We start from the raw sequence: 112,382 nt of genomic DNA on the forward strand, positions 1-112,382 counted from the left end.
TCCGGCGTAAACCGCTGACGTCCCATACCAATCTCCAATTCTCACGCCCCGCAGGGCTCTCTTCAGAATTGGACCAGTTTTTCCAAGGCAGACCACACTGGCGCTCGGCATAGATCGGGAGGGCGGGCCGCTGCGTTGGTCGCTCTATGCGCGCGGGGAATTCCTCCGGGCTACTCTCGACGGTTATACGGAGAGCGGCGCCGGCCGCATGGACCTGCGGTTCGACAGTCGCAACGTCCGTTCGCTGACGGGCACGCTCGGCGCGCGGCTCGAAACGGAGCGGCGCTATGGCGGGGTGACAATGACGCCGCGGCTGCGCTTCGAGTGGAACCACGAACTCCAGGATGCGGCCGCGCAGCGGCTCGATTATGCCGACATCCCCGGCCAGGCGCTCTACAGCATCAGCACCTTCGGCTGGTCGCGCAATCAATATCAGCTCAGCCTTGGCACGCGCATGGTGCTGCCGCGCAACTGGACGGTCGATTTGGAAGGCGGCTTCCGCGGCGGCGGGCAGGAAACGGCGGGGACGTTACGCATTCTGGTCGGGAAGGAATTCTAACGCGGCGCGTCGGCCGCACCGGACTGCGCGTGGGAGACCAGGGCACGCCCATGACGGCGACGATCGACGAACGTTTCGCGCCGTCGGTCTGGGCGTGCCGGCCCATGCGATGTCGGCACTTCAGGCGAAGTGGATCTCGAACACGCTGGCGTGGCGTGTCGGCAGGCTGGCCGGGGGCGTGATCACCAGCGCCTGATCGGTCTGCTGGAAGTTGATCCTGCCGCGATGGCCGAGCAGTTTGACCGTGCGCACCTTGCGCCGCTCGTGCGGGTTGCCGCGGGCGAGCGACGTGATCGCCACCGGCCCCTTGGGCTCGCCGAGCGTGATCGCGTGGAGCGTCTCGCCCTTCGTCGTGAAGCGGATGTCCTGCGGGGTATAGGCGGCGCGCTCCTGGAAGGCGCCCTGCTTGGGCTTGGTGGGCCCCTCGCCGTAGATATGCCAGGGGCGGGTGCCGTGGATCGCGGGGGCGTTCACCGCCATCCAGGCGGCAAGCTCGGTCAGCAACTGGTCCGATTGCGGTGGCAGGCTGCCGTCGGCGCGGAGCACCACGTTGAGCAGCATGTTGCCGTTCTTGCTCACGATGTCGGCGAACATGGTGAGCACCTCGTCGGTCGACTTGTAGCGATCGCCCTCGTTGTAGAACCAGTCGCCGTTCGAGGTGTCGGTCTGCCAGGGGAGCGGATCGATGCCGTCGAGCACGCCGCGCTCGACATCCTGCACGCCCCAGGCCTTGTTGAACTCGCCCGAGCCGAGCGACTTGTGGTTGTACACCGCCTCCAGCTTGCCGCTGCGCGCGATGCTGCTGTTGTAGAGATGCGCGACCATCGACCGGCCGATCTCCCCGAACGGCACCCCGCCATCGGTGTAGAGCAGGTCGGGCTGGTAGTTGTCGACCAGGTCGCGGATGCGCGCGAACCAGTGGCGCTGGTATTCGGGGTTCTTGGTGTACCAGGTCTCGGGCCGGTTGAGGAACGGCTCGTCACGGTTGCCGTGATAGAGGTCGACGAAGCGCGGGTCGGCGCCGTCATAGGGCACGCCCATCTTGGGCCAGAACTGGTCGTAGAGCTGGTTCGGGTACCACCAGTTATAGCTGGCGCCGAGATGTTCGGACACGCCGAAGCGCAGGCCGCGGCGCCTGGCGGCGGCGCGCAGGCTCCCGACGATGTCGCGCTTGGGGCCCATCTGCACCGCATTCCAGCGGTGATGGCGCGAGTTCCACAAGTCGAAATTGTCGTGGTGGACGCCCATGGATACTATATACTTTGCGCCCGCAGCTTCGTATCGCGTCACCAGCGCCTCCGGATCGAACTTGTCCGCGGTCCAGAGGGGAAGGAGGTCCTTGTAGCCTTTTTCCGAAGGATGGCCGTAGGTTTTGAGGTGGTGTTCGTAATGGGGGTGGCCGGGCACGTACATAAAGCGGGCGTACCAATCGCCCTGGCCGGCGACCGCCTGCGGGCCCCAATGCGCCCAGATGCCGAACTTGGCGTCGCGGAACCAGTCCGGCGTCTTGTAGGTGGAGAGCGAGGCGTCGGTCGGCTTGAACGGACCCGGCGCCGCGACCGGCGTGACGTCCGCGCCCGGCAGCTTCGCCGTCGCCGTCTGTTGCGCGCGGGCGGTGCCCGCCTTCACGGCCAGTGCGGTCGCGAACGATCCGGCCAGTATCTCGCGCTTGGTGAAGTTGGTCATCCGCTCCTCCTGTCGTGCCCGGGCACGTTTCGCGCGCCGCTGTTGCTGGCATATTTGCAAGCCGATTTTCATGTGGCAAGCGTCAATTTGTCGTAGTTTTTGTGCCGAAGCCGTTGTTTTGCGGCCTTGGCGGGCCGCCCGTTTGGGGGAGCTTATTATGACCGACACGCCAATCGATCCTTCGCGTCGCGCCGTGCTGGCGCTCGCCGCCGCAGCACCCCTGCTGCCCCAGGCGGTGCGCGCCGCGCCCCCCGCCGACCCGCTGCCCGCGCGCGACATAGGGCTGGGGCCGCGCGAGGTGCTGCCGTTCGATGCCGGCTGGCGGTTCAATTTCGGCCATGGCAGCGATCCGGCCAAGGATTTCGGCTTCGGCATGGGGCAGGGCGATTTCGCCAAGACCGGCGACTTCAAGCTCGCCAAGACCGACTATGACGATGCCGATTGGCGCGCGCTCGACCTGCCGCACGACTGGGCGGTGGAACTCCCCTTCGTCCGCGACGATCAGGGCGGCGATGCGAGCAACCGCGGGCATGGCTTCAAGCCGCTCGGCCGCCGCTATCCCGAGACCAGCATCGGCTGGTACCGCCGCCGCTTCGACGTGCCCGCCGGCGATCGCGGCCGCCGCATCTGGATCGAGTTCGACGGAGCGATGCGCGACGCGATCCTGTGGGTGAACGGGTGCTATATCGGCCGCCACAATGACGGCTACACCTCGTTCCGCTTCGACCTCACCGACTTCCTGCACTATGGCGGGGACAATGTGATCGTGGTGCGGGTCGACGCCTCGCTGGGCGACGGCTGGTTCTACGAAGGCGCGGGGATCTACCGCCATGTCTGGCTGACCAAGCACGACGCGCTCCACTTCGGCAAATGGGACAGCGTGGTGCGCGCGACCCCCGAGGGGGCGGGGGCGACGCTCGATCTCGCGACGGTGATCGCCAATGACGGCGACGCGGCGCAGCAGGCGGTGGTGGAATGGACCATCGCCGATGCGGCCGGGCAGGTGGTGGCGCGCGCCTCTGCGCCCGCCGTAACGGTGGACGCGGGCGGGACCGCCCAGAGCCAGACCCGCGCGACGCTGCCCCAGGCGCAGCGCTGGTCGACCGGAACGCCGGTCCTCTACACCGCCACCGCGCGGCTCGCGGCGGGCGGGGCGGTGCGCGACGCCGATCGCGTGACCTTCGGCGTCCGCAGCTTCCGCTTCGACGCCGATCGCGGCTTCTTCCTCAACGACAAGCCCATGAAGCTCCAGGGCACGTGCAACCACCAGGACCATGCCGGCGTGGGCGCGGCGCTGCCCGATGCGCTCCAGCGCTACCGGTTGAACATCCTCCGCGAGATGGGCTGCAACGCGGTGCGCACCACCCACAACATGCCCACGCCCGAATGGATCGCAGAGTGCGACCGGGCAGGCGTGCTGGTGATGTGCGAGACCCGCCAGATGAGCGCCAATCCGGAGGCGATGGCGCAACTGGAGGTGATGGTGAAGCGCTTCCGCAATGCGCCCTCGGTGATCCTCTGGTCGATCGGCAACGAAGAGTGGCTGTTCCAGGACAAGATGGCCGAACAGGGCAAGCCGATCGCCGCGACGATGGTCCGCCGCTGCCACGCGCTCGACCCCACAAGGCCGGTGTCGGCCGCGGTCAACGGCGACAACGAGCAAGGGGTGAGCGACCCGCTCGACATCATCGGCTTCAACTACAAGGTCCAATATCCCGAGGGCTTCCACGCCAAGCACCCGGCGCGGCCGGTCTATGGCTCGGAAACGTCGAGCGCGATCGCCACGCGCGGCGAATATGCCAGCGTTCCGGCGCGCAACCTGGTCAACAGCTATGACGGCGTGGTGCCCTGGGGGCAGACCCCCGAGGCGTGGTGGAAGCTCTATGGCGGCAAGCCCTGGTCGGCGGGCGGCTTCGCCTGGACCGGCTTCGACTATCGCGGCGAGCCGACTCCCTATGGCTGGCCCTCGATCAGCTCGCAGTTCGGCATCGTCGACATGTGCGGCTTCCCCAAGGACAGCTATTATTACTACCGCGCCTGGTGGCGGTCCGAGCCGTCGTTGCACGTCTTCCCGCACTGGAACTGGGAAGGCCGCGAAGGCGAGATGGTGTCGGTCTGGGTCTATTCCAATTGCGACAGCGTGGAGCTGGTGGTGAACGGCCGCAGCCTAGGCAGCCAGCAGGTGCCGCCGCTGGGCCATCTCGAATGGAAGGTGCCGTATCAGTCGGGATACATCGAGGCGCGCGGGCGCAAAGGCGGGCGAGTGCTCACCGCGCGGCGCGAGACCACCGGCCCCGGTCGCACGATCCGCCTGACCGCCGACCGCACCACCATCGCCGCCGATGGTTGCGACGTGGCGATGCTCAAGGCGGAGCTGCTCGATGCGCGCGGGCGTCCGGTCCCGACCGCGATGGACAAGCTGGCGTTCGCGATCGAGGGCCCGGCTGCGATCATCGGCGTCGGCAATGGCGATCCGAATTGCCTGGAAAGCGACAAGGCGCCGCGCCGCTCGCTGTTCAATGGGCTGGCGCAGGTGATCGTCCAGTCCACGGGGCGGCCGGGAACGATCAAGGTGGCGGCCGTTGCCGACGGTTCGCGCGCCGAGCCGCTGCTGCCCGGCAGGATCGTCTTGCAGGCGGCCGGTCACCCTATCTGAGCCACGCAGCAAGACCCGCCGGGCGGGATTGCCGGGCTCTTCGCCGCGGCGCCCGTTCGACGTAAAGCGGCTCTTGGGGACGGTAACAACGGGATGGTCGCGCGGGGGTAGTATCGCTATCGCAGCGGGCAGTTCATCGATACCGTCGGCACCACGCGGCGGGCGCCCGTGCACGTCGTCGGCGCGAGCCCGGGCGCGCGCCGAACCGTTCAGGCGAGAGTGTAGAAGCAGTTCTGAGACAAGCGTATATGGGTGCCGCCATGCCGCTGGCCCAGAGCCCCGCATCCCGGGAAGGCGAGGGCTATCCGGCCTGTGCGTTGGCGGGGGCTGGTTCGGACAGCCGGACGGGCTTGCCGGCAAAATCCTCAGCCAGCACCTGCGCGATCGGGCGGGCGATGCCGCGGGTGAGCGCGGCCGGCACTTCGACCGTGAAGCCGTGCGCCACCGCGCCGTCGATCGCCCAGCGTACGCAATAGTCCGCGGCGACCCCGATCACGGTCAGTTCCGCAATCCCCTCCGCCCGCAGCGCCGCGAAGAAGGCGTCGCGCGGCTGGGCCTCGTGGCTGCCGATAGCCTCGATCACCAGATCGGGTTCGGCCCACATGTCGAACACGCCCTTTTCGATCCGATAGACCGGGATGCCCGGTGCTACCGCCGCCATGTCGAGCACATTCTCCCAGCCCGGCGAGCCGCGCTCGCAGTGGAGCGGAAATTGCTCGGCCTCCGGCGAGCCGGCGAAGCGTTCGGCGGTGTGGGTGTCGAAGGTGAACAGCACGCCCGCGGTCTCCGCCGGATCGAGATCGGCGAGCCAAGCCCGCAGCGGCCCGATCAACGCCTCGGCGCCTGCAACCGACAGCGCCCCATCGGCGTGCATGAAATCGGCCTGGGTATCCACCACGATGACGAAACGCCGCAACTTCGGTCTCCTTGCTTGCCCTATTCGACCCCGCGGGCGCGCCGCAGATCGATGCCGAGCCGTTTGACCCGGTAATAGAAGGTCTTGCGCGGCAGGCCCAGCGCCGCGATCGCCGCGTTGATCTCGCCGTCCGCCGCCGCGATCGCATCGAGGATCGCGCTGCGCTCGAAGGCCTCCAGCCGTTCGGTGAGCGGCTGCACTTCGGCGGGCGCGCTCTCGGCGGCCGGTTCGAGCCCGAGCACGAAGCGCTCCGCCGCACGCTCCAGCTCCCGCACATTGCCCGGCCAGTCGCGCCGGGCGGCGGCATGCGCGGCCTCGGAGAGCGGCGGGGCGGGGCGGCGGTGGCGCTGCGCCGCCTGCAGCGCAAGCTGGGCGAAGAGCAACGGCACGTCCTCGCGCCGCTCGGCCAGCGGCGGCAGCCGCAGCGGCACCCCCGCCAGCCGGTGGTACAGCCCCGGCGGCAGCGCCGCCGCGCCGCCCTCGCCGATTGCGGCGATGATCCGCACGTCGACGGGATCGGGATCGCGCTGCTCGGTGGCGACGGTGCGCGCCTCGGCGAACTGGGCGAGGCGATGGTGGAGCTCGGGCGGGGCGAGATCGAGATGATCGAGGAACAGCGTGCCACGGTCGGCGCGGGCGACCAGCCCGTCGCGGGCGAACAGCTCGCGGGCACCGATCCCCGGCGGCAGCGTCGCGCAGTCCACCGCCTGGAAGCGATGCCGCGCCCGCCTGCCGGCGCGGTGGACCAGACGGGCATAGAGTTCCTTGCCGGTGCCGGTCGCGCCTTCGAGCACGAGATCGAGCGCGGCATCGGCCAGGACCGGGATCATTTCGCGCAGCCGGCGGATCGCGGGCGCCTCGCCGAGCAGCGCGGTGTCGCTCTCGCTCGTCGCGGCGCGCAGCCGCCGGTTCTCCAGCGCGAGGGTGCGCGCTGTGCCGGCCCGTTGCAGCGCGGCCGCCAGTGCGTCGCCGGGGAAGGGCTTGGTGAGGAAGTCCCAGGCGCCCGCCTTGATGGCATCCACCGCCATGGTGACGTCGCCATGGCCGGTCATCAGGATCACCGGCAGCTCGGGGTCGACGGCGCGCAGCCGGTGGAAGAAGTCGATGCCCGACATCCCCGGCATCCGCACGTCGGTGACGACCACGCCGGGAAAGTCCCGGTCGATCGCCGCCAGCGCGCTCGGCGCATCGACGAAGGGGCGGACGTCGTGCCCTGCCAGTGTCAGCAGCTGGATCAGCGCCGTGCGAAAATCGACGTCGTCGTCGACCAGGGCGACGGCCACGCTCATGCCCGGCAGAGCTCCAGCTCAAAGCACGCGCCGCCTTCCTCGGGCAGCCAGCGCAGGCTGCCGCCCAGCTCGGTCATGATGTCGCTCGCGATCACCAGCCCGAGGCCCAGCCCGTTGCTGCGGCTGGTGGCGAAGGGGGTGAACAGCCGCGCGGCGATGTCGGGCGCGATGCCGGGGCCATTGTCCTGGATGCGGACCCAGACCAGCCCATCGCCCAGCGTCACACGGATCGTGATCGTCGGGTCGGGGCGGCCGGCGAGGGCTTCGCTCGCGTTCTGCAGCAGGTTGACGAACACCTGCTCCAGCCGCACCCGCCCGCCCATCACCAGCAGGTGCGCACCGATCGTTGGCCGCTCCAGCCGCACGGCGCGCAACTGCTCCTTGAGGATCAGCAGCGCGCCGTCGAGCACCTCGGCCAGCGGCAGCGGGCGGACCTCGCCCGGCTGGCGGCGCGAGAAGCCGCGCAGCTGCGCCGTGACTGCGCCGATCCGGTCGCTCAGGCGTCGGATCGTCTCCAGATTGTCGCGCACCATGTCGGTCGCGCCTTGCGCGAGCAGCTGCACGCTGGTCTCGGCATAGGTGCGGATCGCGGCAACGGGCTGCGCGGTTTCATGCGCGACGCTGGCGGTGACCTGCCCGAGCGTGGCGAGGCGATTGGCCTGGCGCAGACCCTCGCGCAGATCGGCGGCGCGGGCCTCGAGTGCGGCGCGTTCCTCGATCTCGCGACGGAGCTCGGCGGTGCGCTCGGCAACCGCGACTTCGAGCTCGGAGGTGCGGCGCTGGCGCTGGGTCGCACGCTGGCGCAGGCCCCAGAGCAGCAGTGCCAGCGCCAGCACCGCCATCAGCGCGCCAAGCCCGGCGGTGCGCTGGGCGGTCGCGACCGCGGGGCCGACAGCACGGCGCAGCGCCAGCGTCCAGCCCGGCTGGCTGGTCGGCACGCGCGCCTCGATCAGGTCGCCGCGGGCGGGGGGGAGCAGTACCGGCGCGGAGCCTTCGGGCAGCGCCGCCTCGCGCCGCAGCGCTGCCAGCACCGCCGGCAGGATCGGCCGGGCAACCGCGAAGCGCAGGCCAGGATCGCTGGCGACGAGCACGAGCCCGGCGGGGTTCTCGACATAGGTGTCGCCACCCGCTTGTCGCCATGCCGCTTCGATCGCATCGAACTCCAGCTTGACGACGATCACGCCGTTTGCCGGCGTGCGGCGGGCGAGATAGAGTCCCGAATGACGGCTGACCGTGCCCAGCGCGAACTGGCTGGCCTCGCCGCGGCTGCTCGCCTCGCGGAAATAGCGGCGGAAGCGATAGTCGGAGCCGACGAAGCTCTGCGGCGTCCGCCAGTTGCTCGCCGCGCGGGTGCGGCCGTCCGCGCCGATCACATAGATGGCGGCGGCGCCAGTGGTGCGGGCAAGGCGTTCAAGCTTTGCGTTGAGCGCGCGCGGCGGCGCACCGGCAAGCGTGGCGGCGACGTCGCGGTCGTCGCCCAGCGCGAGGGGGAGGAGGCGGAAGCGGGCGATCTCGCTGTCGAGCAGGCTGGCGCGGAGCTGGGCGTTGGTGCGGGCGCCGGCGACCAGCGAGTCCTGCGTGCGGTTCCCCGCGATCCAGCCGGCGGCGAGCGCCACCGCCGCTCCAAGCAGCGCGGCGACCATCCAATAGCGCCAGCCGGAAAGCGATTCGCGATGCGTCACTCGGCCGCTATCCGCCAGCGCGCGACAATGTGCAAGTTTTTGCACTTCGCCTGGTCGGCATGTGTCGATTTTTGCGCATCGGCGGCGCCGAATGTGAGTTAGTGTGCTGATAAAGAGAGATATTATGGAGAAGCGCTTTTCGCTTTCTCCGCACGTTGCCGCCATCGAGTATCGCCCGATCGAGTCTACCGGCACAACGGAGGCCGAAGGAGAGGAAGTGATGGTTCGTATCCCCGCCGATTTCCACGATGGCGCACATGCAGCGGCGCCGGCCAAGGCACTGCCCTGGTACCGGCACCTCTATGCGCAGGTGCTGGTCGCGATCGTTGCGGGCGTGCTGATCGGCCATTATGCCCCCGCCACCGGCGAGGCGCTCAAGCCGATCGGCGACGGGTTCATCAAGTTGGTGAAGATGATCATCGCACCGGTGATCTTCCTCACCATCGTCACGGGCATCGCCGGCATGCGCGATCTCAAGGCGGTGGGCCGGGTCGCGGCCAAGGCGTTCGGCTATTTCCTGTTCTTCTCGACGCTGGCGCTGGTCGTCGGCATGGTCGTCGCCAATGTCGTGCGGCCGGGCGCGGGGCTCGACATCGACCCGGCCTCGCTCGATGCCGGCAAGGTGGCCGACTATGCCGCCAAGGCGCATGAGAGCACGCTGACCGGCTTCCTGCTCGGCATCATTCCCGATACCTTCCTCTCCGCGATCACCGGCGGCAACATCCTGCAGACGCTGTTCGTCGCGATCCTGTTCGGCATCGGCCTGGCGCTGGTCGGCGACCGCGGCGAGCGGATCACCCAGGCGCTGGAAGACATTTCGCTGGCGATGTTCAAGGTCGTCGCGATCCTGATGAAGGCGGCGCCCGTCGGCGCGTTCGGCGCGATGGCGTTCACCGTCGGCAAATACGGCGTCGGCACGCTCGCCAACCTGGCGATGCTGGTCGGCACCTTCTACTTCACCTCGGCGCTGTTCGTAATCGTGGTGCTCGGCGCCGTCTCGTGGATGGCGGGCTTCTCCATCTTCCGGCTGATCGCCTATCTCAAAGCCGAGCTGCTGCTGGTGCTCGGCACCTCCTCGTCGGAAAGCGCGCTGCCCTCGCTGATCGAGAAGATGGAGCGTGCCGGCTGCCCCAAGACGATCGTCGGCCTGGTCGTGCCGACCGGCTATTCGTTCAACCTCGACGGCACCAACATCTACATGACGCTGGCGGCGCTGTTCATCGCCCAGGCGACCAATGTCCACCTCTCGATCGAGCAGCAGCTGCTGCTTCTTGCCGTGGCGATGCTGTCGTCCAAGGGCGCGGCGGGGGTGACCGGTGCAGGGTTCATCACGCTGGCGGCGACGCTGTCGATCGTGCCCAGCGTGCCGGTGGCGGGCATGGCGCTGATCCTCGGCGTCGACCGGTTCATGTCCGAGTGCCGCAGCCTGACCAACTTTATCGGCAATGCGGTGGCGACCGTGGTCGTCTCGCGATGGGAAGGGCGGCTCGATCACGATGCGCTCGACGCCGCGCTGCACGGCCGCGCGCCGCGCGTCGACCAGTTGCCCGCCGACGCCGTCCCCGCCGAGTAAAGGGAGTCTCCCATGCGTAGCGTAACCCGCGTCCTGGGCGCCACCCCGGCGCTCGCCCTGGGCATGCCTGCCGAAGCGCAGGTCGTCGAAACCGCCGGCTACCCGGCCGCTGCCGCCGGCGACGGTGCCACCACCGGCGGCTACAACCTCTCCCGCTGGGCCGAGGACTGGCGCAAGCTGTGTGATCCCACCAGGCGCGACGATCCGATCGATGCGCTGAAATGCATCAAGCTCACCCCCAGCGGCGACGTGTACGTCACCCTCTCCGGCGAGGCGCGTCTGCGGATGAACCACACCACCAACCCCAATCTGCGCAACAGCCGCGCGCAGCGGCAGGACATCGTGCGGCTGGTCGGCGGTGCGGACGTGCACATCGGCGAGCATCTCCGCGTCTATGGCGAGATCGCGCATGGCGGCATCAGCGGCGTCGAACTCGGCGCGCCGGCCGCGACGCTGCGCAATGCCGTGACGGTGCAGCAGCTGTTCGTCGAGGCCAAGGGCGAGGTGGCGGGCATCGATCTCGGCGCGCGCTATGGCCGGCAGGAATTCACCGACGGGCCCAATCTTTTGGTCTCGCAGCGCGACAACAACACCATCCGCTACACCCTCAACGGTTTTCGCGGCTGGGCGCGGGGCAAAACGGTGCGGGTGGACGTGTTCGACCTCAAGCCCACGCAATATGGCGATCTCGGCACCGACGACGACGTGGTCGATCCCGCGCGGCGATTCTCGGGCGTGAGCCTTGGCTTCGTCGTGCCCAAGGCGTGGGTGGGTGGCGCCAAGCTCTATTTCGATCCCTTCTTCTGGCGTCGCCGCAACAATGTGGGCACCTGGGGCGGCCGCATCGGCCCGGGTGCGCGCTTCTATCTCGGCACGCACCTTTGGGGCGAGGCGGGGCCGGTGACGATCGACTGGTCGATCAATCACCAATGGGGCTATTGGCGCGATCAGCAGATCGATGCCTGGCAGGGCTTCTTCGCGCAGAACGTCCGGCTCGGTTCGGGCAAGCGCGCGCCGCGGATCGGCTTCCATGCCGACTATGCCAGCGGCGGGGGCGGCTATGGCGACGGCAAGCTGCGCAACGCCTATGCGCCCTTCGGCAACAACATCTATTACAGCTACGGCCTGTTCCTGACGCCCAGCAACCTGGTTGCGCTGGCACCGACGCTCAACCTGTCGCCTACCGCGAAGCTGCGCCTGAACTTCGAGTATCAGCGGGCGTGGCGGGCCAATGTGTACGATGCCGTCTATCGCGCCAACGGCCAGCCTTTCCCCGGCACGCAGAACGCCCGCAACTCCCGGACCGCCGATGTCGCGCGGGTGCAGGCGGTGTGGGCGATCACCCCGCGGCTGTCGCTCACCGGGCGCTACGAGCATCTCGCCGCCGGGCCGGCACTCACCAAGGCGGGCTATGCGAGCTCGGACTTCGTCGCCGGCTGGCTCAGCTTCCGCTTCTGACCGGACCCGGCGATCCGCCACCAGCCGAGCCCGCCATAGAGCAGCGCGAGCGCCAGCAGCGTGAGTACCCCGGGCGCCACGTCGCCGAGGCTGGCGTGCATCTGGTTGAGCGGGACGAACACATGCACGCCGCTGGTCGAGGGGATGAGCTGCGCCAGCGCGCGGACGAAGCCGGGCATCTGGTCGAGCGGCCAGGCGGTGCCCGAGAGGAAGAAGAAAGGTGCGGAGGTTGGCGCGAGGATCACCATCGCCCGCTCGGAGCGGTCGAAATAGCTGCCGAGCCAAAGGCCCAGCCCGGCGACTGCAGCGGCGAGCAACGGTGCGGCGAACAGCATCCCCGCGACATTCTCGTCGCGCGGGATGCCCTGCACCCAGAAGATGAAGCCGAACAGGAACAGGCAGGTCAGCAGCCCCACCGAGGTGAACGCCGCCCAGGTGCCGGCATATTCGCCATGCCCCATTCGCCACCGCCCCTCGCGCCGCCGCCCGCCGACGAAGGTCGCGACGCCGAACAACAAGGTCTGCTGGATGATGACGATCGCCACGGCGGGGAAGACATAGCCCTTGTAGCCTGCGGTCGGGTTGAACATCGGCTCGCGCACGATGGTCACCGGCGGCCCGGCGCGCACCGCCTGGCCCAGCATGTCGAGCTTTTCGACGGCGAGATCGCGCAGCACCTCCGTCACCGTCTCACCGATCGTGCTCGCCCGGAGCAGATACGAAGCGTTGACCCACACCGCGATCCCCGCTCCCGGCGCACCGGTGCGCAGCTGGCGCTGGAGACCGCGCGCGATCAGCACCACGCCGTCGGCCTTGCCCGCGTGGAGCCGCGCCTGCGCCTCGGCAACGCTCGGTGCATGATCGACGACGATCACCGCGCGCGTTGCTTCGAGGTCGCGGACGAGCTGGCGGCTGAGCGCGCTGGCATCCTCGTCGACCAGCACCACCGGCAGTTGCTGCGCGACTTCCTGGCTGTACGGCGCGGGATAGTAGAAGGCGTAGAGCACCACCGCGAGCAGCATCGTGCTGAGCAGGGTGCGCGAGCTCAGCACCGTCGCCCAGGTGGCGCGGAAGGCGGCGACGAAACTCATTGCGCCTGCCGCCGGATCAACACCCAGGCGAGCGTGCCCGGCACCAGGACATAGGCGAGCAGCGCCAGCATCGGCGGCAGAATGGTGGCGAGATCCTGTCCGCCCAGCTGCCCGGTCTGGAGCGCGAGATAATGGGTGAGGGGGAGCACCTCGCTCCAGAAGCGCGCAAAGCCGCTGCCGCCGTTGAGCGGCAGGGTGGCGCCCGCATAGGCCAGCGCCGAACCGGCATAGACCGCGCAGACCGACAGCGCCGTGGCGGTCTCGCGCGTCGCCGCCACCAGCAGCGCGGAGATCGCGGCGGTGCCGAGATAGAAGAGCGTCTGCGCCGCGACGATCGCCGCAATGCTGCCTTCGACCCGCCAGCCGCGCGCCAGCGTGACGAACAGCAGCCAGGCGATGCCCCACAGGCTCGCCGCCGCGACATAGGGCAGCAGCTTGCCGAACAGCGCGGGCACGATCGCGCCGCTGCGCGCTGCCCAGTCGCCGAGCGACCGGGCCTCCAGCTCGCGCCCCAGCGCCATGGCGGCGGTGACGGCCGTAACCAGATGCAGTACCGCCGGATAGATCAGCGTGCTGAGGAACCATTCGAAGCTGGACGCCGCGTTGTTGAGCGGCACCGCCTCCACCGCGAAGCGTCGCGTCGGATCGGGCGGCAGGGCATGGCCGGAAAGCTGGTCCACGACCAGCGACGCGGCGGCGGCCTGCACCGCGCTCGCCGCGCCGCTCGCTGCCTGCGAGCCCGAGGAGAGAAAGCTGGCATTGTAGAGGATGCGGATCACCGGCGTGCGGTGTCGGGCCAGCCCCGCGCCGAGATCCTTGGGCAGATGGACGAAGCCATTGGCATGGCCGCGCCGCACTTCCTCCACCGCTTGCTCCTCGGTGGCGCGCGTCGCGACGATGTGCACCAGCGGCGCTGCATCGATCGCGCGGAGGATGGCGCGGCTCGCCGAGCTGCGATCGTCGTCGACCACCACGATCGGCAGCCGTCGCATCGATCCCTGCCAGAACATCGCGCCGATCAGGAACAGCAGCAGCGTGGGGATCAGCGTCAGCCCGGCCAGGTCCCAGCGGTCGCGCGCCAGATGGCGCAGCTCCGCCCGCAAGGCGCGGCCGAACGCGCTCATTGCGGCCAGTCGAACAGCACGCTCATGCCGGGGCGCAGGCCGGGGATCGCCGCGGCCGGGCGCAGCTTCACCTCGAAGGCGCGGACGTCATAGCCCGAGGCTTGCCGCGTCGCGCGCCACGTCGCGAAGTCGCCGCGCGCGGCGATCTGGTAGACCGCGAAATCGCCGTCGCGGCCGAGCGCGGGGATATGGCCGCGCAGCCGCTTGCCCATCGCGATCCCCTTGAAGCGATCCTCGCGCACCGTGAGCGCCACCCAGGCATGATCGATGTCGAGCACCTGATAGGCGGGGATTACCGGGCTGACGACTTCGCCGGGCTGCACCAGCTTGCGCGACACCTCGCCGTCGATCGGCGAGACGAGCTGCGTCTCGCGGCCGAGTGCGGTGGCGGTCTGCAGCGCCGCCTCGGCGATGCGCACCTGCGCATTGGCCGCCTGCTTGTTCTGCGGGCGGGCACCGGCGAGCGCCTTGAGATACTGCTGGCGGGCGGCTTCGGCCTGCTTGGCGCTGGCCTCGCGCGCCGCCGCCGCCTCGTCGCGCCGCTGCGCCGCGACGACACCCTGCGCGTAGAGGTTGGCGGTGCGTCGGCTGGTCACCGCGGCGAGATCGGCCGCCGCCTGCGCCGCCTGCCAGGTCGAGCGCAGCGAGGCGATGTCTTCCTGCCGCGCGCCTTCGTTAGTTTCCGAGGCGATCGCGCGGGCGGCGTCCACCGCGCCCTGCGCCTGCGCCTTGCCGCCGGCGATCTCCGGGCTCGACAGCGTAGCGAGCAGCGTGCCGGCGCGGACCCGCTGGCCCTCCTCGGCCACCAGCGTCTCGACGCGGGCGAGTGCCTTGGTGGCCACGTTCACCTCATCGGCATCGACCATGCCCTGCAGCTGCTCCGGCGCAGGACGGTTGGCGAGCCACAGTCCGCCGACGATCAGCACCACCAACGCAATGCCCAGCACGATCGCAAGGATGGGCGGCTTGCGGCGCGGCGGGGCTGTGGTCTCGTCGGTCATTGCTGGTCCTCCACGTGCCGGTCGGCACGCGCCATCAAGGTGCTGTATTCATCGACGCGGTGGCTGGCGGCGAGCAGCGCCATCAGCCCCAGGTCATATTCATAGGCGGCGACGAGCCGTTGGGTGCGTACCGTGGCAAGCGCCGCCTCGGCATCGATCAGCGCCGACGACGCGACCTCGCCCTCGCGGAAGGAGAGCTGCTGCACGCGCAGATTCTCCTGCGCGGCGGCGAGGTTGGCGTCGAGCAGCAGGAAGGAGCGGCGCGCCGCCTCTGCGATGTTCCAGGCGCGGACGATCTCGCCGGCCACGTCGCGGCGTGCTTGCGCGGCGGCATCGGCGGCGGCGGCGTGGTTCTCGCGCGCGGCCGAGAGCGCCTTCTGCCGATCGAAATTGGAGAGCAACGTCATGCGCAGCGAGATGCCGGCGATCCAGTCGGGCTCGGTCGGCAGCGCGTTGTTGCGGTTGGCGTTGTAGCTGCCGAAGGCAAAGGCCTGGGGGCGGTAGCGCGAGCGTGCGAGATCCACCCCGGCCTGCGCTGCGCTCTTCGCGGCATCGGCGCCCTGCGCGCGCGGAGACTGGTCGATGCCGTCGAGGAAGCGCTGGAGCGGCGGCAGCGGCTCCGAATGGACGAACAGCGGGGTCGAGGCGGTGACGCCCATGGGCTGGTCGAGCAGTCGCGCCAGCATATCGGTGGCGATCGCCTCCTCGCTGCGGGCATGCTCATGGGCGCGCTGGGCGGTGTTGCGCGCGACCTCCACCTCCAGCACCCGGGCATGGGCGAGCACGCCTTGCGCCTCCAGCTTGCGCGCGTCGGAGAGGTGACGATCGAAGGCTTCGAGCTGTTCGCGGGTGGAGACGGTCAGCTGGCTCGCGACCTTCTGGCCGAAATAGGCGCGCACCAGATTGACCCGCGACAGGTCCTGCCCGCCGGCCTGCTTGGCGCGGGCGATGCCTACGGCTGCATCGGCACCCTTCTGCACTGCGGGAATCGCGCCGCCGGTGTAGAGCGGCATCGCCGCGGTGATCGCCGGGCGGAACACGGTGTCGCGGGTCTGGAACTCCAGCGTGTTGGGGATCGCACCGAACAGCCGGGGCAGGGCCGCGCCGATCCGCTGGGTCACCTGCGCCACGATCTGGGCGCTTTCGCCCGAGAACTGGCCGCCGATCTGGTCGAGGAAGCCGTTGGCGGCATTGAGCGCGTCGGTCTTGGGTTCGGACAGGTCGACCGAGAGCGTCTTCTGATACTCGATCACGCTCGCCGAGGTGGTGACCACCGGGCGGCGCAGCGTGCGGGTGGCAGCGGCGATGTCCTCGCTGGCGCGGACGGCATGGTCCTCGCCGCTGAGCGCCGGCGAGGCCTTGTCGAGCCGGGCGAGCGCCGCCTGGAAGCTGAGCGAGGGCGGGGGCGCCTCCTGCGCGACGGCGGCGCCGGTCGAGGCAAGCAGCAGGGCGAGCGCGGCCGGGCCGCTCCGACGGCGCACGACATGTAGATCCTGCCGCTTCGCGCTGCGCACCCTGCTTCGCCCCTGTCTTGCCCGGCGCGCCGCCGCGATTTGCCCCCGCGACGGCACTGTCTGCGATTGCGCATATTTGCAGCGAAATGCGCGCGCAATCGAATTTCTCGAGGGCCCGGGCGGAAATGGTCAGTCGCGGAACAGCAGCGGCGCCATCTCGTGCAGGCTGCGCCGCCAGGTCTGGAACTCATGGCCCGTGCCCGGCGAGACATAGAAGGCGCTGGGGATGCCTGCCGCCTTGATCGCCTCGGCATTCGCACGCGGATCGACCTTGGGGCCACCCGGCGGACCCGAGCGACCGCCTTCCAGCTCGCGGCTGCCGAAGCTGACGAAGGTGAGCTTCACCTTGTCTCGATAGCCCGGCGTGGCGTTGACGTCCTCCAGCGAGATGGTGCCGCCGCTCAGCAGGCCGATATAGGCGAAGCGGTCGAGATTCTTGAGCGCGATCAGCTTGGTCTCGAACCCGCCCATCGACAGGCCGGCCATTGCCCGGTGCTTCTGGTCGGCCAGCGTGCGGTAGTGCGCGTCGACATAGGGGACCAACTCGTTCAACAGCACCGTCTGGAACGGCTTGATGTCGAAGCTGGCGAGACCGCCGGGCTGGCCCGGCCGCACGTCGTTGGTCATGCCATAGGTCATGACGATCAGGAATGGCCGCGTCTTGCCCGCGGCGAGCAGGTTGTCGAGGATGAGGTTGGCGTGGCCCTGGTTGCTCCACGCCGTCTCGTCCTCGCCCCAGCCATGCTGGAGGTAGAGCACGGGATAGCGGGTGCTGGCGTTCTTCTCGTAGCCGGGGGGCGTGTAGACAAAGGCGCGGCGCTGGGTGCCGGTGCTGGGGGAGGGGAACAGGATCTGCTCGACCCGGCCATGCGGCACGTCCTTGAGCGCATAGAAATCGGCGTCGTGCGCGGGGATCTCGATGCCGCTTTCCCAACGGGTGGAGCCGTAGAAGTTGCGCGTGCCGGGGTCGTTGAAGGTGCCGCCGTCGATCGTGAGGTGATAGTAGTGGAAGCCTTCGTCGAGCGGGCCTTCGGTGGTCCCGGTCCAACTGCCGTCCGCCGCCTTGGCGAGCGTGGTGCCGCCGCGTCCGCCCAGGCCGAGGCTGACCTTTACCGCGGTGGCGTCGGGAGCCATGACGCGGAAGCGGACATAGCCCTGCGAGTTGACCTGCGGAAATTGCTGCCCCGGCTGGTTGAGCGTCGAGGGCTTGAAGTCCTCCACAATGGCGGTCTGTGCAGCGGCGGTCGGCGCGGTCTGCGCCTGGGCGGGGTGCACGGCGAGCATGGCCGCGGCCATGGCGGCATAAGCGATCTTCACGGCGGTTCCTCCCCTAAGTGCTGCCGGCGTCATGAGCCGAAAGCCTCGGATGTTAGCGCGCACATTAGGACAGTTTAGCCGGAGAAAATCAAGCGGGTCCGACGCAATATCGGTCTCTTGCAGGACATCGCTATAGCATTGGAAAGACGAGTGTAAGTCGTTCGGCGGCGGGTGCGGCAGGCGAGGCAATCGTTTCGCCAGTTGACGGCGCAGTGTGCCGCCGCCTAGCCATGCTGTTACCGATAACAAAGGCGGCCGCTTCGAGTCGCCGGGGAGAGGAGACAATGGCGATGGGCAGGCCCCGTTCGGCTGCGCGGTGGTGCGCGCTGGCATTGGCGTTGACCGCACCGGCAGCTCTGCACGCGCAGACCGCCGGCATGGTGGAAGAAAAGCTGCCGCCGCCCACCGGGCTCGCGCCCTATTTCACGCCGGCCTCTGCCGATCCGATCGCGCCCGATGCCGATGGCTTCCTTCGCCGCTGGCTGCTGCTCGAGCCGGTGGTGAAGCCCAACCGCACCAACACCGGCTTCACCCCCACCTATGTCCGCGCGGCGATCGCGCCTGCCACCTATCCCGGCACGTTCGACGGCGTGCCGCGCGACGGCGACAGCGCGCCCGGTGCCTTGCGCTGGCACGCGCTCGATTCCAGCCTGTTCGACGTGAAGCTCTTCTACCTCGCGCAGGGGCTCGGCAAGCCGACCTATGGCGTGATCTTCTGGGCGGTAACGGTGGTGAACGCCCCGCGCGAGATGCGCGGCGTGCGGCTGGCGATGGGCTCCAACTCGGCGTCTCGCTGGTGGCTGAACGGCAGCGAGGTGGCCGGGCTCTATGGCGACCGGCGGATGGTGATGGACGACGTGGTGTCGCGGCCGATCACGCTGCGCAAGGGCCGCAACGTGCTGCGGGGCGCGGTGATCAACGGCCCCGGCCTCAGCGATTTCTGCGCCCGCTTCGTCGACGAGGCCGGCAAGCCGATCCGCGACATCACCATCGACGTGCAGTGAGGAACGCCATGAAGTTCGCAAGCCCTTCGCTCGCCGCGCTGTTCTTGCTCGCGCAGCCCCAGGCCGCCTCCGCCCAGCTGGCGGGCGAGCCGTTCATCCACGATCCTTCCACGATCACGTACTCGGACGGCCGCTGGTGGACCTTCGGCACGCGCGGCGGCGGGCTTGTCTCCGAGGATGGCTGGACTTGGGCGAGCGGCGGCGAGCGGCCCGGCGGCGGCGTCGCGCCCGACGTGATCAAGATCGACGACCGCTTCTACGTCGCCTATGCGGTCGGCGGCGGCGGCATGAACGGCGGCCATGCCAGCAACGTCAAGGTGATGTGGACCAAGTCGCTCGACCCCAAGTCGCCCGACTTCGGCTATCACGATGTCGGCATCGTCGCCTCGACCAACGGGCTGGAGCCGGCCGATGCGATCGACCCCGCCTTCCTCTTCGCCGAGGGGCGGCTGTGGCTAAGCTACGGCACCTATTTCGGCTATATCCGGATGCTCGAACTCGATCCCAAGACCGGGGACAAGATGCCGGGCAGCCAGCCGGTCGACGTCGCGATCGACATGGAGGCCACCGCGCTACTGCACCGCGACGGCTGGTACTATCTGCTCGGCACCCATGGCACCTGTTGCGACGGGCCGAACTCCTCGTACAACATCCGCGTCGGCCGGTCGCGCAGCCCGACCGGGCCGTTCGTCGACAATATGGGCGTGCCGCTGCTCCAGGGCGGCGGCAAGCTGGTCGTGGCGGGGCGCGCGCGGCAATATGGCCCGGGGCATTTCGGGCTGCTCGACCTGGGCGACGGGGTCGAGAAATTCTCGATGCACTATGAATCCGATCTGGATCGCGGCGGGCGCAGCGTGCTCGGCATCCTGCCGCTGCTGTGGAAGGACGGCTGGCCGGTGGCGGGCGAGAACCTGCCCGCCGGCACCTACGAGATCCAGTCCGAACGCGGCGGCGGGGCGCTGGAGCTCGCGGTCGATTTCGTGCGCATGCCGTTCGACGTGCGCCGCAGCTTCTTCGCCAAGCCCGGCGACCCGACCGGTCCTATCCAGAACCAGACGCTCGCCGAGAACCGCGTCAGCTGGCCCGAAGGCGCGATCGAGGTGGACCTGGGCGATTACATGATGCGCGCGCACCAGCTCTGGACGATCGCGCCAGCGGAAGGGGCGGGCGGGGCGTTCGGCGCGCCCTATTACAAGATCCTCATCGCCGGCACCGAGCGTGCGCTGGCGGTGGGCCCTGAGGGCAGCGTGCAAGCGGTACCTGCCTTCACCGGCGCGGCCGAGCAGCTGTGGCGGATCGACCAGCTGACCGACGGCAGCTACCGTATCCAGCCCAAGGCACAGGCGGATGCCAAGCACCCCAGGGCGTTGGTCGCGATCGGGCGAAGCACGCCCGCGCTGATGCCGCTCGATGGTGCAAGCGATATCGGCCGCTGGACGTTCCAGCGGCCTTGAGGGCGCGTCAGGCCGGCACCGCCTCGGCGGTGTCGGTTCCGAGCAGCCGCTCGCGGAACAGCTTGTGGGCGTTGCGCTGCTCGATGACGCGACCGGCGAGATACAGCGCCGCGAAGATGCCGGCGAAGATATAGCCGGGAGTGCGCATCGGCTGTGCGGCATAGGCCAGCGCGGCGAAGGGCGCGGGGGCGATGAAGCACCAGAGCAGCGGATGGCTGGTCAGGTCGTAGCGAAGCGCCGGGCCCTTCTCCGTCGCGACGAACTGCAGCGTGCCGTGCTCAAACGAGGCGAGCTTGTCCTGCGAGTCCGGATTGTCCTTGTGGAACGCGAGTGTGTCGGGGCCACGCTCCACCGTGGTGCCGCGCTCCTCGAACACGGGCTCCAACGCGTTGAAGGAGGTGGGGCGAGCGGGCAGCGCCAGCGTACCGCGGACGTGCCAGATCCAGTCGATCGCGCGCAGCCAGCTCATTCGGCGGCCACCGCTTCGGGCAGGCGCGGTGCGCGCAACTGCTTGACCCAACGGGCGACCGGCCGGAACGGGTAGAGCATCTGCTCCTTGATCCCCAGCCGACGGCAATCGTCGAGCCCGACATGCGCGGCCTCGGAGTCACGGCAGGTGCCGAAGATCCGGTCGATGAAGATGAAGGTGTTGGCGTAGTTGGTCCGGCTGCTGTCGTAATCGGGCGAGTGGTGCAGGCTGTGATGCTCGACCGTGTTGAACAGGAAGGACCACCAGCGCGGCGTGTTGAAGCGGATGTTCGCATGGGTATAGGCGCCGATCGCCATGCCGATGCCCCCGGCGAGCAGGGCTGCGCGCGGCAGGAAGTCGAAGAAGCCGCCCAGGCTGAGGCCGATCAGGAACAGCTCGATCGGGTTGCCGACGGAGCCCTTCAGCGCGTTGAGCTGGGTGATGTGGTGATGCGGCGCATGGGTGAGCCACAGCGGCCCCCAGTTGTGCATGCCGCGATGCATCCAATACTGGCCGAAATCGAAGATCAGCAGGATCGCGAGCGCCTGGAACAGGATCGGGATCTGCCCGGCCCAGGCGGTCTTGAGGTGGAAATACTGCTTGATCGCGTCGATGATCGCGTCGTCCCCGAACTGCTTGCCGGCATATTTGATCAGCGTGTAGCTCATGCCCACGTAGAAGAGGTCGCTGGCGAGCTCCTTCCAGGTCAGCCGCCAGTGGCGGTGGCGCTCGCTGATCCGCTCCATGCCGAGCAGGCAGAGCTTGAAGACGATGCCGATCCCGACCGCGACGGACGCCTTGGCGATCGAGTCCGGCGCCAGCGTCCAGAACAGAATCATCGCCAGCAGCACCGCCGGCTGGAACCAGGTGAAGATGAAGCGCTTGACCGGGCCGCCCTGCACGCCGGTCGGTTCGAAGTTGGTCGGTACAGCTGCATCCATAGTCGCGCCCGGTCCTCGCCCGTGTTTCCGATGATGGGAAGATGACCGAAACGGGGGCTGCACGCCGTAAGTCGTTTGACGTAGCGGGGGATTTGGCGGCTTGTCCGGGGGCGATGCGTGGCCCAGCATGGGGCATATGACCCACCTTCGACGCCGCTTTTCGCTTGGCCTGGGCGCCTTTCTGCTGCTCGGCGCGGCGGACCCGAAGCCGCTGGCGTTCGCGCCCTGGATCAACGGAGCGGCGGCGCGTGAGCCCGCAACGCAGGTACAGGCGATCGATCGCGACACCTTCGTGATCCGCCAATCGGTGAAGACCAATTTCGAGGCGCCGTTCCTGTACCTGCTCTTCGGCCGCGATCGGGCGCTGCTGCTCGATACCGGCGCGGGCGGGCTCAAGATCCGGCCGACGGTGGATCGGCTCATCGCCGGCTGGCGGGCCAGGCACGGCGGGCGCCCAATCCGGCTGGTCGTCGCGCATTCGCACGGCCATGGCGACCATCATGCCGGCGATGACGAGTTTCGCGATCGGCCGGACACGGACGTCGTGGGGCTCAAGCCCGCGGAGGTGGCGGCATTCTTCCACTTCACCGACTGGCCGCGCGATGTGGCCCGCTATGACCTGGGCGGGCGGGTGCTCGACGTGCTGGCGACGCCGGGGCACCAGCCGGCGCACATCATGGTCTATGATGCGCGGACGCGGCTGCTGTTCTCGGGCGACATGCTCTATCCGGGGCGGCTGTACGTGCCGCTGAACCATTTCGATGATTTCCGCGCGAGTGCCGAGCGGCTGGCGGCGTTCGCCAGGACGCACCCGATCCGGGCGCTGCTCGGGGCGCATATCGAGATGACGACCACGCCGGGGAAGGACTATGGGATGCAGGCGCCGACCCATCCCGACGAGCATCCGCTCCCGCTGGCACCCTCGGCGATCGAGGAGCTCCGCGCGGCGGCGGAGAAGGCCGGGCCGGTGCCGGTGGTGGACCGGCACGCGGACTTCATCGTGTATCCGGTGCCCGCGCGGCCGAACGACTGACTCTTCCCATCTGTCATTCCGGCGAAAGCCGGAATCCATTCGCTTCTCGGTCGCAGCTCCTGCCAATACGGAGCGCCAATGGATCCCGGCTTCCGCCGGGATGACAGCTTTGAGGCACAGGCTCAGCCCCGTGCGATATAGGCCCGCCAGCCACCCAGCGACGTGATGTCCTCGGCGCCGGTCATCGCGCGTGGCTCGGCGACGAAGCCCTTGACCATGCTGCCATCGGCCAGCGTCACGGTACCGATCGCCAGCGGCGGCGGCACTTCGGCGACGAAGCTGCCGAACGCGGCCATGTCGAGCTCGTACACTTCCAGCGCGATCGCGGCGCCGTCTTCGCTATGGACCAGCGCGGGCTTGGGCGGCACGCTCTCGGCCATGGCGTAGAGCTTGTAGGTCGGCGCCGTCGTGGTGGCGGTGACGAACTTCGCTTCGCGCGAGGTGAGCTGCCAGTGCAGCGGCATGTCTTCGAGATGGGCGCCTACGACCGCGAGCTTCACCGTTTCCATCCGTCCCTCCAGGTCCAGCGGCGGCGGGGATGCCGGCGCGGGGAAAAATGCGTTCGCCGCGTCGATCAGCGCGCGATCGGTGCCCGCCGGGCCCATCAGCGTCACGCCGAAGCCGACGCCGCTGGCATAGCTGCCGGCCGGCACGGCAATCGCCGCCATGTCGAGCAGGTTCACGAAATTGGTGTAGGCGCCGAGGCTCGCATTGAGCGCGATGGGTGCTTCGAGCATCTCCGCCACGCGGTAGCTGGTCGGCGCGGTGGGGAGGGCGAGCAGGTCGACCTGGTCCCACATCGCCGCCGTGATGCGGGCGAGGTCGGCGAGGCGATAGGCGCCGTTGAACGCATCGACCGCGTTGTAGCTGAAGCCGCCCTCGACGATCTCGCGCACCACCGGGTGGATGGCGTCGGGGTTGTCGAGCAGCAGGTCCTGCAGCGCGGCGGTGCGCTCGGCGACCCACGGGCCATCGTAGAGCAGGCGGGCGGCTTCATCGAGCGGGGCGAGGTCGATCTCGACCAGCTCGGCATCGAGGCCGGCGAGCGCCTGGCGGTAGAGATATTCGGACTCGATGTCGCCGAACCAGCGGCATTGCTCGGCGCGCGGCACGCCGATGCGGCGATGCGCGCGGGGCACATCGGGCAGCGCGCGGGAGAGCGAGTCCGTCGCGTCGAAGCCGGCGGCAACCGTGTCGACCAGCGCGGCGTCCTCGGTGGTGCCGGCGAACACGGTGATGCAGTCGAGCGTGCGGCAGGCGGGAACTAGGCCGGTGCTGCTCCAGCGGCCCTTGCTCGGCTTGAGGCCGACGAGATGGTTGAACGCGGCGGGTACGCGGCCCGAACCCGCGGTGTCGGTGCCGAGCGCGAAGGCGACCAGCCCGGCGGCGACCGCGACGGCCGAGCCCGAGCTGGAGCCGCCGCTTACCCAGGTGCGGTTATAGGCGTTGCGCGGGATGCCGTACGGGCTGCGCGTGCCGTTGAGGCCGGTGGCGAACTGGTCGAGATTGGCCTTGCCCACCGGGATTGCCCCGGCCGCCACCAGCTTTGCGACCACGGTTGCCGATTGCTCCGGCTCATAGGCAAAGGCGGGGCAGGCAGCGGTGGTGGCGAGCCCCGCGAGATCGATGTTGTCCTTCACCGCGAAAGGCACGCCGGCCAGTGGCAACGTCTCGCCAGCGGCGACGCGCGCATCTACCGCAGCGGCCATCGCACGCAGCGCATCGGGCTCGAACCGTGCAATCCACACCGCCGGTTGGATCGCATCGTACGCATCGAGCCGCACCAGCACGTCCCCGATCACCGCGACCGCACTGCGCCTGCCCGCCTGCACCTCGGCGGCAATGCCTGCGACGGAGAGCCGGTCGAGCGCCGTCATGCCCGCACCAGCGCCAGCACCGGCGAGCCAGGCGTAACGGTCTGGCGTTCGGCGACATAGAGCGCGGCGACCGTGCCCGCCGCCGGGCTGGTCACCGGGAACTCCATCTTCATCGCCTCCAGCACGGCGATGGTCTCGCCCGCATCGATCGGGTCGCCGACCTCCTTGAGCAGCTTCCACACGCTGCCGCCGAACGGCGCTTCCACCAGCTCGGCGCCTTCGGGCACCGTCACCGCCTCATCGGCGCTGTCATCCGCGCTTTCGGTGAGGCTGGCGACGCGGTCGAACTCGCCCTTACGTTCCCAATCGGCGCGCTCGGCGGCGAAGGCGGTGTTGCGCTGCTTCTCGAACGCGGCGATCGAACGCGCATTGTCGGCGAGGAACTCGCGATACTCGGAGAGCCGGAACTCGGTCTCCTCGATCTTGATCTCGCGGCGCCCGAGCGGGAAGTCGCGCCGCCATTCGGTCAGCTCTTCGTGGCTGACAGGGAAGAAGCGGATCTGGTCGAAGAAGCGCAGCAGCCAGGGCTTGCCCTCGGCAAAGGCGCCGGTCTGGCGATAGGTGTTCCACACCTGGATGGTGCGGCCGAACAGCTGGTAGCCGCCCGGACCCTCCATGCCATAGATGCACATATAGGCGCCGCCGATGCCGACCACGTTGGGCGGCGTCCAGGTGCGGGCGGGGTTGTACTTGGTGGTCACCAGCCGGTGGCGCGGATCGATCGGGGTGGCGACCGGGGCGCCGAGATACACGTCGCCCAGGCCATAGACGAGGTAGCTGGCGTCGAAGATGATCCGGTGAACCTCCTCGGCGCTTGCCAGCCCGTTGGCGCGGCGGATGAACTCGATATTGTCCGGGCACCACGGCGCGTCGTCGCGGACCACGCGCATGTAGCGCTGGATCGTCTCGTGGATCGCGGGGTCGTTCCAGCTGAGCGGCAGGTGGACGATGCGCGAGGGGATGACGAAGTCCTCGAGATCGCCGAGTGCGTCCTCGATCTGCACCAGCCGCTCGATCAGTGTAGCTTCCTTCAAGCGGATGCCGTCGATATGCACCTGGAAGGAGCGGATACCCGGCACGATGTCGAGGATGCCCGGCAGCGCGAGTTCGGCGAGCGCGGTGGTCGCGGCGTGGACGCGGAGGCGCAGCTCGAGGTCGAGCGTGATCGGGCCATATTCGACCAGCAGGTTGCGATCGCCCTGGCGGCGGAAGATCACGCGGGGGCGGCGGCCCTTGGCGGGCAGGTCGACCAGGATCGCGTCGCGCCCGCCGCCCTTGGCGGGGCTCAGCGCTGTGGCGGCGCGGCCTTCGATCCAGGCCTCTTCGACTGCTGCGGCGGCATCAGCCTCGTCGAGGCTGACCTGCTCGAACTGGATGCGGTCGCCGGGGGCGAGCTGGCCGATCTTCCACAGGTCTGCCGCGATCACCACGAACGGGCAGACGAAGCCGCCGAGCGAGGGGCCGTCGGGGCCGAGGATGATCGGCATGTCGCCGGTGAAGTCCAGCGCGCCGATCGCGTACGGATTGTCGTGGATGTTGGACGGGTGAAGCCCCGCCTCGCCGCCATCCTTGCGCGCCCAGTGCGGCTTGGGGCCGACCAGCCGCACGCCGGTGCGGTTGCTGTTATAGTGAACCTTCCACTCGGCGGAGAGGATCGTGTCGACATCCTCGGGCGCAAAGAAATCGGGAGCGCCGTGGGGGCCGTAGAGGACGCGGATCGTCCAGTCGGGGCCGAGCTGTTCCTGCGCGATGCTGCGCGGGCCGGGGATTACCGCCGGCGCATGATCGGTCAGGTGCAGCGTGTCGCCGACGCGGAGCACGCGCCCGCCATGGCCGCCGAACTCGCCGAGATCGAAGGTGCTGGCGCTGCCGAGATAGCTCGGCACGTCGAGCCCGCCGGCGAACAGGATATAGCCGCGCATGCCGCCGCCGGTGACGCGGCCCAGCGCCAGAATCTGGCCTTCGGCGATGGCGATCGGCTTGTTGCGCGGTACCGGGGCGTCATCGAGCGTCGCGGCGAAGTCGGCGCCAGTCAGGACGATGCGGGTCGCGGTGTTGAACTGAAGCGTCGGACCGGTGGCGGTCATCTCCAGCCCGGGCGCGGTGCTGTCGTTGCCGAGCAGCATGTTGCCGAGGCGGAAGGCGCGCGCGTCCATCGGTCCCGAAGGCGGCACGCCGATATCCCACAGCCCGACGCGGCCGGGATAATCCTGCACGCTGGTCGCGGTGCCGGCCGAGCGGACGACGATGCTCTGCGGGCGGTGGACCACCGTTTCCAGCGAGCGTGTCGAGACGTCGCCGGTTACGAAATCCTCGCTGCGCGCGACGTCGCGCAGCCAGCGGACATTGGTCTCGATCCCGGCGAAGCGGGTGCGGTCGAGCGCCGCCTGCATCGCCGCGACGGCGGACTCGCGGTCCTCGCCATGCACGATCAGCTTGGCGAGCATCGGATCGTAGAAGGAGGAAACGGCGCTGCCCGATTCCACCCAGCTCTCGACTCGGACGCCTTCGGGAAAGGCGACGTCGGTCAGCGTGCCCGAGGCGGGGCGGAAGTCGACCGCCGGATCCTCGGCATAGAGCCGGGCCTGGATCGACCAGCCCTTCGGGGCAGGGACGGGGGTGTCGAGGAAGCTGTAGTCGTCGCCTGCGCCGCGGACCATCCACTCGACGAGGTCGACGCCGGTCACTTCCTCGGTGACGCCGTGCTCGACCTGGAGGCGGGTGTTCACTTCGAGGAAGAACCAATCCTCGCGCGCCGGATCGTAGAGGAACTCGACCGTGCCGGCGGAGCGATAGTTGGCCGCCTGGCCCAGCCGCACCGCCGCCTCGATCAGCGCCGCACGGACCCGTTCGGGCAAGTGCGGGGCGGGGGCCTCTTCCACGACCTTCTGGTTGCGGCGCTGGAGCGAGCAATCGCGCTCGCCGAGGGCGACGACGCGGCCCTGGCCGTCGCCGAAGATCTGCACCTCGACATGGCGCGCGCGCGGCACGAAGCGTTCGAGGAACAGCCCGGCATCGCCGAAATTGCCGGCGCCCAGCCGGGCGACCGCGGCATAGCCGTCGCGCACCGCCTGTTCGTCGGTGCACACGCGCATGCCGATGCCGCCGCCGCCGGCGGTCGCCTTGAGCATCACCGGATAGCCGATGCGCTCCGCCGCCTCGAGCGCGGCCTCGACGCTGTCGAGCAGCCCGGTACCGGGAGCGAGGGGGACGTTCTCCGCCTCGGCGAGCGCGCGGGCGCTGTGCTTGAGGCCGAAGGCGCGGATGCTGTCCGGGGTCGGGCCGATGAAGGCGATCCCGGCGGCTTCGCAGGCCTCGGCGAAAGCGGCGTTCTCGGAGAGGAAGCCATAGCCGGGGTGGATCGCGTCGGCGCCGGTTTCCTTGGCGGCTGCGAGGATGCGGGCGACGTCGAGATAGCTTTCCGCCGCCGGGCCCGGGCCGATCCGCACCGCGATGTCGGCGAGCGCGACGTGGCGCGAGGCCTCGTCGGCATCGGAGAAGACTGCGACCGAGCGGATGCCCATTGTCTTGAGCGTGCGGATGATCCGGCAGGCGATCGCCCCGCGATTGGCGATCAGGACGGTCTGGACGCTCATGCGGTGACGATCATGCGGACGGGGGTGGGGTTGAAGCCGTTGCAGGGATTGTTGATCTGCGGGCAATTCGAAACGACCACGGTCACATCCATTTCTGCGCGCAAGTCCACGGTCAGGCCGGGCGCCGAGATGCCGTCGACGATGCCCAGCGCACCATCGGCCTCGACCGGCACGTTCATGAAGAAATTGACGTTCGATACGATGTCGCGCTTGCCCCGGCCGTCGCGGAGATTGGCTTCGAGGAAATTGTCGACACAGGCGTGCTGCGCCTTGGTGAAATGGCCGTAGCGCAGCGTGTTGGACTCGCAGGAACAGGCGCCGCCGATCGTGTCGTGATACTCGACCGCCGTCGCGGTGATCGTCATCATCGACCGGCCCTCGTTCGAGCGCAGCACGCTGCCGGTGCGCAGGAAGATATTGGCCTGCGCCGCGATCGTGTCCTGCGCGCTGTAGCGCTCGGCATCGTCGTGCGTGGCGTAGAGGAGGAAATCGACCGCCTGGTTGCCTTCGAGGTCGACGACGCGGAGCGTTTCGCCCGCCTTCACGCGGTGCAGCCAGGGCGCGCGGGCGGGGACGATCTCGTCATGGATCACCCGGCCGTTGAGGCCGGCAAGTGCCACATCCTGTTCCATCAGCGGCGGACCCAGTCTTCGGTGTTGAGGAAGGCGCGCTGCCGCTCGGGCGTCGCGTTGCGGATCGGATCGTCCTCGCCCGTCACCGGCCCGCGCCAGGCGGTGGCGCGCAGGGGCGTGACGGTCCAGGGGCGCGGATCGAGCACGTGCGGGCAGTTGGCCAGCACGACGATCAGGTCCATTTCGGCGCGCAGCACCAGCGTGCGCCCGGGCGCGAACGGCCCGAGCTGCGGGTCGGTGGTGCCGTCGGCGGCGATGCGGACGCCCTTGAATAGGTTCACGCAAGGGTGGACGTCGCGGCGCGCAAGGCCATGCTTGGCGGCGCCGAGCAGCAGCCGGTCGCGCGCATTGGGGTAGGGGCCCGAATTGCTGCCGTCGCCATAGCGGCGTTCGTTCGACGCGGCGTTGGAGGCGCCGCAGAATGCGTCGTGCGTGCCCGCGTCATCGTGCTCGATGCTGGCGAGCACGCGGCCCATGTCCGAGAGGAACAGGCTGCCGGTGCCGAGATAGGCGTTCCACTGCACCTTCACCGTATCGGCGACGTTCAAGCGCTCGGTGGGCATCGCGGCGTTGAACAGCTGGAGCGAGGCACAGGCATCGCCCTGCAGGTCGATCAGCCGCAGCCTGCTGCCGCGCGACAGCAAGCGGCTGGCATAGCCGCCGGCGGCGATCGTCTCTTCCCAGACCAGGTCGTCGGCCGAGACGCCCGCAGGCAGGTCGTCCGCGTGTGGAGGCAGGATCGGCATCGCCTCGACGACGGTGCCGGCCATCGCCCGCGCATGGTCACGTGCGGCATTGGGGTCGGCGAGTGTGCTCATGCCGTCTTGCTCCCGGTTGGGGCCGCCGCCTCATCCTGCTCATGGAGCGGGGGCAGCAGCGCGGTGGTGGTGAAGAGGCGCAGCTGCTGCACGCCGCGCACCTTGCGCAGCGCGTCGCACAGGTCGCGCAGGCGCCGTGCGGGCCCTTGGACCAGCAGCACCTCGAGCGACTGATCGTCTTCTAAAAAGACGTGCTGCGAGGAGATGACCTCCTTCAGATACTCGGCCTGGGTCTGCGCCAGCTGGTGCCGCACCCGGCCGAGATCGGCGCGGTAGACGAGCGTGATCGTGCCCGCGAGCATCTCCTCGGGGCGCGAGGCGGCGCTCTGCTCGGCAAGTTCGTCGCGGATCAGCTCGGCGATCAGCTGCGAGCGCGAGGGGAGCCCGCGATCCTCCACCATTTCGTCGAGCTGGCGGAAGAGTTCGGCGGGCAGGCTCATGCTGAGCCGGGCGAGGGAGGAGGAGGGTTCCTTCACAGTGATTCCTCTTTCCCTGTTATTACTGATTCTGTCAATCGTAATACTTCCTGCTGCGCCTCGACGATCGCCTCGCGCCGCTTGCGGGTGAGGTGAAGGTCGTAGACGGCGGCCGCGCCGAAGCGGTGCGGGGCGTGCGGATCGACGCGACGCTTGTCGAAGGTGAGCACGCGGGTGCCGAGGTTGAACGCCTCGGAAATGTCGTGGGTGACCATCAGCACGGTGAGTGCATGCTCTTCCCACAGCTTGAGGATCAGCCGGTGCATGTCCTGCCGGATACCGGGATCGAGCGCGCCGAACGGCTCGTCGAGCAGCAGCACGCGCGGCCGGGCGATCAGCGCCTGGGCGATGGCGAGCCGCTGCTGCATGCCGCCGGAAAGCTGGGCGGGGTAGAGGTCGAGCGCATCGCCCAGACCCACCTCGGCGAGCATCGCGGCGGCCTCGTCGCGGGCCCGGCGACGGGCGGCGCCGAACAGCCGGGCGGTGAAGGGCGCGCCGACGCATTCGCGCTCGAACATCACGTTCCTGAGTGCGGTCAGATGCGGGAACACCGAATAGCGCTGGAACACCACGCCGCGATCGGGGCCGCATTCGTCGGGCAGCGGCGTGCCGTCGAGCAGGATCTTGCCGCGGGTCGGCCGTTCTTGGCCGAGCGCGAGTCGCAGGAAGCTGCTCTTGCCCGCCCCGGAGGGGCCGACGATCGAGACGAAGCTGCGCTCGGCGATGTCGAGCGCGACGCGCTCGAGCACGACCTTGTCGCCATATTCGAGCCAGACATTCTGGAAGGAGAGGAGCGCGCTCATCGGCCGGCTCCATGCGCCCAGGCAAAGGCGCGCTTGCTCAGCTGGGCCAGCGCCACGTCCATCAGGATGGCGAGGATCGAGATCCAGGCGACGTAGGGGATGATGATGTCCATCGAGAGGTAGCGCCGCACCAGGAAGATCCGATAGCCGAGCCCCACGTCCGACGCGATCGCCTCGGCCGAGATCAAGTACACCCAGGCCGGCCCGAGCGACAGGCGGATGCCGGCGATCAGCCGGGGCAGCGCCTGGGGAAGTGCCACGCGCAACGCGAGCTGCCAGCTGCTGGCGCCGAGCGTCTGCGCCTTGATCAGCTGCTCCTGCGGGATCGCGGTGATGTGATCGGCAAGGTCGCGGATCAGGAAGGGGGTGACGCCGATCACGATCAGCGCGACCTTGGCGGTGTCGCCCAGCCCGAAGACGATGAACAGCACCGGCAGCAGCGCGATCGGCGGGATCACCGCGATCGTCGTCACGAAGGCGCCGAAGGTGGCGCGGGCGGCGGGGAGCACGCCCAGCACCATGCCGACGAGCAGCGCCGAGAGCGCGCAGATGCCGAGCGCGACGCCCAGCCGCTCGAGGCTCGCCACCGTGTCCGCCCAGAAGATCAATCGCCCGCTCAACGGGTCGGCCTGGGCGAGCAGGCTGTGCATCGCCTCGACCATCGCGCCCGGCGTGGGCAGCAGCTTGTCCGAGGGATTCTCGGCGTGCCGCGCTGCCGAGGCGAAGAGGTAGACGATCGCCACCAGCAGCAGCGGCAGGCTCCCCAGCAGCCAGCCGGTGCGGCGGCGGGGTCGGATGTTCACCCAGCGCATACGGGGTCCGGCCTCAGAGCTTGCCGGCCGCGGCCAGCTCCATATAGGTCGGGTCGAAGCGCAGCTTGACGTTGTTGGCGTCGCCGATCGTCTTGCCCGGCACCGATATGCCGATCGCGTCGGCCGACTTGGCGCCCTGGCCGAACAGCCCCTTGGAGAAGCTGAAGTCGCGCACCTTGACCATGGTCGCGCCGATCGCGGGCGATTTTACTGCCGCAACCGCATCCTGCGGCGTACCGTAGAGGTGCGTGGTGGCAAGCTGTGCGTCGAACGCCTCCGGCGTCGCGCCGGCGAGCTTGGCCATTGCGGCGCGGGCGGCGGCGCCCGCGGCGTCCTTCTTCTGCATCAGCTGGATCGTCTCGTACCAGATGCCTGCCAGCGCCTTGCCGAGGTTCGGATTGGCCTTGAGCGTCGCGGTGTCCAAAGCGAGCAGATCGAGGATCTCGGCGGGCACCTGGCTCGAATCGAACAGCTTGGCAGCGCCCGGCAGCTTGGCGACTTCGGTCAGCTGCGGGTTCCAGGTGACGACGGCGGTAGCCGCCGGGTTGGCGAAGGCGCCGACGATGTCCGCGTCCGAGGTGTTGACCGTCTTCACGTCGGAAAGCTGCAGGCCCACCGTGGAGAGCCCGCGCGCGAGGAGGTAGTGCGACACCGACAGCTCGACGAGATAGACGGTGCGGCCCTTGATGTCCGCCAGGCTCTTGGCGTTCTTGAGGACGATGCCGTCATTGCCGTTCGAATAGTCGCCGAGGATGATCGCGCTGGTATCCTTGCCGCCGGCGGCGGGAATGGTGAGCGCGTCCATGTTGGTGACGGTGACGCCGTCGAGCTTGCCGGCGTTGAACTGATTCACCGACTCGACATAGTCGTTGACCTGGGTGAAGTGGATCTTCACCCCGTATTTGTCGGCCCATTTCTTCACGATGCCGGCCTGTTCGGCATAGGGCCAGGGCATCCAGCCCGCATAGATCGACCAGCCGATATTGAACTCGGTGCGCGCCTTGGGTGCAGTGCCGCTGCCGCCGCACGACGCCGTTGCCAGCATTGCCACCGCCGCCACCGCGATCCGCGCCTTCGTTACCCATTTTGCCATGATCGACCCCCATCTTCGCAGCGCGAGAAAGCGCGAATTTCAGCCGCCGGACGGTCGCACCCGATATTACGTTTGCTCAATCCAGTAATACGACTTATAGGCATGTCGCATGGCACGTGTCACCCCAAATCGTGATGCTGCAATGCGTCATTCGGGCACTGGCGAGCCCCGGTTCCGGGGCGCCGCCGCCGCGCGTCCTTGCAGGCGAAGGGGCTGAACCGGCATGGCGATGGCGCGCATTCTTGGGACGATTTGCCTGGGGCTCGCGCTCGCCGTTGCCGCGACCTTTGCCCGGCTGTTCCTGAAGGCGCGCGCGGGCCACCGCGCCGCCGAGGAGGCGAATCGCGCGCAGACGGAGCGGCTCTGCGCCGAGATCGCAGCGCACCAGGAAACCGAGGCGGCGCTGGCCAAGGCCAAGGACGCAGCCGAGGCCGCCAATGCCGCAAAGACGCGCTATCTGGTCGCGGTCAGCCACGAGATCCGCTCGCCGCTCAACGCCATCTATGGTTATGCTCAATTGCTCGAGCGCGGCGATTCGATCCCGCCGCGCGAGGCGGGCGGGGTGATCCGCCGCTCTGCCGAGCATCTCACCAACCTCGTCGAAGGCCTGCTCGACATCTCGCGCGTCGAAAGCGGCGTGCTGCAGGTGCGGCAGGAGCTGGTGCGGCTGCCGGCGTTGCTCGACCAGGTGGTGGAGATGTTCCGCGTCCAGGCCTCGGCCAAGGGGCTGTCGCTCGACTATGTCGTGGAGGGCCGGCTGCCCGCCTATGTCCGCACCGACGAGAAGCGATTGCGGCAGATCCTGATCAACCTGCTGTCCAACGCGATCAAATATACCGACAAGGGCGGCGCGACGCTCACGGTGCGCTATCGCAGCCAGAGCGCCGCAATCGAAGTCCGCGACACCGGCCCCGGTATCCCGCCCGAGGACCTGGAACGCATCTTCGAACCCTTCGAGCGGGGGCGCGAACCCGATACCATAATGCAGCCGGGCATCGGGCTGGGCCTCGCCATCACCCGCGTGCTCGCCCGAATCCTGGGCGGCGAAGTCACGGTCACGAGCGAGCTGGGCAAGGGCAGCAGCTTCCTTCTCCGCCTGCTCCTGCCCGAGCCGATCGAGGCGCCCGCGGGGGCCGCCGCCTATCGCCGCGTCACCGGCTATCAGGGGCCGCAAAAGACGATCCTGGTGATCGACGACAGCCCGGCGCAAACCACCGTGGTCAACCATCTGCTGCGCCCGCTCGGCTTCTCCGTCTTCGAGGCGAGCGGCGGCACCGCGGGGCTCGCGCTCGCCGAGCATTGTTCGCCCGATCTCGTGCTGCTCGACATCCAGATGCCCGGCACCAGCGGCTGGGGCATTGCCGAGCAGCTGCGCGCGCGCTTCGGGGCAGGGCTGCGGATCGTGATGGTCTCGGCCAATGCGCACGAGTTCCATGCCGGCCGCGACGGCCGCCGCGCGCACGATGCCTTCCTCACCAAGCCGGTCGATCTCGATGCGCTGCTCGACATGATCGCACGCCAGCTGGGGCTCGACTGGATCGTCGAGAATGCCGAGGCGGCCGCCGCGCCCCCCCGTCCACCTCTGGCACTCCCTGCGTCGGCGGCGCCCTATCTCGATGCGCTGCGCCGCTTTATGAAGCTCGGGCATGTCCGTGGAATCGAAACGACACTCGTGACTCTGGAGAGGGACGTCCCCGAAAGCGCCGATCTCGTCGCGCGGCTGCGGCCGCAGCTCGAGGCGTTCGATCTGCGCGGGCTGGCAAGGACGCTCGACGATGTCGGCTAGCGATCCCGGCGCCACGATCCTGGTGGTGGACGACACCCCCGAATCGCTCCGCTTCCTCACCGCAACGCTGGAGCAGGCGGGGATGACGGTGCTGATCGCGGTCGACGGGCTGGCGGCGCTGGAGCTGCTGGAGCATGGCACGCCGGACCTGATCCTGATGGACGCGGTGATGCCCGGGCTCGACGGGTTCAGCACCACGCGGCGCATCAAGCAGGACGGCCGCTTTCGCCAGGTGCCGGTGATCTTCATGACCGGGCTTACCGAAAGCGAGCATGTCGTGCGTGGGCTCGATGCGGGGGCGGTCGATTATGTGCACAAGCCGATCGTGGTCGACGAGCTGCTCGCCCGCGTCTCGGTGCATCTCGCCAATGCCCGGATCGCGCAGAGCAGCCAGCTGGCGCTCGACACCGCCGGGCGGCCCTCCTTCGCGGTCGATCGCGAGGGCCAGACCGGCTGGCTGACGCCGCTCGCCGCCGAGACGATCGAGCGGCTGTTCCCCGATTGGTCGCCCCGCGCGCTGGACCTGCCCGACGAGCTGGCCGTGATCGTGCGGCGGTTGCAGGATCCGGCGGTGCCGCCAGGCGCGCAGGCGACGCTGCAGATCGGCGACAGCACGCTCCAGTGCAGCTTCCTGCGCCAGACCAGCGCGCGCGAATGGCTGTTCCGCCTGACCGAAAAGCGCGAGGGCGATGCCGAGCGCATCCTCGCCGAGCGCCACGGGCTCACCTCGCGCGAGGCGGAGGTGCTGGTGTGGCTCAGCCGGGGCAAGCAGAATCGCGAGATCAGCGAGATCCTGGAAATCAGCCCGCGCACCGTGAACAAGCATCTCGAGCAGATCTTCCAGAAGATGGGGGTCGAGAATCGCGCATCGGCGACGGCGATCGCCGTGGCGACGCTGGCGGGATGAGCGCGGCCGCGGCGCGGGCGGCGCTGGAGCAGGGGGATTTCGATACCGCCAGCCGGCTGGCCTCGGCGGCGCTTCCCTCGGCCGAGGGCGCCTTCCTGCTGGGCGTGATCGCGGCGGAGCAGGGGCGGATCGGCGAGGCGATCCGGCAGATCGAGGCGGCGGTGGCGGCGGACCCGCGCGGCGAATATCGCGCGCAGCTTGCGCGGCTCTACACGCTGGTGCGGCGCGACGGCGATGCAGCGGCGCAGCTTGCCGCGGCGGAGGCGGACCCGCCCGCCGACGCGCTGTCGCGCGACACGATCGGCTGTGTCTATGCACGGCTCGGCGATCATGTAGCCGCGCTACCCCATTTCGAGGTGGCGGTGGCGGTGGCGCCCGAGAACGACCAGTTCCTCTACAACCACGCGGCGACGCTGAGCTTTCTCGGCCGGGTCGACGATGCCGAGGCGGCGCTGGAAACACTGCTGGCGCGCAGCCCGGACGATGCTCGCGCGCACCATCTACTTGCTGGGCTGCGCAAGCAGGGGCCGGAGCGCAACCATGTTGTGCGGCTGCAAGCGGCAAAGCAGCGCGCGCGGGGGCCGGACCGGCTGCTCACCGGCTATGCGCTCGCCAAGGAGCTGGAGGATATCGGCCGCGGCGACGACGCGCTGGCCTGCCTGCTGGAAGTGAACGCCGAACATCGCGCCGCGCTCGGCTATGCTCCGGCGCGCGACGCGGCGATCGTCGATGCCGTGGCGGGAAGCTGGCCGGCCTTCGCCGCCGCGCCGGTCACGGACGCGCCCGCCGAGGCGCCGATCCTGATCATCGGCATGCCGCGTACCGGCACCACCCTGGTCGACCGCATCCTCGCTGCGCACCCGGCGGTGGAGAGCGGCGGGGAACTCCAGGCCCTTCCGCTGGCGGTAAAGGCCGCCTCGGGCACCCGCAGCCGCACCGTGCTCGACCCCGAGACGCTCCATGCCGCGGCGGGCACCGATCTCGGTGCGATCGGCCGCGACTATCTGGCGCGGGCGGCGCATCACCGGCGGCTGCCCGAGCGGCGCTTCGTCGACAAATTCCCCGGCAATTTCCACTATGCCGGCATCGCTGCGCGGGCGCTGCCGAACGCCGCGATCGTCTGCCTGCGCCGCAACCCGATGGACACGGTGCTGGCCAACTTCCGCAACCTGTTCGCGATCAGCTCGCGCTATTACGACTATAGCTACGACCTGCTCGATATCGCCGCCTATGTCGCCGGGTTCGAGCGGCTGATGACCTTGTGGCGCACGGCGCTGCCCGGGCGCATCCTAGAGCTGCGCTACGAGGACATCGTCGCGGACCAGGAACACGCGACCCGCCGCCTGCTCGCGCATTGCGGGCTCGACTGGTCCGAACGCTGCCTCGATTTCCACGCGCAGGGTGGGGCGGTCTCCACCCCGAGCGCGGCGCAGGTCCGCCGCCCGATCTACCGCGACTCGGTCGCGCGCTGGCGCAAACACGAAGCGGTGCTGGCGCCCGTCGCCGCCTATTTCGCCGAGCGCGGCATCGCCATCGACTGAGCGCCGCGTACGTCAAACGGCGCATGGTGCGCCGCGGCGGACTTCGACAACCTCGCGTGCATGGCTAGATTCTCCTGCTTCGCTTTGGGTGCTGCGCTGCTGATCGCACCGGCGGCGCATGCCGATGCGCGTCCGAGCGCCAAGCTGGTGCGCTGTGCAGCGGGTGACTGCCTGCTGATCCGCGGTACGCGAAGCTCCGCCGCTCAGACGATCACGATCAACGACCGCATCGTCGCGGCCAGCGGCGGGCGCGGCTGGAAAGTCCGCGTACCGGTGGCGGCGGTGCGGGGCTTTGCCTCGCCCTTCGCGCGCACGCTCGACGTGGCGGTTGTCAATGCGGTGGGGCAGGTCGAGCGGCGGGAAACCGTGCGTCTGCCGGTCGGGCTGATGGGTCACACCACCGAACTCGCCTCGCTGGTAGTACGTGCGCGATGATTTGTAATAACGATGGAGTCGGTGTCCAAAGTATGAAGAACGGCTGAAGCTGTAATAAGCAATTGCTGCGTTGCAAAACTTGCCGCATCGTAGGATGCGGAAGTTACGTAGCGTATCTATAGCTTTTAAACTTGCCGTTCGTCGTTCCTGCGACTAGATGCGCCTCAGCCGCTCGGGTGAGGCGGTCTTGGTTGCAGGAGATTGCCATGAAGATGCTCGTCGCGGCCGCCGCCGCGCTTTCGATCAGTACCGCCGCCTTTGCCGGCACGAGCGACACCAGCTTCGGCAAGCCCAGCGCGACGCTGACGCTCGCCGGTCTCGATCTCGCCACTGCCGACGGCCAGCAGCGCCTCGCCACCCGCGTCGACCAGGCCGCCCGCGCGGTGTGCGGCGAGAATCTCGCGACCATCCACCCCGAACTCGAAGCCCGCGCGCGCCTGTGCCGTGCCGATGTCGCCGAGCAGGTCCGCAGCCAGATCGAGGCGCGCCTCGCGCAGGCGAACAAGGCCGGCGGCGTGCAGGTCGCGGCGCTGCGCTGAGCCCGACCGCCGGAACGGCCTTTTCCCGGCCGCGCGTGTCCCGAAAGGATGCGCGCGGCCGCGTGCTTTGGGGCCGCTACGTCATTCGGCCACCTGCGCGGGCATCGTTTGCATGGCTAGCTTCGGATCGACACGGGGCGGCATCGCCCCGCTCGCGATCGGGACGACAGCGCATGACCAAAGGGCTCGTGAACCTCATACCGCCGGCGACCGTGGTGGCGGTCGTCTGCTTCTGGGCCTTCGCGCCCGCCGCCATCCTCGCCAATCCCTGGACGATCGTGATCGTCTCTTCGCTGATCACGCTCTACATCCAAGGCCTCGAGTTCGTCTTCGAGCGGCATGCGGGCTGGCGGATGCACTGGCGCGAGTTCTGGACCGACCTGTTCTACGTCGTGCTCGGCGCGACCGCGATTTCCTGGGCGTCGCGCATGCTGGCCGAAACGCCCCTGCTCGCGCTCAAGCAGTCGCTGGGGATCGCGACGCCCTGGGCCATGCACTGGCCCTTCCTGGCGCAGGTGGCGCTGGTGATCTTCCTGATCGAGTTCGGCCAGTACTGGATGCACCGGCTGATGCACAATTCGGCGCCCTTCTGGCTGACGCATGCACCGCACCACCACATCACCCAGCTCAATGCCGCCAAGGGCTTTGTCGGCAACCCGATCGAGCTGTTCCTGATCAGCCTCAGCGTCGTCGCGCTGTTCGACCTGCCGTTGACCGCGATCTTCTGCGGGGTGAGCGTGCTGGGTGTCGTCTCCGGCTTCGCCCATGCCAATGTGCGGTCCGATCCGCCGATCTGGTACAGCTTCGTGTTCACCACGATCCGCCACCACAGCCTGCACCATTCGGTGCCCTATGAGGATACGCGCTGCAACTATGGCAACTCGTTGATCCTGCTCGACCGGATCTTCGGCACCTACAAGGAAGGCGAGGCCTCGGTGGTCGGCCAGGACGAGCGGCGGCGGCTGTCGATCCGCGAACAATGGCTGTTCCCGTTCCAGCCGATCCTCGCCCGGCTGAAGCAGCGTCCGGCTGCCACCACCGACGTGGCCGCGGGCTGAGCGATGGTCTGGATGCCGATGCTCGCCATGCTGCTCGCCGCCGCGCACGCAGATGCCGACCCGCAGCCGCGCGAGGAGCAGGTGCTCACCGTGCCCGGCTTCGCCGATTTCCTCGCGGTCGACGGCGACAGCGTCTGGGCGACCAACAAGGGGCGGGTCGAACGCTGGTCGCGCGGCGGCAAGCGCGCCGAAGTGGCGATGACGCACCCGTGCGGGGCGATGGCGATCGCGGCGGACTCGCTGTGGGTCGCGGATTGCAAGGACGGCACGCTCAACCGCATCGACCTCAAGACCGCCAGGCTGCTGGCGGCGATCCCCACCGGCATCGCCAACCCGGCGGGCGAGCTCAACGTCGTGGCGGGTGCGGGATCGATCTGGGTGGCAAGTGACAATGCGGGCAAGATCGCCCGCGTGGACCCGGCCGACAATCATGTCGTTGCCTCGATCGCGGTCGATCCGGGCACGCATTACCTCGCCTTCGGGTTCGATGCGCTATGGGCGGTGAGCAGCGGCCAGCAATCGCTCCAGCGGATCGACCCCACCACCAACCAGATGACCGGGCGCGCCAAGCTCGGCAAGCAGCCGGGCTTCCTTGCCGCGGGCGAGGGTGCGGTGTGGGTGCAGGAACAGGGCGACGGAACGCTCGCGCGGATCGATCCTGCCACGGTGGAAGTCTCCGGCCGAGTGAAGGTCGGCGCCGATCTGCTCTACGGCGACATCGATACCGGCGGCGGCATGGTCTGGCTGCGCACCACCGCCGACCAGACCTTCGTCACCATCGATCCCAAGACGCTCGCGATCCTCGGCCGCCTCGGCAAGCCCAGCGGCAGCGGTGCGCTGCGCTTCGCCGGGAACGGCGTATGGACCAGCGCGCACGACGTCCACACGCTGTCGTGGTGGAGCTTCACCCACGCTGCTTCGGGCGGCGCCGCGAACTAGATCGCGGCGGCGAGCAGCGCCGCGCCCGTCACTGCCCCTTGGCCAGCTTGATGCCCAGCAGCACCAGCCGCTCGCCGGTAATGCCGAACCAGTGCGGTACGCCCGCGGGCACCAGGATCACGTCGCCCGGCGCGAGCGTGCGGGTGGTGCCGCCGTCGATTCGGCTGCCTTCCACCAGCGTGGGGTTGCGGACCTCGCGATCGGGCATGGTGCCGCCCGAGACGAGCGTGCCCGCACCTTCCAGCACGATCGCATATTCCGCCTGGTCGGGATGGACGGCAGGCTTGCCCGGCTTCTTCCAGATCTCGATCGCGGCGTTGTTGCTGCCGTCGCGGACCAGCGGCTTCCAGGCGAAGCCCTGGCCCGGCTTCATTTCGGCCAGCATCGCCTTGAGCTGCGCCTGGACGTCCTTGGCGGTGGCGAACGACGTGGGATCGGTGGCGGTCTGCGCGGCGGCGGGCAGGGCGAACAGCAATGCGGCCGTGGCAACGGCGCTGGGCAGGATCTTCACGGCCTCTCTCCCTATAGTGTGTTGAGAACGCTTGGTGCTCTTCCCCGCCAACCTGCCACAGCCGGATCATCCCCGCCAGCGCAACCGCTCGACCAGCAGCGCCAGGGCCGGCGTGGGCTGGCGGCGGCTCGGGTAGTAGAGGTGATAGCCCGCGAAGGGCGGCGAGAAGCGCGTCAGCACCGCCTCCAGCGCGCCGCTCGCCAGATGCGGCGCCAGCATCGCATCGGGCAGGCAGGCGATGCCGAATCCGTCGAGCGCCGCGCGCAGGATCGGGAAGACCGACGAGAAGGTGAGCGGGCCCTCGACCCAGACCTTGCGGTCGCGGCCGTCCTCCTCGAACTCCCAGGCATAGAGCCCGCCATAGGTGGGCAGGCGCAGGTTGATGCAGGCGTGCGCCGTCAGGTCCTCGATCGCCTCCGGCCGCCCGGCACGATCGAAATAGGCGGGGGACGCCACCGCCAGCATCCGCGCCTCGGGGCCGATCGGCACCGCCACCATGTCCTTGGCGATGATGTCGCCGAAGCGCACGCCCGCATCGAAGCGCTCGGCGACGATGTCCTTCAGCCGATAGTCGCTGTCGATCTCGACCCGGATGTCCGGGAATTCGCGCAGGATCGGCGCCAGTCGCGGCCAGAGCAGCGTGTGCAGCGAATGCTCGTCGGCGCTGATCCGCACCAGCCCGGCCGGCTTGTCGCGCAGCGCGGTCAGTGCCGCCAGCTCGGCTTCGATCTCGTCCAGCCGCGGCGCGAGCGTGGCGAACAGCCGCTCGCCCGCCTCGGTGAGGCTGACGCTGCGCGTGGTGCGATGGAGCAGCCGCACTCCCAGCCGCTCCTCCAGCCCGCGCATCGCGTGGCTGAGCGCCGAGGGCGTCACGCCGCTCTGCGCCGCCGCCCGGGTGAAGCTCTTCTGGCGCGCCACGGCGAGGAAGGCGGTCAGTTCGGAGAGCTGCTGGCGGTTCATTGCTGAACCCTATTCAGTACTGCATGCAGATACCAGCGCCTAATCGCTATTGTCGCGCGGCCCCATGTTGACGGCGAGGGTCACATGGCCCTGCAGTTTCTTACCTCCAAGGGGACCCGAACCATGGCCACCAAAGCCTATGGCGCCTATGCCGCCGACAAGCCGCTCGAACCGATCGACATCGAGCGCCGCGCGCCCGGCGATCACGACGTGCAGATCGACATCCTCTATTGCGGCGTCTGCCACTCCGACCTTCACCAGGTGAAGTCCGAATGGGACGGCACGCTGTACCCCTGCGTGCCGGGCCACGAGATCGTCGGCCGGGTGAGCGCGGTCGGCGAGCATGTCTCCAAGTTCGCGGTGGGCGACGTGGTCGGCGTCGGCTGCATGGTCGACAGCTGTCAGCATTGCGCCTCGTGCGACGAGGGGCTGGAGCAATATTGCGAGAACGGCTTCGTCGGCACCTATAACGGCCCGACGCCGGACGCCCCCGGCCATACGCTGGGCGGCTATTCGCAGCGCATCGTCGTCAGCGACAAGTTCGTGCTCAAGGTCGGGCATGGCGAGGAGGATCTTGCCGCGGTCGCGCCGCTGCTGTGCGCGGGCATCACCACCTGGTCGCCGCTCCGCCACTGGCAGGTCGGTCCGGGCAAGAAGGTCGGCATCGTCGGCATCGGCGGGCTCGGCCATATGGGCGTGAAGCTGGCGCATGCGCTGGGGGCACACGTCGTCGCCTTCACCACCTCGGAGAGCAAGCGCGCCGATGCGCTGGCGCTGGGCGCGGACGATGTCGTCGTGTCGCGCGATGCCGAGGCGATGGCGGCGCACGCGGGCAGCTTCGACTTCATCCTCAACACGGTGGCCGCCAGCCATAATCTCGACGCCTTCACCACCCTGCTCAAGCGCGACGGCACGCTGACGCTGGTGGGCGTGCCCGAGCATGCGCACCCCTCGCCCAACGTTGCGGCGCTGATCTTCAAGCGCCGCTCGATCGCCGGCTCGCTGATCGGCGGCATCGCCGAGACGCAGGAGATGCTCGATTTCTGCGCCGAGCACGGCATCGTCGCGGACATCGAGATGATCCGCGCCGACGAGATCAACACCGCCTATGCGCGCATGCTCAAGAGCGACGTGAAGTACCGCTTCGTCATCGACATCGCGTCGATGGGCTGAGGCCCGGCGGGGGCGGCATCTGCGTCGCCCCCGTGATTTCCCTTTCCGCCGCCAGCACCCTACATCGCCGCGATGCATCTTCGCGCCGAAGCCATCCTGCTCAGCGTTCGCGCCCACGGCGAACATGGCGCGATCGTGCGGGCGCTGACCGAAAACGACGGCGTCCAGCCCGGCTATGTCCGCGGCGGCCGTTCGCGGGCGCTGCGGCCGGTGCTCCAGCCGGCGAACCTCATCCAGGGCGAATGGCGCGCGCGGACCGAGGAGCAGCTCGCCGGGCTCACCGTCGAGCTCCTCCACAGCCGCGCCCCGATGTTCGGCGAGCCGCTGCCCGCCGCCGCGCTCGCCTGGGTGACCGCGCTCACCGCCGCGACGCTGCCCGAGGGGCTGCCCTATCCTCGCCTCCATGCCGCGCTGGGCGGCGTGCTCGACGCGATCGAAGCCGCACCCGCCGCGCGCGGCTGGGCGGTGGCGCTGGTGCGCTACGAGCTGCTGCTGCTCGCCGAGCTCGGCTTCGGCCTCGATCTGGAACGGTGCGCGGCGACCGGAGCGAGCGAGGACTTGGCCTATGTCAGCCCCAAGAGCGGGATCGCGGTGAGCCGGGCGGGGGCGCTGGGCTATGAGAATCGCCTGCTCGCCTTGCCCGATTTCCTCACCGCAGGCGGTGCGGCGGACTGGGAGGATATCCTGGCCGGCCTGCGCCTCACCGGCCACTTCCTCGCGCGCGACCTGCTGATCGGCCGCGGCGCCGATCTGATGGCGGCGCGCGCCCGGCTGGTCGACCGATTGTTGCGGGCGGTTGCATGAAGACCCCCAGGGCGGCTAAGCGCGCCTCTCAGGACATGCTGCTAGCGTGGGGATCGGAATGCCGTTGATTGCTGTACTGCCGGGTGACGGGATCGGCCCCGAGGTCACGCGCGAGGCGCGCCGGGTGCTCGAGGCGCTGGATCTCGGCCTCAGCTTCGAGGAAGCGCCGGTCGGCGGCGCCGGCTATCTCGCCGCTGGACACCCGCTCCCGGACGACACGCTGGCGCTCGCCAAGCGCGCCGATGCCGTACTGTTCGGCGCGATCGGCGATCCCCGCTTCGAGAAGCTGGAGCGCCACCTGCGCCCGGAAGCCGCGCTGCTCGGTATCCGCAAGGCGCTGGGCCTGTTCGCCAATCTCCGCCCGGCCACCCTGTTCCCCGGCCTGGAAGATGCTTCGCCGCTCAAGCCCGAGGTGGTGAACGGGCTCGACATCGTCATCGTCCGCGAGCTGATCGGCGACATCTATTTCGGCGAGAAGGGCCATCGCACCACGCCCGACGGCCTGCGCCAGGGCTATGACGTGATGAGCTATGACGAGGCGGAAGTGACGCGGATCGCCCGCGTCGGCTTCGAAATGGCCAAGCGCCGCCGCAGGAAGCTCTGCTCGGTCGACAAGGCCAACGTGCTCGAAACCTCGCAGCTGTGGCGCGACGTCGTCACCGCGATGGCGGCCGACTATCCCGAGGTCGAGCTGACGCACATGTATGTCGACAATGCCGCGATGCAGCTGGTGCGCGCGCCGGCAGCATTCGACGTGATCGTCACCGGCAATCTGTTCGGCGACATCCTCAGCGATCAGGCGAGCATGTGCGCCGGTTCGATCGGCATGCTGCCCTCGGCGTCGCTCGCCGCCTGGTCCGGCGCGAACGGCATGTACGAGCCGATCCACGGCAGCGCGCCGGACATCGCCGGGCAGGGCAAGGCTAATCCTTGCGCGGCCATCCTGTCCGCGGCCATGCTGCTGCGGCACTCGCTGAGCGACGAAGCCTCGGCGCAACGAATCGAAAAAGCGGTTGCCGCAGCGCTCGCCAAGGGCGCCCGGACGGCCGATCTCGGGGGCAATCTTTCAACGTCCGCGATGGGGGACGCGGTGCTGCTGGAGCTTCAGTGAGCGATACTCTGCTCGAACTTGCGGTCGTTATCCCCACCTTTAACGAACGCGCCAATGTTCCCCTCCTGATCGCCAAGCTGGACGCGGCCCTTGCCGGCCGCGCCTGGGAAGCGATCTTCGTCGACGACGACAGCCCCGACGGGACCGCCGATGCCGCGCGCGCCATCGGCCGGGAGGATCCGCGCGTGCGCGTGATCCAGCGGATCGGGCGGCGCGGCCTCTCCTCGGCGTGTATCGAAGGCATGTGCGCTACGGCGGCGCCCTGCGTGGCGGTGATCGACGGCGACCTGCAGCATGACGAGACGCTGCTGCCCAAGATGCTCGACGCGCTGCAGGCCGATGCGAGCCTCGACGTGGTGATCGGCTCGCGCTTCTGCGAGGGCGGCTGCACCGGCGAGTGGGACAGCGAGCGCGTCGCCAAATCGGCGTTCGCGACCAAGCTGTCGCGCCAGGTGCTGAAGGCGGACCTGACCGATCCGATGAGCGGCTTCTTCATGATCCGCAGCGAGATCGCGCGCGGGCTGGTGCCGGTGCTGTCCGGCATCGGCTTCAAGATCCTGCTCGACATCATGACCGCGAGTCCAAGGCCGCTGCGTTTCCGCGAGTTGCCCTACACCTTCCGGGTCCGCACCGAGGGCGAGAGCAAGCTCGATTACGTCGTGGCGATGGAATATCTGATCGCACTGTACGACCGGATGTTCGGCAAGGTCGTGCCGGTGCGCTTCGCGATGTTCTCGGCGATCGGCGCGATCGGCGCGGCGGTGCATCTCGCGGTGCTGTTCCTGCTGTTCCGGATGGGCGGGCTGCCCTTCGTCACCGGCACCATCGTCGCGACGATCGTGGCGATGACCTTCAACTATCTGCTCAACAACGCGCTGACCTATCGCGAACGGCGGCTGAAGGGCGCGGCGCTGCTGGGCGGCTGGGTGAGCTTCTGCCTGGTCTGCGCGGTGGGGGCGGCGGCCAATGTCGGGCTCGCGGCCTTCCTCCACAATGTCCAGCATGGCGACTGGCGGCTGTCCGCGCTGGCCGGGATCGCGGTGGCGGCGGTGTGGAATTTCGCGCTGTCGTCGCGGTTTGTTTGGGGGCGGTATTGAGTCCGGACTAGCTACTAGCCCCCCTCCTTGGAGGAGGGGTTGGGGGTGGAGGGATTCCAGAACGTTGGTTGGTCTATGTGAAACACAGCCCCTCCCCTGAAGGGGAGGGGCTCAAGTTCGTGTATTACACCAGCTCGGCCAGCGCTGCCGGGCTGAAGCCCTTCAGTTCCTGGCCCGCGCCCGCCCGGACTTTCTTCGCCCAGTCCGGATTGCTGATCAGCGCGCGGCCGACCGCGATCAGGTCGAATTCGTCGCGCTCCATCCGCTCGACCAGCTTGTCGAGGTCGCTGTGCTGCGAGGTTTCGCCGCCGAACGCCGCGATGAATTCGCCCGACAGGCCGACCGAGCCGACGCTGATCGTCGCGGCACCGGTGAGCTTCTTCGCCCAGCCGGCGAAGTTGAGGCCGTTCTCGCCGTCGATCTCGGGGAACTCGGGCTCCCAGAAGCGGCGCTGCGAGCAGTGCAGCACGTCCGCGCCGGCATCGACCAGCGGCTGCAGCCAGGCGGCCATCTCGTCCGGGGTGGTGGCGAGACGGGCGCTATAGTCCTGCTGCTTCCACTGGCTGAGGCGCAGGATCACGGGCATGTCTGGGCCCACCGCCGCGCGCACCGCCTTGACCACCTCCACCGCGAAGCGCGAACGCTCGGGCAGGGTTGCGCCGCCATAGCCGTCCTCGCGGGTGTTGGTGCCGGCCCAGAAGAACTGGTCGATCAGATAGCCATGCGCGCCGTGGATCTCGACCGTGTCGAAGCCGAGCCGCTTGGCATCGGCCGCGGCCTTGGCGAAGGCGGCGATCGTCGCCTCGATGTCCTGCTCGGTCATCGCCACGCCCCGCGGCTTGCCCGGCGCGACGACGCCCGAGGGGCTTTCGACGTCGACCGCGGGCACCCAGTCGGTCTGGGCCCTGGTCGAGCCGGTGTGCCAGATCTGTGGCGCCATCTTGCCGCCCGCGGCATGGACCGCCTCGATCACCGTCTTCCAGCCGGCAAGGGCTGCATCGCCATGGAAGAAGGGGATGCCCGGATGGTTGCGGGAGGCCGGACGGTCGATCACCGTGCCTTCAGAAAGGATCAGGCCGACATCGCCCTCGGCACGGCGGCGGTAATAGGCGGCGTTGGCCGCACCGGGGATGCCCTCGGGCGCGAAGGTTCGCGTCATCGGCGCCATCACGATCCGGTTGGGCAGATCGAGCGACTTGATGCGGAACGGACGGAAGAGGACGTCGGTCGACGCGGTCATGGGGGCTCCGTTGCGGTTTGAAACTGATGTGAAGCTAGCGACTGCCGCGCACCGTTCAAGATGGCCGTGCGGCCGCGCAACAATTTACCGCCAGCTCGGGAGCCACATCCAGTAGGTGTAACTCTGGGTGTCATGGAGCGGCGCGGCAGAGAGGATCGGGTAGAAATAGCCGAAGCAGACCAGCGCCAGTGCCAGATACCATTCCTCCCAGCCCTTGGCGCGCAGCCGGTCGAACTGGTGGAAGGTCACCGGCAGCAGCATGCACAGGAAGAGTGCCGAAAGGTGGTAGTAATAATAGAAGCCCAGCGACTTGGGGATGATCGCGAAGATCGCCACCGAAAAGGTCCAGAGCAGCGCGAGCGCCAGGGGGCGCCACGCCTTGGTGCGAAACCACAGGACATAGCTGGCGAGCACCGCGATCAGGCCGCCCCACATGATCACCGGGTTGCCGATCAGCAGTACGCCGCGCTGGGCGCCGTGATCCCATTCGTAGAAGAACCAGATCGGCCGCAGCATCAGCGGCCAACTCCACCATTCGGACTGGTAATTGTGGTGGGGAAGCACCTGAGTCTGCGCCGCGTACATCTCGCGCTGGAGGTGGAGCAGCCCGCGCAGGCCGTCGGTCGCGCCGGTCAGGTAGAAGAAGGTGGGTGCGAAGGTGGCGAAATAGACGGGGATGCTGATCGCGCCGAGCAGGACGAGCGCCGCCAGCGTCGACAGCCCCTGCCAGTGCGGCTGGTCGCCCGAGAAGAACGCGGCGGCGATCGGGCGGCGGGCGCGGCGGGTGTCGCGCAACCGGACGGCGATTAGCGCCAGTCCGAACACGGCGATGTAGGGCGCCGCCGCCCATTTGACGGCGGTGGCGAGGCCCAGCAGCGCGGCGCCGGCGCACCAGCGCCAACGCACCTGCCCGCGGGTGCCGTGCATTGCCCAGAGCAGGAACACCATGCCCCATAGCAGGAAGGCGCCGAGGAACACGTCGAGCATCGCGGTGCGCGCCTGGACAAACAGGCTCTGGTCGAGCATCGCCAGCACCGCGCCGGTCACCGCCACGCGCATCCGCCCGCGCATCAGGATCCAGAGGAAGGCGAAGATGCCGAGCACCGTGGCGGTGCCCGCCAGCGTCGGCATCAGCCGCCAGCCGAACGGATTGTCGCCGAGCAGGTCCATCCCTGCGCCGATCAGTTCCTTGCCGAGCAGCGGATGCTCGGTGTTGCGCGGACTCGAGAGCTCGATCAGCGACTTGGCGGCGGGGACATAATGGACCTCGTCGAACATGATCTGACCCGGCTGGTCGATGTGCAGCGTGAACAGCAGCTGCGCGGCAAGGCCGAGGAGGAGGGCGACGAGCCCGGGACGGGTGGCGAGAGCCGATGGGCGGAGACGCATGGGGCAGGCCTAGCCGAGGCGCGCGCCGAGCGGAATAGGGCAGGTCCTCCCCGTCCCGGAGAAGGATCTTGGTGCTAAAGGTTGACGCGCCGCCCCCAAGCGCCGCAAAGCAGCGCCCATGAAGCGTCGTACCGGACAGGATCCCAGCGTCACCCGCAATTGGAAGCCCGCGACTCAGGCGGTGCGCGGCGGCACCGCGCGCTCCGAGTTCGGCGAGACCAGCGAGGCGCTGTTCCTCACCTCGGGCTATGCCTATGATTGCGCAGGCGATGCCGCCGCGCGCTTCGCCGGCGAACAGGCGGGCATGACCTATTCGCGCCTGCAGAACCCGACGGTGGAGATGCTCGAGCAGCGCATCGCCCTGCTCGAAGGCGCGGAGGCGTGCCGCACCATGGCGACCGGCATGGCGGCGATGACCGCGGCGCTCCTCTGTCAGGTGAGCCAGGGCGACCATATCGTCCAGGGCCGCGCCGCCTTCGGCTCGTGCCGCTGGCTGACCGACAGCCTGCTGCCGCGTTTCGGCGTGACCACCACGACGATCGACGCGCGCGATCCGCAGCAGTTCGAGGACGCGATCCGTCCGAACACCAAGCTCTTCTTCTTCGAGACGCCCGCCAACCCGACCATGGACGTGGTGGACCTCGAAGCCGTCTGCGCGATCGCCCGCAAGCACGGCATCGTCACCGTCGTCGACAATGCCTTCGCGACGCCCGCGCTCCAGCGGCCGATCGACTTCGGCGCCGACGTGGTCGCCTATTCCGCCACCAAGATGATGGACGGGCAGGGCCGCGTGCTCGCCGGCGCGGTCTGCGGGTCCGAGGACTTCATCATCAACACGCTGCTGCCCTTCACCCGCAACACCGGGCCGACGCTGAGCGCGTTCAACGCCTGGGTGGTGCTGAAGGGGCTGGAGACGCTGGACCTGCGCATCCGCCGCCAGAGCGAGAATGCGGTGAAGGTCGGCACCTTCCTCGAGCAGCGCGTGCCCCGCGTGAACTTCCCGGCGCTCCCCAGCCATCCGCAGCACGCGCTGTTCATGCGCCAGATGGCGGCGGCCGGCCCGATCTTCAGCTTCGAAGTCGATGGCGGCCGCGCCCAGGCGCACGCGCTGCTCGACGGGCTGGAGCTGATCGACATCTCCAACAATATCGGCGACTCGCGCTCGCTGATGACGCATCCGTCCTCGACCACCCATTCGGGCCTCGCCGAGGAAAAGCGGCTGGAGATGGGCATCACCGAAGGCATGATCCGCATCAATGTCGGTCTCGAAGACGCCGATGACCTGATCGCCGATCTCGATCAGGCGCTGCGAGGCGCCGGACTGTGAAGGCGCTCTTCACCGACGTGGCGACGACGCGCGGCGTGGTCGTCCGCGTTTCGGTGTCGTATCTGCCCGAACAATCCGAGCCGCGTCGCGGCCGCTGGTTCTGGGCCTATCACATCCGGATCGAGAATGAGGGCCCGGTGGCGGTGCAACTGCTCACCCGTCACTGGATCATCACCGACGGGCGCGGCTTGCGCCACACGGTGGAGGGCGAGGGCGTGATCGGCGAACAGCCGATGATCGCGCCCGGCGGCAGCTTCGACTATGTTTCGGGGTGCCCGCTCTCGACGCCGACGGGGTCGATGCAGGGCAGCTACCACATGATCGACGAGGACGGCGACGCGTTCGACGTGACCATCCCGCGTTTCGCGCTGGTCGCACCGGCGGTGGCGGGCGAACAGTGAAGCGTACCCATCTTCCCCTGAACGGCATGCGCGTGCTCGACGCCGCCGCGCGCCATCTGTCCTTCACCCGCGCCGCGGACGAGCTGGCGGTGACCCCCGCCGCCGTCGGCCAGCAGATTCGCGCGCTGGAGGATACCCTCGGCGTCGTGCTGTTCCGTCGCACCACTAAAGGTCTGGAACTCACCCCCGAGGCGGAAAGCGGGCTTACCGCGCTGCGCAACGGCTTCCTCCAGTTCGAGGAAGCGGTGCGCGCGATGCAGGCGGGGCAATCCTCCAAGTCGCTGACCATCGCCGCGCCGCGCGACCTGACCGCCAAATGGCTGATGCCGCGGCTCTCTGACATCGCCCGCGCCGATCCCGACCTGCGCTTCGTGCTGGTCCCGGCCGACGACGCGCTCGACTTCACCGAGGCCAATCTCGACCTGGCGATCCGCTGGGGCGAGGGGCCCGGCGAGCATGAGGGTGAGGCGCTGGAAAGCGACGGGATGGTCACGGTCGAGCGGCCCGGCGGCGGCAGCATCGACGTGCGGATTTCCTGGCCCGGCTGCATGGCCGAGGATGCCGGCTCGTTGGTCCGCGTTGCCGATGCCGGCCTCGCGATCGACGCGGCGGCGCAGGGGCTGGGCCGGGCGACCGTGCCCGAGCTACTGGCGCGCGCCGATATCGAGGGCGGCCGCGTCGCCGTCGTCGGCGAGCCCAAGGCGTCGCGGCTCGGTTATTGGCTGGTCGCGCCGCTGCCCCAATGGCGGCAGAAGAAGGTGCAGACGCTGGTCGAGGTGCTGGGCGGCTAGGCGGTTTTGGTCCGCCCGATCGGCACCGGCAGCAGCCGGCCCTGATCGTCGCCGATCACCATCACTTCCACCCCGAAGGCGTCGCGCAGCGGCTGATGGGCGAGCGCGGTCTCGGCTGGCCCGAACGCCACCGTACGGCCGTCGCGGAGCAACAGCACGTCGTCCGCCGCGCGGGCAGCCTGGACCAGATCGTGGAGCACGATCACCACGCCCATGCCGGTGGCGGCCAGCCCGCGCAGGCGATCGAGCAGGTCCAGCTGGTGGACCGGGTCGAGGCTCGCCAGCGGCTCGTCGGCGAGCAACCATTGCGGCTGCCCCGCCAGCACCCGCGCGAGCAGCACGCGGGCGCGCTCTCCGCCGGAAAGTTGGGTGACCAGCCGATCGGCGAGCGGACCGATCGCGGTGGTCTCGATCGCCGTATCGATCGCCGCGAGATCCTCGGCGGAAAGGCCGGCGAAGGGGGCGCGGTGCGGCAGCCGACCGAGCGCGACCAGATCGGCGACGCGCAGATCCCAGTGCACCGTCGCTTCCTGCGGCAGATAGCCGATCCGGCGGGCACGCTCGCGTGGTTCCAGCCGGGCGAGCAGCTTGCCACCGAGCTTTACCTGCCCGGTATCGGGATCGAGCAGCCCGGCGAGCGTGCGCACCAGCGTCGACTTGCCCGAGCCGTTGGGGCCGAGGATCGCGGTGACCCTGCCGGGCCGCAGCACCGCGTCGATCCCGTGCAGCACCCGCCGCTTGCCGAGGCTGACCGCAAGATCGGAAACGCTCAGTTCCATGTCGACCGCCGGAGCTTGAGGAGCAGCACGAAGAAGAAGGGGGTGCCGAGCAGCGCCATCGCGACGCCCAGGCGCACTTCGCTGGGGCCGGGGGAGAGCCGCACCAGGCTGTCCGCCGCCAGCAGCAGCGCCGCGCCGCCGAGCGCGCTGGGCAGCAGCAGCGCCGAGGGCCGGGCGCCGGTGAGCGGGCGGAGCAGATGGGGCACGATCAGTCCGACAAAGCCGACGATGCCGGTCACCGCCACGCTCGCGCCCACTGCCAGCCCGGTGCCGAGCACGACGAGCAGCTGCGTCCGCTCCAACCGTAGGCCCATCGAGCGTGCGGCCGCTTCGCCCAGCGTCAGCGCGTCGAGTGCACGGCCGGTGAGGAACAGCAGCCCGCAGCCGATCGCGATGAACGGCAGGGCGAGTTGCACCTCGGCATAGCTGCGGTCGGTCAGCGCGCCCATGATCCAGTCGAGGATTTCGGCGGTGGCATAGGGATTGGGCGCGATCGATATCAGGAAGCTGGTCAGCGCCGCGCCCAGGCTGGCGAGCACCGTGCCGGCGAGGATGAAGGCGACCGCACTCTCCGCCCGCCAGGCGAGCCCGGCGAGCAGCAGCATCGATCCGCACGCCGCCGCCATCGCGCAGCCGAACAGGACGAGCGGCGCGCTGCTCCCTAGCAGCACGATCGCGGCAACCGCGCCTAGCGCCGCACTGGAGGAGACGCCGACCACCGCCGGATCGGCAAGCGGATTGCGCAGAAAGCCCTGCAACACCGCGCCCGAGAGCCCCAGCGCCGCGCCGATCGCCAGGCCCAGGATCGCACGGGGCAGGCGCAGCTCGGCGATGATCCACCAGCGCGGATCGGGGCTGAACCAGGCGCTGGGCGGCACCCAGAATTTGCCCGCCATCAGTGATCCGGCGAACAGCAGCGCGACCAGCAGCGCCAGCCCGCCATTGAGCGCGATCCGGCTCATGACGCGAAGCTCGCTCTTTGGCACGGGCGCGCTGCAGCAGAATGGGCGTGGGCGATCGGCATGGATGCGCCCATAGCATTTCGGTCGCGCGCGCCTATCGAAACCTTGCGGGACGCGTGCGCCTGCGACGGGGCGGTGTGACCCCAAACCTTGGTATAGTCACCCCAAATCAAAGCGATGTCCTGCCGTGCGGACGTTCGATTCCGTCATGCTTCGGGCTGCGCGACAGTCCACCCGGCAAGACGGGATGGAACCATGTACCACCAGGCGTTGATCGATGTTGCTGCTCCGGCCCAGACGGGCGGAGCCCCCGAACTCACCGCGCTGCTGGCGGGTGCGATGCGGTCGCTCGACGAGGACCCGCCGCTCGCCCGGCGCTATCTGGAGCGGCTGTCGAGCCTGCTCGTCACGCCCGATGCCGATGCGGCCGCGGACCTGTTGCCTGACGGGCTGATGCGGGCCGACGGCGTCGCCAAGGGCGGCCTTGCCGGCTGGCAGCTTCGCCGCGTCGCCGCGCATGTCGACGCCTATCTCCAGGGACCGATCCTCACCTCCACGCTGGCGGAAGTGGCGCAGCTGAGCACCGGCCATTTCTGCCGTGCCTTCAAGATCAGCACGGGCGAGACGCCCCACGCCTATATCATCCGCCAGCGCATCCGCCGCGCCCAGTTGCTGATGCGCGATACCCGCGACACGCTGTCGCAGATCGCCTTTTCCTGCGGGCTGAGCGATCAGGCGCACCTCACCCGGCTGTTCCGCCGGCTGGTCGGCACCACGCCGCTCGTCTGGCGCCGCGCCTGGCAGCAGGGTGGCTGAAGGCAGCAGATTTCTTCAAGACAAGGGTGGCCCGGGCAGGGCAGCCGGGCTGTACGGCGTGCAGCACGGCGCCGTTTCGGAGGGGCTTTCGGGGCAGGGAGCGCAGCGGCGGGATGGAGAACAGGCAATCGCTGGCGATCGGCGCCTGGCGGGGCGTGTCGTTCGCCGTGGCGCAGATCGACGCCCTGGCAGCCGAGGATGACCTGCTTGTCGTCGGCATGCTCGAAAAGGACCTGGCCGGCGCGCACCGTGGTGGTGCCGAGGCGGTCGATCACGCGCTGCACGGCACGCTGTCCCGGTTGCGCGAGGGCGGGATCTTCACCGGCGGCTTCGGCGAGACGCTGATGCTCACCCGGCCGGCGGCGCCCATCCATGCGGCGACGCTGATGCTGATCGGTATGGGCACCTCGCTGCGTGCCAAGCCGGAGGCCGTTGGCAATCTCACCGGCCTGGCGATGCGTTCGGCGTTGCGGATCGGGGCTGCATCGGTCGGCTGCCTGCTCGGCTGGTCCGAACTCGATCTGCCCGAAGCGCTGGTCGCGCCCAGTGCTGCTGCGATGATGCGCGGCGCGCTCGCCGCCATCGATGCGCATGACGCGGAGGCGTTCCCGATGCGGTGGACCTTCGACATTCGCAACGGCGCTGCCGCCCAAACCACCGCCGCGCTTCGCGAAACCCTGATGGCCTGGCGCTGAGCCATGGGTGCGCCGCGCCACCAAAGCTGCTATGCTGCGCGCTCTGTCCGGGAGTTGGTGCGTTCACGATGTTAACCAGGGTTTCCAGCGGGCGTGCGCCGACACGCGGCACCGCGCCGATCCGCATCCTGCTGGTCGACGATCACATGCTGCTGCGCGAGGGCGTGCGCGCGGTCGTTTCCACCCAGCCTGACATGGAGATTGCCGGCGAGGCGAGCAGCGGGGCCGAGGCGATCGAGGCCTTTGCCCGGCTCCAGCCCGACCTGGTGCTGATGGACCTGCAGATGGCCGACATGTCCGGCCTGGAGGCGATCACCGCGATCCGCGCCGCGTCGCCGCACGCGCGGATCCTTGTGCTGACCACCTATTCGGGCGATGGTCGTGCGATCAAGGCGCTGCGCGCCGGCGCGATGGGCTATCTGCTCAAGGCCAGCCTGCGCAACCAGCTGCTCGAGGCGATCCGCTCGCTCCATCATGGCGGCAAGCATCTCGATGCCAGCGTGGCGACCGCGATCGCGCTGCACGTGCTGGACGAGGATCTCACCGAGCGCGAAGTCTCGGTGCTGACGCTGGCTGCCTGGGGCAATTCGAACAAGCAGATTGCCGCCCGGCTCGCGCTCTCCGAAGAGACGGTGAAGGGCCATATGAAGGCCCTGTTCGCCAAGCTCGGCGCCAATGACCGCACCCATGCGGTGACGATCGCGGCCAAGCGCGGGCTGATCGAACTCTGAGTCTATCGGGGCGCGCGAGGCTGCCCCCGATCGCATCAAACCCGTCCAATACCTGCGTGACCGCGACCGCCTAGGGCTGCGGGCGGCGGTCTGCTGCCGCACGTGCCTCTGCCGCGCGACACGAGACTGCCGACTGTTCAAAAGAATGGAACGGTAGAAGCAAGTTTATCCGAATTTTCGGAAAATGAGCGCCGGCTATTCTGCACCCAACCCTGCCGGACCCCGGCAGCAACAGGAGCCGCACCATGACCCTCACCGCCACCGCCACGCCGGGCAAGTCGCTGATCTCGCCGACCAATCACGCGCTCGTGCTGATCGACTTCCAGTCGCAGATGGCCTTCGCCACCAAGTCGATCGACGCGACGATCCTGCGCAACAATGCCGCACTGATCAGCCGCGGCGCCAAGTCCTTCGGCGTGCCGACGATCCTCACCACCGTCGCCGAGAAGAGCTTCTCGGGCCCGATGTTCAGCGAAGTGACCGATGCGTTCCCGGGCCAGAAGCTGCTCGACCGCACCTCGATGAACACCTGGGAAGACGCGGCGGTGATCGAGGAAGTCAACCGTATCGCCAAGCCGCGCATCGTGTTCGCGGGGCTCTGGACCAGCGTCTGCATCGTCGGTCCGGTCGCTTCGGCGATCGACCAGGGTTTCGAGGCCTATGTGATCACCGATGCCTGCGGCGACATCTCCACCGAAGCGCATGAGCGCGCGGTCGAGCGGATGATCCAGCTGGGCGCCGTGCCGATGACCTCGCTCCAGTATCTGCTCGAGCTGCAGCGCGATTGGGCGCGCGCCGAGACCTACGACTCGACCACCGGCATCGCGAAGCAGTGGGGTGGCGCCTACGGCCTCGGCGTCACCTACGCCAAGACGATGTTCGGCGCCTCCGAAGGCCATTGAGTTGCCCCCGGGCCCGGTGGCGCGCGCCCTCTCCAGCGTCGCCGGGCCCACCCCCTTTTCCTGCCCCCAACGACCAAGGAATGCTCCCATGACCTCCACCGTGACCACCAAGGACGGCGTCTCGATCTTCTTCAAGGATTGGGGCCCCAAGGATGCCCAGCCGATCATGTTCCACCATGGCTGGCCGCTCTCGTCGGACGATTGGGATGCGCAGCTGCTGTTCTTCCTCCAGCACGGCTTCCGCGTCGTCGCGCATGACCGCCGCGGCCATGGCCGCTCGCAGCAGGTGAGCGACGGCCACGACATGGATCACTATGCCGCCGACGCCGCTGCCGTCGCCGAGCACCTCAACCTGCGGGGCGCCGTGCACATCGGCCACTCGACCGGCGGCGGCGAAGTCGCGCGCTATGTCGCCAAGTACGGCATCCCGCAGGGCCGCGTCGCCAAGGCGGTGCTGGTCGCGGCCGTGCCGCCGATCATGGCGAAGACCGAAGCCTATCCCAACGGCCTGCCGATCAGCGTGTTCGACGGCTTCCGCAAGGGCACCGCGGACAACCGCGCGCAGTTCTTCCGCGATGTCGCCGCCGGCCCGTTCTACGGCTTCAACCGCGAGGGCGCCAAGGTCTATCCGGGCGTGATCGACAATTGGTGGCGCCAGGGCATGATGGGCAGCGCCAAGGCCCATTATGAAGGCATCAAGGCCTTCTCCGAAACCGACCAGACCGCCGACCTGAAGGCGATGACGGTGCCGACGCTGGTGCTCGCCGGCGACGACGACCAGGTGGTGCCGTACCACCAGGGCGCCGAACTGCAGGCCAAGCTGCTGCCGAACCCGACGCTGAAGATCTACCCGGGCTTCCCGCACGGAATGCTGACCACCCATGCCGACGTCATCAACCCCGACCTGCTCGCCTTCGTGCGCGGCTGATCGACCGCGCCGGGGAGGATCTGCAGATGAAGCCCTATCTTATCTCGCTTGCCGTCGGCCTGCTGGTCGGGGTGATCTACAGCCTCCTCGGCGTCCGCTCGCCGGCCCCCCCCACGATCGCGCTGATCGGCCTGCTCGGCATGCTCGTCGGCGAGCAGGTGGTGCCGGTGGTGAAGCGATTGTTCGCCGACCGCGACGTCGTCGCGTACATCCGCACCGATTGCGCCGAGCAGATCCTCGGCGTGCCGGTCAAGAAGCCCGACGACCAGGCATGAGCCTCACCCGACGCCAGACCCTTGCAGCCGCCGGCGCCACCGCCGCCGGTGCGCTGCTGCCTGCCCCGATCTTCGCAAGGAATGCCCGCATGCCCGCTACCGACCTGATCCTCGTCAACGCCCAGGTGACGACGCTCGACCGGGAGAACCCGGTGGCCGAGGCGATCGCGATCCGCGACGGCAAGTTCCTCGCGGTGGGCAGCGAAGCGGAGGTCCGCGCCGCCGCCGCACCGGGCGCGCAGGTGATCGACGCGCATCGCCGCCGGGTGATCCCGGGGCTGATCGACAGCCACATGCACATCATTCGCGGCGGCCTGAACTATAACATGGAACTGCGCTGGGACGGCGTGCCCAGCCTCGCCGACGCGATGGCGATGCTCAAGCGCCAGGTCGACAACACGCCTGCGCCGCAATGGGTGCGCGTGGTCGGCGGCTTCACCGAGCACCAGTTCGCCGAGAAGCGGCTGCCGACGATCGACGAGCTCAACGCCGTCGCGCCCGATACGCCCGTGTTCATCCTCCACCTCTATGATCGCGCGCTGCTCAATGCGGCGGCGCTGCGCGTGGTGGGCTATACCAAGGACACGCCGAACCCGCCGGGCGGCGAGATCGTCCGCGATGCCGCGGGCAACCCCACCGGCCTGCTGCTCGCCCAGCCCAACGCGACGATCCTCTATTCGACGCTCGCCAAGGGGCCCAAGCTTCCGCAAGACTATCAGCTCAATTCCACCCGCCATTTCATGCGCGAAGTGAACGGCCTGGGCGTCACCGGCGTGATCGACGCAGGGGGCGGCTTCCAGAACTATCCCGACGACTACAAGATCATCGAGAAGCTCCACGCCGACGGCCAGCTGACCGTGCGGATCAGCTACAACCTGTTCACCCAGAAGCCCAAGGAAGAGCTGGCCGACTTCGCCGGCTGGGTGAAGCAGGTGACGCCGGGGCAGGGCGACGACAGCTATCGCCACAATGGCGCGGGCGAGATGCTCGTCTACTCCGCCGCCGACTTCGAGGATTTCCGCGTCGCCCGCCCGGACATGCCGCCGACCATGGAAGGCGATCTCGAGCCGGTGATCCGCCTGCTCGCCGAGCATCGCTGGCCGTGGCGCCTCCATGCCACCTATGACGAGACGATCGGTCGCGCGCTCGACGTCTACGAGAAGGTCCACCGCGACATTCCGCTGACCGGTATCCACTGGTTCTTCGACCATGCCGAGACGATCAGCGACCGCAATATCGATCGCATTGCAGCGCTCGGCGGCGGCATCGCCGTGCAGCATCGCATGGCCTATCAGGGCGAGTATTTCGTCGAGCGCTACGGCGCCAAGGCCGCCGAGCGCACCCCGCCGATCGCCAAGATGCTCGCCGCCGGCCTGCCGGTGGGCGCGGGCACCGATGCGACCCGCGTTGCGAGCTATAACCCTTGGGTGTCGCTCAGCTGGCTGGTGACCGGCCGCACGGTGGGCGGGCTCAAGCTCTATCCGGGCGCCAACCGCGTCAGCCGCGAAAAGGCGCTCGCCATGTGGACGCACGAGAATACCTGGTTCTCGAACGAAGTCGGCAAGAAGGGCCAGATCAAGGCCGGCCAGCTGGCCGACCTGGCGGTGCTCTCGGCCGATTACTTCTCCGTCCCCGAGGACCAGATCGTCCATATCCGTTCGGTGCTGACGCTGCTCGGCGGGCAGGTCGTGCATGGCGATGGCGACTATGCCCCGCTCGCGCCCGCGCTGCCCCGCCCGATGCCCGACTGGTCGCCGGTCGCGACCTTCGGCGGCTATCACCAGTCGCCCGAGACCCGCGCCCAGTTCGCCTCCGCCTGCGCTTGCCACAGCAGCTGCTCGGTCCACGGCCACGACCATGCCGCAGCACTCGGCGCGCAGGTGCCCGCCGCCGACGTGCAGAGCTTCTGGGGCGCGCTCGGCTGCGGCTGCTGGGCGGTGTGATGCAGGGGGCTGCCCCATCCACCTGCGTTCCCCTCCCGCTTGCGGGAGGGGCTAGGGGTGGGGCTGGGCCGCCTCAGCGCTTCTTCCATGTCATTCCCTCCCCCAGCCCCTCCCGCAAGCGGGAGGGGAGCGATCCCTCCAGGAGTTTCGCCATGCGCCGCTTCCTCCTCGCCTCCGCCCTCGTCATCGCAACCCCGGCGCTCGCCCAGCAGACCGCCGACTATTCGGTCGGTCCGCAATACGACACCACCCACGTCTATGTGCCGGAAGACCAGTTCGACAGTTTCGTCACCAGCTTCGTAGGCACCTTCGGCGGCACGACGAGCAAGCAGGGCGTGTTTCAGGTGACGCCCACCACCAGCCTTACCAAGTCGCAGCTGGTGCTGACTCCCGCCGGCACCGTCTCGGTATTCGGGTTCAAGACGCCGATCCCCTTCCCCTTCGGCGACGAGCGCACCGGCTATCTGGTGACCGACATCGACGCCGCAGTGAAGGCCGCCCTGCAGCACGGCGCGGTCCGCCGGCTGGTGACCTTCCCCGATCCGATTGGCCGTGACTCGCTGATCCAGTGGCCGGGCGGCGTGAACATGCAGCTCTACTGGCACACCACCAAACCCAGCTACACGCCGCTCGAGACGGTGCCCGAGAACCGCATCTACCTGACCGAGGACGTCGCCGATCGCTTCGTGAAGAGCTGGGTCGGCTATACCAGGGGCACGGTGACCGCCGATGACCGCGCCGCACCCGGTGCCGAGGTCGGCGAGCCCGGCAAGACGATCCGCCGCATTTCGATCACCAGCGGCTATGGCAAGATGGTGGTGTTCGTCACCGACGGCCTGCTGCCCTGGCCCTATGGTCGCGACATGACCGGCTATGCGGTGCCCGATCTCGACGCGACGCTCGCCAAGGCCAAGGCCGCCGGCGTCGAGACGCTGGTGCAGCCTTACGCCGCAGCCGGTGGGCGCGCGGCGATCGTGCGCTTCCCCGGCGGCTATATCGCCGAGATCCACAGCGCCCCGGCCAAGTGACCATGGCGACGCCGGATCCGCGCTTCGTCGACGCCATTCTCGACTGGCGGCCGACCTGGTTCCTCGCCCGGCTGCTGCTGGTCGGCGCCTATCTGCTCGGCGGACTGGTCAAGCTCGCCGACTGGCAGGGGGCGGTGGCGGAGCAGGCGCATTTCGGCATGCACCCGCCCGCGCTCTGGGCGGCGCTGACCATCGCGGTGGAGCTGATCGGGCCGGTGCTGATCCTCACCGGCCGCTGGATCTGGCTGGGGGCGGGCATGCTGGGGGTGTTCACCCTGCTCGCCGCCTTCACCGCCAACGCCTTCTGGACGATGCCCCCGGGCCCCGAGCGGTTCGGCGCGACCAACGCCTTCTTCGAGCATCTCGGCCTGATCGGCGGCTTCGTCCTCGCGGCGCTGGTGGCGGAGCAGGCCAAGCGGCGTGGCTAGCTTCGCCGCGGCGATGGTGCTGGTGGCGCCCGCCGCGCAACTGCCGTCCGCCCCTCCCCCGACCCAGCTTCAGGCCGGTCAGGCCGGGGGCCTGACCGGCCTGAAGCTCGCAAGCGGGAGGGGAGCGCAGACTGCGGATTCACGACAAGTCGTGCCCGCCCCCGAACCCTGGCAGGCGCCGACGCTCAGCATCACCCGCTATGACGAGGACTGGTCCGATCTCGCCGATGCCGAGAAGCGCGCGCACCATTGGACCGGACCGTCCAAATACCTCCCCCTCGGGGGCGATGCGTGGCTCTCCACCGGCATCGAAGTCCGGCTGCGCGGCGAATCCTTCGCCAACAACGCCCTGGGCAACGCGACCTCGCCGGACGACGCGTATCTCTGGACCCGCGCGCTGCCCTATGCCGATCTCCATATCGGCCGCGTCCGCGCCTTTGCCCAGCCGATCCTCGCTTATGCCGCCGGTGTCCGCCCCGCCGCGAGCCCCGTGGACCAGACCCGAACCGACCTCCTCCAGGGCTTTGCCGAACTCGATCTCGGTGCGGTCACCCTGCGCGGCGGGCGGCAGATGCTGTCACTCGGCACCGAACGGCTGATCGGCACGCGCTACGGCCCCAATGTGCCGCTCGCCTTTGACGGCGTGCGCGGGATCGTTGCGGTGGGCCAGGCCAGGATCAGCCTGCTCGCCGTCGGGCCAGTGGCACCGCGGCCGGGGACCTTCGACGACCGCACTTCTCCGACCAAGCGGCTCTGGGGCGCCTATGCGGTGCTGCCGGGCATCGACCTCTATTATCTCGGTTATCGCAACCGCACCGCGCAGTTCGGCACCCGCACCGGCCGCGAGCTGCGCCACAGCTTCGGCGCGCGCGTCTATGGCACCCGCGACGACTGGCACTGGAATATCGAGGGCGTCGCCCAGTTCGGTCGCTTCGCCGATGGGCCTATCGCCGCCTGGACGCTCGGCACCGAGCTTGGTCGCACGCGGCCAAGCCTGCCCTTCGCACCCGACGCGGTGCTGCGCTTCAACGTGATCAGCGGCGACGGCCATGCCGGGGATCGCCGGCTGGGCACGTTCAACGCGCTGTTCCCCAAGGGCAAATATTTCGGCGAGCTGTCGCCGGTCGGCCCGTACAACCTGATCAACCTCAACCCGCGCATCGCCGGCACGCTGGGCAAGGGCGTCTCCGCCAGCATCGCCGGCAGCGCCTATTGGCGTTACAGCAGGGCGGACGGCGTCTACGACATCCCCGGCAACCTGCTCCGCGCGCCCGGCGCCAGCCGCGCTCGCTTCATCGGCAAGCAGATTGAAGGCGCCATCGCCTGGCAGGCGACCTCCGAGCTCGAGCTTTCCGCCTCGATTTCCTTCTTCCAGGCCGGCCGCTTCCTGCGCGAGGCTGGCGCGCCCCGTCCGATCCGGATGATCGGCCTGGAAGGCAATTTCCGATTCTGAGGACCCCCGCCATGGCCGACCCCAAGACCGCCGCTTCCCCGCTACCGCCGCTGCTCCTACTGCTGTCCGTCACCACCGGGCTGGTGGATGCGGTGAGCGTGCTCGGGTTGGGCAAGGTGTTCACCGCCAACATGACCGGGAACATCGTATTCCTCGGCTTCGCGGCGGCGGGCACGCCGGGCTTCACCATCGCGCCCTATATCGTGGCGCTGGCATCCTTCCTGGTCGGCGCGTTGGTGGCGGGCAAGGTTGGCGCGCATCTCGCCGGGCAGCCGCTGCGGCGCTGGCTGGTGCTGGCAGCGGTGACCGAGGCGGCGCTTTTCGGCGTGGCCGCGGGCGTCGCCGCCTGGGCCGGCGCGATGGGCATCCTGCCGGAGACCTGCGTGTTCGCGATCATCGCCTTGACCGCGATCGCGATGGGCTTCCGCAACGCCACGATCCGCCAGCTCAAGGTGCCCGACATCACCACCACCGTACTCACCCTGACGCTCACCGGCATCGCCGCCGATTCGCACTTCGCCGGCGGACGCAACCCCAATATCGGGCGGCGGCTTGCGGCGGTGGTGGCGATCCTGCTCGGCGCGTTCCTCGGCGCGGTACTGGTCAACCGCTACGGCCTGGCGATTCCGCTGCTGGTGGCGGGGCTTACCGTGTTGGTCGGCACGCTCGCCTGTGTGCGCCATCCGATCGCTGCCGAGCCGTTGCGGCCCTGATCGTCCGCACCCCTTTGACAGCCCGGCGATCGCTCCCTATCGGCCAGCCATGACGCTCCAGCACACCGACTCCATCCTGATCGTCGATTTCGGCAGCCAGGTGACCCAGCTGATCGCCCGCCGCGTTCGCGAAGCCGGGGTCTATTCCGAGATCGCCCCCTTCACCACCGCCGCCGAGGCCTTTGCCCGGATGCAGCCCAAGGGCATCATCCTCTCCGGCTCGCCCGCCTCGGTCCTCGACGAGGGCAGCCCCCGCGTCCCGCAGGAGATCTTCGACAGTGGCCTGCCGGTGCTGGGCATCTGCTACGGCGAGCAGGTGATGATGCACCAACTGGGCGGCCAGGTGGTGCTGGGCGACAGCGGCGAGTTCGGCCGCGCCTTTATCGAGATCGCCGATGGCTGTGCGCTGTTCGACGGCCTGTGGCAGACCGGCGAAACCCACCAGGTGTGGATGAGCCATGGCGACAAGGTGGCGAACCTGGCCCCGGGCTTCCGCCCGGTCGCGGCGAGCCCCGGCGCACCCTATGCGGTGATCGCCAATGACGAGCGGCGCTATTATGCGATGCAGTTCCATCCGGAAGTCGTCCACACCCCCGACGGCGCCAAGCTGCTGGCGAACTTCGTGCGCCATGTCTGCGGCCTGTCGGGCGACTGGACCATGGCCGAGTTCCGCGCCGCCAAGATCGCCGAGATCCGCGCGCAGGTGGGCGACGGCAAGGTGATTTGCGGCCTGTCGGGCGGCGTCGATTCCGCGGTGGCTGCGGTGCTGATCCACGAGGCGATCGGTGACCAGCTGACCTGCGTGTTCGTCGACCATGGCCTGATGCGCGCCGGCGAGGCCGATCAGGTCGTCACCATGTTCCGCGAGCATTACCATATCCCGCTCGTCCATGTGGACGCGGAGGAACTATTCCTCGGCGGCCTCGCCGGCGTCACCGACCCCGAGGCGAAGCGCAAGTTCATCGGCAAGACCTTCATCGACGTGTTCGAGGCCGAGGCGAAGAAGATCGGCGGCGCCGATTTCCTGGCGCAGGGCACGCTGTACCCGGACGTGATCGAGAGCGTCAGCTTCACCGGCGGCCCGTCGGTGACGATCAAAAGCCACCACAATGTCGGTGGCCTGCCGGCGCGGATGAACATGCAGCTGGTCGAGCCGCTGCGCGAGCTGTTCAAGGACGAGGTCCGCGCGCTGGGCCGCGAGCTTGGGCTGCCGGACGTGTTCGTCGGCCGCCATCCGTTCCCGGGGCCCGGCCTGGCGATCCGCATCCCCGGCGAGGTCACCAAGGAACGCTGCGACATCCTGCGCAAGGCCGACGCGATCTATCTCGAGGAGATCCGCAATGCCGGGCTCTACGACGCGATCTGGCAGGCCTTCGCGGTGCTCACCCCGGTGCGCAGCGTCGGCGTGATGGGCGACGGCCGCACCTATGACAGCGTGCTGGCGCTGCGTGCGGTGACCTCGATCGACGGCATGACCGCCGAGGCCTTCGAATTCCCCGCCGGCTTCCTCCCGCGGGTGGCGACGCGCATCGTCAACGAGGTGCGCGGCGTGAACCGGGTGACCTACGACTATACGAGCAAGCCGCCCGGGACGATCGAGTGGGAATGATTTTTACCCCTCCGGTAGTATCCTTTTGTACGCTCTGGCACGCCATAATACATTGAAACATAAAGATAATTGTGCCAGTGGCTATCGCCGTCTATCGAGGGGCAGTGCTCCGATTTGACGGTATAGCAGACGGTATGGGGGAACTTGTTTGATCGGGAATTTCGCTATACCGTCACAGCTAAGAGAGCTGCTGACGGTATTTTTTTTGGTATTAATAGGCTGATTTAAAACGGGAATCATGCCTTCAGCATCGCCTGTTTTGGCCTGACGGTATAATCGGCGCCTCTCTCCGGTTTTTAGACGGTTTTGGAGGCCCCCATGCTTACTGACACTGCGATTAAGGCGCTGAGATCACAGAATAAATTGTACAAGGTGAGCGATCGTGACGGTATGTACGTCGTAGTGCAGCCGTCTGGGGCGATCGTGTTCCGGTACGACTACCGCCTCAACGGACGTCGCGAGACGCTCACGCTCGGCCGATATGGCCCAGATGGCCTCTCGCTTGCCAGGGCTCGCGAGAAGCTGATCGATGCGAAGCGGGCCATTTCAGAGGGACGGTCTCCTGCTCAAGAGAAGCAGCACGACAAGCGACGATTGAAGGAGGCGAAGAGGTTCGGCGAGTTCGGCGAGAAGTGGTTCCAGGAGTCGCGCATGGCCGACAGCACGAGCGCCATGCGGCGCTCGATCTACGAACGCGACATCTTGCCAACATTTCGAAACAGGCTTCTGACGGAGATCGCGCCTGACGATCTCCGCATGATGTGCGGGAAAGTGAAGGATCGCGGCGCTCCAGCCACGGCCGTCCATGTGCGGGATATCGTGAAGCTGATCTTTGCGTTCGCGATTTTGCATGGCGAGAAGGTCGCCAACCCGGCGGATGAAGTTGGGCCCGCGTCTATCGCGACCTTCGTACCGAAGGATCGTTCGCTATCACCTGCGGAGATCCGCGTCATGCTCGGTCAGCTCGATCATGTACCGACCCTGCCGACTATACGGCTGGGAATGAAGCTCTTCCTTCTTACGATGGTCAGGAAAAGCGAGCTGCAGGACGCGACGTGGGATGAAGTCGATTTCGAGAACGCCGTCTGGTCGATACCCAAGCAGCGAATGAAGCGGTCGAAGGCACACAACGTCTATCTGTCACAGCAGGCCGTCGACATCTTCATCGCGCTGAAAACCTGCGCAGGCAATTCGCGCTATGTCCTTCCGTCGCGATATGACGCTGACGCGCCGATGTCGCGGGCGACGTTCAACCGGATCACGACCGCAGTCGTTGTCAGAGCGAAAAAGGAGGGGCTGCCACTCGAACCCTTCACTGTTCACGATCTTCGACGCACAGGCTCGACCCTGTTGAATGAGCTCGGCTTCAACAGCGACTGGATCGAGAAGTGCCTGGCGCACGAGGACGGAAGGTCCTCGCGTGGTGTCTACAACAAGGCGGAGTACGAGCATCAACGCCGGCATATGATGCAGGAGTGGTCTAATCTGGTGGACGCATGGGTCTTGGGGCGGAAGTATGTCCCGACTCTGCTCCCGGCCACGATGGAGCTGCTTGAGCTCGAGCCTAGTGTTTGACGGGCCGCGAACGGCGCAATCTCACGTCAGGACTGGGAGCGCGTTTAACAGTATTTGCCCGAGAGGCACGGCGTCGAGCGTCGAGCCAGGCTTCGACCTCTGCCAAGTCCCAGACGACGCAGCGTGAGGTGAGATAAAAGCGCCGCGGGAATTCTCCTCGCTGCTCCATGTCGTAGATCGTGCTGTCGGCAAGTGGCACGATCTCTCGTAGCTGCTGCCGGCGAATTGTTCTGCGGGCGACATGCGGGGCAGCGCTCATACTGTATCTCCACTTCTTTGCTCTTGTGGAGATAGAAGGCGATAGATCTTCCGCTTTGAAGCCCGCGCGTGAACGTGTGCGGTAATATCGGGCTATAGCGTGCAAATCGGACGGGTGGCCTCAAAGGGCAAGTGTCTTCTAGGAGCGTCGGCCGACCCTTCGGCTCTTGTTTGAAGCGCCGCCGCCCGTGGAATTTCACCCCGGTGGTACGCGAGATTCACTTCAAAATCCAGTTCCGAGTGGAGGAGTGCCGGTTCGACCCCGGCCGCCCGCACCACCTTCTCATTCGGCAAAATCTAGGTCCCTGAGTTCGGCTTTGGTTATGGCCGCCTAGATTCTCATGCGCATCCGTGAAAGAGATCGGTGGTGCGCGATGTCGACGCCTCTCGGCCCAGGTCGACGCGCTCGTCGGTCAGGCTGAGGTCGACTCCGATGTCGGGGGTAGCGGTCCTGAAAGGCGAAGATCAGCCGGCTGATGTGCAAGGCCCCCAAGGCCGCCGTGCAGGAGATCCGGATCGTGCCGGCCGGCACGCCGCGCGCCTCATCCCCGGCCTGTTCGACCAGCCGCAGGATCTGGACCTGTCTTAGCGAATGCACGCCCTCGACCATCAAATCTCGTGCAGGAGCGCAGGTTTGGAGCGCTGAGGAGAGTGGTTGCGGGAGCTCGCAGATCGGATAATCGGCAAGCGAGCGATCTAGCCAGCGTGGGAGCTGTACAATTGCCCCTCGATGGAAGCTGATGGGCGGCTTCCAGACCTGAGGAGGAACGATCATGAAGCATCATGCCGGGCTGGACGTGTCCTTGGACGAGACGAGCGTGTGCATCGTAGACGAGGCTGGAGCCTACGTCGCAGAAGCCAAGGTGGCGAGCGATTCTGCGGCGCTTACCGACTTCTTCATGCGACCGGGCTGAGCTTCGGACGGTGGGTCTGGAAGCCTGTCCCCTCTCGCAATAGCTCTATAGCGGGCTTGCCGGCGCGGGCCTTCCCGTCGTCTGTATCGAGGTCAGGCGGGCGAAGGCTGACCTCTCGGCGATGATCAACAAAACGGATCGGAACGATGCTCGCGGCATCGCACAGATGATGCGGACGGGCTGGTTCCAGCCTGTGCATGTGAAGACCACCGAGAGTCACGAGCTTCGTTTCCTGCTCGTCGCCCGCAAGCTGCTTCTCAAACAACAATACGAGATCGAGGGCTGCATTCGCGGATCGCTGAAGGTGTTCGGATTGAAGATCGGCGTCGTCACCAAAAGGATGTTCGAAGAGCGGGTGTGCGAGTTGATCGATTAACGGTCGCTACTTGTCACCATCGTTCGAGCCGCTGCTGCGCGCCCGCACTTCGAACATCATAATCTCTGTGACGAGGTACTAGGTGCCGCACAGGTGCGCGGATCACAGGAAGCAGGATTTGCTGAAGCCCCTGTGCACAAACATGTTCTCAACGGGCATGTACAGCTTATTGCCTCATTTTTGAGGCGGCCTTTCAGCGCGACAATGGCCGAGCGTGGGATAGCCGTTGGAGCGTCGGACCCTCCGACCCGGTCAGGATTCGGCGATAGAAACAGCTGGGTCGGCCGGTGTGACAACAGCCGCCGTCGCCTGCGACGCTCACCTTGAGCCAGACCGTGTCCTGATCACAGTCGATGCGCAGTTCTTCGACCTGTTGGATCTGCCCGCTTGTCGCGCCCTTATGCCAGAGACGCTGGCGGGACCGGCTCCAGTACCAGGCCTGGCCGGTCTCGATCGTCTTGTTCAACGCCTCCGCATTCATCCACGCTAGCATCAGCACCACTCCACTCGCGACGTCTGTCGCGACAGCGGGAATGAGCCCGACCTCATTGAACCCTGGCAACAGGGCCGAGCATTCTTCGATCATCTCCGCAGGGTCCGCTCTTAATGGGTCAGGTCGCTGATCTTCCAGTGGCATTGGCATTCCTTGATTGGCGCGTACCAGTTCTATGGATGATCGTCCGGCCTGAGCGATCGCCACTGTGCGCTGCGGATCGCTCGAATCGTTGCGATTAACGGGTCCGCCGTTCGTTCGCAGGCTTGACGATATCAAGCTCGACGTCTTGCCGCGCTTCAGATACATCGCATGCGCAAGTCGGGCCGGCATCCACTCGATTGGATGAAGCCCTGCGCCAACGCATCACGGCGTAGCCGATGGCTGCGGCCAAGAATGCCAGCACGGCGGTCAATGCAAGACCCTGTCCGCTAAGCCAGCCCACGACACCACCTACTGCCGAGCCGATAAAAAGCGGCCCAAGTCAGCAAAGCGCGACCAGTGGCGCGACGACAATCGCCGTCATAAGCCCCGCTGCTGGCTTTTCGTTCATCAAACCTCACTTTCCGCGCTAGTGGCGCTGCCAAGCCATCTGTGCTGCGCTGCTCGTTAGTTCACATTGACGGTCGTCACATTAGAACTGCTACACCCTGTACTAAGTACAGGGTCAATACCGAATTTTCATCCGATTGGCTGGTCGACTAGCTTCACCATGTCTGCGCCCGCGCTCCTGGGTTGGCGCATCGCCGACGAAGCGATTAGCTGCGTCGAAGCTCCGCGCGTGCCAGTTCGGCGTCCTTCAACGAAATAGAGCCAGATGCGTCCGTCCTCGATGATTACAGAGACGCAAAGGCATTCAGAGCATGTAGCCGATATCCGAGGCGCCGGTGGGATACGCGAACATCGTCGTCTTCAAATTGTCGGCCGTTAGGTCGTGGCGGATCGCCAGGGCAAACAGATTAATCACTTCATCAGCGTGCGGTCCGACAAGATGTGCGCCTAGGATACGCCCGGTGTCGTCCTCCACCATCACCTTGAAGCCATAGGTCTTCTCCGCGGCCTGGCGGGCAGTAAACCAGTTGGACGCCATCTGGGACTTGGTCTGGAATTTTAGGCCCTGCTGACGTGCTTCCTCCTCGCTCAGTCCGACAGCAGCGATCGGCGGAATCGTGAAGGCCACGCTCGGCACACCGCGATAGTCCGGTGTATGCCGATTGCCCTCCAAAAGGTTAGCGGCGACCACCTTGCCGTCGTGGCTTGAGACCGGAGTGAGCGGGGGGCCCTGCTGTGCCGCATCGCCGGCGGCGTACACGGCCGGGTTCGAGACGCTCTGGAGGTGCTCATTCAGTTTGAGCCGGCCGTTCTCCGTCGCGATGCCGCCGGTCTCAAGATCAAGCGCGTCGAGCGCGGGCGCCCGACCGGCCGCATGAACAACAAGATCGGCTTCAAACGTCGTGTCGCCGCTTTCTGACGAGGCGCGAACGACAAAGCCCGCACCCTTCTTCTCGATTGCCTGCACTGTGGTCCGCAGGCGCACATCGACCCCGATCTCGCCGAATTTGTCCATGAGCCAGCCGACAAGTTCAGGCTCAAAGTGCGTAAGCATCCGCTCGCCACGTTGAAGGATGGTCACTTGCGCGCCCGCGCGGGCGGCGATGTGGGAAAATTCCGACGCTACATAGCCACCACCGACCAGCACGATCCGTTCTGGCAGTCGCTCCATGGCCAGGAAGTCCTCATTGGTAGCGAAATACTCTTCACCAGGAATGTGCAGCTTTATCGGCTCGGCGCCCGCAGCGATCAAAACGTGACGGGCTTCAAGATTTTCGCTGTCCACCGTCAGACTGTTCCGACCCGCGAAGCGTGCATGGCCGTGATAAGTATGAATGCCCTTTTCTTCGTAACGGTGTTCGTGCTTTTCCGGGACCGGATCAGTGAAAGTGCGCTTGAAGGCAATTAATTCGGGCCAGTCGATATGGACGTCACCGGCAACACCATTGCCACTCATGCGCCGGACATGGTCGAGAGCCGAGGCGCCGCCGACAAGCATCTTTTTCGGGTCGCAGCCGCGCAGGGCGCAGGTGCCGCCGAAAGGCCGGTGGTCGATGACCGCCACGCTCCAACCGGCGGCGCGCACGCGCATCGCAGCGACCATAGCCGCCGTGCCGGTTCCTATGATTATAAGGTCGTATTGGTTGGCCATTGGTCTCTCCTACTTGTTCGTCGTTCACCATTTTGTATGCGTGTTGCCACCATCCGAACGCGGCGGTGACTTCCGGGAGAACACCCGCATGGACCGCAGCGTCATCGTGCCTGCGCTGGCCGCACTAGTCGCAACAGTACGTTTTCGCTCCGCGCGGGCTGGGAAAGTTCACCACAGCGCGCAGATCTGCATCGCCTCGATTTCGAGGTTCGCCAACCGGCCCGGCATCCTCATATGCAGCCACGCTGCGTTCTGGTCGCCCGGGCGAGATGGTGGATTTCAAGTCGAGGACAGAAGCACGCGAATTGGTGTGCGAGCCGTCGCCGTTGATGTCCTGCCAGATGGCCTCACGGGCCGCGGCCGTTCGCTTCGCGCGATCGGCATGCGTTCCAGCGAGGGCTTCCACCCCTTTGTTCTCGTAGAGCTGCAAGTGAATGGCGCTGTTGATCAGAGCGAGATGCGTGAACGCTTGGGGGAAATTACCGAGGAACGCACCGTCGTGTGGACAGACCTCTTCCGCATACAGGCCGAGATCATTGCCCTTAGTTAGGAGGCTCTCGAACAACGAGCGCGCTTCCACCGCTCTATTCAGCGCAAGGAGTGCATCAACTAGCCAAAAGCTGCAGATGAGAAAAGCGCCTTCGCCGCCAGGAACCCCATCAGGGGTCCGGTAGCGCCGGACGTAGTCGCCCTCGCGTAGCCGCCTCTCCACGGCATCCACCGTGCGGGCTAAAAGGTCGGGCGGAACCGGGAGATCGAGCAGCGGGGCCAGCAAGAGTGCGGCGTCTGGCTCCCGGAACCCAAAAGCCTGCGTAAAGTAGCCGCCCTCAGGGTCGATGCCGGGGCCCAGGACCGCCTGAAGCACGGCCTCCCGCTCGGTTTCCCAGACCGGATTTGGCCCCAGGAGACGGATCGCTCGGTCGAGGGCAACCCATGCCATGAGCTTACCGTGAACATGATGCCGCGGTTCGCCGCGCATCTCCCAAATACCCTGATCGGGCTCCCGCCAGTGGACTGCTATATAGTCGGCGGCGCCGCGCAGAATTTGCGTCAGCGTCGTGTCGAGAGGCTCACCAAGCGCATGATACAGAAGTGCCCAGTCGGCAAGTTCGCCGTAGATATCGGCTTGCTTTTGGCGGTAGGCGGCATTGCCGATGCGGACCGGCCGGCTGCCGTCATACCCATCGAGATGGTCCAGCCTTTGTTCGCGGAGCTCCGTCTCACCGCGAATACCATAGAGGATTTGCAGTTCAGGTAATGTCTGCACGCAGCAAAGGCGTAGGAATTGGCAATAGCGGCGGGCTTCACCGCTGTAACCAAGCGCCGCGAATGCTTGGAGCACGAAGGCCGAGTCTCGAAGCCAGCTAAAACGGTAATCCCAATTCCGTTGGCCGCCCGGCTCCTCGGGCAGGGACGTGGTAGGCGCGGCGACTATGGCCCCCGTCGGGGCAAAGGTGAGCAGCTTCAGGGTTAGCGCGCTGCGCCGCACCGCCCCGCCATACGGGCCTTTATATTGGCAGCGGCCGCACCACTCTTGCCAGAAAGCGCTCGTGATCTGCAGTAGTCGAGCGGCCTGACCGGCCGGGGCTGCGGTCGCGGCCGATACGGGCGCAAGCACGAAGGCAAGCCGTTCCCCAGCGGCGACTTCGATCGCTTCGTTGGCGGCCGTGACGCCCTCGGGCGCACCTCCGCACATGTAAAGGGCGACGGCACCGAATGCGCAATCACTCTGAGGCAGCTCGTCCAAGGCGGCGCCGTCGAAGGAGGCTTTTGCCGGACGATACTGGACCCGTATCGTCATGCGGCCCGCCACACCTTCCACAATGCGCACCAGCCAGCCCGGAGCGGACAGGGTGACATAGTCGTCGCTCGTCGCAGCAGGCGCGCGGCCAACCGGCACAAAGTCAGTCACCGCAACTCGGCCGCCGCGCGCCGTCCAAACTGAGCGCAAAATGTTTGTATCGGGAAGGTAGGCCCGCTCCACCTCGGCATCATCTTCGGGACAGATTTCAAAGACCGGGGCCTTTTCAGCGTCCAGAAGGCGCCAAAGGACTGGCTCGGCGTCGAAGCGCTCTGGGCACCACCAGTCGATCCCGCCGTCCCGGGCGACTAATGCTGCGCCATGACAGTCGCCGATGAGTGCGTAATCTCGGATAGGAACGTAGGAACGCCGGCTCGACGCGGCCAAGGGTTCGGCGAATATGTGTGGTGTCAACACGGTTAGCCGCCCTCCCGAAAGGCGGGATACAGCACCATCCCGCCATCCACGAAAAGGGTTGTGCCCACGACATAATCGGAGTCATCGGAAGCCAGCCACACCGCGGCCTTGGCCACATCTTCTGGCTCGCCAATCCGGCCGTAAGGAATGAGTTTGAGCAGTTTCTCCCTCGCTGCCTCGGTTTCCCATGCCTTCTTGTTGATGGCCGTCTTGATCGCACCTGGCGCGATCGCATTCACCCGGATCTTTTCCGCCGCTAGTTCCTGCGCCATTGTCTCCATGAGCAGTTTCAGTCCGCCTTTCGCAGCGGCGTAGCTGGCATGTCCACTCCAAGGTATTGTTTGGTGGACGGAATTAGTGAAAATGATCTTGCCAAGCGCGGGTGAGCGGTCGGGACGAAGCCCCTGTTTACGAAACCGCCTGACGGCCTCCTGCGCGCAAAGGAATTGGCCCGTCAGGTTGACGTCGATAACCATGCGCCAGTCATCCAAGGTCAGCTCTGTAAACGGGGCGTCCCGCTGAATACCAGCATTGGCGACAACGACATCAAGGCCGCCGAACTGGTTCGCCGCCGCATCGAATAACCGGCTGCAATCCTCAGAAATCGACATGTCTCCCTGAATCGCTATCGCGCTGCCTCCGCATGTATTTATCTCTTCAACTACTCGCTCGGCGCCTTCGCGGTCCGATCTATAGTTGACGAGAACCAACGCGCCCGCCTGGGCGAAGGCCCGGGCGATCGCTTCGCCGATGCCCGAACTAGCGCCCGTTACGAATGCCCGGCAGTCCTGAAGTGCTCGGTCTCTCATACATGTTCCTCACTGAGGATGACGCGGCTCGCCGGCGCGGTCAGCCAACGCGTAGAAACTCTTCGGCTGCGGCAGCCAATGCGGCGCTGTAGGCCAGATGGCCAAGCAAACTTCGCATGTGCGTTGCGGCCGGGTACTCTCGGTTCGGTGCCCTAAGCCGAGCTCCGGCGTCACGGGCTCGTTCCGGGATGACCGACATGGTGGTTGCCGACGATAGGAAGGGGTTTCAGGTGGCCGCTTTCTAGAGCCATCTCATATATCGCCACGTGCCAGCGATTGGCTCTATGATAGTTGCGAATGAAGGCGTCGCGCACATCGGTGCGCTGGCTCATGATCGCGAAGTTGTCCCACAGCGTCATGAATCCACGGATGGCGAACCATTGCGCGATCACGATGGCGCGGTCGTTGATGGCGTTCATGTCGACTTCGCGAATATCATCCGGACCCTTCGTTTCCTCCATGGGAGCGGGCAGCGCGTAGCCGCCATCGTCAAGAATCTTCTTCATCTCCTGGATGTTCGGATTGCAGACGTCCTCAAGATAAATCTTGATAGACTCTTTGATCTTCGCATCCTTGGCCGACCCGAGGTAAAGATTGCATTGGCCCATGCACACGAACTCGCGAAGGTATCCCTCGGTCACCGCCACATATTCGCTGGCCGAGAGCGTCTGGCGCTGGCTCCGGGCCTGCTCGTAGTAGCGTTCGGCGTATCCGCTATAGGACGTCTTCCCTTCGGGGCGACCAATCTCGACCTGCTGAGCCATGACAGCTTCCTTTCATCCAGTTAAATTTTCGGGTTAATGACGCGGCGGCCCTCATTGCGGGGACAGGAGGCACAGCCGCGTTTGAAGTACCAGACGAAGCCGACTATTCCGAGTAGGGCTAGAACTCCAGCGGCTACCGGCCAGTAAGGTGTTATAAACGCGAGTGATACGCCGGAGAGCAGCAACAAAGGCAGCCCACAGCAGATGAAATGCAAGACCGCGAAAACCATTATCTTCCCGCCTGAATTGCTTTGTGTGCTCATGGGCATGATTTCGACCAGTCCGCTTGAGGATATGCTATGCTTGCCCGGCTCAAGGAGATGGCCGTAGCTACCATAAAATTGGAAACACACCTGTAGCGGGTACAGGTTCCACGCGCCTGAGACTTTTTTGATGCCGAAAGACTGAACTGGCGAGCTCAGCGTTCCCGCGGAGAAATTTAACCCGCAGCCACGCTCAGCAGGCCAGATGGAATGGCGGCTCATACGTCACAGGGGACCAGGCACGAGCTGCTCCCGTTTGGGCCGCACGCACGGTCACTAAGCTGTCCCATCGGGTGAAGACTGTACAGCGAGGTATGGCGCCTTAGCTATGGCCACGGGGACTTCTCGCCGCTTTTGTCCGTGGCTTTGCCGATCTGGCCGTAGGTTCGCGGAACAAGGTCTCGATGAGCGGGCATTCCGGCTGCGTGCCGTCTCCGCATTGAACGACGACGTTTTTGAGCACGCCCTCCATGCGCTTCAAATCGGCGATCTTCGTCCGCACGTCCTGAAGGTGGGTGGCTGCTACGTTGCTAGCTTCGGCGCATGGTCGGTCGCGCTCTTCGGCCAACCGCAGAAGCTCACGGATCTCTTCCAGGGAAAAGCCAAGTTCGCGAGCTCGCATAACGAAGCGAAGGCGCCGTTCGTGCGTCGAGCTGTAGGCACGATGGCCACCCGAGGTGCGCGGCGGCTCTGGCAAGAGGCCAATCTTTTCGTAGTAGCGCACGGTCTCAATATTGCAGCCCGTCCGTTCGGCAAGCTCTCCCCTCTGGAGGCTTTTTACTGCTGCGTGACCGCTCATCGAATTTCCTTCTTGCACCTGTAGTGACTACAGCCCGTATCATACGATTCGAATCGAATTTCGGCAACGGGAGTAAGGTCTGACTTGATGAATGCATCGCACCCCGCACCGGCGGCGACAACGGCTGCCACCGCGGATTTGCACGCGTCGCAACACGTCGCTGTGGAGCGGCGGCGCTTGGTTGCCGTCGGCGGTATTCCTCGGTGCGGTGGCCACCTCGTCCTGCGGCATCGGATTGCAGATCACCTTCAGCCACGGCATCGGAGCGATGCCGTGGATCGCGAACCTGACGGCGCTCGCGCCCTACAAGCCGCTGTTAGTGGCAGGAACGGCGGCTTTCCTCGAATACCACTTCTACCTTGGTCTGCTGGAAGCTCAGCGGGCTTGAGTCGAAGAAGAAGCTTGCGCGCGGCCTCTCCCCGACGGCGTCGTGAAGTTTAAGCCGGGCTCAACGCCACTCAAACCCAAGGCGACGGCGCGTTTCAGCCGCGCGGCGCGGCCCGACCACTGATCATGGGGGAGATTTGAATATGGCCGCCGTTACTGCCAATTTCGACGGCTCTATTTTCGATGGCTTTCGACAGGGTCGAAAGTCCAGGGGCTTCTGGCTGCCGCGCATCCTGGCGCTTGCGGCGTGCGTGATCGGGCCTCTTCCCTTGATCCTTGACCTGAAATGGGGGGTGCCGATGTCGACCATCGGACCCATCTTCTGGCTGGCGTCGATCCTGCTCACCATCGCCTCCGTCGCACTGGCCAGACGGACCGGTTACCAACGCTTCGTCCGGACAGTCATCGTGGCTCTTCTGGCGGGCTATATGGCAACCGCCACCTACGACGCCAGCAGGGTGGCGGGGATGAGCGCCGGCGTCATCGCCATGGACGAGGCGCTCGACTTTGGGCGGCGCCTCACAGGGCAAGTTGCGCCCGGGGGCCATGGGTCCATGCATGCCGACGAATACGGGACCAGTCCCATGCGCGAGCAAGCCGCGCCGCCTGTTTCGAGCCCGACTGATCCACACGGCTCGGCAGCTCCGCACGAGGACCATCAACCAGGGGCGGGGCCCACCGCAGAGCATAAGCGGGTTTCCTCTCTTAGCCGAGGAGCGACCGTCGCCCTGGGCTACGCTTGGCATTATTGGAGCGGGATCATGTTCAGCCTCTCGTTCCTGATGCTGTTTGGCGGACGGGGATGGAAATGGGCGACACCCTACCTCGTGCTGGTGATTTATCCCGGCATGGTCTTCGCAATGGGGTCCCACACCGTTGCGAATTTCATCTGGGAAGCCGTCGGACACGCGGGCTTCGGTCTTACCTTAGGCATTGTAAGCAGTGCGCTCCTGAGCCGGGGATGAAACGTCAGGAAGGTGCCCTCAGGCTGATGATGGAACAAGCCCAGCTCGGAGATGCGACGGCTTACCGAACTCTCCTGGAACAGCTGAGCTCGCTGCTTCGCGCCTATATGAGGAGCAAGCTGACCCAAATGGGACGGAACGTCGCCGATGCTGAGGACGTCGTCCAGGAAGTGCTATTGGCGGTGCACACCCGACGAGATACCTATGATCCCTCCGAGCCCTTCACGCCGTGGCTGTACGCGATCGCACGCTACAAGCTTATCGACCATCTCCGCCGGAGCAAGATGGCTCATGCCGAGGGGCCGCTCGACGCGGCCGAGGCAATGTCGGACGGGTTCGATCATACGGCGGTGGAGTCCGGAATCGATATGGAAAAACTGCTTGCGACGATTCCCCAACATAGCCAGCGTGTCATTCGCGACGTCAAACTCGACGGACGAAGCGTCGCCGAAGCCGCCGCTCGTGAAGGCATTACTGAGGCGGCCGCGAAAGTCCGGATCCATCGGGGACTCAAGGCGATGACTGTTGCCATCGGCGGGAGGTTGTGGCGTGAAGACCGCTGATCTGATCAACCGGTTGACGGTCGATCTCAAACCCGTTGACTATCGTCGCGCCTCACGCGCCTTAGGCCTCGCATTCGCAGCGGGAAGCCTAGCGGCTGTCGCCGCGATCTGCCTGACACTCGGCCTGCGGCCCGACCTTCGAGAACCCCACGCTCTTGGCTTTCTCTTGCTGAAGCTTGTATTTGCGGCTGGAGTGGCGGCCACCGCCTTCCTGTTGTTGCTCCGGTTCGCCAGGCCGGGGCAAGCACGACGGTCGTCGAACCTTGTGGCGGCGCTACCTTTCGTCGGAATCGTGTTGCTGGCGGCGCTGGACCTTTACGTAACACCTGGCGCACAATGGGCAGCTTTGATTGCTGGTCATGCGTGGCCGAAGTGCCTGGTGATCATCCCGGTTATGGCCGCGGTGCCCTACGCCTTGATGGTGCTGGCGCTGCGCTGGGGGGCGCCCACAGATCTCTGGCGCACGGGCGCACTCGCAGGGCTGCTAGCCGGGGGCGTCAGCGCTAGCGCCTATGCCCTCGCTTGCGGCGACGATTCTCTGCCCTTCGTCGCCTGCTGGTACAGCAGCGCCATCCTGATGTGCGGCTTGATCGGCGGCATGCTCGGACAACGGCTTCTGCGCTGGTAGTTCATCGCGAGGTTTCTGTCCTCGCGGAGAAATCGCCTGCACCTTCCGGTCGAAACCGACATTCGATGTAACCGATCGAGCCGCGCTTGCGAACTTATGTTCGTATGGGCGCCTGTCGGAGGCGCTTGGAGACATCTGGAATTTGCATGCTCGCCAATCCCGTAACTTTGCGTTGTTCCGAGCTGTTTGACAGCCGAACCCATGCTGTCATCGGCATCAGCCCCTTCAACAGCTACTTCTCAGAGATGCGGATTTCTGAGCTTGCCCGGTGGGCGCGCCGAAACTTTACAGGCTTTCACTTCTATGTGCCTGACAGACCCGCTGCGCTCACGCTCGAGGCGCTAGGGTATTCTCCCGCACGCGCGGAGAAGAAGTCGCGACGACAAGCGAATTACCTCGAGAACAAGATCGCTCGCGCGCTTTCGACCGTAGAAGCAGAAGACGAGCTCAGCACCATATTGCTGAACGGTCGCGTTCTCGATGAACATCGCAACTATTCAGCCGGGCACGCTCGTTATCAAGACCTCTTCGCCTCCGATCCCGAGTTCCGAGAAGGTTGTCTTGAGAGTGCAGCATGGGTGCTTGAGAAGCACCCAGATCGAAAGGGCCCCTTGACGCCCACAGCGATTGAGATGGGCGCCCGCTACTTCCTCGCCGAAGTGCCATTCTTTCTGGACACGCCGTGTATTTTGGGCGTGCAGCATTCGGTGTTTTGTTACCATCAGTGCCCCGCTTTTCTGCGCAAGCTACTTGAGACACAACGGGGAGCGATAGCCAGCCCTAACCAGGGCTTTATCGAGGTCACCCCAGTGTCCGGCTAGCGCCATGGGACGTGTTCGAAATTCACTGAGTGAGGCGGGCCGCAGAGAGTCGCCTGTCTTGCTCAGGCGGACCACCGTTGGGCAGCGCCATCCTGCTGCGCGGTGGCATCGCGCCATGCTCGAGCGGCGGCTTCGTCGCTGGCGGTCGGCGGCTCAAGATCTCACGCTCAAGTTCGCGCGACCCAATCACATTCGATGTAACCGATCGAGCCGCGCTTGCGAACTTATGTTCGTAGGGCGCCTGCAGCGCGAGCCGAAGACCTCGCTCGCAACCGTTACAGCATGTCGGCAAAAAATGACGTCGGTGGAAGTTCCAATGGAACCTTCGAGAAAAGGAACAATAGATGAGAAAATCCTTCATCGCCTTGGCCTGTGCGGTGGTTAGCGTCCTGTGGACGACGGCCAGCTTTGCCAACGAGGGCAGGTCGAGGGTTCAACCCGAGACTATAAGCTTGTTCCAAGTCCCCTGGCAGTGCCCCGCGGCTCCGGAGATCGCATGCGGCGGGCTCGCCAAACCGGTTCTCCTCGAACTCGAGCAAAATACGGGAATTGCTGAGGCCTGGATAAACCGGGCCGGGACCGTGCTCGCCGTGGTGGGATCAGACCGGAACCGCGAGGCGCGCACGAAAACCGTTCGCACGCTCCTGCGGGAAATATTCGAGAAGGATGTCGCGACAGAGCTCCAGGGCGAAGCTCGGACGACGGAGCTGGCCAGATTCCGGTCGGGCGCCGCTTGGTACCGAGGCGCCCAGGTGGACACTCTCAGCATGGAGGAAGCCGATATTATCGCCGCCCGGCTCGTGCACCGAATCGAGACGAAGGTGGCGCTCTCCGAAGACAAGGCACGGTTGCTGACGGTGAGCTTCGCCGACATCCTCAAGGCACGTTTCATCCGCAGCTCCGATGCGCCCCGCACAGGCGATCAAAAGCCCCGCGATGAGCAACTTCGAGACATAGCGCGAGCACAGCTCGGCACAGCTGGAGTGTCAGCATTCGAGGAGGCGATTGCGAAGGGAGAACGCCCGGCGCTTGGTGAAAAATAGGGCCTTGCCGCGCACCAGCGGCCCCGAGCAATTGGTCCAGATCGTGGCCGCCGCCGGTCCGTCCTCGTCAAGCAGCTTTCGTGCTGTGCAGGATAAGGGAATAACTATGAAACAACACTACATCACCGAGATTGCTGAAAGTCTCACGCCAGCCAATCAGCCCGAAGGGTTCGGGGAGCTGTTTGTCGTGCTGCTGCGTGAGTTGGCCAAGGGGCGTCCGGTTTCGCGAACGGCGCTTGCGATGGCTCTCGACTGGCCTGCTGAGCGAGTGACTGACGTGCTCGAACGGACTACCAGTACCGAGTACGACAACGATGGGAATATCGTTGGGCACGGCCTCACCTTGCGCGAGACTTCACATATCTTCGAAATTGACGGCGGCCGTCTATACGCCTGGTGCGCACTGGACACATTGATGTTTCCGGCCCTCATTGGCCAGACGGCGCGCGTGTCGTCGCATTGCGCTGCAACCGGAGCACCAGTTTCACTCACGGTTTCGCCGAACGAAATCCGGGATATCGCACCGACCGACGCCGCAGTGTCGTTGGTCCTGCCGCAGGAAACAGCGGACATTCGTCAGTCATTCTGTTGCCACGTCCATTTCTTTGCATCGGTCGTGACGGCGAAAGATTGGGCCTCCAAGCATCAAGGCGTGGAGATCGTAAGCGTCCAAGATGCCTTCCGCTTGGGCCAAGAGCTTAATCGACATATGCTGCAGACCATTCCATCGAGAAAATCGTGATTGGATAACGATTCTACAGCTCGGTATTCGCTTCGTAGGTGCGGATTGCACTCTGCGAAATCTACCCGGGTGGCCCCGCAAAGCAATCAAAGCGGGTGTCAAATGGTCCCCTACACGTAATCTCGTCTGGCCCACTATGCCGGCGTGAGCATCGACCGGCGGGGGCGAGGGTCTTGCCCGTCTCGGGCCTGCGCCATCCCGCGCGTGTTGCCCGAGTCGATCGGGTCTTTGGTGGTTGTCCAGCGCAGCGGCTCGGCCTGTCCTTGGGAACTGCGGTTGCAGGGCTGCCCCGCGATCCTGCCTCGCGGCGAGCAATGCAGGCAAAGGCGACTTTCGCTTCCCGAGATCAAAGCCATGCTGCGGGTTCTGCTTCCGCTTAGAAAGCGCCTTCAGCTCCCGCTGAAAATCAACATTCCATGTAACCGATCGAGCCGCACTTGCGAACTTATGGTGGTAGGGCGCCTGTCGGCGGCGCCTTCAGTGCTAGGCCGCAGACCTCGCTCTGAAATAACACTTGAACCTGTAGGTCCTACAGGCCCTATCTTGAAAAGATCGAGGAGAAAAGGAATGAGTGAGTATGTTCGAACGGCCCCGGCGCGGCTGACCGGCAAACCCGAAGCGGGGACGTCGCAGGGCGGGCAGAAACTGTTGATGGCGGGCGGGATCCTGGCCGCCCTTGGCGCATCGTCTTGCTGCATACTGCCGCTTGTTCTGTTCAGCATTGGCGTGAGCGGGGCGTGGATCGGAAACCTGACTGCGCTTGCGCCTTACCAGCCCGTCTTTGTGGTCGCAGCGCTTGTCTTTCTCGCTGTGGGCTTCTGGCGCGTCTACCGCCAACCGAAGGTGGACTGCGCGGAAGGTAGTGCTTGTGCTCGCCCGGGCGCGAGCCGGATTGCCAAAATCGGGCTGTGGGCTGCGACCGTGCTCGTCTTCGCAGCGATGGCGTTCCCTTACGCTGTGCCGTTCCTTCTCGACCTCTGATGCAACCTTTCAAACCAGGAGACTTGTGACCATGAAGACCTTGATTCGCACTGCAGTGACCGTCGCCGCCTTGACTCTCGCCGGAGGCGCTTACGCCGCCCCTCGGACAGCCACGCTTGCGGTTGAGAATGTGAGCTGCGTGACCTGTGCACCAATCGTAAAAAGAACTCTCTCGCGCATCTCCGGTGTCAGCCAGGTCGCGGTCGTGGAGCGGGACGGTCGGGCCACGGCGACCGTGACCTTCGACGATGAGAAGATCACGGCCGAGGCACTGGCCCAGGCGACCACGAATGCAGGCTATCCTTCGACCGTGACGGGCGTGAAGAGCGTGGCTCTCGCGCGCTGACGTGACCGCAATGAATAGCCGCGCCCTTTTTCGAACCGGCATCATTGGGGCGGTCGTGGCGGCGCTCTGCTGCGCGACCCCAATCCTTGGGATTGCGCTGGGAGCGATCGGGCTCTCAGCGCTGGCGACCAAGGTCGATTATGTCCTGATCCCGGTTCTGGTCGCCTCGCTCGGGCTGGTCGGGATCGGGCTCTACCGACGCAAAGTATCCACCCCGGCCGTCATCGACTGCTGTGAGACGGATAAGAACACAGGAAAGTTCAAGTCATGAGTGATTGCTGCGCTCCGAGCGCAAAGAACGGGAACGGCCGCTACGACCTCATTGTCGTCGGCGCCGGCTCGGCCGGGTTCTCGGCCGCGATTACGGCGGCCGAACAAGGGGCGCAAGTTGCGTTGATCGGCCACGGCACGATCGGAGGGACGTGCGTCAATGTCGGCTGCGTCCCGTCGAAGGCCCTTATCCGGGCCGCAGAAGCGGTGCACCACGCCAACGCCGCACCCAGGTTCGCCGGTATCGCCGCAGAGGCTCGGGTGGCAGACTGGGGTGCGCAGGTCGCCCAAAAGGATGCACTGGTCGCGGGTCTGCGTCAGGCGAAGTACGCCGATCTCCTGCCATCTTACAACAGCGTCGCATATCATGAAGGCCGCGCCCGCCTCGTCGATGGTGGCGTCGAAGCCGGTGGCAAGCGTTTCGCGGCGGAACGTATCATCATCGCCACCGGGACCCGGCCGGCGTTGCCGGCGATCCCGGGCATAACGGACATCTCAATCCTCGATAGCACCACGGCGCTGGAGCTGACCGCACTGCCACGCTCGATGATTGTGCTCGGCGGCGGCTACATCGGCGTTGAGCTAGCGCAAACCTTCGCTCGAGTGGGGGTCGAGGTGACGCTAGTCTTCCGCAGCCGCCTCCTGCCGGAAGCAGAGCCTGAGATCGGGGCGGCCCTCGCCGGTTATCTCGCCGACGAGGGTATCAAGGTCGTCGGCGGTCTGACCTACGAGTCGATCCGTCGGACCGAGGAGGGCGTCGCGCTCACGGTGGTTCGGGAAGGACACACAGAAACGCTCGCGGCCGAGCGGGTTCTGGTTGCGACGGGTCGCGCCCCGAACACCGAAAGCCTTGGCCTTCCGGAAGCAGGGATCGCCCTGACGCCGGTGGGCGCGATCGTGGTCGATGACCGGATGCGCACTTCCAAAGCTGGCGTTTACGCGGCCGGCGATGTGACGGGCAAGGACCAGTTCGTCTACATGGCGGCCTATGGCGCGAAGCTCGCGGCAAAGAACGCGCTCAACGGCGACAGCCTCCGCTACGACAACTCGGCGATGCCCGCGGTAGTCTTTACCGATCCGCAGGTGGGAAGCGTCGGCCTCACGGAAGCGCAGGCGCGCGCCGCCGGGTACAATGTCCGCACTTCCGTGCTTTCGCTCGACAACGTGCCCCGCGCGCTCGCGGCCCGGGATACACGCGGCCTGATCAAGCTTGTGGCGGACGGCGACACACGCAAGCTGCTTGGGGCACACATCCTTGCGCCTGAAGGCGCGGACAGTATCCAGACGGCGACGATGGCGATTCGTGGCGGTCTGACAATCGATGACCTCGCGGAGACGATCTTCCCGTATTTGACCACAGTCGAAGGGCTCAAGCTTGCGGCGCAGACATTTGACCGGGATGTCAAGAAGCTGTCCTGCTGCGCGGGCTGACGATCGGCCAAACGATCAGTCGAGGAAGATGTGATGGCGATCGACGCGACAACATCGGAAGAGTTCAGTGTCGAGATCAGGCCGGGCGTATGCCGCCCGGACTGGTCGGCCGTTACCACGCCGGCCGCACGGCATGCGCTCAGCGGGCGCATGGCGGCGCGGGCGGGACTTTTGGACAAGTGGTCGCAGGCGCTCGAACCGAATGAGGATCTGGTGTGGCGGATGGCCCTCGACCTTTACGCCAAGAACGGTCGGTCGCCTCGCGCTAACGAGATCGCCGCCTGCTCTGACATCTCAGAGGAACGCGTGCGCGTCGTTCTGCACAAGCTGCAATTGCGCGATCTTTTGGGCCTTGAACCCGGCACGGACGCGATCCGCTATGCCTACCCTTTCACGGAGACACAGACAGGTCACCACGTCGCACTGAAGAGCCACACCTTGAACAGCCTCTGCGCCATCGACGCGCTCGGGGTCGGCAGAATGTATCGCAGCGACGTCACGGTCGAGTCCCGCTGCCGGCTAAGCGGTGGCAGTGTCCGGGTGACGACAGGCGATGAGGGTCGTACCTTGCGCAACGTGTCGCCGGCTGGCGCCGTAGTCTGGTACGACTTTGCCTATGAAGGAGGTGCGGCGGCAAACTCTTGTTGCCCGTCGATCGCCTTCTTCTGTTCGGAAGAGCAATTGCGGCGTTGGCTTGATCAGCAGTCGTCACCCCGGCACGGCGTCATGTTGGTGATGGAAGAGGCCCTGGAAGTCGGCCGCGCGATCTTTGGTCCAGTTTTGACAGTGCCCGACCAAGTGTCGGAGGAAGAGTCGCGAGCACCTTCTAAGTCGAGGAAGGTGGTTCTCTGACAATCGAGCTGCGCCATCTTCGCTACTTTATTGCAGCTGCAGAGCGCGGGAGCTTTCGACGCGCAGCGAAGGCGCTTGAGATTCATGAGTCCGCCATCAGCCGGCGTATTCGCGATCTGGAAGATGAACTCGGAGCGGCTCTATTCATTCGGCACCATGGCGGTGTGCACCTCACGCAAGCCGGCCAGAGATTTCTCGTCCGCGCTCGCAAGGCCATCACTCAGATCGGTCATGCGGCTATGGATGTTGGTTCGTTTGGGCGCGGCGAAGCGGGCACCGTGCGCATCGGAATATTCTCGTCGCTTGCATCCGGCTTTCTCGCCGATCTCCTCCGAGCCTATGCTGCGGCGAACCCAACCATCCGCCCCGATCTGATTGAAGGCGGGCCCTCCGGCCACATCGCCGCGATCCAACGACATCACCTGGATGTCGCCTTCCTGACTGGTGAGCCGATCGCGGACGGGTGCGATCTGGCGCATCTTTGGAATGAGCGCGTCTTCGTAGCATTGCCAAACGATGACGGCCTGTCTCGGAATCGCGAGATTTCTTGGACGAGCCTGCGAGACCGACACTTCATCGTCAGTGAGACTGATCCGGGTCCGGAGATCCACGACTACCTGGTGAAGCACCTCGCTGACCTTGGGCACCACCCCAACGTCGAACGCTACCGTGTCGGTCGAGACAACCTCATGAATCTCGTCGCCATGGGTCAGGGCCTCACGCTGACCAGCGAAGCGACTATCGCGGCGCGCTTTCCCGGCGTCGTCTACCGCCCACTGAGCGAAGAGATTCTGCCGTTCTGCGCGATCTGGTCGCCGCACAATGATAATCCGGCTCTACGGCGGTTGCTGAGCCTGGCCAGAACAATGTCGCGACGATCGAACGCCGTCGCAGTGCCGGGACTGATCGCTAATTCTGCGACGTCGAGCCTGAGCTAGCGGGCGGGCGCCCGCGTTCACCGTCACGTCGCGCCTTCGTGAATCCTCGGTCGGTCGCCATGAATCGCTCGATCATCGGTGAAATCAGCTTCACCGGATCGCCCATGGATCTTCCGGTCTCGCGGGCGAGTACCTGGGCATAGGCCACGAGATCGCGGTGAACCGTGGCCGGCAGTTCGAGCGAGACCTTGACCGGCTTGTCATCGGTGATCGGGCCGAGTTTCAACTTCGCCATGTCAGCCTCCGTAGGGTTCGAGCACCAGATCGCGGGTGACGATCACGCGGACCGGGTATCCGGGTCGGATAGTGAGTGTCGGCGCAATGTTGAGCTGGCGGCTAACGATCTGCCGACCGGTCTGACTGACGCTGTCTGATGCGCCTTGACGCAGCGCTCGCACGATGTCGCTGTCCTGGCCAGACGATCCTGCCTCGGCGCCAACGCTGAGGATAGTGGAGAGCGCGGCGGCCTTGAACAGTTCGCCCCAGTGATAGTCGACACCATCCTCAAGGCCGGCATAGCCCTCAGAATCGGCACCCGGCTGACGCTCGAGCACGATCGAGCGGCCGTTCGGCATGATGAGCCGGTTCCAGACAAGCAGCACGCGGCGCTGTCCAAACCCGACGCCGTTATCATACTGGCCGATCAATCGGGTGCCCTGCGGCACGAGCAGTATGCGGCCGGTTGGGCTGTCATAGACGTTCTCGGTCACCTGGGCGGTGATCTGGCCGGGCAGATCAGAGCGGATGCCGGTAATCAGCGCGGCCGAGATCACCGCGCCGCCCTGAAGGATGTTGGGCGATGCCGGCGCCATGACGCGGTCCGGGGAGACAGTCCGCCGATCGGCAGCAGCGTTAAGGAAAGCGAGTTGGCGATCCTGCGCGGTCGGCGTGGCCGGCTGCGGCGCAAGGCCGAGGCTTGTTAGATCGGGCAGAGGCAATTGGGCATTTGGGAGCGGTGTTCCGCTTGGTGACGTCGCTGTCGGCGTGGACGTTACTCTTGTCTCGGTCGAGGCGAACAGCCGCACCGTCCGTGCCGCTTCCACCTCCTGAAGCCGGCGCTGTTCCTCGGCGCTGAGGCCGGGGGTGGGTGTCGACATGCCAGGAACCGGGACTGGTTGACCCCGATTCTGCGCGTCAAGGATGGGACGGCCGAGGTCGCCGGGCAGCGGAGGCCCCAGCACCGGCCCCGTATAATCACGCGGCAAGCCGGCAAGGCCATCGGCAGTCGCCCGATTGTCGGTCGAATATAGTTCCTCGTTCGGGTGGCCGCCGTCGCGGGTCTGGAGGGCGTAGATCAGTGCGCCGCCGATTCCGACGCTGGCGACGAGACCGAGGCCAGCCAGCACCTTCCTCGACAATCGCGTGACCCGCGGCGCCTCGGCGCGTAGCCGCATCGGTGGCGCCGGCTCACCGGCCAAGGGCTGCTCGACGTTCTCCGGTTCAGTCCCTTCCTCCTTCCGGGGATCGCTCTCGCTCACGATGCCGGCCTCCCGTCGGTGCGGGTGATGCGCACGCGCTTCTGGCGATCGCCCGCGCCGAAGCGCAGCTCGGCGGCGGCGAACAGGCGATCGACGATCATGTGGTTGCCGCGGACCCGGTAGTTCACGAGCTCGGAAGTATTGCCCTCCGGCCCGACGACGAAGAGCGGCGGCATCTCGCCCTGTCCGATGCCGCGCGGAAACTCGATGAAGACCTGGCGACCATCGTCGAAGGCGCGGAGCGGTCGCCACGGCGCGCGGTCGCCGTCGATCTCATAGCGAAAATTGACACGGGACAGGTCGATGCCGGTGGCGACGGGCTGGGCGGCCTGGGACTCAGTGTTCTGGCGGCGGAGCGCAATGAGCTGATCGTGGGGATATTGCCAGGAGACCGATGCCATATAGGTACGGTTGGTCGAGCGCAGCTCCATGTGGTAGGTGCGCAGATTGGTGTTGATGACCAGGTTGGTCATCAGCTCGGCGCGCGTGGGTTTCACCAGGATATGGATCTGTCGCGTCGCGCCCGATCCGCTTTCGGTGTCGCCGATGATCCAGCGCACGGTGTCACCGGCCGCCACCGGGCCGGAGCCGACAAGCTGCTCGCCGGGCTGGAGCGCGATGTCGGTGATCTGCCCGACGGCGGTGTAGACCTGATACAGCGCGCCTTGCGTAAACGGATAGACCTGCATCGAGTTGATGAAGCCGTTGCGAACCGGCTGCACGCGGGCGGCGGCGTTGGCCTGATTGACGCGCGCGGCCGGATCGCTCGCCTCCGGTGCGCTCCGCGTCGTCTCGACCGGCTTCAGCTGACCTGGGAGCGGCAGCGGCCGGGGCAGCTCGACCACGGTGACGGGCGCCGGTGGGTCGGCCGCCTGCACAGCGGGCGCTGCGTCGTCATAGCTGATCTCGGGTGGCTTCTGCGTGGTGGCGCAGCCGGCGAGCGCGGTCGTCGCGAGGAGAATGATCGGCAGCGCGGCTTTGCGCAAAACCGGCGATACGTATGTGTGTGAAGCCGGGTCTCCGGCTTTACGGAAAGACGACTTCATTGTCCCAGCTCCCGTGACCAGTTGATGGCGTTGACGTAGATTCCGAGCGGGTTCGCCCGGAGTTTTTCGGCGGTGCGCGGCGGCTGCACGACGATGGTGAGGATGGCGGTCCAGCGCGATGTCTCGGCGAGGGCGCCGTCCTGATAGCGGCGCTCGACCCAGGCGACTCGGAAACTCGTAGGGGACGCGCGGATGACCGACGAGACGTCGACCGAGATTTGCTGCTTGCCGACCTTGGTGAAGGGGTCGTTGGCGCGGGCATAATCGTTGAGCGCCATCGCGCCGGCGGAGGTGGTGAACTCGTAAGCCCGCAGCCAGTTCTGGCGCACGATGATGGCGTCTGCCGGGATCGAGCGGACCTGCTCGATGAAGCGCGCCAGATGCCAGGCCATTTGCGGATCGGTCGGCTGATAGTCGGCAGTGGCGGGCGCGATGGCCTGCGCCTGGCCGAGCCGATCGACTTGAACCACCCAGGGTACGATCGTCCCGCGCGCCGACTGCCAGACAAGCGCCGAAGCGAAGCCAGCGGAGAGGATCAGCGAGCCGAACGCCATCAGCCGCCAGTTCTTCGCCTGCACGCGCGCCGAGCCGATGCGTTCGTCCCAGATCTGGCCGGCACGCTGATAGGGCGTCTCGGGTTCGGGGGATTTGCCATAGTGGGTTGCTGGTCGTTTGAAGAGGCTCATTCAGCGGTCGCTTTCGGAAAGGTTGATGGAAGAGCCGCCGCCGTGGCTGTCGCCAGAGCGAACGGCATGCGCGGCGGCCTGGACGCCATGGGTGAGGTTCTGAGAGCGCTTCATGCGCTTGGCCCAGTCAGGCGGTCCCTGACGGGAGGCGCTCTGGCCGGTGGTGGCGCCGCTGGCGGCCTCGCTGTCGCCGCCAACCGTGCCTGCGGTCGATGTTCCGCCCGTGGCCTCGAAGGCGGACTGAGCGCCGGCCGAGAAGCTCGACTTCATGCTGTCGGCCGCGCGCGACGCGGCGCGTTTCAACGGCGAGGCGGCAGCGGACGCGCCCGCGCGGGCAACGCCGCCGAGACCGGAAGCAACGCCCGCCGCGCCGGACTGGCCGGTGGCGCCGAGGCTGTAGGCGGTGGATGCGCCGCCTGCGATCGCGGCTCCGCCGCGCGCCGCCGCGGCAGCACCGCCGATCGCTGCCGCGCCTCCGGAAGCGACGGCTCCCACTGTGGCGGCGCCGGCTGCGACCATGCCGCCAGCGGCGAGGCCGGTGCCCACGGCGGCGCCTGCGCCAAGCTGCGGGCCGCCGGAGACGAGGCCATTGGCGATGCCGGGCCCAAAGATGCCGAGACCGAGGAGGCTCAGCGCCGCGAGCACGATCGCCATGGCCTGATCGATCGTCGGTGTCGCGCCGCCAAAGCCTGCGGTGAATTCTGAAAACAGCGTCGAGCCGATGCCGATGATGACGGCCAGCACCAGCACTTTGATGCCGCTCGAGATCACATTGCCGAGGACACGTTCCGCCATAAAGGCGGATTTGCCGAACAGTCCGAAGGGGATCAGGACGAAGCCTGCCAGCGTTGTCAGCTTGAACTCGATCAGCGTGACGAAGAGCTGAATCGCGAGAATAAAGAAGGCGAGCAGCACCAGCGCCCAGGCCAGGAACATGCAGGCGATCTGGATGAAATTCTCGAAGAACGACCAGTAGCCCATGAGGCCAGAGATTGAATCAAGGAGCGGCCGGCCGGCGTCGAGCCCGGTCTGCGCCACCTTGCCGGGACGCAGCAGATCGGCGGTGGTGAAGCCCGTGCCGCTCGCCTTCAACCCGAGCCCGGCGAAGCTCTCGAAGACGATACGGGCGAGATTGTTCCAGTTGCTGATGATGTAGGCGAACACCCCGACGAACAGGGTCTTCTTGACCAGCCGCGCCATGATGTCGTCGTCCGCGCCCCAGCTCCAGAACAGGGCGGCGAGCGTCACGTCGATGACGATCAGCGTGGTCGCGATGAACGCGACTTCGCCGCTCAGCAGACCGAAGCCGGAATCGATGTAGCGGGTGAAGACCTCCAGGAAGTGGTCGATGACGCCAGTGCCGCCCATGATGCTATCTGGCCTCTTCGGGTTGGAGCGGAACTGCGGGCGCCGGGCTAGTCGTCGCCGCCGGGCGCGGCGACTGCGGCGCTTCGGGCAACCGCTCGGCGGGGCGAGCCCCGGGAGCCAGGAAGCGGCGACGGTTCTCGGCCCAGGCGCGCAGGCAGGAACGGTCACGCGGACCGGCCTCACCAATTCCAGCGCAGCGGATGAGTTCGGCCCGCAGCGGATCGACGCTCTCGGCGTCGGCTCGATCGACGCTCTGGTAGATCGGCGTGTCCTCTTTCCGGGTCATCTCGATCGCCGTGGCGGTGACGGCCGCGGCGATGAAGACGATGGCGCCGACACGGGCGAGCATCTTTCCGTCCATGCTCGCCTCCGTCAGTTGCCGTTCTGGAACATCCGGGCATTGCCGGGCTGATAGCCGGAGCCCGGGGTGAGGAAGCGACGGCGCTGTTCACGGCCCTGTTCGGCCGCCGCGGCTTGCTCGGCGGACTGAAGCGCCTGTGCCCGACCATTGGCCGCGACGACCGCTGTGAGATCCGTGAGCTGCTGGGCCTGAAGCGCGAGAAGCTGGTTGCCGGCCTGCGTCGCTTGGAGGGCGCCGGTCGCGCCCTGGCTCTGGCCGACCAACGCCGACATTTGCGTCCGGTTGTTATCGATGTTGCCGACGACGCCGGCCTGGACGCGCATGGAGTCCTGCAGGCCGCCGACCGTATTCTGCCAGCGCGTCCGGGCATCGGTGACGAGTTGCTGGTCCGAAGCGGACAGCGAGACATTGCCGTATTGCTGCTGGAAGGCCCGGTCGATCGACTGAACATCGAAGGCGATGTTCTGCGCCTGGTTGAGCAACTGCTGGGTCCGCTGAACGGACTGCTGAAGCTGCTGGAGCGACGAGAATGGCAGGCTCGCGAGATTGCGGGCCTGGTTGATCAGCATCGTCGCCTCGTTCTGAAGCGATGTGATCTGGTTGTTGATCTGCTGCAGAGCGCGGGTCGCTGTCAGAACGTTCTGCGCATAATTGGTCGGATCGTAGACGATCCATTGCGCCGCGGCCGGAGGTGCGAGCATCGGCGACAGCGCCAGCGGTGCCGCTAGGATGGATAGAGCGAGCCGGGCGGCGCGCGTGCGGGAGCGAAAACGGGTCATGACGATACCTCCTGGCTGGTGGGAATGACGGTCTGGGGGATGACATTGGTGAGGTCGGCGATGAGATCCGCCGCCCAGCCGAGCGAGCATTGGGCGAGCCATTCGTGCAGGAATCCGTCACGGCCCGACCGGGCGAACACCTCGGCGATCAGCGCCTGATGCTGTTTCGAGGACGCGGCGCAGAGCGCCAGCGCGACATCGGACAGGCCCAGCTCGAACAGCCGGTTACCGCGTCGCGACTGGCAGTAGTAGTCGCGCTTCGGCATGGCCCGCGCGAGGATCTCGATCTGGCGCTCGTTGAGACCGAAGCGGCGATAGATCGCGGTGATCTGCGGCTCGATCGCGCGTTCGTTCGGCAGCAGCAGACGGGTCTGGCAGCTTTCAATGATCGCCGGCGCGATGGTGGAATTGTCGATGTCTGACAGCGACTGCGTAGCGAAGATGACGCTGGCGTTCTTCTTGCGCAGCGTCTTCAGCCACTCGCGAAGCTGGCCGGCGAAACCCTCGTCGTCGAGCGCGAGCCAGCCTTCATCGACAATGAGCAGGGTCGGCCGGCCGTCAAGCCGGTCCTCGATGCGATGGAAAAGATAGGCCAGGACCGCAGGCGCGGCGCCGGTGCCGATCAAACCCTCGGTCTCGAAGGCTTGCACCGTTGCTTCACCCAGATGCTCGGCTTCGGCGTCGAGCAGCCGGCCATAGGGACCGCCGACGCAATAGGGCCGCAGCGCCTGTTTCAGATCGTTCGATTGCAGCAGGACAGCCAAGCCGGTGATGGTGCGTTCGTTGATCGGAGCGGAGGCCAGCGAGCTCAGCGCCGACCAGAGATGCTCCTTAACGTCGGGCGTAATCAGTACGCCCTCGCGCATCAGGATCGCGACGATCCAGTCCGCCGCCCAAGCGCGCTCTTGCACCTCGTGGATTCCGGCGAGCGGCTGAAGAGAGACGGAGGAATCCGATCCTTCGGTCAGGCCACCGCCGAGATCGTGCCAGTCGCCACGCATCGCCAGCGCCGCCGCGCGGATCGAGCCGCCGAAGTCGAAGGCGAAAACTTGGGCGTCCCGGTAGCGCCGAAATTGAAGCGCCATCAGGGCCAGCAGCACTGACTTGCCGGCGCCGGTCGGTCCGACGACGAGCGTGTGGCCGACGTCGCCGACATGAAGGGAAAACCGGAACGGGGTGCTTCCCTCGGTCTTGCCATAGAGCAAGGGGGGCGACCCGAAGTGCTCATCCCGTTCCGGCCCCGCCCACACCGCCGAGAGCGGGATCATGTGGGCGAGATTGAGCGTGGAAATTGGCGGTTGCCGGACATTGGCGTAGACGTGGCCCGGCAGAGAGCCGAGCCAGGCGTCCACGGCATTGATCGTCTCGGGCATTGCCGTGAAGTCGCGGCCCTGGACGATCTTCTCGACCAGCCGCAGCTTTTCGGCGGCGATCCGCGAATCCTCATCCCAGACCGTGACGGTCGCCGTCACATAGGCCTGGCCGGCGTAGTCGGCGCCGAGTTCCTGAAGGGCGAGGTCCGCATCCGCCGCCTTGTTGGCGGCGTCGGTGTCCACGAGGACGGAGGCCTCGTTGGTCATCACCTCCTTTAGGATGGCGGCGATCGACTTGCGCTTGGCGAACCATTGCCGCCGGATCTTCGTGAGCAGCTTGGTCGCATCGGTCTTGTCGAGCAGGATGGCGCGCGTCGACCAGCGATAGGGAAAGGCGAGCCGATTGAGATCGTCGAGCAATCCGGGCGTGGTCACTGTGGGAAAACCGATGATGGTGAGCACGCGCAGATGCGCCGTTCCCAGTATCGGCTCCAGCCCGCCGGTGAGCGTCTGGTCGGCGATCAGGGCATCGAGATACATCGGTGTCTCGGGAACGCGGACGCGGTGGCGTTTGGTCGAGACGCAGGAATGCAGGTAGGTCAGCGTCTCGCCGTCATTGAGCCAGACGCATTCCGGCATGAAGCCTTCGACGAGCTGCAGCACGCGATCGGTGCGGTCGATGAAGCCGCGCACGATCTCATGGACGTCGACGCCCGATTGCTCGCGGCCCTCGTAGAGCCAGGCCTCGGAACGCGCTGCATCTTCGGCGGGCGGCAGATAGAGGAAGGTCAGGAAGTAGCTGGACTCGAAATGCGTGCCCGCTTCCTCGAAATCGGCCTTCCTCTCGGCATCCAGCAGACCGGACGCTGAATCCGGAAACATGCTTGAGGGATAGGTCGCGGCGGCATGGCGCTGCGCCTCGACGAAGATCGACCAGCCGGAGCCGAGACGCCGGAAGGCGTTGTTGAGCCGGCCGGCGACGGCGACTAGTTCGGCCGGCACGGCGGAATCCATGTCCGGGCCACGGAATCGGGCCGAGCGCTGCAGCGAGCCGTCCTTGTTGAGAACGACGCCTTCGCCAACCAGGGCGACCCAGGGCAGGAAGTCGGCGAGCCGAGTGTTGCGATTGCGATATTCGGCAAGATTCAACATTGATGCGCCTCCTCAGACCGCCAAGTGGCCGGGGATGCGCAGATGGCGGCGCACCACGTCGACGAATTGGGGATCGCGCTTGGCCGCCCAGACGGCGGCGAAGTGGCCAATGGCCCAAAGGCCAAGGCCGACCAGCCAGAGGCGAAGGCCGAGCCCGAGCGCCGCGGCCAGCGTGCCGTTGAGGATGGCGATCGAGCGCGGGGCGCCGCCGAGCAGGATGTGCTCGGTCAGCGCCCGGTGGACGGGCACACTGAAGCCCGGCACCTCGCCGGCGTAATCGGCCGGACCCGCCATCAGACGAGCGCTCCGCCGCCGAACGAGAAGAACGACAGGAAGAACGAGCTGGCCGCGAACGCGATCGACAGGCCGAAGACGATCTGGATCAGCCGGCGGAAGCCGCCCGACGTGTCACCGAAGGCGAGCGTCAGGCCGGTGACGATGATGATGATCACGGCGATGATCTTGGCGACCGGACCTTCGATCGACTGGAGGATCTGCTGGAGCGGCTGCTCCCACGGCATGGACGAGCCCGACGCGTGGGCGGCGGGCGCCAGAGCGATCGACAGGAAGGTGACACACGCCGCCATCGCGATGTGACGGCGTATGCGGAGCGAATGACGGATCATGCTGGATCTCCTGATGGTTTGGATGCTGCTTGGGTGATGGCATAGTCGCCGGTCGGGCCGAGCCCATCGACGCGGGCAAGTTCGGCAAGGCGACGCTGGGCGCCGCGGCCGGAAAGCACGGCGACGATATCGATGGTCTCGGCGATCAGCGCGCGCGGGACGGTGACCACGGCTTCCTGGATGAGTTGCTCGAGGCGGCGCACTGCGCCGATCGCCGTGCCGGCGTGTATGGTGCCAATGCCGCCCGGGTGGCCGGTGCCCCAAGCTTTCAAAAGGTCGAGGGCTTCAGCGCCGCGGACCTCGCCAATCGGGATCCGGTCTGGACGGAGCCGCAGGCTGGAGCGCACCAGATCTGAGAGCGAGACGACGCCGTCCTTGGTGCGCAGCGCAACGAGATTGGGCGCGGCGCATTGCAGCTCGCGCGTATCCTCGATCAGGACGACGCGATCGTCCGTCTTGGCGACCTCGGCCAGCAGCGCGTTGGTGAGTGTCGTCTTGCCGGTCGAGGTGCCGCCGGCGACGAGGATGTTTTGCCGAGACGCCACGGCATCGCGCAGCGCCTCGGCTTGGGGACCCGTCATGATCCCGGCGGCGACGTAATCATCGAGGGTGAAGACAGCGACGGCGGGCTTGCGGATCGCGAAGGCGGGCGATGAGACGATAGGGGGCAGCAGACCTTCGAACCGCTCTCCTGTTTCGGGGAGCTCGGCGGAGACGCGGGGGCTGCCGGGATGGACCTCCGCGCCGACATGGTGCGCGACCAAGCGCACGATCCGCTCGCCATCGGCGGCGGAGAGGCGCTCACCCGTATCGGAAAGCCCTTCGGAAAGGCGGTCGATCCAGAGCCGTCCGTCGGGGTTGAGCATCACCTCGACGATCGCGGGATCTTCCAGGAACCGGGCGATGGCGGGGCCAAGGGCGGTGCGCAACATGCGCGCACCCCGCATGATCGCTTCGGATTTCTGGTGTGCTGCCGCCACGTCGTCCCCGTTCTTTCGCGGGCGCGCACGACGCGCGGCCCTGGATCGGGGATGATTAAAAGAGCCAGAAGTCAGGCCGGTTCAACAAGATTAGATCGTCGTAGTAGCCTAGCGTGCAAATACAGGAGAACGGCGGAATCGGTTCCGACTTGATCGACGACAAGCGGACACTATCGGTCCTCTGGCGGCGAGTCGTCGTCATCGCCGCGGACCCTTCCGGCAACATCGTCCGGGATTTCCCGGAGGAAGCTTTGACCCTTCTGAAGCCTTTTGCCGAGCGTCTCGATGAAGCCTTCGAAGCGCTCGCGACCCTTGATCTGAGCCGCGGCCTGCGCGTCGCCCGGCAATGGCGGCGTGATCGTCAGCCAGAAGCGGACGAAGAGCGCCAGCGTTTCGGCCGTGACGCCAAGATCGCGCTCGAGGCGTTGCGCCTGGCGCGAGAGTCGGTCCATCCGGCGGGTGAAGGCGGCTTCGCGTCGATCGGCGGCGTCGGGCGAAAGGAATGACGCCACGGCCGCCTCGACGATGGCCGATCGCGGGATCTTCTTGCGTTCCGACAGCTCGTTGATCCGGGTGATCATCTCGACGGGCAAGGTGAGGTTCAGGCGGTCCCGCATCGCCGCCTCCTAGAGATCCATGCCGTCATTGGGATCGAGCGAGACCTGACGCGCCACGCCGGTCATCTGCCGGCGCAGCGCCTGACGCTGGCGGGCGACATCTTCGGGCTCCTCGTCGAGCATGATCGCGAACTCCTCCGCCGGTTTCTGGTCAGTCGTCTCCTTGACGATGGCGACATGGTCCGGAAGCTCGGGTTCGCGGCGCAGGCCGCTATTGGCCTGGTCGCCCTGCGCCTTCTCCATCTCGGCCAGCAGCGCCGTGTTCGGCTTCTGTGGGACAAGCGTCGACCAGCCGTCAGCGCGGGATGTGCGCCCGGACCTCTGCGGATCGGGCGGGGACAGCACGCGTTCCTTGAACCGGGCATCCTCGTAGTAGCGTGCCTTCTTGGCCCGGATCGGCGCGGTGCCGGCGACCATGACGATCTCGTCTGCGGGCGGGAGCTGCATCACCTCGCCGGGGGTGAGCAGCGGGCGGGCAGTTTCCGAGCGTGAGACCATGAGGTGGCCGAGCCAGGGCGAAAGCCGGTGCCCGGCATAGTTTCTCATCGCCTTCATCTCGGTCGCGGTGCCGAGCGCATCGGAGACGCGCTTCGCGGTCCGTTCGTCGTTGGTCGCGAAGCTGACCCGGACATGGCAGTTGTCGAGGATCGAGTTGTTCGCCCCGTAAGCCTTCTCGATCTGGTTCAGCGACTGCGCGATCAGAAAGCTCTTGATGCCGTAGCCCGCCATGAAGGCCAGCGCGGACTCGAAGAAGTCGAGGCGGCCAAGCGCCGGAAACTCGTCGAGCATCATCAGCACGCGATGCTTGCGTTCCTTGGCGTGCATGTCCTCGGTCAGGCGCCGACCGATCTGGTTCAACACGAGGCGGATGAGCGGCTTGGTCCGCGAGATGTCGGATGGCGGCACCACGAGGTAGAGCGTCGCCGGCCGCGGATCAGCGATCAGATCAGCGATGCGCCAGTCGCAGCGCCGCGTCACCTGAGCGACCACGGGATCGCGATAGAGGCCGAGAAACGACATGGCGGTCGAGAGCACGCCGGAGCGCTCGTTGTCGGATTTGTTCAACAGCTCGCGCGCCGTGGACGCGACCACGGGATGCGGCCCGGCTTCGCCGAGGTGCGGCGTTGTCATCATCGCCTTTAGCGTGGTTTCGATCGGCCGCTTTGGATCCGAGAGGAAGCCTGCGACGCCGGCGAGCGTCTTGTCCGCCTCGGCGTAGAGGACATGCAGGATCGCGCCGACCAGCAGCGAGTGGCTGGTCTTCTCCCAGTGATTGCGCTTGTCGAGCGAACCTTCCGGATCGACCAGCACGTCGGCGACGTTCTGGACGTCACGGACTTCCCAATCGCCGCGGCGCACCTCGAGCAGCGGATTGTAGGCGGCGGATTTCGGGTTGGTCGGATCGAACAACATCACGCGGCCATGCTTAGCCCGGAAGCCGGCGGTGAGCTGCCAGTTCTCGCCCTTGATGTCGTGGACGATGACCGAGCCCGGCCAGGTCAGCAACGACGGCACGACCAGGCCGACACCCTTGCCGGAGCGCGTCGGCGCGAAGCACAGCACATGCTCCGGCCCGTCATGGCGCAGATAGTCGCGGTCCAGCTTGCCCAGCACTACGCCATCCGGGCCAAGCAGCCCGGCCGCCTTCACCTCTCCCTTCTCGGCCCAGCGCGCCGAGCCATAGGTCTCGGCATTCTTCGCTTCCCGCGCGCGCCAGACGGACATGCCGATGGCGACCGCGATCGAGACGAACCCGCCCGACGCTGCGATGAAGGCGCCCTTGGTGAAAATCTCCGGCGCATAGGCGTCGTAGGAGAACCACCAGGCGAAGAAGGCAGGGGGGAAGTAGACCGGCATTCCTAGTAGCTTGAACCACGGCGCTCCAAGCTGCGCCTGAAAGCCAAGCTGCCAGGCGACATACTGCGTCGCCGACCAGGTCGTGATCAGCACGATCAGGAAGACGATGGTGATCTGGCCCCAGAGGATTTTGGTCGCGGACATCAGCGTTGCTCCTTTCTTCTTCTTGCTGGTGGCTAAAGGCCGAGGTCGCGCTTGCGCCCCAGGCTCCACTCGATGCCACCGCCATCGCGGGCGACGCCTGCGATGTGCTGGCCGAGTTTGCGTTCGATCTCGCGCGACCAGGGCACGAGCTGGAAGCCGAGCCCATTGTCGATCATGGCGAAGCGGCCCGAGGAGAGCGTCAGGCGCTGGCGATAGATCCCCGAGACATGCTCGCCGGCCGCGGCCTTGACATGCAGCATCCCAGTCTCGGCCGACAGCTTCTCGCCAACGGCGTCCAGTTCGCGCCGGCGCAGCGTGTTGAGGAGATCGCGCTGGAGGATAATGCGCTGACCCTGGCGGCGGCCGAGTCCTTCGTCAGCGAGATGTTCGGCGCGGGCCTGCATGGCGTCGCGCGCCGCGCGGCCGAACCCACCCATGGAGAGCGGCATCTGTTCGCGCTCGACCAGACGATGGTCTAGCCAGGTGGCGCCCGGCGCGGTGACCTGGGTGCGAAGATCGAGATCGGAACGGGTGGCGAGCACCAGCGTCGGTCGCTGGTCCTCCGACCCACCGAAGCGCCGAACCTCGACGATGCCACCGGCAGGCGGCGCGTGCTCGAAGGCTTCGATGCCGCGAAAGCGAACATGGTGGGCGCGGCCGTCGGTGCCGTCGATCACGGCATAGGCTTCGCCGGTCAGTTCGTCGTGGAGGCCCTTGTCGACCAGTCGGCCGATGATCGGCGAGCCAGGTTCGCCCTCGATGACATAGTCGGCGACGCCGCGATCCTGGCCGCGCTCGGTGAAGGCGCGGTGCATGGTCTTGATGATGTCGCCGCGGATGCCGATGTCGCGAAGATGGCGTTCGGCTTCCAGCCCCACCAACCATTCTCCGGGACCGGCCGACGTGGCGAGCCCCATCTTCTCCAGATGCTGGAGGCGGCCGATCATCAGCCGTCGGGTCTCGGGATCGGCGGGGCCGCGTGCCTCAGGACGCAGGTCGATGGCGCCGACATCGTCGGCGTGGCCGTGGATCTCGACATCGAGTCGCGTCCAGCGTTCCGCGGTGACTTCCTTCTCCAGGGCGTTGCGGATTTCGTGCTCGGGCTTGGGGCCAAGCTCGATCGACACCAGATCCTCGGCGCGCGAGCGAAGGCCCCGGCTGATGTAGTCGCGCGAGATCACGAGATCGGCGCCGGCCTCATCCACGCCGCGCACGAGCAGATGGACGTGCGGATTGTCGGTATTCCAGTGATCGACGGCGACCCAGTCGAGCCGCGTCCCCAGATCGGCTTCCATCTGCTGTGCGAGGTCGCGCGTGAAGGCCTTGAGGTCGGTCATCTCGGCGTCCTCCGGCGAGACGATGAAGCGGAAATGATGCCGGTCGTCCTTGCAGCGGTCGGCAAAGGCGAGGTCGTCGGTGCGATCGGAGCCGGCGTCGAACATGACGCCCTTTTCTCCGTCCCGGCCGACACCCTCGCGCTTGAGGTAGGAGAGATGGGCTGACAGCGGCGCCGAGCGGAAGGACCGGCCCTGGTGGCGCACGACGCGCGCCTTGACGACGACGCGGCGGGACGATGAGAACAGGCGGCTGCGGCTGAAACTGCCGCGTCCCCGGCCGAAGGTCGAGCGGCCATAGCCGGACGCGCGTCTACCTGACGTCGGGGCGCCGGTATGCCCCGCCTTCTTCGCGGCCCGGAGCACCTGGTTGAGGAAGCTCTTCGCCTTGGGTGCGCGCGTGGTTTTGATGCGGCCAGGCCGGACCCGAAAATCGCTGTCGCCCTCGCTCATGCTGAAGCTCCGGACAGCGGCAATTCAGGGCCGTGCATACGGAGGCCTTGAAATACTTCACAAAAACCGGGCTTCATGCCCGCGACCGACCGCCATGCACGCCAAAACGCAAGCCTCCTCAGAGGCTTACAGCGTTTCGGGCATGCGCTTTTATCTCGCCGTCTGTTGGTCGTGTTTCCCTGCCAGCTCCATCCTCCCGCCCAACCTGACCGGAAGCCCGCTACACCGCGCCAGAGTGCGAATGCCATCATTGCGGCTGTCCCACACGATTGCGGGCGACGAACAGGCCGCCCGACTGCGGGACGATGGCGGAGACATCGCGCGTGATCGTCACTGTCTGCGCAACGTCCCGAGCACCGTCGCGCTGCACAGGATCGGCCGCCGCTGTGCGCTCCGGCTGCGCGATGAACAGTGGTGCGCGCGTCCAGGCTTGCGGATCGGCGGCGGCAACGATGGTCGCCGGAGCGGTCAGGTCACCGCCGCCGAAGATAGGGAGGAGCGCGGCCATATAGGCGCGTGTCTCCGCCGGTAAGGGACGGCCGGCGAGATACTCCTCATATCGGCCGGGTCCCGCATTGTAGGCGGCAAGAAAGCCGGGAGAGCCATACCGGTCGTGCATTTCACGCAGGTACGCCGCGCCCGCCAGCATGTTGTCGCGCGGATTGAAGGGGTCCGTGCCGAGCGAATGACGGACGCGCAGCTCCGCCCAGGTCGCCGGCATAATCTGCATCAGGCCCATCGCGCCCTTCGGCGAAATAGCGCGAAGGTCATTTGCGCTTTCGACACGCATGACCGCCCGGATCCAGGCCGCTGGAATGCCGAACCGTTGTGCGGCTTCCGTGATGTAGGCTGCATAGGGATCGGCCGGGCGTGGACGTTCCACCGGCGCGCTCTGCGCCAGCGTCACGGCCGTTGGCACGGGGACGAGAGACAGGCCGGTAAGGAGAAGGAGACCCGCGTGCCGGGCGGCGCGATGACGCCCGGCAGCAGTGACATTGAAGCTAAATGGGACCGGCCAGCGCATCGGCTCAATCCCGCTCGGCACGCTTGGGCGGGCGGTTCCAGTGCAACCCCCAGACGGTCTTGTCGTCGCCCGACTGGAACAGATTGGCGCGGATCGGCTGCGTGAAGACGGGATCGTCGAGCTGCAAAGAGACATAGTCGCCGGCACGTTCGCCAGTGCGTTTCCAGCCGGCGCCGACCTCTGGGCCGTCCTCGTCGCGAAGATGGATGCGATAGTCGGGCGCGTTCTCGGCGTCGGACAGCTCAGCCGGAACGACCGTCAGCTCGATGTCGAGAGAGAGGGTGCGGATACGGCCGGAATAGCCCGACTTCGTGCGGGTGAATTCTCCGATCTGGGGCATGGGACGGCTCCTTTGCGATGCGGTGGAGGACGGGATGGACGCGCGCGTCACCGCGTTGGCGCGCGCCATTCGAAGCGGCCTTTGCCGTCTTCATCGGTGTAGAGAGGCGTCGCCCGACCGAGGATCATGTCGGTCGAGACGGGACCGAAGTAGCGGCCGTCGAGGCTGTCGCGGACCTGCCAGTTCATCAGGAAAATCTCGCCAACTCCGAGCAGCCGGCAGCCTTGCCAACTCGGCAAGGGGCGGCCCGATCGATCGCGCTCGAGCGCCTCGGCCATGTCCACGCCGTTGACCGAAACCATGCGGCCTGTGCGACAGACGCGCTGCCCGGCAACGCCGGCGACGCGCTTCATCAGCGGCACACCGCGCGGCAGGTAACCGCGATCGGCCAGGAAGGTCGCGAGCGGTTCGGGCGCATCGACGGCGACAAGGTCGGTGACTTCCGGAAGATGATCGGGATCGATCGTGTAAAGGCCAATTGGCACGCTCGCGGACGCGTTCCAGATGAGTTTGAGCGGCAGCGGGAGGACGGCTGCGATGACGAGCCCCATCGCCGCGAAATACGTCGCCATGACATAGCCGAAGCGGCTCATGGCTCGGCCCTCCTGCGCAGAAGGAAGGCGCGATGCTGCTCGGCGCTGTAGGCGCGCGGCTCTTCGCCAGCGGTCAGGCGGTTGTGGACGTGGCGCCAGTGATCAGACGATACATCTGCCGGATCGACACCGATCGACTCGATCGCGTCGACCGCCTGCAGCACCCGCTCGACCTTGGGCCAACCTTCAATCTTCAGCAGGATGTCGCCACCGGGCCGCACGAAGGGCAGCGTCTGGAACGGCTCGCCGGTCCCGACAGCGCGCAAGATGTCGATGCGCGAGATGATCGTGCCGAACTCGTTCGACGCCCAGCGGACGAAGGCGAAAGTGCTGTTTGGCGCAAAGCCTATGACACGGCGGCGGCGATCGAGGATCTGCTCGTGGATGTCGCAGCCGAACCGGATCCAGTTCTCGATCTTCTTCTCGATCCAGGTCAGCTCGACCAGTGTTGTGGACAGCGGCGGGCTGGCCGGCGCAGCGCTGCTGCGCACGCGGGGGGCCGCGATGCCGGTCATGACGGGTCTCCCGCGATGGTGGGGAATTCACGCGCGAGCAGCTCGCGCAGCATGTCGGCGACGGTGACGCCGCGCTGGAAGGCGGCGATCTTGATGCGCCCGCGCAGATCCGATGTGATGTCGATAGTCAGTCGAGCGCTATAACCGCCATCGGCCGAGGCGCGTGTGGAGGGCGCGTCGGAGGCCTTAATCCAGCTTTCGGGGTCGGCGGGACGCGCGGCGAAACTGCGCTTCGGGGATCGCTCGCTCATGGCGCGATCCTCCCGACCTCGGCGCAGAGCGCGGCGATTTCACGGGCGGCGGGGCTGTCCTCATCCACTTCGGAAACGAGGCGGCCAGATTGCGCGGCGTCCGCGAAGGCAACGCGCTGGCCGACGGTGGCGGCGAGCACCGGCGGGTCGTGATCGGCCAGGGTATCAGCCGTCGCGCGGGCGATGACGGTGCGCGCGCCACAGCGGTTCAGCACGAAGCGGGCGATGAGTTGCGGGCGATAGATGCGCGCCTCGCTGAGCAGCGATAACATCTCGGCCGAGGCCCAGCCGTCGAACGGCGACGGCTGCACCGGGATCAGCACCAGGTCGGCGGCGAGCAGCGCCGAGCGCATCAGCCCGGCGACACGCGGCGGACCGTCGATGACGATGTGATCGGCGTCGCGCGCCAGCTCCGGGGCCTCGCGATGCAGTGTGTCGCGCGCTAGACCGACGACGCCGAAGAGCCTCGGAAGCGCTTCGCGAGCGCGCTGCTGCGACCAGTCCAGCGCGGAGCCTTGTGGATCGGCGTCGATCAGCGTGACGCGCTTCCCCTTGGCGACCCATTCGCCGGCGAGATGCAGGGCCAGCGTCGTCTTGCCGACGCCGCCCTTTTGATTGAGGAGCGCGACGATCATTCCGACTCTCCCGATGCTGGATCGAGAGGGAGTCGCGGCGTGCTAGAAGTATCGGTGCGCGTGCCTTTCGACAGCGTCCCGGATGTCTTTTCGGGACGGTCGGCGATGTTTTCCACATCGGGCGCGTGTCTTCTAAAGTTAGATTCTTGGTTAGACTCTAAGTTAAGGGCGAGATTTCGGTTTTGTTTTCCGGGATTTAACCCCTGTTTGGGTTCCTGATAGCACGAGCGTGTGGTTCCCGATGGCACGATAGTCCGGGTTCCCGATAGCACGAGGCCGTCCACAGCTTGTCCACAGGGCGCTGACGGTTCGAAGGCGAGCAGCACTCGGCCGCCGAGCTCGACCTCGATGAACAGCGTATAGCCGGGCAGCGGCTGGCGGCGGATGATGTCGCGCAGCTCGAAGGCAAAGCGTTTGAAAGGGGAGAGGCTTCCGGATTTTTGATAGAGATGGCGGAAGTCGAAACGCCAGCCGGCGCGCTGTCGACCGCCGTGTTTGCGCACCAGACGGTAGAGCCAGCGGTCGAGGCCGCCGGTGAGATCGAAATAGGCCCGATCGATGGTGAGCACGAGCGCATCATCGAGGACGGCGCGGTAGAACCAGTCGGGCACGATCAGCTCGATACCGGCCGGCTTGCCAAAGCGGTCAGTTCGTTCCTGCCATTCGTTGATCCAGGAGAACCGATGCCGGCGACCTTCGGCCGGCTGGCGGATCGACGTGGCGACGGTCGTCGACTGGAGCCGGTCAAGGGCGGCCTTCAGCCGCTGGTAGTCACGCAGGCTGACGCCGCGGCCGATGAAGTTCAAAATCTCGTAGGGCGTCGCCGCCATCAGGCGCGACGTGAGCAAACCGGCGTCGCGCGCCTCGACGATCTGACTTGCCGCCCAGATCAGGATGTCGGCGTCCCAGATGGTGGCCATGCCATGATCGGCCACTGCCTCGACGCGGATCGACACGTCGCCGGCGACGAAGTCGATCGGCGCCGTGCGATGGGATTTGGAGAGGGAGAAGAACGGATAGGCCATGAGATCCTGCGCGTCGCGCGGCGCGAAGTCGCCGGGGAGCGCGTGGAACAGATCGAGCTGTCCGCGCTCCGAGATTGGGCGATGTCGCGCCGTCATTGAAAGGAAGCCCGAGCGGTCAGCGCGCGAAACGGCTGGCGTGCGCGGACGGCGCGGTCTCTTGGCGTTTAGCGGGCAGCACAGCGCCGCGCGGATCGGAGGTCGAGGTGACCGCGCCGCGTTCGGTCCAGGCCTGCAGATCATCGACCGCGTAGACGACACGGCCGCCGAGCTTGCGATAGGAGGGGCCGGTCCCGTAAGTGCGGTGCTTCTCCAAAGTGCGGGCAGACAAGCCCAGGAAGTGCGCGGCTTCCTTGGTGCGTAGAAAGCGCGGCGGCAATGCGCTGAGATTGGGTGTCATGATCGGGCCTCCGTGGTGTCCGTGGGGGCCGCTGGCGTTAAGCGGCTGACGAAGGCCACGATGGCGAAGGGAAACCGGCGAGTTGCAGCGGGATTTTGGGAGGTACTAAATCCCCACACCAAGGAGACGCGTGCGATCCGACTAGGATCGGCGGCGATGACGAAGCAGTTTGCGATAGCCGCCCGAGATCATGGCGCGGGCATCCCCGAGGAGGCCCGCGACGGCGTGGCGGGCGGAAGCGGCTTGCCATTCGTCACGGGTGAGTTTGCCGACGCGGAGGATGACCTCGGCGATCTCCTGCTGGGTCGCTCCGGCGCCATATCCGTCAATTGCTTGCAGCATGCGCCGCGCGCGGGCCAGTTGCTGACGCGTGAGGCGCGTGTCGGGTGGAATGGCGCGGCCGTGAAGGGAGGCCAGCAGCCGAGCAACGGCTTCCATGCGGTCGAACCCCTCCATGCCAAGTGGGATCACCGCTACGAGCGGCTGCTCGGCCGATCCGTCGCCGGGAAGCGCCAGATGCAGTCGCTGGCCGTTTCTCAGATCGTGCAGGAAGTGAAGGCTGTGTTCGGTCGGCAGGTCCGCAGACCGTCTCGGTGGCGAGAGGAGCGTGCTATCCGCAGCGATGGACGCCGGCGCCGGCGTCAGTATCACCGATCCCGTATCTTCCTCCGGAAGCCAGAACACTTGCGCCTCGGTGGACTTCAGAGCAGGGGCGACAAGGAAATCGTAACCCCCAGCGTCGGCCGGCTCCCTTGGTCACGGACGGTGAATCTCTCGACGCGCTGCTGAGTTCGGCGTAGTCGCGTTGATAATCCTCGTTTCGCCGCAGCCATTCCCAGCCGACGTCTGGAGCGGCGAGATGGTCGACGTACTCGTACTCTGATGACGATCGCCACCGGGATGCGTCGGATGACATCGAAATCCTCCTAGCTCGCATTATTCGTGCGTTTTGAGGCGGATACGATTCCCAGTTGAGCAACAAGAAGGAAGTCCTTGAGCCGGCAACAGGTGTTGCCGCTGCGGCATCACCACCGCTCAGTGACGGTAACCTTCGCGCACAAGCTCGCGGTAGCCGTGTGTGGTCATCCAACGAGCGCGAGCGAGATGGGTGTCATGGACATGTTGGGCGCGCTCGGGGTCGTATTTGGGATCGAGGCCGAAGAGAATCTCGACCGCCTCGCGCCAGTCGGCACCGTCCGTGGCTGCGTCGAGCAGGCGGAGGTAGAGCTTCATGTGCTCACGATCATAGGGCGTGAGCACCGCGCTGTCCGGCGGCTCGTCTAAAAAGTCTGTCTTGATCACAACCGTCCTCTGGAATCATTCTTATCCATTCCGGAGCTATTTGTTAACCGTATGCTGGTCCCACTGCGGCAGAATCCGTGCCGTTGAAAGCAACGGTCCGACCAAAGCGTGCTGCTCCAATGAAGCGCTATCGCTTGTCGATTTTCCCACGGACAACCATCACCCCTTCGCCCTGGTCGGTGGTCAGGAGGAGGATGCCATGGCCTTCAAGCGCCCGCCGGACCTGATCGCGCGTAGTTTCATACACCTCAAGGCCGCTCGCGGATTCGAGGCGTTTCAGAGCGGTCAGCGATACCTGGGCCTTGTCAGCGAGCGTCTCCTGGCTCCATCCGAGTAACGCGCGTGCGGCCCGCGATTGTCGGGAGGTGATCATGCATGATCACCTCCCACCAACACAAACCAACACGCCAGAACTACGACTATAATAGTCGTTCTTGGCGCGATCTTCTAGCTGGAAGTGCCTCTGCACGCTCTCTCCGAGCGATAAAGGCTGCAACTGATTCGGTCGCCGCAAAAACCAAAGGCCCCAGCCTTCCGGCTGGGGCCTTTGCGCGGACCTCAGTCCCCGCGCCGCCCGTTGGGGCGGGACCAGATCAGGGAGAAGCTTTCCTCCTCATCGTCGAAGAGGTTGGCGTAGATCGGAGCGTTGAAGCTCGGATCATCGAGCTTGAGGCCCAGATAGTCGCGGCCCTCGTTGGAGCGCTTGGACCAGGCGGCGCCGATCTCGGCGCGGCCGACCAGGACCCGGTGGCTGGGGGCGTTCTCGCCGGTGGCGCGCTGGTCGGGGACGATGCGCACGTTCTTGGCCTGGACGCTGAGGGTGACGATTTCGCCGGTAAACTCGTTCGAGCCGGTCTTCTTGAAGGTGCCGATGGTCGCCATTGTAAATCTCCGTTTTCCGTTCCCGAGCCCGCACCATTGCGGCCTCGATGGCGATCGGTTGGCCGGAGGCGATCGACGGCGCACCCCGAAGGGGCCTGACAGCAAAGGAGGGCTTTCTTGCTTCGCGAGGAATGACGGCGCAGCCGGCAGGGGATGAAAGTTCGACGCCGCTGTTGCGTCATAGGCGATCGAGGCGAAGCCGGCCTTCGGCCAGATCAGGCCATTGAAGAGGCCGTTTGGAGCGGTTGAGGCACGGTCAGACAACGGAGAAATGGCGGCCATCCCGCACCGGCAGACCGGCGTCGCGGCAATGCTCACCGGCTTCGTTTCCTCCCGGCAGGGCATTGGCGCTGGACCCCGACCCTCCACCGCCAAATGGCAGATCGCCGCGCCGGATCGTCGGTGTGCCGCCGAGACATGGTCCTGCCATGGCAGTCGCTCCAACGAGGGCCGTTCCCGGGGCCTAGCGTCTATCCGCACCCCATGCCTCAATCCCAACGGCCTAGACGACGTGGGCGGTCGTCGCCCATCGCTGGTCTCGCCTCGCAACGGCGATACCGACAATCAGGCTCGCGCGAGGTCCTGGCCAGACGGGCCCGGGGCCGCCGCCATTCCAGCGACCCGCACGAAGGCGGTGATACCAACCGCGATCGCACCAATGACGGAGAAGGTAATCTGCCATCCCTCGGAAGGCATGAGGTGCTTCACAATACCATGTGTGGCGTGGAATCCGGCGATCGCCGCCGGCGCGACGAAGGCGATGGCCACGACCAGTTTCAGCCACATCGGCCGGACGAAGGTGATCAGCAAGTGACCGACCATCAGCGTGATGGCGGCTGCGACAGCGCCGACGAGGACCGCGCCAGGAATGCCGGCGCCGGTGCCGTGGGCCCAGGCCCCTGCGGTCACGCCGACGAACGCCGGCAGTGCGAAGACGGCCAGCGTAAACAGCAGCCAGCAAAGCAGGCCGATAGCTGCGAGGGATGCGAGTATTGCGAGAAAGATCATGGTGGTGGCCTCCGTGAGAAAAAGTCTGACGGTTGCGCCTCCACCACCACCACGGCGCGACCAAACTATAGCTGAAAATCGGCTGCGCCGGGAGCGGAAATCGCGTGAGACTTCCGCGCGGCGGCGCCCGTTCGCCCCGGTTATGGGGCGAAGGGATCAATCTCATGGACGATCGCGGCGATGTCGCCGTCGTATTCGCTGGCAGGCGTGACCGACAGCGTGCCGTCGCCGGCCTGGAAGATGATGATGGCGGCCATCAGGGTGGTGGCGAGGCTGAAGGCGAAGGCGTGCGCGTCGTTGAGGGACATCGATCCGGCTCCTGTTTGAGCGGAGGACCATCCCCCGCTGACAGGCGCCCGAAGTGTCGGACTGAACGCTGCAATCACCGCGCAGGCGCAGCCGAAGCGGCGGCATGCTTGCATAGCCGACCCTTTACGGGTTGATGGCGTCAGGCGATCAGTCTGACCAAGGACCAGCGCAGATAAGCGGGGGTGGTTTTCGCGTCAGGAGCCGTTCGTTTTCCCGGTCAGCCATGATGAGCCGGACGCAACCCGGGTGGAGTGTTGGCGATGAAATCCCGGTAGGCGTAGTTGATGAGGTCGCGGATGAGTTCGAGGAGCCCGCCGACGGGTAGGCCGTCGAACGGATCGCCGTGGGCCATGCCGTTGCGGCGCTGGCTGAGACACGGTTCGGAGGCGCCGGTGACGAAGCCAATTGCGGTGCCGCCGGTGCGAACAATCATGGGAATGTGCGCGTCGTCGAGGCCGTCGGTATCCACCATGTGCTTCAGCAGCGTGGCGAACGAGCGCTTCTTTTTCGGTATCTGGCCGCCGTACCTGTCCATCAGCGTCAGCTCCAGGGCGATGAGCGCCGCGAGCTCGCCGGCCTTCAGCACATCGAGATCGATCCAGCCGAGAAGATAGAGCGCCTGCGCGCGTCTGAATTTGAACTGGACGATGTCGGGTATGCGGGAGTCGATGCCGAGGCCGATGATGAACCGTCGCCATTCATCGGGTTGGTTGAATTGGATCATCCCTCCGGGGAGCCCGGGCGATGGCCATGCGATGATCAGCGGCGCATCGCGCGCGGCAAGTTGAATGTGGTCAAGATCCAGATACGCCTCCTGTCGGCAAGAACTCAGTGTTTCAACCGACAGTATCAGATTGCGGTCAGTTGTCTGAAGTCGTGCGGCGCTCACGCGCCGCCGAACTTCCAGACCGGGATGCTGAGCTTCTTGGCCTTGTCGGCGAGGTTGTCGTTGATGCCGGTGCCGGGGAAGTGCATCACGCCCTTGGGCAGGATTTCCAGCATCTCGTCGTTTCGCTTGAAGGGTGCTGCGCGGCCGTGCTTCGTCCAGTCCGGTGCGAAGCCGATCTGCGGCACGTTACGGTTCGTCGCCCATAGGGATGCGATCTTTTCGGCGCCTTTCGGCGACTTGCCGTGCATCAGCACCATGTCCGGGTGTTTTTCGTGGACCTGATCGAGCTTGGCCCAGATCAGCCGGTGGTCGTTGAAGTCGAGCCCGCCGGTGACAAGGATTTTCGGACCAGGGGGAAGAAGGATTGTCTGCTCGGCGCGCCGTTTCGCTGCCAGGAAGTCGCGGCTGTCGATCATCGCCGAGGTGAGATTGCGGTGGTTGACCCTTGACCCGCTGCGCGGAAGCCAGGTCCTGCCGACGTGGCGTTCGTAATGTTCGGCTGCCTGGTCGCGCATCAGTTCGAAGGCGTTCTGACGTTCGATCATGGTCTGGCCCTCCGCGATCAGGCGCTCGAGTTCGACGGCCTTCACCTCGCTGCCGTCCTGTTCACGCTGCCCGCGGCGTTGCGCCTGCTCGTTGTCGTCGAGTTCGCGCGCGATCCGGTCGGTGGCGCGGTGAAAGACGTTGACCGTCGACCAGAGGAGATCGTCGAGGTCGGGCTCGAGGCGAGTGTCCTCCAGCGTCCCAATCAGGGCGTCGAAAATGTCGGCGATGGCGCCTGCGACCGCATTGCCGTCCGGGAGGAGTCGCTGGTCGGGTTCATCCTCGAAGGGACGGTAGCCGTGGAGCTGAAGCTCGGTGAGCACATGGTCGGTCGGTGATGAGGCGTGATGCGGTTCGAAGTCGTCGTGCTCGCTCATGGGATGCTCCGTCGGTTGGACCGCGACCGTCGCGGGCTTCATGGCGACGAAAGCCGGCGGGCGGGCCGGCCCTGCACCCGGAGCGCAGCGCAGGGCCGGAGCGTCAGCGGAGGATGGCGGAGGCCGGCGATTTTGCCTCGCGATGGAAAGGCGCGGCACGCGCCGCCGGAAAATCGTCGGCCGCAGCCATTGTTGGGCGGGCCCGTTTGCTGGCCGATCGCCCTCTCGAAGGCCGAGACGCGGTCCCCCTCCGACGGTTGGTGCATCTGCGAGCACGACGACGCACGGCCATTGTCAGTCTCCCGTGCCGGGCTATGCCGCCAGCGCCATGAACCTTGCGACATCCTGGGGTGCAATCTGCATCCGCGACTGCTGTCGGAGATGCTCGATGCCGAGGGTGCGGAGATCCTCGTTGAAGTCCCCGAGCGCCGGCGAGATGACAATCGCCTCGATCCCGACGGCGTTGGCCCGTTCGATCAGGCTGTCACGCGCACCGTCACCGGCCGGATCATTGTCGCGCACGATGTAGAGCCGTCGCAGCGTATCGGGGAACAGGATGGCGGCGAGATGTGCTGCCGAGAGCGCCGCCAGCATCGGCATGTCGGGAAGCACCTGTCGGAGCGACAGGACGGTCTCGATGCCTTCGCCGGCCGCCATGACCTCGCCGCCCATGCCGAAGCGCACCGCGTTGCCGAGCAGGTCGCCCATGGCTCGCCTCGGCGTGTCGATCGGCGCCTTGTCGCGCGATCGGGGATCGAGCCAGGTTCGGTGCGCGCCCGTGATCTTGCTGTCGAGATCGGTGACGGCGGCGATCATCGCCGGCCATGTCTCGGTCGGCGAATGCTCGTCGGGCCGATAATAGCAGCGCGGATGGAAGCGAAGGCTTCCGGTTCCGCGTAAATCCGTAATGCCACGTTCCCGTAAATACGCTTGCACGATTGTGCCCGTTATCGGCTGCGACATGCCGATGAGACGCCGCGCCGCTTCCGGCGAGCCGCTCGGCGCGGGGCTCCGACGCTCGTGCGATCGTGGCTCCGGTTCCGGCGGCGGCATGCTGAGAAAGGTCCGTGCCTCGTCGGCCACGTCCTTGAAGTCGATCAGGCCGCAGCTTTCACGAATGACGTCGAGGAGATCGCCGTGTTCGCCAGTGGCGGCGTCGGTCCATTTGCCCGCGACGCCTTTCGGTGTGTCCTTCAGCCGGACGTACATCGAGCGGCCGGGCGTGTTGCGCGCGTCGCCAACCAGCCAGTAGCGGCCCTCACGACGTCCGCTGGAGAGATAGTGCAGGCACACCGCCTCGGCCTGCCGGCCGAGACTGTGCGCAAGGTCGGAAGCGTCCTGCCTGGCCATCACGCAGCCTCCCGCTCGGAGATGCGCGCAACGGGGAAGGTGTCGAGCAGCTTGGCGAGGATGGCGGGCCCTGATGCATCAACGGGCACGAAGAAGCGCAGCTTCCATGAGATGATCTCGCTGAAGAGGCCATAGGCGCGCAGCCGATCACGCATCGCGTCGGTGAAGCCCGATAGTTCGATGCGGTTGGTCCCCATCACACGGGCGCGGCGCAACTGCATGCCCTCACTGACATCGAGGGTGGTCGTGCCGTCGATCAACGCTGTGAAGGCGGCATCTGGCGTGAGCGTGCTTGCGCCCATGGCGCTGGCGTTTGCGGCCCAGGCGGGCGAGACGCGGCGACCGATGATGCGCTCGCCGGCATCGGTCTGGAGCCGATAGACCCGCGTCGACTCGTTGGGCAGCCGCTTCCAGATCGGCAACAGCAGGCCGGCGACGATATGGATCGTGCTGTCTGAGAAGTCCGGCACATCGTTTAGTTCCGCCCACCACGCTGCGGCGAAGGCGGCGCGGTCGGCTTCCTCCCAATGGCTCTCGTCCAACATGCGCAGCGGCGCGTAGTGCTGCTCCATCGGCCGGATCAGGCAGACGCGCCGTTCGATCTCACCATCGTCGAGCATCATGGATGGCGCTGGGATCTGCACAGCGGCCCGGCCGGATCGGGCGTTGACGAGTAGCCGCGCGCGGGGATCGGCGAGATGGTCGATCGCCATGTCGAGCGTGGTAGGGCGATTGCGCTCGCGCCGCGTGATGGTGAGCAGCCGCGTCTCGGCGCCGGTGCCCGGATGCGTGTGGATCACCTGACTGTCCGTGACGATGAAGCTCTCGGCCTGCAGCGTCTCCAATCCGAGATCATAAACGCCGCTGCGGATCGCGCCCTCGATCTTGGTGGTGAGGAGCTGCTCGAACGCCGTGAAGAGTACGCCCTGCAGATCGATGGTCAGCGCCAGGAGCCGGTTCAAGAAGGTGGTGATCGGCGGCAGCTCGTCCTTGATGCCCTTGTCGTCCATCAGCTTCAGGCCGGTGGCGGACTCGAAGCGGTCGAGCGAGCACCCTTCCACCTTGCCGCGCACCAGCAGGAGATAGAGCTGGCGGAGCGCATCGCGCGCATAGTGTGATTCCAGATTGTCCTCGGGGCGGAACAGGCCCTGTCCACCGGTCTGGCGCTGGCCACGTGTGATCGCGCCCAGCGTGTCGAGCCGGCGCGCGATGGTCGAGAGGAAGCGCTTCTCGGCCTTCACGTCGGTCGCGATCGGCCGGAAGAGTGGAGGCTGCGCCTGGTTCGTTCGGTTGGTGCGGCCAAGGCCCTGGATGGCGGCGTCGGCCTTCCAACCCGGTTCGAGCAGATAATGGACGCGCAGGCGCTGGTTCCGCGCCGCGAGATCGGCGTGATAGCTGCGCCCGGTGCCGCCGGCGTCAGAGAAGACGAGTACGCGCCTCTGGTCGTCCATGAATGCGGCGGTTTCCGCGAGATTGGCGGAAGCAGCTCGGTTCTCGACGGCAAGGCGGTCGCCCTTGCGCACCACGCGGCGCGAGCGGCCCGTCACTTCGGCCACTATGTCGGTGCCGAAGCGCTGGACGATCTGGTCGAGCGCGCCTGGCACGGGCGTCAGCGAGGCGAGCCGTTCGATCAGCTCGTCGCGCCGGGCGGCGGCTTCGCGGCTTTCGACGGGCTGGCCGTCGCGAAAGACGGGACGCGATGACAGATTGCCCTCGCTGTCGGTGAACGGCTCGTAGAGCTGCACCGGGAAGGAATGAGCGAGGTAATCCAGGACATATTCCCTGGGCGTGATGTCCACCCGGACGTCGTTCCATTCCTCGGTGGGGATCTCTGCGAGACGCCGTTCCATCAGCGCTTCGCCGGTCGAGACGATCTGGATCACGGCGGAATGGCCGTCGGCCAGGTCCTGCTCGATCGAGCGGACCAAGGTCGGGGTCTTCATGCTGGTCAGCAGATGGCCAAA

The 112,382-nt window shown here is 66.6% G+C and carries 112 protein-coding genes and 3 pseudogenes (1 of these 115 running past the window's edge); 50 read left to right on the forward strand and 65 right to left on the reverse strand.

Annotated features, from left to right (window positions below; genetic code table 11):
• Positions 1-130 precede the first annotated feature (130 nt).
• Positions 131-559 (forward strand): autotransporter outer membrane beta-barrel domain-containing protein, encoded by a 429-nt coding sequence (locus GGR89_RS17220; protein WP_245201716.1) that lies wholly within the window; start codon positions 131-133, stop codon positions 557-559.
• Between the two features lie 120 nt (positions 560-679).
• On the opposite strand, the gene GGR89_RS17225 is transcribed toward GGR89_RS17220, so the two are convergent.
• Positions 680-2,245, reverse strand: a complete 1,566-nt coding sequence (locus GGR89_RS17225) for an alpha-L-fucosidase (protein ID WP_125972443.1) — start codon at positions 2,243-2,245, stop codon at positions 680-682.
• A 157-nt stretch (positions 2,246-2,402) separates the two neighbouring features.
• Between GGR89_RS17225 and galA the strand changes: the two genes are divergently transcribed.
• A complete protein-coding gene (gene galA, locus GGR89_RS17230) occupies positions 2,403-4,901 on the forward strand; it encodes a beta-galactosidase GalA (RefSeq protein ID WP_125972445.1) in 2,499 nt (832 codons plus the stop codon).
• 301 nt (positions 4,902-5,202) lie between these two features.
• Here galA and GGR89_RS17235 read toward each other — a convergent pair whose 3' ends face one another.
• From GGR89_RS17235 to GGR89_RS17245, 3 genes are read right to left on the reverse strand one after another with little or no spacing between them, the layout of a single operon-like run.
• Positions 5,203-5,817, reverse strand: a complete 615-nt coding sequence (locus GGR89_RS17235) for a cysteine hydrolase family protein (protein ID WP_125972447.1) — start codon at positions 5,815-5,817, stop codon at positions 5,203-5,205.
• Between the two features lie 20 nt (positions 5,818-5,837).
• Positions 5,838-7,106 carry a sigma-54-dependent transcriptional regulator gene (locus GGR89_RS17240; protein ID WP_125972449.1) on the reverse strand — a complete coding sequence of 423 codons (1,269 nt, stop codon included), beginning with the start codon at positions 7,104-7,106 and terminating at the stop codon, positions 5,838-5,840.
• A complete protein-coding gene (locus GGR89_RS17245) occupies positions 7,103-8,749 on the reverse strand; it encodes a sensor histidine kinase (protein WP_125972561.1) in 1,647 nt (548 codons plus the stop codon). The genes GGR89_RS17240 and GGR89_RS17245 overlap by 4 nt, the downstream gene beginning before the upstream one ends.
• A 259-nt stretch (positions 8,750-9,008) precedes the next feature.
• Here GGR89_RS17245 and GGR89_RS17250 point away from each other — a divergent pair, with 259 nt between their 5' ends.
• The gene (locus GGR89_RS17250) at positions 9,009-10,361 is read left to right on the forward strand and encodes a dicarboxylate/amino acid:cation symporter (RefSeq protein ID WP_241217793.1); all 1,353 of its coding nucleotides are present in this window, start codon (positions 9,009-9,011) and stop codon (positions 10,359-10,361) included.
• 12 nt (positions 10,362-10,373) lie between these two features.
• Positions 10,374-11,819 (forward strand): alginate export family protein, encoded by a 1,446-nt coding sequence (locus tag GGR89_RS17255; RefSeq protein WP_125972451.1) that lies wholly within the window; start codon positions 10,374-10,376, stop codon positions 11,817-11,819.
• Here the strand turns inward: GGR89_RS17255 and GGR89_RS17260 are convergent.
• From GGR89_RS17260 to GGR89_RS17280, 5 genes are all read right to left on the reverse strand, one after another.
• Entirely contained in the window at positions 11,771-12,910 is a 1,140-nt protein-coding gene (locus GGR89_RS17260; RefSeq protein ID WP_125972453.1) for an ABC transporter permease, read from the reverse strand. The genes GGR89_RS17255 and GGR89_RS17260 overlap by 49 nt on opposite strands.
• Positions 12,907-14,034, reverse strand: a complete 1,128-nt coding sequence (locus GGR89_RS17265; RefSeq protein ID WP_125972455.1) for an ABC transporter permease — start codon at positions 14,032-14,034, stop codon at positions 12,907-12,909. The genes GGR89_RS17260 and GGR89_RS17265 overlap by 4 nt, the downstream gene beginning before the upstream one ends.
• Positions 14,031-15,035 carry an HlyD family secretion protein gene (locus tag GGR89_RS17270; RefSeq protein ID WP_125972457.1) on the reverse strand — a complete coding sequence of 335 codons (1,005 nt, stop codon included), beginning with the start codon at positions 15,033-15,035 and terminating at the stop codon, positions 14,031-14,033. The genes GGR89_RS17265 and GGR89_RS17270 overlap by 4 nt, the downstream gene beginning before the upstream one ends.
• A complete protein-coding gene (locus GGR89_RS17275; protein ID WP_125972459.1) occupies positions 15,032-16,516 on the reverse strand; it encodes a TolC family protein in 1,485 nt (494 codons plus the stop codon). The genes GGR89_RS17270 and GGR89_RS17275 overlap by 4 nt, the downstream gene beginning before the upstream one ends.
• A gap of 162 nt (positions 16,517-16,678) precedes the next feature.
• A complete protein-coding gene (locus tag GGR89_RS17280) occupies positions 16,679-17,866 on the reverse strand; it encodes an alpha/beta hydrolase (RefSeq protein ID WP_206431179.1) in 1,188 nt (395 codons plus the stop codon).
• Positions 17,867-18,204: 338 nt separating this feature from the next.
• On the opposite strand from GGR89_RS17280, the gene GGR89_RS17285 reads away from it, so the two are divergent.
• Both GGR89_RS17285 and GGR89_RS17290 read left to right on the forward strand, forming a co-directional pair.
• Complete coding sequence (locus tag GGR89_RS17285; protein ID WP_245201714.1) at positions 18,205-18,870, forward strand: acetylxylan esterase; 666 nt, start codon at positions 18,205-18,207, stop codon at positions 18,868-18,870.
• A gap of 8 nt (positions 18,871-18,878) precedes the next feature.
• Entirely contained in the window at positions 18,879-20,324 is a 1,446-nt protein-coding gene (locus GGR89_RS17290) for a family 43 glycosylhydrolase (protein WP_125972462.1), read from the forward strand.
• Between the two features lie 7 nt (positions 20,325-20,331).
• Here GGR89_RS17290 and GGR89_RS17295 read toward each other — a convergent pair whose 3' ends face one another.
• Positions 20,332-20,793, reverse strand: coding sequence for a hypothetical protein (locus GGR89_RS17295; protein ID WP_125972464.1), 462 nt, complete (start codon positions 20,791-20,793; stop codon positions 20,332-20,334).
• Complete coding sequence (locus GGR89_RS17300; RefSeq protein ID WP_125972466.1) at positions 20,790-21,734, reverse strand: sterol desaturase family protein; 945 nt, start codon at positions 21,732-21,734, stop codon at positions 20,790-20,792. The genes GGR89_RS17295 and GGR89_RS17300 overlap by 4 nt, the downstream gene beginning before the upstream one ends.
• A gap of 136 nt (positions 21,735-21,870) precedes the next feature.
• Between GGR89_RS17300 and GGR89_RS17305 the strand changes: the two genes are divergently transcribed.
• The gene (locus tag GGR89_RS17305) at positions 21,871-22,767 is read left to right on the forward strand and encodes an MBL fold metallo-hydrolase (RefSeq protein ID WP_125972468.1); all 897 of its coding nucleotides are present in this window, start codon (positions 21,871-21,873) and stop codon (positions 22,765-22,767) included.
• Positions 22,768-22,889: 122 nt separating this feature from the next.
• Here GGR89_RS17305 and atzF read toward each other — a convergent pair whose 3' ends face one another.
• Genes atzF through GGR89_RS17345 form a run of 8 tightly spaced genes read right to left on the reverse strand, consistent with a single transcriptional unit; the run spans position 22,890 to position 32,874 of the window.
• Positions 22,890-24,644, reverse strand: coding sequence for an allophanate hydrolase (gene atzF / locus GGR89_RS17310; protein ID WP_125972470.1), 1,755 nt, complete (start codon positions 24,642-24,644; stop codon positions 22,890-22,892).
• Positions 24,641-28,240, reverse strand: coding sequence for an urea carboxylase (gene uca / locus GGR89_RS17315; RefSeq protein ID WP_125972472.1), 3,600 nt, complete (start codon positions 28,238-28,240; stop codon positions 24,641-24,643). Before uca ends, atzF begins: the two co-directional genes overlap by 4 nt.
• Positions 28,237-28,872, reverse strand: a complete 636-nt coding sequence (locus GGR89_RS17320) for an urea amidolyase associated protein UAAP2 (RefSeq protein ID WP_125972474.1) — start codon at positions 28,870-28,872, stop codon at positions 28,237-28,239. Before GGR89_RS17320 ends, uca begins: the two co-directional genes overlap by 4 nt.
• Positions 28,872-29,690, reverse strand: a complete 819-nt coding sequence (locus tag GGR89_RS17325) for an urea amidolyase associated protein UAAP1 (RefSeq protein WP_125972476.1) — start codon at positions 29,688-29,690, stop codon at positions 28,872-28,874. The genes GGR89_RS17320 and GGR89_RS17325 overlap by 1 nt, the downstream gene beginning before the upstream one ends.
• Positions 29,687-30,130, reverse strand: a complete 444-nt coding sequence (locus tag GGR89_RS17330; RefSeq protein WP_206431184.1) for a CopG family ribbon-helix-helix protein — start codon at positions 30,128-30,130, stop codon at positions 29,687-29,689. Before GGR89_RS17330 ends, GGR89_RS17325 begins: the two co-directional genes overlap by 4 nt.
• 32 nt (positions 30,131-30,162) lie before the next feature.
• Complete coding sequence (locus GGR89_RS17335; protein WP_125972480.1) at positions 30,163-30,969, reverse strand: ATP-binding cassette domain-containing protein; 807 nt, start codon at positions 30,967-30,969, stop codon at positions 30,163-30,165.
• Positions 30,966-31,781, reverse strand: coding sequence for an ABC transporter permease (locus tag GGR89_RS17340; RefSeq protein WP_125972482.1), 816 nt, complete (start codon positions 31,779-31,781; stop codon positions 30,966-30,968). The genes GGR89_RS17335 and GGR89_RS17340 overlap by 4 nt, the downstream gene beginning before the upstream one ends.
• A 13-nt stretch (positions 31,782-31,794) precedes the next feature.
• Complete coding sequence (locus GGR89_RS17345) at positions 31,795-32,874, reverse strand: putative urea ABC transporter substrate-binding protein (RefSeq protein WP_125972484.1); 1,080 nt, start codon at positions 32,872-32,874, stop codon at positions 31,795-31,797.
• Between the two features lie 223 nt (positions 32,875-33,097).
• Here GGR89_RS17345 and GGR89_RS17350 point away from each other — a divergent pair, with 223 nt between their 5' ends.
• The 7 genes from GGR89_RS17350 (at position 33,098) to GGR89_RS17380 (ending at position 40,079) form a co-directional block, all read left to right on the forward strand.
• A complete protein-coding gene (locus tag GGR89_RS17350) occupies positions 33,098-34,660 on the forward strand; it encodes an ATP-binding response regulator (protein WP_125972486.1) in 1,563 nt (520 codons plus the stop codon).
• A complete protein-coding gene (locus GGR89_RS17355) occupies positions 34,650-35,567 on the forward strand; it encodes a response regulator transcription factor (protein WP_125972488.1) in 918 nt (305 codons plus the stop codon). The genes GGR89_RS17350 and GGR89_RS17355 overlap by 11 nt, the downstream gene beginning before the upstream one ends.
• Entirely contained in the window at positions 35,564-37,108 is a 1,545-nt protein-coding gene (locus GGR89_RS17360; protein ID WP_125972490.1) for a tetratricopeptide repeat-containing sulfotransferase family protein, read from the forward strand. Before GGR89_RS17355 ends, GGR89_RS17360 begins: the two co-directional genes overlap by 4 nt.
• Positions 37,109-37,168: 60 nt before the next feature.
• Complete coding sequence (locus GGR89_RS17365) at positions 37,169-37,543, forward strand: hypothetical protein (RefSeq protein ID WP_125972492.1); 375 nt, start codon at positions 37,169-37,171, stop codon at positions 37,541-37,543.
• A gap of 206 nt (positions 37,544-37,749) precedes the next feature.
• On the forward strand, positions 37,750-38,082 hold the full coding sequence (locus tag GGR89_RS17370) for a UrcA family protein (RefSeq protein ID WP_125972494.1): 333 nt from the start codon (positions 37,750-37,752) through the stop codon (positions 38,080-38,082).
• A gap of 173 nt (positions 38,083-38,255) precedes the next feature.
• Positions 38,256-39,140 (forward strand): sterol desaturase family protein, encoded by an 885-nt coding sequence (locus tag GGR89_RS17375; protein WP_125972496.1) that lies wholly within the window; start codon positions 38,256-38,258, stop codon positions 39,138-39,140.
• A 12-nt stretch (positions 39,141-39,152) separates the two neighbouring features.
• Positions 39,153-40,079, forward strand: a complete 927-nt coding sequence (locus tag GGR89_RS17380; RefSeq protein ID WP_425338775.1) for a YncE family protein — start codon at positions 39,153-39,155, stop codon at positions 40,077-40,079.
• 28 nt (positions 40,080-40,107) lie between these two features.
• On the opposite strand, the gene GGR89_RS17385 is transcribed toward GGR89_RS17380, so the two are convergent.
• On the reverse strand, positions 40,108-40,590 hold the full coding sequence (locus tag GGR89_RS17385) for a cupin domain-containing protein (RefSeq protein ID WP_206434250.1): 483 nt from the start codon (positions 40,588-40,590) through the stop codon (positions 40,108-40,110).
• A 66-nt stretch (positions 40,591-40,656) separates the two neighbouring features.
• Positions 40,657-41,550 (reverse strand): LysR family transcriptional regulator, encoded by an 894-nt coding sequence (locus GGR89_RS17390; RefSeq protein WP_125972501.1) that lies wholly within the window; start codon positions 41,548-41,550, stop codon positions 40,657-40,659.
• 123 nt (positions 41,551-41,673) lie between these two features.
• Between GGR89_RS17390 and GGR89_RS17395 the strand changes: the two genes are divergently transcribed.
• The 4 genes from GGR89_RS17395 to GGR89_RS17410 all read left to right on the forward strand — a co-directional run bounded on the left by GGR89_RS17395 (position 41,674) and on the right by GGR89_RS17410 (position 45,735).
• Positions 41,674-42,723 carry an NAD(P)-dependent alcohol dehydrogenase gene (locus GGR89_RS17395; protein ID WP_125972503.1) on the forward strand — a complete coding sequence of 350 codons (1,050 nt, stop codon included), beginning with the start codon at positions 41,674-41,676 and terminating at the stop codon, positions 42,721-42,723.
• A gap of 72 nt (positions 42,724-42,795) precedes the next feature.
• A complete protein-coding gene (recO, locus tag GGR89_RS17400) occupies positions 42,796-43,527 on the forward strand; it encodes a DNA repair protein RecO (RefSeq protein WP_125972505.1) in 732 nt (243 codons plus the stop codon).
• Between the two features lie 58 nt (positions 43,528-43,585).
• Positions 43,586-44,638 carry a 3-isopropylmalate dehydrogenase gene (leuB, locus tag GGR89_RS17405; protein ID WP_125972507.1) on the forward strand — a complete coding sequence of 351 codons (1,053 nt, stop codon included), beginning with the start codon at positions 43,586-43,588 and terminating at the stop codon, positions 44,636-44,638.
• Positions 44,635-45,735 carry a glycosyltransferase gene (locus tag GGR89_RS17410; protein WP_125972509.1) on the forward strand — a complete coding sequence of 367 codons (1,101 nt, stop codon included), beginning with the start codon at positions 44,635-44,637 and terminating at the stop codon, positions 45,733-45,735. Before leuB ends, GGR89_RS17410 begins: the two co-directional genes overlap by 4 nt.
• Positions 45,736-45,859: 124 nt before the next feature.
• Here GGR89_RS17410 and GGR89_RS17415 read toward each other — a convergent pair whose 3' ends face one another.
• On the reverse strand, positions 45,860-46,975 hold the full coding sequence (locus tag GGR89_RS17415; RefSeq protein WP_125972511.1) for an NADH:flavin oxidoreductase: 1,116 nt from the start codon (positions 46,973-46,975) through the stop codon (positions 45,860-45,862).
• An 84-nt stretch (positions 46,976-47,059) separates the two neighbouring features.
• Positions 47,060-48,364, reverse strand: a complete 1,305-nt coding sequence (locus GGR89_RS17420; RefSeq protein WP_125972513.1) for a phospholipid carrier-dependent glycosyltransferase — start codon at positions 48,362-48,364, stop codon at positions 47,060-47,062.
• 118 nt (positions 48,365-48,482) lie between these two features.
• On the opposite strand from GGR89_RS17420, the gene GGR89_RS17425 reads away from it, so the two are divergent.
• From GGR89_RS17425 to GGR89_RS17435, 3 genes are read left to right on the forward strand one after another with little or no spacing between them, the layout of a single operon-like run.
• Entirely contained in the window at positions 48,483-49,691 is a 1,209-nt protein-coding gene (locus GGR89_RS17425) for a trans-sulfuration enzyme family protein (RefSeq protein ID WP_125972515.1), read from the forward strand.
• Positions 49,688-50,092 carry a Co2+/Mg2+ efflux protein ApaG gene (gene apaG / locus GGR89_RS17430; RefSeq protein WP_125972517.1) on the forward strand — a complete coding sequence of 135 codons (405 nt, stop codon included), beginning with the start codon at positions 49,688-49,690 and terminating at the stop codon, positions 50,090-50,092. The genes GGR89_RS17425 and apaG overlap by 4 nt, the downstream gene beginning before the upstream one ends.
• Positions 50,089-50,883 carry a LysR family transcriptional regulator gene (locus GGR89_RS17435; protein WP_125972519.1) on the forward strand — a complete coding sequence of 265 codons (795 nt, stop codon included), beginning with the start codon at positions 50,089-50,091 and terminating at the stop codon, positions 50,881-50,883. Before apaG ends, GGR89_RS17435 begins: the two co-directional genes overlap by 4 nt.
• Here the strand turns inward: GGR89_RS17435 and GGR89_RS17440 are convergent.
• The gene (locus GGR89_RS17440; protein WP_125972521.1) at positions 50,880-51,662 is read right to left on the reverse strand and encodes an ABC transporter ATP-binding protein; all 783 of its coding nucleotides are present in this window, start codon (positions 51,660-51,662) and stop codon (positions 50,880-50,882) included. The two genes, GGR89_RS17435 and GGR89_RS17440, sit on opposite strands and share 4 nt — an antisense overlap.
• Complete coding sequence (locus tag GGR89_RS17445) at positions 51,653-52,624, reverse strand: FecCD family ABC transporter permease (RefSeq protein WP_125972523.1); 972 nt, start codon at positions 52,622-52,624, stop codon at positions 51,653-51,655. Before GGR89_RS17445 ends, GGR89_RS17440 begins: the two co-directional genes overlap by 10 nt.
• 255 nt (positions 52,625-52,879) lie before the next feature.
• Here GGR89_RS17445 and GGR89_RS17450 point away from each other — a divergent pair, with 255 nt between their 5' ends.
• From GGR89_RS17450 to GGR89_RS17510, 13 genes are all read left to right on the forward strand, one after another.
• The gene (locus tag GGR89_RS17450) at positions 52,880-53,440 is read left to right on the forward strand and encodes a helix-turn-helix domain-containing protein (protein WP_125972525.1); all 561 of its coding nucleotides are present in this window, start codon (positions 52,880-52,882) and stop codon (positions 53,438-53,440) included.
• Positions 53,441-53,553: 113 nt separating this feature from the next.
• Positions 53,554-54,135, forward strand: a complete 582-nt coding sequence (locus GGR89_RS17455; protein WP_209092338.1) for a M17 family peptidase N-terminal domain-containing protein — start codon at positions 53,554-53,556, stop codon at positions 54,133-54,135.
• Positions 54,136-54,203: 68 nt separating this feature from the next.
• Positions 54,204-54,866 carry a response regulator gene (locus tag GGR89_RS17460; RefSeq protein ID WP_125972527.1) on the forward strand — a complete coding sequence of 221 codons (663 nt, stop codon included), beginning with the start codon at positions 54,204-54,206 and terminating at the stop codon, positions 54,864-54,866.
• Positions 54,867-55,111: 245 nt separating this feature from the next.
• Positions 55,112-55,768, forward strand: a complete 657-nt coding sequence (locus GGR89_RS17465) for a hydrolase (protein ID WP_125972529.1) — start codon at positions 55,112-55,114, stop codon at positions 55,766-55,768.
• Between the two features lie 88 nt (positions 55,769-55,856).
• The gene (locus tag GGR89_RS17470; protein WP_125972531.1) at positions 55,857-56,696 is read left to right on the forward strand and encodes an alpha/beta fold hydrolase; all 840 of its coding nucleotides are present in this window, start codon (positions 55,857-55,859) and stop codon (positions 56,694-56,696) included.
• Between the two features lie 26 nt (positions 56,697-56,722).
• A complete protein-coding gene (locus GGR89_RS17475) occupies positions 56,723-56,971 on the forward strand; it encodes a XapX domain-containing protein (RefSeq protein ID WP_125972533.1) in 249 nt (82 codons plus the stop codon).
• Between the two features lie 89 nt (positions 56,972-57,060).
• On the forward strand, positions 57,061-58,914 hold the full coding sequence (locus GGR89_RS17480; protein ID WP_125972574.1) for an amidohydrolase: 1,854 nt from the start codon (positions 57,061-57,063) through the stop codon (positions 58,912-58,914).
• A 152-nt stretch (positions 58,915-59,066) separates the two neighbouring features.
• On the forward strand, positions 59,067-59,942 hold the full coding sequence (locus GGR89_RS17485) for a VOC family protein (protein WP_125972535.1): 876 nt from the start codon (positions 59,067-59,069) through the stop codon (positions 59,940-59,942).
• Between the two features lie 2 nt (positions 59,943-59,944).
• A complete protein-coding gene (locus tag GGR89_RS17490) occupies positions 59,945-60,370 on the forward strand; it encodes a DoxX family protein (RefSeq protein WP_125972537.1) in 426 nt (141 codons plus the stop codon).
• Entirely contained in the window at positions 60,363-61,823 is a 1,461-nt protein-coding gene (locus GGR89_RS17495; protein ID WP_241217794.1) for an alginate export family protein, read from the forward strand. Before GGR89_RS17490 ends, GGR89_RS17495 begins: the two co-directional genes overlap by 8 nt.
• Before the next feature lie 11 nt (positions 61,824-61,834).
• Positions 61,835-62,536, forward strand: a complete 702-nt coding sequence (locus GGR89_RS17500; RefSeq protein WP_125972539.1) for a YoaK family protein — start codon at positions 61,835-61,837, stop codon at positions 62,534-62,536.
• A 49-nt stretch (positions 62,537-62,585) separates the two neighbouring features.
• Entirely contained in the window at positions 62,586-64,145 is a 1,560-nt protein-coding gene (guaA, locus tag GGR89_RS17505) for a glutamine-hydrolyzing GMP synthase (RefSeq protein ID WP_125972541.1), read from the forward strand.
• Between the two features lie 318 nt (positions 64,146-64,463).
• Entirely contained in the window at positions 64,464-65,720 is a 1,257-nt protein-coding gene (locus GGR89_RS17510) for a tyrosine-type recombinase/integrase (protein ID WP_126847141.1), read from the forward strand.
• Here GGR89_RS17510 and GGR89_RS17515 read toward each other — a convergent pair.
• Positions 65,710-65,979: a helix-turn-helix transcriptional regulator gene (locus tag GGR89_RS17515; protein WP_126847143.1), complete on the reverse strand. Its 270-nt coding sequence runs from the start codon at positions 65,977-65,979 to the stop codon at positions 65,710-65,712. The two genes, GGR89_RS17510 and GGR89_RS17515, sit on opposite strands and share 11 nt — an antisense overlap.
• Before the next feature lie 772 nt (positions 65,980-66,751).
• Here GGR89_RS17515 and GGR89_RS17525 point away from each other — a divergent pair.
• Both GGR89_RS17525 and GGR89_RS17530 read left to right on the forward strand, forming a co-directional pair.
• Complete coding sequence (locus tag GGR89_RS17525; protein ID WP_167713014.1) at positions 66,752-66,892, forward strand: hypothetical protein; 141 nt, start codon at positions 66,752-66,754, stop codon at positions 66,890-66,892.
• A 58-nt stretch (positions 66,893-66,950) separates the two neighbouring features.
• Positions 66,951-67,268: pseudogene (locus tag GGR89_RS17530) on the forward strand (IS110 family transposase); the annotation flags it as partial.
• A 193-nt stretch (positions 67,269-67,461) separates the two neighbouring features.
• Here GGR89_RS17530 and hisI read toward each other — a convergent pair.
• The 6 genes from hisI to GGR89_RS17560 form a co-directional block, all read right to left on the reverse strand.
• Positions 67,462-68,070, reverse strand: coding sequence for a phosphoribosyl-AMP cyclohydrolase (gene hisI, locus GGR89_RS22820; protein ID WP_332299652.1), 609 nt, complete (start codon positions 68,068-68,070; stop codon positions 67,462-67,464).
• A 547-nt stretch (positions 68,071-68,617) separates the two neighbouring features.
• Entirely contained in the window at positions 68,618-69,964 is a 1,347-nt protein-coding gene (locus GGR89_RS17540; protein WP_151606919.1) for a dihydrolipoyl dehydrogenase family protein, read from the reverse strand.
• Positions 69,965-70,088: 124 nt separating this feature from the next.
• Positions 70,089-72,152 (reverse strand): glycoside hydrolase family 15 protein, encoded by a 2,064-nt coding sequence (locus GGR89_RS17545; protein WP_167713016.1) that lies wholly within the window; start codon positions 72,150-72,152, stop codon positions 70,089-70,091.
• Between the two features lie 32 nt (positions 72,153-72,184).
• A complete protein-coding gene (locus GGR89_RS17550; RefSeq protein WP_151606915.1) occupies positions 72,185-72,991 on the reverse strand; it encodes an SDR family oxidoreductase in 807 nt (268 codons plus the stop codon).
• Between the two features lie 170 nt (positions 72,992-73,161).
• A complete protein-coding gene (locus GGR89_RS17555; protein WP_151606913.1) occupies positions 73,162-73,755 on the reverse strand; it encodes a DUF3231 family protein in 594 nt (197 codons plus the stop codon).
• Between the two features lie 585 nt (positions 73,756-74,340).
• The gene (locus GGR89_RS17560) at positions 74,341-74,817 is read right to left on the reverse strand and encodes a MerR family transcriptional regulator (protein ID WP_151606912.1); all 477 of its coding nucleotides are present in this window, start codon (positions 74,815-74,817) and stop codon (positions 74,341-74,343) included.
• Between the two features lie 91 nt (positions 74,818-74,908).
• Here GGR89_RS17560 and GGR89_RS17565 point away from each other — a divergent pair, with 91 nt between their 5' ends.
• The 14 genes and pseudogenes from GGR89_RS17565 to GGR89_RS17625 all read left to right on the forward strand — a co-directional run bounded on the left by GGR89_RS17565 (position 74,909) and on the right by GGR89_RS17625 (position 84,784).
• Complete coding sequence (locus GGR89_RS17565; protein ID WP_151606910.1) at positions 74,909-75,205, forward strand: hypothetical protein; 297 nt, start codon at positions 74,909-74,911, stop codon at positions 75,203-75,205.
• 142 nt (positions 75,206-75,347) lie between these two features.
• Positions 75,348-76,169 (forward strand): hypothetical protein, encoded by an 822-nt coding sequence (locus GGR89_RS17570; protein WP_151606908.1) that lies wholly within the window; start codon positions 75,348-75,350, stop codon positions 76,167-76,169.
• On the forward strand, positions 76,166-76,732 hold the full coding sequence (locus GGR89_RS17575; RefSeq protein WP_151606907.1) for a sigma-70 family RNA polymerase sigma factor: 567 nt from the start codon (positions 76,166-76,168) through the stop codon (positions 76,730-76,732). Before GGR89_RS17570 ends, GGR89_RS17575 begins: the two co-directional genes overlap by 4 nt.
• Positions 76,719-77,360 carry an NrsF family protein gene (locus tag GGR89_RS17580; RefSeq protein ID WP_151606905.1) on the forward strand — a complete coding sequence of 214 codons (642 nt, stop codon included), beginning with the start codon at positions 76,719-76,721 and terminating at the stop codon, positions 77,358-77,360. Before GGR89_RS17575 ends, GGR89_RS17580 begins: the two co-directional genes overlap by 14 nt.
• A gap of 146 nt (positions 77,361-77,506) precedes the next feature.
• The gene (locus GGR89_RS17585) at positions 77,507-78,181 is read left to right on the forward strand and encodes a tRNA-dependent cyclodipeptide synthase (protein ID WP_167713018.1); all 675 of its coding nucleotides are present in this window, start codon (positions 77,507-77,509) and stop codon (positions 78,179-78,181) included.
• A gap of 344 nt (positions 78,182-78,525) precedes the next feature.
• On the forward strand, positions 78,526-79,224 hold the full coding sequence (locus GGR89_RS17590) for a hypothetical protein (protein WP_151606901.1): 699 nt from the start codon (positions 78,526-78,528) through the stop codon (positions 79,222-79,224).
• A gap of 106 nt (positions 79,225-79,330) precedes the next feature.
• Positions 79,331-79,966, forward strand: coding sequence for an organomercurial lyase MerB (merB, locus tag GGR89_RS17595; protein WP_151606899.1), 636 nt, complete (start codon positions 79,331-79,333; stop codon positions 79,964-79,966).
• 567 nt (positions 79,967-80,533) lie between these two features.
• Positions 80,534-80,947 (forward strand): mercuric transporter MerT family protein, encoded by a 414-nt coding sequence (locus GGR89_RS17600; RefSeq protein ID WP_151606897.1) that lies wholly within the window; start codon positions 80,534-80,536, stop codon positions 80,945-80,947.
• A gap of 31 nt (positions 80,948-80,978) precedes the next feature.
• The gene (locus GGR89_RS17605; protein ID WP_151606895.1) at positions 80,979-81,293 is read left to right on the forward strand and encodes a cation transporter; all 315 of its coding nucleotides are present in this window, start codon (positions 80,979-80,981) and stop codon (positions 81,291-81,293) included.
• A gap of 10 nt (positions 81,294-81,303) precedes the next feature.
• Positions 81,304-81,564, forward strand: coding sequence for a mercury resistance system transport protein MerF (gene merF / locus GGR89_RS17610; protein WP_151606893.1), 261 nt, complete (start codon positions 81,304-81,306; stop codon positions 81,562-81,564).
• Positions 81,561-82,994 (forward strand): mercury(II) reductase, encoded by a 1,434-nt coding sequence (gene merA / locus GGR89_RS17615; RefSeq protein WP_069612007.1) that lies wholly within the window; start codon positions 81,561-81,563, stop codon positions 82,992-82,994. The genes merF and merA overlap by 4 nt, the downstream gene beginning before the upstream one ends.
• A 33-nt stretch (positions 82,995-83,027) precedes the next feature.
• Complete coding sequence (gene merB / locus GGR89_RS17620) at positions 83,028-83,846, forward strand: organomercurial lyase (RefSeq protein WP_069612008.1); 819 nt, start codon at positions 83,028-83,030, stop codon at positions 83,844-83,846.
• Between the two features lie 29 nt (positions 83,847-83,875).
• Positions 83,876-83,974, forward strand: a pseudogene (locus tag GGR89_RS22400) (helix-turn-helix domain-containing protein); the annotation flags it as partial.
• A 111-nt stretch (positions 83,975-84,085) separates the two neighbouring features.
• Positions 84,086-84,784 carry a LysR family substrate-binding domain-containing protein gene (locus GGR89_RS17625; protein ID WP_245201715.1) on the forward strand — a complete coding sequence of 233 codons (699 nt, stop codon included), beginning with the start codon at positions 84,086-84,088 and terminating at the stop codon, positions 84,782-84,784.
• On the opposite strand, the gene GGR89_RS17630 is transcribed toward GGR89_RS17625, so the two are convergent.
• From GGR89_RS17630 to GGR89_RS17785, 33 genes and pseudogenes are all read right to left on the reverse strand, one after another.
• The gene (locus GGR89_RS17630) at positions 84,756-85,019 is read right to left on the reverse strand and encodes a DUF2274 domain-containing protein (RefSeq protein ID WP_069612011.1); all 264 of its coding nucleotides are present in this window, start codon (positions 85,017-85,019) and stop codon (positions 84,756-84,758) included. The genes GGR89_RS17625 and GGR89_RS17630 overlap by 29 nt on opposite strands.
• Before the next feature lies 1 nt (position 85,020).
• The gene (locus GGR89_RS17635; RefSeq protein WP_209092362.1) at positions 85,021-86,178 is read right to left on the reverse strand and encodes a TraB/TrbI/VirB10 family type IV secretion system protein; all 1,158 of its coding nucleotides are present in this window, start codon (positions 86,176-86,178) and stop codon (positions 85,021-85,023) included.
• 80 nt (positions 86,179-86,258) lie between these two features.
• Positions 86,259-87,308: a P-type conjugative transfer protein TrbG gene (trbG, locus tag GGR89_RS17640; RefSeq protein WP_069612013.1), complete on the reverse strand. Its 1,050-nt coding sequence runs from the start codon at positions 87,306-87,308 to the stop codon at positions 86,259-86,261.
• A complete protein-coding gene (gene trbF / locus GGR89_RS17645) occupies positions 87,305-87,994 on the reverse strand; it encodes a conjugal transfer protein TrbF (protein WP_069612014.1) in 690 nt (229 codons plus the stop codon). The genes trbG and trbF overlap by 4 nt, the downstream gene beginning before the upstream one ends.
• The gene (gene trbL, locus GGR89_RS17650; RefSeq protein WP_069612015.1) at positions 87,995-89,362 is read right to left on the reverse strand and encodes a P-type conjugative transfer protein TrbL; all 1,368 of its coding nucleotides are present in this window, start codon (positions 89,360-89,362) and stop codon (positions 87,995-87,997) included.
• A gap of 4 nt (positions 89,363-89,366) precedes the next feature.
• Complete coding sequence (gene trbK-alt, locus GGR89_RS17655) at positions 89,367-89,723, reverse strand: putative entry exclusion protein TrbK-alt (protein ID WP_069612016.1); 357 nt, start codon at positions 89,721-89,723, stop codon at positions 89,367-89,369.
• A gap of 11 nt (positions 89,724-89,734) precedes the next feature.
• Positions 89,735-90,502 (reverse strand): P-type conjugative transfer protein TrbJ, encoded by a 768-nt coding sequence (gene trbJ / locus GGR89_RS17660; RefSeq protein WP_069612017.1) that lies wholly within the window; start codon positions 90,500-90,502, stop codon positions 89,735-89,737.
• A complete protein-coding gene (gene trbE / locus GGR89_RS17665) occupies positions 90,499-92,967 on the reverse strand; it encodes a conjugal transfer protein TrbE (RefSeq protein WP_069612018.1) in 2,469 nt (822 codons plus the stop codon). Before trbE ends, trbJ begins: the two co-directional genes overlap by 4 nt.
• A 12-nt stretch (positions 92,968-92,979) precedes the next feature.
• Positions 92,980-93,261 carry a VirB3 family type IV secretion system protein gene (locus tag GGR89_RS17670; protein ID WP_151606891.1) on the reverse strand — a complete coding sequence of 94 codons (282 nt, stop codon included), beginning with the start codon at positions 93,259-93,261 and terminating at the stop codon, positions 92,980-92,982.
• A complete protein-coding gene (locus tag GGR89_RS17675; RefSeq protein ID WP_151606890.1) occupies positions 93,261-93,593 on the reverse strand; it encodes a TrbC/VirB2 family type IV secretion system protein in 333 nt (110 codons plus the stop codon). The genes GGR89_RS17670 and GGR89_RS17675 overlap by 1 nt, the downstream gene beginning before the upstream one ends.
• On the reverse strand, positions 93,590-94,525 hold the full coding sequence (gene trbB, locus GGR89_RS17680) for a P-type conjugative transfer ATPase TrbB (protein WP_209092347.1): 936 nt from the start codon (positions 94,523-94,525) through the stop codon (positions 93,590-93,592). Before trbB ends, GGR89_RS17675 begins: the two co-directional genes overlap by 4 nt.
• Positions 94,526-94,743: 218 nt before the next feature.
• Positions 94,744-95,190, reverse strand: coding sequence for a ribbon-helix-helix domain-containing protein (locus GGR89_RS17685; protein WP_151606886.1), 447 nt, complete (start codon positions 95,188-95,190; stop codon positions 94,744-94,746).
• Between the two features lie 9 nt (positions 95,191-95,199).
• On the reverse strand, positions 95,200-97,191 hold the full coding sequence (locus GGR89_RS17690; protein ID WP_151606884.1) for a conjugal transfer protein TraG: 1,992 nt from the start codon (positions 97,189-97,191) through the stop codon (positions 95,200-95,202).
• A gap of 32 nt (positions 97,192-97,223) precedes the next feature.
• On the reverse strand, positions 97,224-98,978 hold the full coding sequence (locus GGR89_RS17695) for a relaxase/mobilization nuclease domain-containing protein (protein WP_151606882.1): 1,755 nt from the start codon (positions 98,976-98,978) through the stop codon (positions 97,224-97,226).
• Positions 98,979-99,225: 247 nt separating this feature from the next.
• Positions 99,226-100,002 (reverse strand): lytic transglycosylase domain-containing protein, encoded by a 777-nt coding sequence (locus tag GGR89_RS17700; protein WP_151607416.1) that lies wholly within the window; start codon positions 100,000-100,002, stop codon positions 99,226-99,228.
• 4 nt (positions 100,003-100,006) lie between these two features.
• Positions 100,007-100,342: a DUF736 domain-containing protein gene (locus tag GGR89_RS17705; RefSeq protein ID WP_151606880.1), complete on the reverse strand. Its 336-nt coding sequence runs from the start codon at positions 100,340-100,342 to the stop codon at positions 100,007-100,009.
• Between the two features lie 47 nt (positions 100,343-100,389).
• Positions 100,390-100,935, reverse strand: a complete 546-nt coding sequence (locus tag GGR89_RS17710) for a S26 family signal peptidase (RefSeq protein ID WP_151606878.1) — start codon at positions 100,933-100,935, stop codon at positions 100,390-100,392.
• Complete coding sequence (locus GGR89_RS17715; RefSeq protein WP_151606876.1) at positions 100,932-101,450, reverse strand: DUF2840 domain-containing protein; 519 nt, start codon at positions 101,448-101,450, stop codon at positions 100,932-100,934. Before GGR89_RS17715 ends, GGR89_RS17710 begins: the two co-directional genes overlap by 4 nt.
• Positions 101,447-101,701 (reverse strand): hypothetical protein, encoded by a 255-nt coding sequence (locus GGR89_RS17720; protein ID WP_151606874.1) that lies wholly within the window; start codon positions 101,699-101,701, stop codon positions 101,447-101,449. Before GGR89_RS17720 ends, GGR89_RS17715 begins: the two co-directional genes overlap by 4 nt.
• Complete coding sequence (gene parA, locus GGR89_RS17725) at positions 101,698-102,336, reverse strand: ParA family partition ATPase (RefSeq protein ID WP_151606872.1); 639 nt, start codon at positions 102,334-102,336, stop codon at positions 101,698-101,700. Before parA ends, GGR89_RS17720 begins: the two co-directional genes overlap by 4 nt.
• A gap of 305 nt (positions 102,337-102,641) precedes the next feature.
• Positions 102,642-103,457 (reverse strand): annotated as a pseudogene (locus GGR89_RS17730) (replication initiator protein A); the annotation flags it as partial.
• Between the two features lie 19 nt (positions 103,458-103,476).
• Positions 103,477-103,758, reverse strand: a complete 282-nt coding sequence (locus GGR89_RS17735; protein WP_151606869.1) for a helix-turn-helix transcriptional regulator — start codon at positions 103,756-103,758, stop codon at positions 103,477-103,479.
• A gap of 141 nt (positions 103,759-103,899) precedes the next feature.
• A complete protein-coding gene (locus tag GGR89_RS17740; RefSeq protein ID WP_232252423.1) occupies positions 103,900-104,442 on the reverse strand; it encodes a DUF2285 domain-containing protein in 543 nt (180 codons plus the stop codon).
• Positions 104,369-104,695, reverse strand: a complete 327-nt coding sequence (locus GGR89_RS22405; RefSeq protein WP_313924753.1) for a transcriptional regulator domain-containing protein — start codon at positions 104,693-104,695, stop codon at positions 104,369-104,371. Before GGR89_RS22405 ends, GGR89_RS17740 begins: the two co-directional genes overlap by 74 nt.
• Before the next feature lie 98 nt (positions 104,696-104,793).
• Positions 104,794-105,060, reverse strand: a complete 267-nt coding sequence (locus tag GGR89_RS17745; RefSeq protein ID WP_313922830.1) for a DNA -binding domain-containing protein — start codon at positions 105,058-105,060, stop codon at positions 104,794-104,796.
• Positions 105,061-105,187: 127 nt separating this feature from the next.
• The gene (locus GGR89_RS17750; protein WP_151606865.1) at positions 105,188-105,433 is read right to left on the reverse strand and encodes a helix-turn-helix domain-containing protein; all 246 of its coding nucleotides are present in this window, start codon (positions 105,431-105,433) and stop codon (positions 105,188-105,190) included.
• A gap of 185 nt (positions 105,434-105,618) precedes the next feature.
• Entirely contained in the window at positions 105,619-105,942 is a 324-nt protein-coding gene (locus GGR89_RS17755; protein WP_151606863.1) for a DUF736 domain-containing protein, read from the reverse strand.
• 564 nt (positions 105,943-106,506) lie between these two features.
• Positions 106,507-106,950 (reverse strand): hypothetical protein, encoded by a 444-nt coding sequence (locus tag GGR89_RS17760; protein WP_151606861.1) that lies wholly within the window; start codon positions 106,948-106,950, stop codon positions 106,507-106,509.
• Positions 106,951-107,090: 140 nt separating this feature from the next.
• Positions 107,091-107,258, reverse strand: coding sequence for a hypothetical protein (locus GGR89_RS17765; RefSeq protein WP_167713022.1), 168 nt, complete (start codon positions 107,256-107,258; stop codon positions 107,091-107,093).
• A gap of 218 nt (positions 107,259-107,476) precedes the next feature.
• Positions 107,477-108,148: a hypothetical protein gene (locus GGR89_RS17770; RefSeq protein WP_210385375.1), complete on the reverse strand. Its 672-nt coding sequence runs from the start codon at positions 108,146-108,148 to the stop codon at positions 107,477-107,479.
• Entirely contained in the window at positions 108,145-109,068 is a 924-nt protein-coding gene (locus GGR89_RS17775; RefSeq protein WP_151606859.1) for a DUF2493 domain-containing protein, read from the reverse strand. The genes GGR89_RS17770 and GGR89_RS17775 overlap by 4 nt, the downstream gene beginning before the upstream one ends.
• Positions 109,069-109,380: 312 nt before the next feature.
• The gene (locus GGR89_RS17780; protein ID WP_151606857.1) at positions 109,381-110,418 is read right to left on the reverse strand and encodes a DUF7146 domain-containing protein; all 1,038 of its coding nucleotides are present in this window, start codon (positions 110,416-110,418) and stop codon (positions 109,381-109,383) included.
• Positions 110,418-112,382, reverse strand: partial view of a strawberry notch family protein gene (locus GGR89_RS17785; RefSeq protein WP_167713024.1) — the 3' end only. It continues 2,364 nt past the right edge of the window; only the last 1,965 of its 4,329 coding nucleotides appear in the window; its start codon lies off the right edge, out of view — the gene reads right to left on this strand; the stop codon is at positions 110,418-110,420. Before GGR89_RS17785 ends, GGR89_RS17780 begins: the two co-directional genes overlap by 1 nt.

The sequence above is a fragment of the Sphingomonas trueperi genome, assembly GCF_011927635.1.
Lineage (GTDB): Bacteria > Pseudomonadota > Alphaproteobacteria > Sphingomonadales > Sphingomonadaceae > Sphingomonas > Sphingomonas trueperi.

Bases quoted from the DNA above. Each gene is read 5' to 3' on its own strand.
- GGR89_RS17225 (WP_125972443.1), bottom strand. From the start codon at position 2,245: ATGACCAACTTCACCAAGCGCGAGATACTGGCCGGATCGTTCGCGACC.
- galA (WP_125972445.1), top strand. From the start codon at position 2,403: ATGACCGACACGCCAATCGATCCTTCGCGTCGCGCCGTGCTGGCGCTC.
- GGR89_RS17240 (WP_125972449.1), bottom strand. From the start codon at position 7,106: ATGAGCGTGGCCGTCGCCCTGGTCGACGACGACGTCGATTTTCGCACG.
- GGR89_RS17245 (WP_125972561.1), bottom strand. From the start codon at position 8,749: ATGGTCGCCGCGCTGCTTGGAGCGGCGGTGGCGCTCGCCGCCGGCTGG.
- GGR89_RS17250 (WP_241217793.1), top strand. From the start codon at position 9,009: ATGGTTCGTATCCCCGCCGATTTCCACGATGGCGCACATGCAGCGGCG.
- GGR89_RS17255 (WP_125972451.1), top strand. From the start codon at position 10,374: ATGCGTAGCGTAACCCGCGTCCTGGGCGCCACCCCGGCGCTCGCCCTG.
- GGR89_RS17260 (WP_125972453.1), bottom strand. From the start codon at position 12,910: ATGAGTTTCGTCGCCGCCTTCCGCGCCACCTGGGCGACGGTGCTGAGC.
- GGR89_RS17265 (WP_125972455.1), bottom strand. From the start codon at position 14,034: ATGAGCGCGTTCGGCCGCGCCTTGCGGGCGGAGCTGCGCCATCTGGCG.
- GGR89_RS17270 (WP_125972457.1), bottom strand. From the start codon at position 15,035: ATGACCGACGAGACCACAGCCCCGCCGCGCCGCAAGCCGCCCATCCTT.
- GGR89_RS17290 (WP_125972462.1), top strand. From the start codon at position 18,879: ATGAAGTTCGCAAGCCCTTCGCTCGCCGCGCTGTTCTTGCTCGCGCAG.
- GGR89_RS17295 (WP_125972464.1), bottom strand. From the start codon at position 20,793: ATGAGCTGGCTGCGCGCGATCGACTGGATCTGGCACGTCCGCGGTACG.
- GGR89_RS17300 (WP_125972466.1), bottom strand. From the start codon at position 21,734: ATGGATGCAGCTGTACCGACCAACTTCGAACCGACCGGCGTGCAGGGC.
- GGR89_RS17305 (WP_125972468.1), top strand. From the start codon at position 21,871: ATGACCCACCTTCGACGCCGCTTTTCGCTTGGCCTGGGCGCCTTTCTG.
- atzF (WP_125972470.1), bottom strand. From the start codon at position 24,644: ATGACGGCGCTCGACCGGCTCTCCGTCGCAGGCATTGCCGCCGAGGTG.
- uca (WP_125972472.1), bottom strand. From the start codon at position 28,240: ATGAGCGTCCAGACCGTCCTGATCGCCAATCGCGGGGCGATCGCCTGC.
- GGR89_RS17320 (WP_125972474.1), bottom strand. From the start codon at position 28,872: ATGGAACAGGATGTGGCACTTGCCGGCCTCAACGGCCGGGTGATCCAT.
- GGR89_RS17325 (WP_125972476.1), bottom strand. From the start codon at position 29,690: ATGAGCACACTCGCCGACCCCAATGCCGCACGTGACCATGCGCGGGCG.
- GGR89_RS17330 (WP_206431184.1), bottom strand. From the start codon at position 30,130: ATGAGCCTGCCCGCCGAACTCTTCCGCCAGCTCGACGAAATGGTGGAG.
- GGR89_RS17335 (WP_125972480.1), bottom strand. From the start codon at position 30,969: ATGAGCGCGCTCCTCTCCTTCCAGAATGTCTGGCTCGAATATGGCGAC.
- GGR89_RS17340 (WP_125972482.1), bottom strand. From the start codon at position 31,781: ATGCGCTGGGTGAACATCCGACCCCGCCGCCGCACCGGCTGGCTGCTG.
- GGR89_RS17345 (WP_125972484.1), bottom strand. From the start codon at position 32,874: ATGGCAAAATGGGTAACGAAGGCGCGGATCGCGGTGGCGGCGGTGGCA.
- GGR89_RS17350 (WP_125972486.1), top strand. From the start codon at position 33,098: ATGGCGATGGCGCGCATTCTTGGGACGATTTGCCTGGGGCTCGCGCTC.
- GGR89_RS17355 (WP_125972488.1), top strand. From the start codon at position 34,650: ATGTCGGCTAGCGATCCCGGCGCCACGATCCTGGTGGTGGACGACACC.
- GGR89_RS17360 (WP_125972490.1), top strand. From the start codon at position 35,564: ATGAGCGCGGCCGCGGCGCGGGCGGCGCTGGAGCAGGGGGATTTCGAT.
- GGR89_RS17365 (WP_125972492.1), top strand. From the start codon at position 37,169: ATGGCTAGATTCTCCTGCTTCGCTTTGGGTGCTGCGCTGCTGATCGCA.
- GGR89_RS17370 (WP_125972494.1), top strand. From the start codon at position 37,750: ATGAAGATGCTCGTCGCGGCCGCCGCCGCGCTTTCGATCAGTACCGCC.
- GGR89_RS17375 (WP_125972496.1), top strand. From the start codon at position 38,256: ATGACCAAAGGGCTCGTGAACCTCATACCGCCGGCGACCGTGGTGGCG.
- GGR89_RS17380 (WP_425338775.1), top strand. From the start codon at position 39,153: ATGCCGATGCTCGCCATGCTGCTCGCCGCCGCGCACGCAGATGCCGAC.
- GGR89_RS17390 (WP_125972501.1), bottom strand. From the start codon at position 41,550: ATGAACCGCCAGCAGCTCTCCGAACTGACCGCCTTCCTCGCCGTGGCG.
- GGR89_RS17395 (WP_125972503.1), top strand. From the start codon at position 41,674: ATGGCCACCAAAGCCTATGGCGCCTATGCCGCCGACAAGCCGCTCGAA.
- recO (WP_125972505.1), top strand. From the start codon at position 42,796: ATGCATCTTCGCGCCGAAGCCATCCTGCTCAGCGTTCGCGCCCACGGC.
- leuB (WP_125972507.1), top strand. From the start codon at position 43,586: ATGCCGTTGATTGCTGTACTGCCGGGTGACGGGATCGGCCCCGAGGTC.
- GGR89_RS17415 (WP_125972511.1), bottom strand. From the start codon at position 46,975: ATGACCGCGTCGACCGACGTCCTCTTCCGTCCGTTCCGCATCAAGTCG.
- GGR89_RS17420 (WP_125972513.1), bottom strand. From the start codon at position 48,364: ATGCGTCTCCGCCCATCGGCTCTCGCCACCCGTCCCGGGCTCGTCGCC.
- GGR89_RS17425 (WP_125972515.1), top strand. From the start codon at position 48,483: ATGAAGCGTCGTACCGGACAGGATCCCAGCGTCACCCGCAATTGGAAG.
- GGR89_RS17440 (WP_125972521.1), bottom strand. From the start codon at position 51,662: ATGGAACTGAGCGTTTCCGATCTTGCGGTCAGCCTCGGCAAGCGGCGG.
- GGR89_RS17445 (WP_125972523.1), bottom strand. From the start codon at position 52,624: ATGAGCCGGATCGCGCTCAATGGCGGGCTGGCGCTGCTGGTCGCGCTG.
- GGR89_RS17450 (WP_125972525.1), top strand. From the start codon at position 52,880: ATGTACCACCAGGCGTTGATCGATGTTGCTGCTCCGGCCCAGACGGGC.
- GGR89_RS17455 (WP_209092338.1), top strand. From the start codon at position 53,554: ATGGAGAACAGGCAATCGCTGGCGATCGGCGCCTGGCGGGGCGTGTCG.
- GGR89_RS17460 (WP_125972527.1), top strand. From the start codon at position 54,204: ATGTTAACCAGGGTTTCCAGCGGGCGTGCGCCGACACGCGGCACCGCG.
- GGR89_RS17465 (WP_125972529.1), top strand. From the start codon at position 55,112: ATGACCCTCACCGCCACCGCCACGCCGGGCAAGTCGCTGATCTCGCCG.
- GGR89_RS17470 (WP_125972531.1), top strand. From the start codon at position 55,857: ATGACCTCCACCGTGACCACCAAGGACGGCGTCTCGATCTTCTTCAAG.
- GGR89_RS17475 (WP_125972533.1), top strand. From the start codon at position 56,723: ATGAAGCCCTATCTTATCTCGCTTGCCGTCGGCCTGCTGGTCGGGGTG.
- GGR89_RS17480 (WP_125972574.1), top strand. From the start codon at position 57,061: ATGCCCGCTACCGACCTGATCCTCGTCAACGCCCAGGTGACGACGCTC.
- GGR89_RS17485 (WP_125972535.1), top strand. From the start codon at position 59,067: ATGCGCCGCTTCCTCCTCGCCTCCGCCCTCGTCATCGCAACCCCGGCG.
- GGR89_RS17490 (WP_125972537.1), top strand. From the start codon at position 59,945: ATGGCGACGCCGGATCCGCGCTTCGTCGACGCCATTCTCGACTGGCGG.
- GGR89_RS17500 (WP_125972539.1), top strand. From the start codon at position 61,835: ATGGCCGACCCCAAGACCGCCGCTTCCCCGCTACCGCCGCTGCTCCTA.
- guaA (WP_125972541.1), top strand. From the start codon at position 62,586: ATGACGCTCCAGCACACCGACTCCATCCTGATCGTCGATTTCGGCAGC.
- GGR89_RS17510 (WP_126847141.1), top strand. From the start codon at position 64,464: ATGCTTACTGACACTGCGATTAAGGCGCTGAGATCACAGAATAAATTG.
- GGR89_RS17515 (WP_126847143.1), bottom strand. From the start codon at position 65,979: ATGAGCGCTGCCCCGCATGTCGCCCGCAGAACAATTCGCCGGCAGCAG.
- GGR89_RS17525 (WP_167713014.1), top strand. From the start codon at position 66,752: ATGAAGCATCATGCCGGGCTGGACGTGTCCTTGGACGAGACGAGCGTG.
- hisI (WP_332299652.1), bottom strand. From the start codon at position 68,070: ATGTATCTGAAGCGCGGCAAGACGTCGAGCTTGATATCGTCAAGCCTG.
- GGR89_RS17540 (WP_151606919.1), bottom strand. From the start codon at position 69,964: ATGGCCAACCAATACGACCTTATAATCATAGGAACCGGCACGGCGGCT.
- GGR89_RS17550 (WP_151606915.1), bottom strand. From the start codon at position 72,991: ATGAGAGACCGAGCACTTCAGGACTGCCGGGCATTCGTAACGGGCGCT.
- GGR89_RS17555 (WP_151606913.1), bottom strand. From the start codon at position 73,755: ATGGCTCAGCAGGTCGAGATTGGTCGCCCCGAAGGGAAGACGTCCTAT.
- GGR89_RS17560 (WP_151606912.1), bottom strand. From the start codon at position 74,817: ATGAGCGGTCACGCAGCAGTAAAAAGCCTCCAGAGGGGAGAGCTTGCC.
- GGR89_RS17565 (WP_151606910.1), top strand. From the start codon at position 74,909: ATGCATCGCACCCCGCACCGGCGGCGACAACGGCTGCCACCGCGGATT.
- GGR89_RS17570 (WP_151606908.1), top strand. From the start codon at position 75,348: ATGGCCGCCGTTACTGCCAATTTCGACGGCTCTATTTTCGATGGCTTT.
- GGR89_RS17575 (WP_151606907.1), top strand. From the start codon at position 76,166: ATGAAACGTCAGGAAGGTGCCCTCAGGCTGATGATGGAACAAGCCCAG.
- GGR89_RS17585 (WP_167713018.1), top strand. From the start codon at position 77,507: ATGCTCGCCAATCCCGTAACTTTGCGTTGTTCCGAGCTGTTTGACAGC.
- GGR89_RS17590 (WP_151606901.1), top strand. From the start codon at position 78,526: ATGAGAAAATCCTTCATCGCCTTGGCCTGTGCGGTGGTTAGCGTCCTG.
- merB (WP_151606899.1), top strand. From the start codon at position 79,331: ATGAAACAACACTACATCACCGAGATTGCTGAAAGTCTCACGCCAGCC.
- GGR89_RS17600 (WP_151606897.1), top strand. From the start codon at position 80,534: ATGAGTGAGTATGTTCGAACGGCCCCGGCGCGGCTGACCGGCAAACCC.
- GGR89_RS17605 (WP_151606895.1), top strand. From the start codon at position 80,979: ATGAAGACCTTGATTCGCACTGCAGTGACCGTCGCCGCCTTGACTCTC.
- merF (WP_151606893.1), top strand. From the start codon at position 81,304: ATGAATAGCCGCGCCCTTTTTCGAACCGGCATCATTGGGGCGGTCGTG.
- merA (WP_069612007.1), top strand. From the start codon at position 81,561: ATGAGTGATTGCTGCGCTCCGAGCGCAAAGAACGGGAACGGCCGCTAC.
- merB (WP_069612008.1), top strand. From the start codon at position 83,028: ATGGCGATCGACGCGACAACATCGGAAGAGTTCAGTGTCGAGATCAGG.
- GGR89_RS17625 (WP_245201715.1), top strand. From the start codon at position 84,086: ATGGATGTTGGTTCGTTTGGGCGCGGCGAAGCGGGCACCGTGCGCATC.
- GGR89_RS17630 (WP_069612011.1), bottom strand. From the start codon at position 85,019: ATGGCGAAGTTGAAACTCGGCCCGATCACCGATGACAAGCCGGTCAAG.
- GGR89_RS17635 (WP_209092362.1), bottom strand. From the start codon at position 86,178: ATGCGGCTACGCGCCGAGGCGCCGCGGGTCACGCGATTGTCGAGGAAG.
- trbG (WP_069612013.1), bottom strand. From the start codon at position 87,308: ATGAAGTCGTCTTTCCGTAAAGCCGGAGACCCGGCTTCACACACATAC.
- trbF (WP_069612014.1), bottom strand. From the start codon at position 87,994: ATGAGCCTCTTCAAACGACCAGCAACCCACTATGGCAAATCCCCCGAA.
- trbL (WP_069612015.1), bottom strand. From the start codon at position 89,362: ATGGGCGGCACTGGCGTCATCGACCACTTCCTGGAGGTCTTCACCCGC.
- trbK-alt (WP_069612016.1), bottom strand. From the start codon at position 89,723: ATGGACGGAAAGATGCTCGCCCGTGTCGGCGCCATCGTCTTCATCGCC.
- trbJ (WP_069612017.1), bottom strand. From the start codon at position 90,502: ATGACCCGTTTTCGCTCCCGCACGCGCGCCGCCCGGCTCGCTCTATCC.
- trbE (WP_069612018.1), bottom strand. From the start codon at position 92,967: ATGTTGAATCTTGCCGAATATCGCAATCGCAACACTCGGCTCGCCGAC.
- GGR89_RS17670 (WP_151606891.1), bottom strand. From the start codon at position 93,261: ATGGCGGGTCCGGCCGATTACGCCGGCGAGGTGCCGGGCTTCAGTGTG.
- GGR89_RS17675 (WP_151606890.1), bottom strand. From the start codon at position 93,593: ATGATCCGTCATTCGCTCCGCATACGCCGTCACATCGCGATGGCGGCG.
- trbB (WP_209092347.1), bottom strand. From the start codon at position 94,525: ATGTTGCGCACCGCCCTTGGCCCCGCCATCGCCCGGTTCCTGGAAGAT.
- GGR89_RS17685 (WP_151606886.1), bottom strand. From the start codon at position 95,190: ATGCGGGACCGCCTGAACCTCACCTTGCCCGTCGAGATGATCACCCGG.
- GGR89_RS17690 (WP_151606884.1), bottom strand. From the start codon at position 97,191: ATGTCCGCGACCAAAATCCTCTGGGGCCAGATCACCATCGTCTTCCTG.
- GGR89_RS17695 (WP_151606882.1), bottom strand. From the start codon at position 98,978: ATGAGCGAGGGCGACAGCGATTTTCGGGTCCGGCCTGGCCGCATCAAA.
- GGR89_RS17700 (WP_151607416.1), bottom strand. From the start codon at position 100,002: ATGCGCTGGCCGGTCCCATTTAGCTTCAATGTCACTGCTGCCGGGCGT.
- GGR89_RS17705 (WP_151606880.1), bottom strand. From the start codon at position 100,342: ATGCCCCAGATCGGAGAATTCACCCGCACGAAGTCGGGCTATTCCGGC.
- GGR89_RS17710 (WP_151606878.1), bottom strand. From the start codon at position 100,935: ATGAGCCGCTTCGGCTATGTCATGGCGACGTATTTCGCGGCGATGGGG.
- GGR89_RS17715 (WP_151606876.1), bottom strand. From the start codon at position 101,450: ATGACCGGCATCGCGGCCCCCCGCGTGCGCAGCAGCGCTGCGCCGGCC.
- GGR89_RS17720 (WP_151606874.1), bottom strand. From the start codon at position 101,701: ATGAGCGAGCGATCCCCGAAGCGCAGTTTCGCCGCGCGTCCCGCCGAC.
- parA (WP_151606872.1), bottom strand. From the start codon at position 102,336: ATGATCGTCGCGCTCCTCAATCAAAAGGGCGGCGTCGGCAAGACGACG.
- GGR89_RS17735 (WP_151606869.1), bottom strand. From the start codon at position 103,758: ATGACACCCAATCTCAGCGCATTGCCGCCGCGCTTTCTACGCACCAAG.
- GGR89_RS22405 (WP_313924753.1), bottom strand. From the start codon at position 104,695: ATGCGAGCTAGGAGGATTTCGATGTCATCCGACGCATCCCGGTGGCGA.
- GGR89_RS17750 (WP_151606865.1), bottom strand. From the start codon at position 105,433: ATGATCACCTCCCGACAATCGCGGGCCGCACGCGCGTTACTCGGATGG.
- GGR89_RS17755 (WP_151606863.1), bottom strand. From the start codon at position 105,942: ATGGCGACCATCGGCACCTTCAAGAAGACCGGCTCGAACGAGTTTACC.
- GGR89_RS17760 (WP_151606861.1), bottom strand. From the start codon at position 106,950: ATGATCTTTCTCGCAATACTCGCATCCCTCGCAGCTATCGGCCTGCTT.
- GGR89_RS17765 (WP_167713022.1), bottom strand. From the start codon at position 107,258: ATGTCCCTCAACGACGCGCACGCCTTCGCCTTCAGCCTCGCCACCACC.
- GGR89_RS17775 (WP_151606859.1), bottom strand. From the start codon at position 109,068: ATGAGCGAGCACGACGACTTCGAACCGCATCACGCCTCATCACCGACC.
- GGR89_RS17780 (WP_151606857.1), bottom strand. From the start codon at position 110,418: ATGGCCAGGCAGGACGCTTCCGACCTTGCGCACAGTCTCGGCCGGCAG.